At 35.1% G+C, this 115343-nt stretch carries 95 protein-coding genes, 2 tRNA genes, 2 pseudogenes and 1 riboswitch (2 of these 100 cut by a window edge); of the genes and pseudogenes, 74 read left to right on the forward strand and 25 right to left on the reverse strand.

Going from position 1 to position 115343, the window contains the following annotated elements; translation table 11 throughout:
- A protein-coding gene (locus H4K33_RS00510) for an HAD family hydrolase (RefSeq protein ID WP_182646551.1) crosses the window boundary here: on the reverse strand, positions 1–226 show its start. Its footprint begins 479 nt before the window's first position; 226 of the gene's 705 nt are visible here — the first part of the coding sequence; its start codon is at positions 224–226; its stop codon lies off the left edge, out of view.
- A gap of 166 nt (positions 227–392) precedes the next feature.
- Between H4K33_RS00510 and H4K33_RS00515 the strand changes: the two genes are divergently transcribed.
- Together H4K33_RS00515 and mobB are read left to right on the forward strand one after the other, a co-directional pair.
- Complete coding sequence (locus H4K33_RS00515; RefSeq protein WP_182646552.1) at positions 393–821, forward strand: hypothetical protein; 429 nt, start codon at positions 393–395, stop codon at positions 819–821.
- Positions 818–2083: a conjugal transfer protein MobB gene (gene mobB / locus H4K33_RS00520; RefSeq protein ID WP_182646553.1), complete on the forward strand. Its 1266-nt coding sequence runs from the start codon at positions 818–820 to the stop codon at positions 2081–2083. The genes H4K33_RS00515 and mobB overlap by 4 nt, the downstream gene beginning before the upstream one ends.
- Before the next feature lie 331 nt (positions 2084–2414).
- Here the strand turns inward: mobB and H4K33_RS00525 are convergent, their stop codons facing one another.
- The 3 genes from H4K33_RS00525 to H4K33_RS00535 form a co-directional block, all read right to left on the reverse strand.
- On the reverse strand, positions 2415–3395 hold the full coding sequence (locus H4K33_RS00525; protein WP_182646554.1) for a DUF2971 domain-containing protein: 981 nt from the start codon (positions 3393–3395) through the stop codon (positions 2415–2417).
- 191 nt (positions 3396–3586) lie between these two features.
- Positions 3587–4642, reverse strand: coding sequence for a DUF4062 domain-containing protein (locus H4K33_RS00530; RefSeq protein ID WP_182646555.1), 1056 nt, complete (start codon positions 4640–4642; stop codon positions 3587–3589).
- A gap of 182 nt (positions 4643–4824) precedes the next feature.
- The gene (locus H4K33_RS00535) at positions 4825–6363 is read right to left on the reverse strand and encodes a reverse transcriptase domain-containing protein (protein ID WP_182646556.1); all 1539 of its coding nucleotides are present in this window, start codon (positions 6361–6363) and stop codon (positions 4825–4827) included.
- A gap of 1406 nt (positions 6364–7769) precedes the next feature.
- Between H4K33_RS00535 and H4K33_RS00540 the strand changes: the two genes are divergently transcribed.
- The 4 genes from H4K33_RS00540 to H4K33_RS00555 are packed head-to-tail and all read left to right on the forward strand — an operon-like array spanning position 7770 to position 9778.
- Entirely contained in the window at positions 7770–8537 is a 768-nt protein-coding gene (locus tag H4K33_RS00540) for a ParA family protein (protein ID WP_182646557.1), read from the forward strand.
- A gap of 12 nt (positions 8538–8549) precedes the next feature.
- On the forward strand, positions 8550–8981 hold the full coding sequence (locus tag H4K33_RS00545; protein WP_182646558.1) for a DUF3408 domain-containing protein: 432 nt from the start codon (positions 8550–8552) through the stop codon (positions 8979–8981).
- Positions 8981–9268 (forward strand): DUF3408 domain-containing protein, encoded by a 288-nt coding sequence (locus H4K33_RS00550; protein ID WP_182646559.1) that lies wholly within the window; start codon positions 8981–8983, stop codon positions 9266–9268. The genes H4K33_RS00545 and H4K33_RS00550 overlap by 1 nt, the downstream gene beginning before the upstream one ends.
- 3 nt (positions 9269–9271) lie before the next feature.
- Entirely contained in the window at positions 9272–9778 is a 507-nt protein-coding gene (locus H4K33_RS00555; RefSeq protein ID WP_182646560.1) for a hypothetical protein, read from the forward strand.
- A 130-nt stretch (positions 9779–9908) separates the two neighbouring features.
- Here the strand turns inward: H4K33_RS00555 and H4K33_RS00560 are convergent, their stop codons facing one another.
- On the reverse strand, positions 9909–10685 hold the full coding sequence (locus tag H4K33_RS00560; protein ID WP_182646561.1) for an aminoglycoside adenylyltransferase family protein: 777 nt from the start codon (positions 10683–10685) through the stop codon (positions 9909–9911).
- 199 nt (positions 10686–10884) lie between these two features.
- On the opposite strand from H4K33_RS00560, the gene H4K33_RS00565 reads away from it, so the two are divergent.
- The 9 genes from H4K33_RS00565 to traN are packed head-to-tail and all read left to right on the forward strand — an operon-like array spanning position 10885 to position 18860.
- Entirely contained in the window at positions 10885–11193 is a 309-nt protein-coding gene (locus H4K33_RS00565; RefSeq protein WP_182646562.1) for a DUF4134 domain-containing protein, read from the forward strand.
- 11 nt (positions 11194–11204) lie between these two features.
- Positions 11205–11549, forward strand: coding sequence for a DUF4133 domain-containing protein (locus tag H4K33_RS00570; protein ID WP_182646563.1), 345 nt, complete (start codon positions 11205–11207; stop codon positions 11547–11549).
- Positions 11533–14040 (forward strand): TraG family conjugative transposon ATPase, encoded by a 2508-nt coding sequence (locus H4K33_RS00575; RefSeq protein WP_182646564.1) that lies wholly within the window; start codon positions 11533–11535, stop codon positions 14038–14040. Before H4K33_RS00570 ends, H4K33_RS00575 begins: the two co-directional genes overlap by 17 nt.
- Positions 14041–14089: 49 nt before the next feature.
- Positions 14090–14698, forward strand: coding sequence for a DUF4141 domain-containing protein (locus H4K33_RS00580; protein WP_370576647.1), 609 nt, complete (start codon positions 14090–14092; stop codon positions 14696–14698).
- 2 nt (positions 14699–14700) lie between these two features.
- Positions 14701–15696, forward strand: a complete 996-nt coding sequence (gene traJ, locus H4K33_RS00585) for a conjugative transposon protein TraJ (protein WP_182646566.1) — start codon at positions 14701–14703, stop codon at positions 15694–15696.
- 30 nt (positions 15697–15726) lie between these two features.
- Positions 15727–16350, forward strand: coding sequence for a conjugative transposon protein TraK (gene traK / locus H4K33_RS00590; protein WP_182646567.1), 624 nt, complete (start codon positions 15727–15729; stop codon positions 16348–16350).
- An 11-nt stretch (positions 16351–16361) separates the two neighbouring features.
- Positions 16362–16646, forward strand: coding sequence for a hypothetical protein (locus H4K33_RS16490; RefSeq protein ID WP_255493506.1), 285 nt, complete (start codon positions 16362–16364; stop codon positions 16644–16646).
- Positions 16624–17907 carry a conjugative transposon protein TraM gene (traM, locus tag H4K33_RS00595; protein ID WP_182646568.1) on the forward strand — a complete coding sequence of 428 codons (1284 nt, stop codon included), beginning with the start codon at positions 16624–16626 and terminating at the stop codon, positions 17905–17907. Before H4K33_RS16490 ends, traM begins: the two co-directional genes overlap by 23 nt.
- A 29-nt stretch (positions 17908–17936) precedes the next feature.
- Entirely contained in the window at positions 17937–18860 is a 924-nt protein-coding gene (gene traN, locus H4K33_RS00600; RefSeq protein ID WP_182646569.1) for a conjugative transposon protein TraN, read from the forward strand.
- 719 nt (positions 18861–19579) lie between these two features.
- Here traN and H4K33_RS00605 read toward each other — a convergent pair.
- From H4K33_RS00605 to H4K33_RS00620, 4 genes and pseudogenes are all read right to left on the reverse strand, one after another.
- Complete coding sequence (locus H4K33_RS00605; protein ID WP_182646570.1) at positions 19580–19846, reverse strand: helix-turn-helix domain-containing protein; 267 nt, start codon at positions 19844–19846, stop codon at positions 19580–19582.
- A gap of 112 nt (positions 19847–19958) precedes the next feature.
- A pseudogene (locus H4K33_RS00610) lies at positions 19959–21217 on the reverse strand (site-specific integrase).
- Positions 21218–21516: 299 nt separating this feature from the next.
- Positions 21517–21591 (reverse strand) — tRNA-Pro (locus tag H4K33_RS00615).
- 6 nt (positions 21592–21597) lie between these two features.
- A tRNA-Ser gene (locus H4K33_RS00620) sits at positions 21598–21681 on the reverse strand.
- Between the two features lie 328 nt (positions 21682–22009).
- On the opposite strand from H4K33_RS00620, the gene H4K33_RS00625 reads away from it, so the two are divergent.
- The 3 genes from H4K33_RS00625 to H4K33_RS00635 all read left to right on the forward strand — a co-directional run bounded on the left by H4K33_RS00625 (position 22010) and on the right by H4K33_RS00635 (position 24768).
- Positions 22010–22543 (forward strand): GNAT family N-acetyltransferase, encoded by a 534-nt coding sequence (locus H4K33_RS00625; RefSeq protein WP_182646571.1) that lies wholly within the window; start codon positions 22010–22012, stop codon positions 22541–22543.
- Between the two features lie 88 nt (positions 22544–22631).
- Positions 22632–23690, forward strand: coding sequence for a GNAT family N-acetyltransferase (locus tag H4K33_RS00630; RefSeq protein WP_182646572.1), 1059 nt, complete (start codon positions 22632–22634; stop codon positions 23688–23690).
- An 88-nt stretch (positions 23691–23778) separates the two neighbouring features.
- Positions 23779–24768, forward strand: a complete 990-nt coding sequence (locus tag H4K33_RS00635; protein WP_182646573.1) for a S9 family peptidase — start codon at positions 23779–23781, stop codon at positions 24766–24768.
- A gap of 70 nt (positions 24769–24838) precedes the next feature.
- Here the strand turns inward: H4K33_RS00635 and H4K33_RS00640 are convergent, their stop codons facing one another.
- Complete coding sequence (locus H4K33_RS00640; RefSeq protein ID WP_182646574.1) at positions 24839–25333, reverse strand: hypothetical protein; 495 nt, start codon at positions 25331–25333, stop codon at positions 24839–24841.
- Between the two features lie 136 nt (positions 25334–25469).
- A riboswitch (SAM-I-IV-variant riboswitch) is annotated at positions 25470–25575 on the forward strand.
- A gap of 82 nt (positions 25576–25657) precedes the next feature.
- Between H4K33_RS00640 and H4K33_RS00645 the strand changes: the two are divergent.
- From H4K33_RS00645 to H4K33_RS00665, 5 genes and pseudogenes are all read left to right on the forward strand, one after another.
- Positions 25658–26823: pseudogene (locus H4K33_RS00645) on the forward strand (Na+/H+ antiporter NhaC family protein).
- 65 nt (positions 26824–26888) lie between these two features.
- Positions 26889–27635: a 3-oxoacyl-[acyl-carrier-protein] reductase gene (gene fabG / locus H4K33_RS00650; protein ID WP_182646575.1), complete on the forward strand. Its 747-nt coding sequence runs from the start codon at positions 26889–26891 to the stop codon at positions 27633–27635.
- Positions 27636–27848: 213 nt separating this feature from the next.
- Entirely contained in the window at positions 27849–28637 is a 789-nt protein-coding gene (locus H4K33_RS00655; RefSeq protein WP_182646576.1) for a class I SAM-dependent methyltransferase, read from the forward strand.
- A 13-nt stretch (positions 28638–28650) separates the two neighbouring features.
- Positions 28651–29196 carry a putative glycolipid-binding domain-containing protein gene (locus H4K33_RS00660; protein ID WP_182646577.1) on the forward strand — a complete coding sequence of 182 codons (546 nt, stop codon included), beginning with the start codon at positions 28651–28653 and terminating at the stop codon, positions 29194–29196.
- A gap of 409 nt (positions 29197–29605) precedes the next feature.
- Complete coding sequence (locus H4K33_RS00665) at positions 29606–31180, forward strand: transferase (RefSeq protein ID WP_255493509.1); 1575 nt, start codon at positions 29606–29608, stop codon at positions 31178–31180.
- Between the two features lie 187 nt (positions 31181–31367).
- On the opposite strand, the gene H4K33_RS00670 is transcribed toward H4K33_RS00665, so the two are convergent.
- Together H4K33_RS00670 and H4K33_RS00675 are read right to left on the reverse strand one after the other, a co-directional pair.
- A complete protein-coding gene (locus tag H4K33_RS00670) occupies positions 31368–32180 on the reverse strand; it encodes a DUF4197 domain-containing protein (RefSeq protein WP_182646578.1) in 813 nt (270 codons plus the stop codon).
- 29 nt (positions 32181–32209) lie between these two features.
- Positions 32210–32743: a hypothetical protein gene (locus H4K33_RS00675; RefSeq protein WP_182646579.1), complete on the reverse strand. Its 534-nt coding sequence runs from the start codon at positions 32741–32743 to the stop codon at positions 32210–32212.
- A gap of 119 nt (positions 32744–32862) precedes the next feature.
- On the opposite strand from H4K33_RS00675, the gene H4K33_RS00680 reads away from it, so the two are divergent.
- The 3 genes from H4K33_RS00680 (at position 32863) to sucC (ending at position 37196) form a co-directional block, all read left to right on the forward strand.
- Positions 32863–35205, forward strand: a complete 2343-nt coding sequence (locus H4K33_RS00680; protein WP_182646580.1) for an ATP-dependent helicase — start codon at positions 32863–32865, stop codon at positions 35203–35205.
- A 28-nt stretch (positions 35206–35233) separates the two neighbouring features.
- Positions 35234–35854, forward strand: a complete 621-nt coding sequence (locus H4K33_RS00685; RefSeq protein ID WP_182646581.1) for an L-threonylcarbamoyladenylate synthase — start codon at positions 35234–35236, stop codon at positions 35852–35854.
- Positions 35855–36002: 148 nt separating this feature from the next.
- Entirely contained in the window at positions 36003–37196 is a 1194-nt protein-coding gene (gene sucC, locus H4K33_RS00690) for an ADP-forming succinate--CoA ligase subunit beta (protein ID WP_182646582.1), read from the forward strand.
- A 253-nt stretch (positions 37197–37449) separates the two neighbouring features.
- Here sucC and clpB read toward each other — a convergent pair whose 3' ends face one another.
- Entirely contained in the window at positions 37450–40035 is a 2586-nt protein-coding gene (gene clpB, locus H4K33_RS00695; protein WP_182646583.1) for an ATP-dependent chaperone ClpB, read from the reverse strand.
- Between the two features lie 159 nt (positions 40036–40194).
- Between clpB and ytxJ the strand changes: the two genes are divergently transcribed.
- Positions 40195–40533: a bacillithiol system redox-active protein YtxJ gene (ytxJ, locus tag H4K33_RS00700; protein WP_182646584.1), complete on the forward strand. Its 339-nt coding sequence runs from the start codon at positions 40195–40197 to the stop codon at positions 40531–40533.
- Positions 40534–40744: 211 nt separating this feature from the next.
- Here the strand turns inward: ytxJ and H4K33_RS00705 are convergent, their stop codons facing one another.
- Positions 40745–41824, reverse strand: coding sequence for an alpha/beta hydrolase (locus H4K33_RS00705; protein WP_182646585.1), 1080 nt, complete (start codon positions 41822–41824; stop codon positions 40745–40747).
- Positions 41825–41896: 72 nt separating this feature from the next.
- A complete protein-coding gene (locus tag H4K33_RS00710; RefSeq protein WP_182646586.1) occupies positions 41897–42361 on the reverse strand; it encodes a GNAT family N-acetyltransferase in 465 nt (154 codons plus the stop codon).
- Positions 42362–42467: 106 nt separating this feature from the next.
- Here H4K33_RS00710 and H4K33_RS00715 point away from each other — a divergent pair, with 106 nt between their 5' ends.
- From H4K33_RS00715 to H4K33_RS00740, 6 genes are all read left to right on the forward strand, one after another.
- Positions 42468–44243: an ABC transporter ATP-binding protein gene (locus tag H4K33_RS00715; protein ID WP_182646587.1), complete on the forward strand. Its 1776-nt coding sequence runs from the start codon at positions 42468–42470 to the stop codon at positions 44241–44243.
- Between the two features lie 486 nt (positions 44244–44729).
- Complete coding sequence (locus H4K33_RS00720) at positions 44730–44951, forward strand: DUF2798 domain-containing protein (RefSeq protein WP_182646588.1); 222 nt, start codon at positions 44730–44732, stop codon at positions 44949–44951.
- A 1-nt stretch (position 44952) separates the two neighbouring features.
- Entirely contained in the window at positions 44953–45600 is a 648-nt protein-coding gene (gene ribB / locus H4K33_RS00725; RefSeq protein ID WP_182646589.1) for a 3,4-dihydroxy-2-butanone-4-phosphate synthase, read from the forward strand.
- 4 nt (positions 45601–45604) lie between these two features.
- A complete protein-coding gene (locus H4K33_RS00730; protein WP_182646590.1) occupies positions 45605–46168 on the forward strand; it encodes a Crp/Fnr family transcriptional regulator in 564 nt (187 codons plus the stop codon).
- Positions 46169–46911: 743 nt separating this feature from the next.
- A complete protein-coding gene (locus H4K33_RS00735; protein ID WP_182646591.1) occupies positions 46912–57111 on the forward strand; it encodes a hypothetical protein in 10200 nt (3399 codons plus the stop codon).
- Between the two features lie 64 nt (positions 57112–57175).
- On the forward strand, positions 57176–58735 hold the full coding sequence (locus tag H4K33_RS00740; protein ID WP_182646592.1) for a hypothetical protein: 1560 nt from the start codon (positions 57176–57178) through the stop codon (positions 58733–58735).
- Between the two features lie 229 nt (positions 58736–58964).
- On the opposite strand, the gene H4K33_RS00745 is transcribed toward H4K33_RS00740, so the two are convergent.
- Entirely contained in the window at positions 58965–59183 is a 219-nt protein-coding gene (locus H4K33_RS00745) for a putative signal transducing protein (RefSeq protein WP_182646593.1), read from the reverse strand.
- A 140-nt stretch (positions 59184–59323) separates the two neighbouring features.
- Here H4K33_RS00745 and H4K33_RS00750 point away from each other — a divergent pair, with 140 nt between their 5' ends.
- The 10 genes from H4K33_RS00750 to H4K33_RS00795 all read left to right on the forward strand — a co-directional run bounded on the left by H4K33_RS00750 (position 59324) and on the right by H4K33_RS00795 (position 67364).
- Complete coding sequence (locus H4K33_RS00750; protein ID WP_182646594.1) at positions 59324–60346, forward strand: low specificity L-threonine aldolase; 1023 nt, start codon at positions 59324–59326, stop codon at positions 60344–60346.
- A 5-nt stretch (positions 60347–60351) separates the two neighbouring features.
- Entirely contained in the window at positions 60352–61206 is an 855-nt protein-coding gene (locus H4K33_RS00755) for an HAD-IIB family hydrolase (protein ID WP_182646595.1), read from the forward strand.
- 143 nt (positions 61207–61349) lie between these two features.
- Positions 61350–62336: a fumarylacetoacetate hydrolase family protein gene (locus H4K33_RS00760; RefSeq protein WP_182646596.1), complete on the forward strand. Its 987-nt coding sequence runs from the start codon at positions 61350–61352 to the stop codon at positions 62334–62336.
- Between the two features lie 719 nt (positions 62337–63055).
- Positions 63056–63631 carry a zeta toxin family protein gene (locus H4K33_RS00765; protein ID WP_182646597.1) on the forward strand — a complete coding sequence of 192 codons (576 nt, stop codon included), beginning with the start codon at positions 63056–63058 and terminating at the stop codon, positions 63629–63631.
- A complete protein-coding gene (locus H4K33_RS00770) occupies positions 63628–63816 on the forward strand; it encodes a hypothetical protein (RefSeq protein WP_182646598.1) in 189 nt (62 codons plus the stop codon). The genes H4K33_RS00765 and H4K33_RS00770 overlap by 4 nt, the downstream gene beginning before the upstream one ends.
- Positions 63817–63950: 134 nt before the next feature.
- A complete protein-coding gene (locus tag H4K33_RS00775) occupies positions 63951–64532 on the forward strand; it encodes a non-canonical purine NTP diphosphatase (protein ID WP_182646599.1) in 582 nt (193 codons plus the stop codon).
- A 252-nt stretch (positions 64533–64784) separates the two neighbouring features.
- The gene (def, locus tag H4K33_RS00780; protein WP_182646600.1) at positions 64785–65372 is read left to right on the forward strand and encodes a peptide deformylase; all 588 of its coding nucleotides are present in this window, start codon (positions 64785–64787) and stop codon (positions 65370–65372) included.
- Positions 65373–65429: 57 nt separating this feature from the next.
- Positions 65430–65843 (forward strand): DUF5606 domain-containing protein, encoded by a 414-nt coding sequence (locus H4K33_RS00785; RefSeq protein ID WP_182646601.1) that lies wholly within the window; start codon positions 65430–65432, stop codon positions 65841–65843.
- 70 nt (positions 65844–65913) lie between these two features.
- Complete coding sequence (gene mazG / locus H4K33_RS00790; protein WP_182646602.1) at positions 65914–66693, forward strand: nucleoside triphosphate pyrophosphohydrolase; 780 nt, start codon at positions 65914–65916, stop codon at positions 66691–66693.
- Positions 66694–66704: 11 nt separating this feature from the next.
- Complete coding sequence (locus H4K33_RS00795) at positions 66705–67364, forward strand: hypothetical protein (protein WP_182646603.1); 660 nt, start codon at positions 66705–66707, stop codon at positions 67362–67364.
- Between the two features lie 370 nt (positions 67365–67734).
- Here H4K33_RS00795 and H4K33_RS00800 read toward each other — a convergent pair whose 3' ends face one another.
- A complete protein-coding gene (locus tag H4K33_RS00800) occupies positions 67735–69870 on the reverse strand; it encodes an outer membrane beta-barrel family protein (protein ID WP_182646604.1) in 2136 nt (711 codons plus the stop codon).
- Between the two features lie 290 nt (positions 69871–70160).
- Between H4K33_RS00800 and bcp the strand changes: the two genes are divergently transcribed.
- The 9 genes from bcp (at position 70161) to H4K33_RS00845 (ending at position 77875) form a co-directional block, all read left to right on the forward strand.
- On the forward strand, positions 70161–70616 hold the full coding sequence (gene bcp / locus H4K33_RS00805; RefSeq protein WP_182646605.1) for a thioredoxin-dependent thiol peroxidase: 456 nt from the start codon (positions 70161–70163) through the stop codon (positions 70614–70616).
- A gap of 45 nt (positions 70617–70661) precedes the next feature.
- The gene (locus H4K33_RS00810; protein ID WP_182646606.1) at positions 70662–71645 is read left to right on the forward strand and encodes a DUF2157 domain-containing protein; all 984 of its coding nucleotides are present in this window, start codon (positions 70662–70664) and stop codon (positions 71643–71645) included.
- Positions 71635–72738: a DUF4401 domain-containing protein gene (locus tag H4K33_RS00815; RefSeq protein WP_182646607.1), complete on the forward strand. Its 1104-nt coding sequence runs from the start codon at positions 71635–71637 to the stop codon at positions 72736–72738. The genes H4K33_RS00810 and H4K33_RS00815 overlap by 11 nt, the downstream gene beginning before the upstream one ends.
- On the forward strand, positions 72728–73234 hold the full coding sequence (locus tag H4K33_RS00820; RefSeq protein WP_182646608.1) for a GDYXXLXY domain-containing protein: 507 nt from the start codon (positions 72728–72730) through the stop codon (positions 73232–73234). The genes H4K33_RS00815 and H4K33_RS00820 overlap by 11 nt, the downstream gene beginning before the upstream one ends.
- Positions 73235–73239: 5 nt before the next feature.
- Positions 73240–73716, forward strand: a complete 477-nt coding sequence (locus H4K33_RS00825) for an META domain-containing protein (protein ID WP_182646609.1) — start codon at positions 73240–73242, stop codon at positions 73714–73716.
- A 108-nt stretch (positions 73717–73824) separates the two neighbouring features.
- On the forward strand, positions 73825–74271 hold the full coding sequence (locus tag H4K33_RS00830) for a copper resistance protein NlpE (protein WP_182646610.1): 447 nt from the start codon (positions 73825–73827) through the stop codon (positions 74269–74271).
- A 961-nt stretch (positions 74272–75232) separates the two neighbouring features.
- A complete protein-coding gene (menA, locus tag H4K33_RS00835) occupies positions 75233–76144 on the forward strand; it encodes a 1,4-dihydroxy-2-naphthoate octaprenyltransferase (protein ID WP_182646611.1) in 912 nt (303 codons plus the stop codon).
- 10 nt (positions 76145–76154) lie between these two features.
- Positions 76155–76841 carry a metal-dependent hydrolase gene (locus tag H4K33_RS00840; protein WP_182646612.1) on the forward strand — a complete coding sequence of 229 codons (687 nt, stop codon included), beginning with the start codon at positions 76155–76157 and terminating at the stop codon, positions 76839–76841.
- A gap of 5 nt (positions 76842–76846) precedes the next feature.
- Positions 76847–77875 carry an o-succinylbenzoate synthase gene (locus H4K33_RS00845; RefSeq protein ID WP_182646613.1) on the forward strand — a complete coding sequence of 343 codons (1029 nt, stop codon included), beginning with the start codon at positions 76847–76849 and terminating at the stop codon, positions 77873–77875.
- A 134-nt stretch (positions 77876–78009) separates the two neighbouring features.
- Here the strand turns inward: H4K33_RS00845 and H4K33_RS00850 are convergent, their stop codons facing one another.
- From H4K33_RS00850 to H4K33_RS00870, 5 genes are all read right to left on the reverse strand, one after another.
- Positions 78010–78879, reverse strand: coding sequence for a helix-turn-helix domain-containing protein (locus tag H4K33_RS00850; protein WP_182646614.1), 870 nt, complete (start codon positions 78877–78879; stop codon positions 78010–78012).
- Positions 78880–79123: 244 nt separating this feature from the next.
- Complete coding sequence (locus tag H4K33_RS00855; protein WP_182646615.1) at positions 79124–80917, reverse strand: acyl-CoA dehydrogenase family protein; 1794 nt, start codon at positions 80915–80917, stop codon at positions 79124–79126.
- Between the two features lie 30 nt (positions 80918–80947).
- On the reverse strand, positions 80948–82129 hold the full coding sequence (locus tag H4K33_RS00860; protein WP_182646616.1) for an acetyl-CoA C-acyltransferase: 1182 nt from the start codon (positions 82127–82129) through the stop codon (positions 80948–80950).
- Positions 82130–82150: 21 nt separating this feature from the next.
- Positions 82151–84556: a 3-hydroxyacyl-CoA dehydrogenase/enoyl-CoA hydratase family protein gene (locus H4K33_RS00865; RefSeq protein WP_182646617.1), complete on the reverse strand. Its 2406-nt coding sequence runs from the start codon at positions 84554–84556 to the stop codon at positions 82151–82153.
- Positions 84557–84605: 49 nt separating this feature from the next.
- The gene (locus H4K33_RS00870; protein WP_182646618.1) at positions 84606–85046 is read right to left on the reverse strand and encodes a MarR family winged helix-turn-helix transcriptional regulator; all 441 of its coding nucleotides are present in this window, start codon (positions 85044–85046) and stop codon (positions 84606–84608) included.
- Positions 85047–85360: 314 nt separating this feature from the next.
- Between H4K33_RS00870 and H4K33_RS00875 the strand changes: the two genes are divergently transcribed.
- The 9 genes from H4K33_RS00875 to H4K33_RS00915 all read left to right on the forward strand — a co-directional run bounded on the left by H4K33_RS00875 (position 85361) and on the right by H4K33_RS00915 (position 95401).
- On the forward strand, positions 85361–86125 hold the full coding sequence (locus tag H4K33_RS00875) for a GNAT family N-acetyltransferase (protein WP_182646619.1): 765 nt from the start codon (positions 85361–85363) through the stop codon (positions 86123–86125).
- Positions 86126–86635: 510 nt separating this feature from the next.
- The gene (locus tag H4K33_RS00880; RefSeq protein ID WP_182646620.1) at positions 86636–87979 is read left to right on the forward strand and encodes a peptide-N-glycosidase F-related protein; all 1344 of its coding nucleotides are present in this window, start codon (positions 86636–86638) and stop codon (positions 87977–87979) included.
- 136 nt (positions 87980–88115) lie between these two features.
- On the forward strand, positions 88116–88730 hold the full coding sequence (locus tag H4K33_RS00885; RefSeq protein WP_255493510.1) for an SCO family protein: 615 nt from the start codon (positions 88116–88118) through the stop codon (positions 88728–88730).
- Positions 88731–88733: 3 nt separating this feature from the next.
- Positions 88734–89111, forward strand: coding sequence for a hypothetical protein (locus H4K33_RS00890; RefSeq protein ID WP_182646621.1), 378 nt, complete (start codon positions 88734–88736; stop codon positions 89109–89111).
- A gap of 166 nt (positions 89112–89277) precedes the next feature.
- Complete coding sequence (locus tag H4K33_RS00895) at positions 89278–90144, forward strand: AraC family transcriptional regulator (protein ID WP_182646622.1); 867 nt, start codon at positions 89278–89280, stop codon at positions 90142–90144.
- A 192-nt stretch (positions 90145–90336) separates the two neighbouring features.
- Positions 90337–91758 (forward strand): DUF3887 domain-containing protein, encoded by a 1422-nt coding sequence (locus H4K33_RS00900; protein WP_182646623.1) that lies wholly within the window; start codon positions 90337–90339, stop codon positions 91756–91758.
- A gap of 782 nt (positions 91759–92540) precedes the next feature.
- Positions 92541–93512, forward strand: coding sequence for a hypothetical protein (locus H4K33_RS00905; RefSeq protein ID WP_182646624.1), 972 nt, complete (start codon positions 92541–92543; stop codon positions 93510–93512).
- Positions 93513–94023: 511 nt separating this feature from the next.
- The gene (locus H4K33_RS00910) at positions 94024–94803 is read left to right on the forward strand and encodes a hypothetical protein (protein WP_182646625.1); all 780 of its coding nucleotides are present in this window, start codon (positions 94024–94026) and stop codon (positions 94801–94803) included.
- Between the two features lie 97 nt (positions 94804–94900).
- The gene (locus H4K33_RS00915) at positions 94901–95401 is read left to right on the forward strand and encodes a hypothetical protein (protein WP_182646626.1); all 501 of its coding nucleotides are present in this window, start codon (positions 94901–94903) and stop codon (positions 95399–95401) included.
- A gap of 76 nt (positions 95402–95477) precedes the next feature.
- On the opposite strand, the gene H4K33_RS00920 is transcribed toward H4K33_RS00915, so the two are convergent.
- Positions 95478–95582: a 30S ribosomal protein THX gene (locus H4K33_RS00920; protein WP_182646627.1), complete on the reverse strand. Its 105-nt coding sequence runs from the start codon at positions 95580–95582 to the stop codon at positions 95478–95480.
- A 256-nt stretch (positions 95583–95838) separates the two neighbouring features.
- Between H4K33_RS00920 and H4K33_RS00925 the strand changes: the two genes are divergently transcribed.
- From H4K33_RS00925 to H4K33_RS00950, 6 genes are all read left to right on the forward strand, one after another.
- The gene (locus H4K33_RS00925) at positions 95839–97824 is read left to right on the forward strand and encodes a thiamine pyrophosphate-dependent enzyme (protein WP_182646628.1); all 1986 of its coding nucleotides are present in this window, start codon (positions 95839–95841) and stop codon (positions 97822–97824) included.
- 27 nt (positions 97825–97851) lie between these two features.
- Positions 97852–98805 (forward strand): phosphoribosylaminoimidazolesuccinocarboxamide synthase, encoded by a 954-nt coding sequence (locus H4K33_RS00930; RefSeq protein WP_182646629.1) that lies wholly within the window; start codon positions 97852–97854, stop codon positions 98803–98805.
- A 14-nt stretch (positions 98806–98819) separates the two neighbouring features.
- The gene (locus tag H4K33_RS00935) at positions 98820–99455 is read left to right on the forward strand and encodes a nitroreductase family protein (RefSeq protein WP_182646630.1); all 636 of its coding nucleotides are present in this window, start codon (positions 98820–98822) and stop codon (positions 99453–99455) included.
- A 236-nt stretch (positions 99456–99691) separates the two neighbouring features.
- Positions 99692–102097 (forward strand): thiamine pyrophosphate-dependent enzyme, encoded by a 2406-nt coding sequence (locus H4K33_RS00940; RefSeq protein WP_182646631.1) that lies wholly within the window; start codon positions 99692–99694, stop codon positions 102095–102097.
- 233 nt (positions 102098–102330) lie between these two features.
- A complete protein-coding gene (locus H4K33_RS00945) occupies positions 102331–103596 on the forward strand; it encodes an aminotransferase class I/II-fold pyridoxal phosphate-dependent enzyme (protein ID WP_182646632.1) in 1266 nt (421 codons plus the stop codon).
- Positions 103597–103968: 372 nt separating this feature from the next.
- Positions 103969–104460 carry a hypothetical protein gene (locus tag H4K33_RS00950; RefSeq protein ID WP_182646633.1) on the forward strand — a complete coding sequence of 164 codons (492 nt, stop codon included), beginning with the start codon at positions 103969–103971 and terminating at the stop codon, positions 104458–104460.
- A gap of 478 nt (positions 104461–104938) precedes the next feature.
- On the opposite strand, the gene punC is transcribed toward H4K33_RS00950, so the two are convergent.
- Complete coding sequence (gene punC, locus H4K33_RS00955) at positions 104939–106126, reverse strand: purine nucleoside transporter PunC (RefSeq protein ID WP_182646634.1); 1188 nt, start codon at positions 106124–106126, stop codon at positions 104939–104941.
- Between the two features lie 288 nt (positions 106127–106414).
- A complete protein-coding gene (locus H4K33_RS00960; protein WP_182646635.1) occupies positions 106415–107506 on the reverse strand; it encodes a M42 family metallopeptidase in 1092 nt (363 codons plus the stop codon).
- A 79-nt stretch (positions 107507–107585) separates the two neighbouring features.
- On the opposite strand from H4K33_RS00960, the gene H4K33_RS00965 reads away from it, so the two are divergent.
- The 7 genes from H4K33_RS00965 to H4K33_RS00995 all read left to right on the forward strand — a co-directional run.
- On the forward strand, positions 107586–108281 hold the full coding sequence (locus H4K33_RS00965; RefSeq protein ID WP_182646636.1) for a DUF4294 domain-containing protein: 696 nt from the start codon (positions 107586–107588) through the stop codon (positions 108279–108281).
- A gap of 47 nt (positions 108282–108328) precedes the next feature.
- Positions 108329–109414, forward strand: a complete 1086-nt coding sequence (dnaX, locus tag H4K33_RS00970; RefSeq protein ID WP_182646637.1) for a DNA polymerase III subunit gamma/tau — start codon at positions 108329–108331, stop codon at positions 109412–109414.
- Positions 109351–110274: a hypothetical protein gene (locus tag H4K33_RS00975; protein ID WP_220485273.1), complete on the forward strand. Its 924-nt coding sequence runs from the start codon at positions 109351–109353 to the stop codon at positions 110272–110274. The genes dnaX and H4K33_RS00975 overlap by 64 nt, the downstream gene beginning before the upstream one ends.
- A gap of 15 nt (positions 110275–110289) precedes the next feature.
- Positions 110290–111120, forward strand: a complete 831-nt coding sequence (locus H4K33_RS00980) for a S1 RNA-binding domain-containing protein (RefSeq protein WP_182646638.1) — start codon at positions 110290–110292, stop codon at positions 111118–111120.
- 704 nt (positions 111121–111824) lie between these two features.
- Entirely contained in the window at positions 111825–112718 is an 894-nt protein-coding gene (gene prpB / locus H4K33_RS00985) for a methylisocitrate lyase (protein WP_182646639.1), read from the forward strand.
- Between the two features lie 2 nt (positions 112719–112720).
- The gene (gene prpC / locus H4K33_RS00990) at positions 112721–113872 is read left to right on the forward strand and encodes a 2-methylcitrate synthase (protein ID WP_182646640.1); all 1152 of its coding nucleotides are present in this window, start codon (positions 112721–112723) and stop codon (positions 113870–113872) included.
- Positions 113873–113900: 28 nt separating this feature from the next.
- A protein-coding gene (locus tag H4K33_RS00995) for a bifunctional 2-methylcitrate dehydratase/aconitate hydratase (RefSeq protein WP_182646641.1) crosses the window boundary here: on the forward strand, positions 113901–115343 show its 5' portion. Its footprint extends 9 nt past the window's final position; 1443 of the gene's 1452 nt are visible here — the first part of the coding sequence; its start codon is at positions 113901–113903; the stop codon falls past the right edge of the window.

Here is a 115343-nt window from a genome sequence, read left to right on the forward strand (position 1 = left end):
TTTCACTCTCTGTCATTCCGTAATAATTTACGTACAAATCTTGCCAGTTTTTGGATTGGTGATTAGCAATATGATATTGACTCTCAGATTTTAAATAAGTAGGAAGATGATCATTTGTTAATCTAGGGGCGACCTTAGCTAATATTTCTTTAGTAATATCAATATTTTTTGGAACAGAGTTTACTAATGTTCCATCATAATCCCAAAGAATGGCATCAATTTTCATAGTTATGTGTTTATTATAAATTTATTTCGTCCAAAGACTAAAGTACAAAGTTATAAGTAAAAAATTAAAAGAGTGTTTGATTATTTCCAAATACGACCTCTAAGAGCCATTAGAAGTTTAGCGATATAAGTATTTCCTATTTTGACAAAAATCAAGATAAGAAACCATGCAAACTGCCACTAAAAACAAAGGAGGAAGAAAACTAAAATCCAATCCTAAAAAATACAGACATGTTTTTAGACTCACTGAATCTGAAAACCAACGATTGCTTGCTTTGTTTGCATCATCAGGAATGACAAACAAAGCAAGCTTTCTTGTTTCTATGCTTTTAGATAGACAAGTTAAAACAGTAAAAGTAGATGTTGCTGCTTTGCAATATCACGGATTACTAACTAAACTGTTTAATCAATTTAGGGCAGTAGGAGTGAACTACAATCAAATGGTAAAGCTATGCAATCAATATTTCTCTGAAGATAAAGCGAAACGTTATATCTCAAAACTTGAAGAGTATACCAATACCTTATCAAAGCTTTGCTATTACATTATCAAGGTTACCAAAGAGTTTGAAGAGAAACACCTTAATTCTAATCTATGATAGCTAAGATTGGTAAAGGAAGTAATCTTATTGGAGCTTTGTCATATAATCAATTAAAAATTGATAAAGGACAAGGAGCTGTTTTGTTTACAAATAATTTACCGGATCCAAATACCACTTCAAACTACATTGCGCAGCTTTATAAACACTTTGAGCCTTATCTACTTTTAAATAACAAGACAGAGAAAGTTGTACGGCATATTTCTTTAAATCCAAATCCTAATGATAAATTATCTGATGATACATTAAATAAAATAGCTAAACAATATATGGATAGTATGAACTATGAAAATCAGCCCTATATTGTCTATAAGCATAGTGATATAGAAAGAGAGCATATCCATATTGTTACTGTTTGTACAGACTTAAAGGGAAAGAAAATAGATGATAAATACGATCATCTAAAATCAATGAAAACTTGCCGTGAAATTGAAAAGCAGTTTAACCTTACTTCTTCTTTGGGTCAAGCAAACAAAGAATCTAAACGGATTCAATTTACACCAGTAGACTATTCTAAAAATGACCTAAAAGCTCAAATAGCCTCAGTAATACGATATCTACCCAAGTATTATAAGTATGATAGTCTAACAAGTTATAATGCTTTATTATCCCTATTTAACATCAGAGCAGAAAAAGTGGAAGCTTCTTACAATGGACAAACCAAACACGGTTTAGTGTACTTTGCTTTAAATGAAATAGGAGAGAAGGTAAGTAATCCTTTTAAGGCTTCCCTTTTTGGAAAAAATGCAAGTTATCAAAATCTTGAAAGTCACTTTAAAGCATCAAAAGAAAAACTAAAATCTTTACCTAATAAAGAGAATCTTAAACATACAATTGAGATAGCGTTAAATACAACAAATTCACAACAAGAGTTTAAAGGAGAACTTTTAAATCACGGAATAAACGTTGTTATTTTTCAAAACAAAGATAATCGTATCTATGGTGTAACTTTTATCGACCATAACTTAAAAGGTGTCTATAAAGGCTCTGATTTAAGTAAAGAGTTATCTGCTAATACACTGAATCAAAAATGGAGTAGTACAGAAGATTATCCTCGTTCAATTTTAATACCTTCTCAACAGGCTAATACTAATGAATCAGACGAGTTACATCCAATGTTTGAGCATTTATGTTCTGATACTACCAATTTTAATAATGATGAGTTTTTATCATTGTTTAATCTTTTAAACAATAACCAAGAGATAGATTATGAAGAGTTGAGTTTTGAGAAAAGAATCAAAAGAAAAAAAAGATCTTTCTGAGACAGTGCACCTAATTAGATATTCATATTATGAGCACTTTTAAAACAAATAACTATCTAAGTCAAATATAAAAGCCTGTAAACTCATTAAATTTACAGGCTTTTGTTTCGTTTTGAAACCTTTATAAGGTAATTATTCTAATTATGTTGTGGAGAAAGAGGGTTAGCCTCTTTTATGTCGTATGCTTTATAAATAGGGATGTTCACTTTTTTGAATTGTAGTGAGCACCTTATCACGAATGTTTTATGCTATGATTGGAATCGTTTGATTCAAGCGTAAAGTTAATAATTATTTGTAATTAAAAAATTTACTAAAATACAATAATACTTCTCTATAGTTTTTTGTTTGTATTTAATTCTTCAAGATAGACTCCACTACCTGCAATATCATTTATTATCATTTCTTGAATTGACAATTGGTATTGATCTGGCAATCTTTTTGCTATTTTTAACTCTTGAATATCATAGCCTAAAGTTGCAAATAACTTTAATACTGTATATCTGTTTTTTGGTGTTGATTTACAACCAAAAATTATTTCACGTATTGATTTTCTATTTATTTTTAAAAGACCCTGTTCTTGATTTATTAAACGAATCTCATTTTCGTATTCCCATTTCGAATATTTATTACTAAGTATTTCAAATTTAAGATTATCAAGCTCTTCTAATGAATAATCAAATATCTTAATTGGATTATCAGAATACTTTACCTTTAATACATCTAGTTTTTTATCATTATCAAGAGTCAAATTATTATCAATTTGGTATTTTACACATAAACCTTTATGATTATCAGCATAATGTCCCCACATCAGAGGACAATCTGGCGATTTTGAACCACAAGAAATCCCTAATTTCTCATTATCTATAGTTAAAAATATATAATCATAATACATTTTTTCCTGAAGAAAAACTCTGTTTTTGATTATTAAATTGTCAAAATTACTTTTTTTGGAATAAAATGCTGATAGCTCTATAATTTTATCATTAATACTATTCATTTCATATGTATATAGATCTTCTCTAAACAGATCTAAATCATTATAGACAAAAAGTGCATGAATATAACTATCAAATTTTTCTTTATTAATTGGGTTTGAAAAAACATATTCTTCAAAGACCTTTACTTTTGCCTTAATATAAGTAAAAAACACTCTAAGTTTATCAATATCGCTGGTTAAAACAATTCTTGGATAACTATCAAAAGGATCGTTAAAATTCCTAGGGTTAGAAAAATATAGCTCATTATTAATAATTGAACTATATAAATTTTGATTTATAGTATAATATTTATAGAAGTATTTTAAACTCATTTTAGTTAATTTATATTTCTTAACTCATTCTTGTTCTAGGCAAATCTAAATTTAGGTCGAAACCATTTTCAGTAATTAAAATTTCAGGCATTATATTTTGTTTTTTTGAAATTAAGTAATACAAAAGAAGCACAGAATGTATCAGTTGAAACGGTTGAACTCCGTTTTTGGTAATACCTTATTATGTGATGTTATTTTTTTATTGCTCTTAATCTAGTCATTACTTCATCACCATAAGACGTAAGACTCCAATATGTGCCTGAATCTTTAATGCTTCTGTTTTTTGAGCTTTTATTTATCAGTCCTAATGCTCTAAATTGAACTATGATTGTTTGAAAATCTTTATCAGAAACATTAAAGTCAAAGAAATTTCCTGTTTTTGCTATTTTAGGTTCATTAATGAATGTCTCTCGAACTTCTTTTAAAGAAAATTTATTTAATTCTGATTTCAAGAGATTTGTCGATGCATCATCCATCATACTTGGTGAAAGCCAGTAAAAAATTTCGTCCCAAGTAGTTGTAAAAAATCTCTTGTAAAGTTTAGCTTCATATCTTGAAGTTCCATATTTAATTAAAACTTCAATTTTCAATTCATCATCTGCTTGCGATAATTGTGAAGTTCCTTCAGGAGCATTGGTTCGTGATTCTTTCAGTTTTGTTTCAAGTTCTTCAATTTGTTTTTTAAGTTTTAAGATTTCAAGATTTGCTTCTGTACTCGTGGTAACATTTCCTTTTATCCACCCTATTCCAGGATATTTTTTTTGCAAACTAATTAAACTTCGACTTACTACAGAACCAAGCTCTTGCGGTGTTGACCAATATTTACACATTTTTTTTTGTGCTAAATTTCGGAATTCATTTAATTGTTTTTGACCATCTTCAGTCTTTTCTGTGTTTTTCTTAGGTAATGATTCTGGGTCTTTATGTAAAAATGCAATGACTGGTTTACCTGTCTCAATTGCATATCTATATTCCATTTCAGTATAGCTTAATCCTGTTTCACCTAAAGAACCATATCTACCTGCAATAACAACAATATAATAATCACAATCATCAATAACTCCCCTAATCAAACTCCATTGGTCATCATTAGATGCTGGAAATAATTCCATTCCAGCCGGAATACAATCTAGTTCCAATAACGCTTGCATTATTTCTTGTCTTTCTTCTAATAAATCTATATATGTCGAGCTAACAAAAACTTGGTATTTTTCTGCATAATATTTGGGAATAATATCACATAACATTTTAAGGTTTTGCGAAGTGGTCTTAAATTGAAAGCAAAAGTTTCAATTTAGCACAACTTAGAACAAAAGCATATTATTAAATTAAAAAAAATCAAAATAATCGACTTTTGTGGGATATAAAATTAAGCTTTAATCTTAAGAAAAAACTAGTCATTTTGCAAAACGCTTGTTGTGGACCATGCTTATTTTTTAATGAGTTCATCTAGTTTTTTCCAATGATTTTTTAATTGTTTTTTAATTTTATTATTTATCATTGTATTTGAAGCTTTATAGGCATAAGACAAAAAATTACCCCAATCAAAAAACTCTGATTTTTTAAATTGATTTGTAGTTTTATCTAATATCCATTTCCTTTTCCTTTGAGCTCCTTTATATGAAAATTTCATTAAGAGTCTACGTTTAAAAATTTCACCTTTATTTTTGTTGAATTTTCTATTAGAATGCTTTTTAGCCTTTATTACACTTTTTTTCATTTTTCGATAGTAACCAGCTAAACTAGCAGAGCGTATTAAAACAGTTTCACCATCAAACTCAAAACCTAAATAAATAAAATTTCTATTCCAATTGGTTGATAGGTTAAATTCTTGACCACATTGCAATCTTTCATTTTCTCTTTTAAAATGAAAGATTTGAGTTTTTGTTTTTTGAATTTCAAGTTTATACTCCGTAATTTTTTCATACATTAATTTCTCTATATCACTTTTCTCTGATTTTGGACATACTATAATCATATCATCTGAATACCTTCTATAAATCCCTCTATCGGATATATAGTCACTAATATATTTGTCAAATTCTAATAAATAAATATTGGCTAAAGTAGAGCTGATAGGAGAGCCTTGAGGAATACCGAAAGTACGATCCTTTAGAATTCCATTGACAAGTATTTTTTTTGAATTTTTGAGTAATTCATTTTTATTTTTAAGAAACTCTTCTTTTGTACAAAATGCAATAGCTTCTTGAGAACGCATAAATTTTATTTGTGATATTTCTCCTCTTTTAATTAAAGAATATTTGCCTGACTTCCCTCGTTTTTGTATAAATATTTGATTTTTAAATTTTTCAAACAAGTCGACAATATCAACATAACTAAATCTAGTAATGTTTTTGAAAACATTAAAATGATCCTCAGGGAGTTTTTCAACTGTTAAAACCTTCATCCAAGCGTCACGTAGTATTTTATGATCTAGGTTATCAAAAAAACTTTTAATGTCAAAAGCTATAACTACAAAATCTTTTTCTTTATATTCCGAAATATATTTGAAAACATCGTTTGCAAAATCAATATTACATTTATTTGGACCGTCAATTTTTGAATCATCAATTGGAACTGATCGATATGCATTTATAACTTCATTTAAACCATTTAACTTTATTTTTTCCTCATATTTATCAGAAAGTAATTTTGAATAATAGCTAAATATCAATGAATCTAAATGACTTGCATAATAAAGTTGTCTGTCTTTAATTCCTGATTTTCTACTATTATTTTTACCATTAACAATTGTCTTGTTTAACAGGCCATGATCAAGATCGTATTCTTTACGAAATTTTCGAACTTTTGTAGTTTTATGGATAAATGGTAAGAAACTATGCTTTGCAATATTTTCTTTTGATGTCACATATTTTTCTATCCACTTGAAGCGATCATTATTTTTTAATGGCAATCCAATGTGAGGATATTTTTTGACTTTGTACCAATCTTTTTTTTGTCTATCCATAATTGTAATAAAAATGTAGGAAGAGGAGACCAACACGAGGCAGTGCTTTTACAAGTTAAATAACAAGTGAAGAATGCATGCTCTTTCGGTACTTATGTACCGCCTCGATTCAAGTTGGGTTGCAAATAATTGTTGTATCTTTACATCTAAATCCATTACTGAAAATGAAAATAAATCGTCAATCAACATTAAAGGTATTCTCCAAGGCTTTTATGCTCCTGGTTCTTACATTTCTGTCATCGGGTGGTGATATTTCTTCACTTATCCCTTGCTTTTGTAAAATTCCTTTACCTTAACAGCTTTTAATGTTAAGCTAGATAATATCTATTCCTTGAAACGCATTCCTCAGCTCTCCTCAATCCTACATAATTTTGTTTAATATAATGATTTTCGCATAATCTTAGTGTATTGCTTATAACATCTTTTTTACGAAGAATATAACTATCCGTTTCGTGAAAAAATTTTATAGTGACATTTCATAAAATGAACATTTTTACTAATCGTTTTTACATAAATAAAATACTTAAAAAGAATAGTTTCTTGTATAACGAAGTAATTTAATTCACAACTGACTTGTGTAAATAAAAATGGCGATATAAGATCAGCACATCCTTACTTGTTATATGTCCAACTTATCGTATTCAACAACATTCAATTTGAATCTTATAATTCGTACCCAAACATACAAAACAATTCTCAATATGAGATATAAAAATTCGTAAACTCCTCAATATTTTGAGTCTACTTACTATTTAAGCAAAAAACTAGTGACTTCGGAGTAGTTTTCTAGCCCTCTGCAAGAGCAAGTCGTTTTGATGGTATGAACGCGGTTTCGAGTGCCTCAAAACATAACTTGCTGTGATCTTTCGATTAGTAAATTCACCAATTTTACAAAGTAAAATTTATAGTGATTTCATGATATAAAATCACCCACTATTTAACACTAAAGTGCCAAGTGTAACCTTAAAATGCCATTTAAAGTTTTCAAACTGTATATATACTTTCTTTGTCGTAAGATAGTAAAGTAAGTTTTGCAATTGTCTTTTAAATAGCGCTTTAAAGCTTTTTTAAAATGATTTTTCAGTAAAAAATTAAAAGCGTAAAGTTTGAAAACGATAAAACAGTTTTTACGGTTTATGATTTTTAAAAGAACCTGTCTACAAGGTTGTAAAAAAACGAAGAAGCTAAAGTTTAAAGTAAACATTGTTTTTGTAAAGTAAGAAACATCATTTTGAATAAACTCAGTTTATTGATAAATAGTACTTGTTTAAAACAAGGTTCAAAATACTACTGTAACGAAGCAGTGAATCATGTATTACTTAGTTAAAACAAAACGCTATGTTTTAAACGATCTAAAACTTACAACTATCCATAATGTAATATGTAACCCTTAAAAAATGTACAATATGGAAACAGTAAAACAACCTTTAAAAATTAGCTTTTATACACAAAAAGGCGGAGTAGGTAAATCTACTTTAACAACACTCTTAGCTAGTCAGTTACATTATCGATTAGGCTATAATGTTCTTGTTATGGATTGTGATTTTCCTCAGAACAGTTTAGTTAATATGCGAGAGCGTGATAAGGATAGTATCATGCAAAATGAATATTACAAACAAGCTGCTATTAGGCAGTTTCAAACATTAAAAAGAAAAGCTTACTCGATTATTAAGTGCAAGGTTGAAGATGCTTTAGATGTTGCTGAGGCTACTATGGAAGAATTAGATCAAACTTTTGACGTAGTATTTTTTGATTTGCCAGGAACAGCTAACACCAAAGGAGTATTATCTACTTTAAATCAGATGGATTACATCTTTAGTCCGATAATAGCAGATCGATTAGTTGTAGAGAGCACGTTAGGTTTTACCAAAGCTTTTGTAGAATTACCAAAAAGTAAAGAGAATTCCATTAAACAAGAACTATGGCTTTTTTGGAACCAAGTGGACGCAAGGGAAAAGACGGAACTATATAATAGCTATGAAGCAGTCATTAAACAGTTGGATATTCCCATTATGCAGTCGAGGATCAAAGACAGTAAACGCTTTAGAAAAGAAACAGAAGCTAAAGGCAAATATGTATTTCGATCAAGTCTATTACCTGCGGATAAAAGCCTTATGAAGGCTACGAATTTATCAGATTTTGCTGATGAGTTTTTACGTATTACTAATCTTTAATCCTTACATGCAATGAAAGAACAAAATACATCAAAAAAGGATATTCAAAATGAGTTACTTGATGAAGACTATTTAATGAATATTATGAGTGGTGATATAGAGGTTAAGTCTGCAAAACAAGTTAAACCTATTGTAGAAGAAATAGAAGAACCAATAATCCAAAAACAAGTACCACAGACAAAAGAGAAGAAACTAAAGAAAGAAGCGTCAATTACTAAATACCAAGAACTCTTTTTGATTAATGACTTTCCTTCAACAAGGGCAGGGAAGGTAGTTTATATACGACCAGAGTACCACGAAGTATTACTTCGTATAACGCAATTAGCTAAAGAAGAGAAAACTACGCTGTATTCTTATTTAGACAATATTTTAAAGCAACATCTACAAGATTACGGCCAAGTGATTACCCAATATTTTAATGACAAATTCAAACCTATTTTATAATGAGAAAATTTAAACACTTTAGAAAATTTGCTCCAGTACAAGTTACTAAAAGCAAAGAGAATTATGTTGATACTTTTTTAAAAGAAACATCAACCAGAACCAGAGATGGAAAAACGGTTTACATCCGACCAGAGTTTCATGAAAAACTCACTCGTATTGTTCAGGTAATAGGAGAGGACAAGGTTTCTATTTATGCCTATTTAGATAATTTACTTGAGCATCACTTTGAGGAGTTTTCACAGACGATTGTAGAAAAGTTTAACCAGAAGTATAAACCTATCTTTTAATCTATGGAAATAGTTATCATAATCAGTCTTGTACTTGTTATCACTCTTCTGTTATTAGATAAAAATAAAACTAGTATACAAGAGAACCAATCTAAAACAGAAGAGTTACTTTTTAAACAAGATATCCCTGTTAGTATTATAGGAGAAAGTAAACCAGTTGTTTTAAAGCTATCTCTAACGAGTCAAACAGAAGGTGAACTTGATTTAGAAGAGGAAGAAAAGGAACTAAGTAAGAATTTAGAACCTTTAGATAATGAGTTTACTGAGCGAGTCAGTATGGATGAACTTAATGGATTTGTTAGATCTATCGAAGAGAAAATAATCAATGAGACTACAGTAAAGACAGCTCAAAAAATTGAAGGATCAGAGTTATTGGAACTACTCCAACAAGCACTACCTGATTCAGCTAAAATTATAGCAAAGCTATTAGACCAGTCATTGAGCGCAAAATCACCAAAAAAGGAAGAAGTAATAGATAATGAAGATTTTAATATTAATGATTTTGTGTAAAGAAGCCTAAAGGCGTTATAGTAAAACATACTTAACGCCTTTTATTTTATTGTAAATTCGAAACGATATGAAAGTTATAAAAAAGAGTAATATAGCATAGTTTTATGCTACAAAATATTCACCTATTTTGTTAGTAGTTCTCTTGATATTGAAGGATAAGAGAAGAAATAAAATTAGCAAATTCTACTACTACATCTTGATTAATTGGTTGATCAGTATTTTTATTACCTAGATAATTGTCTTTTACCTGAATAAGTAAAGGTTTAAAATTCTCCGGAATAGCATACTTTAATAGGTAATCCACAGCTTTGTCTTTGGAAGTGATTTGACCTGTTTGAAGAGAATAAAACATGCGACACAACGTCAGAATCACATTGGTTGTATCATCTTTTAAATCCACCTTAAGAGCAGGTAATAAAGCTAAAATGGATCGATTAAATTCCTCTTCAGACACTAAGGGCAATAGCTCATGGGCAGGTATACCATAAAGTACCATATTGTTTTGCCTTATTTGTCGAAGTAATATCGTTAAATCTTGATCAATTGTCCTTTTGGGAATATAACCATTTAAGAAGTCTTCTCTTAACCATTCTCCATATTGAAATTCTCTGTGTAGTGGAAATTCCAAATTACTTAACTCTGTTTGGTTTATAATGGTTACTTCCAAGTACCGTTTTCCTTGGTTATTGTCAATTTCTCCAGATAATAAAAGTAATGATTCTATGAGCGCTTTCTTTATTTCAAGAGATATAGTTTGATCTACAATGACAAAAAGATCAATATCACTTTTGTATTTGAGCCCATCCTCTACATAGGAACCATATAGATATATTGCTTTTAGTGAGACACCTAAAATATCAATTAAAAACTGTGTAGTTGATTGTATTTGATTAGATAGTTTCATCATCTTCTCTATTGTAAATATTCTATAGGGTTAAAGCTAAAATAAAACAAGATGTTTAAACAAAAAAGAGATTGAAAAATCTTTATTCAAACGCCATCTACAACCCCAAACTTCCAAAATCCATCTCTCAAACAGTTTTCAAAAGACATTTACCAAAATATCATGCAAAGGGCATGATTGTAACTAATTAAATGTCATTCTCATGAAAACAAAAACAATCAAACAAAGACTATTCTTACTATTTATTGTATTAAGTAGTTTACCGCTATTGGCTCAAGGAAATGGAGCTGCCGGAATCACTGAAGCTACCCAAATGGTCACTTCTTATTTTGATCCAGCAACTAAATTAATTTATGCTATTGGAGCAGTGGTTGGTTTAATAGGCGGGGTAAAGGTTTACAACAAATTCTCAAGTGGTGATCCCGATACAAGTAAAACTGCTGCAAGCTGGTTTGGGGCTTGTATCTTTTTAATTGTAGCAGCTACCATTCTACGTTCATTTTTCCTTTAAAAGATACGCTTATGAAAAAGTATAGTATCAATAAAGGCATTGGAGCCAATGTTGAATTTAAAGGACTCAAAGCGCAGTACCTATTTTATTTTGCAGGAGGGCTATTGACTGATTTAATTCTTGTTATGGTAATGTACATGGCAGGGGTAAACAATCTCATTTGTTTAGTCCTTGGCCTTGGTACATCTGGCTATCTTGTTTACAAATTATTTTCATTAAACAAGAAATACGGTCAGTTTGGTCTTATGAAACTCCAGGCTAGAAAATACTTTCCAAAGTATATCATCTCAAGAAAGGATGTCAAAGGGTATGTAAATAGAAACTTAAAATTAAGAAGTTATGAGAAATACAGCTAAGATAAATACTCTTGAAAGAATGTTTCCTATTTTATCTGTTGAGAACAACTGTATGGTTTCCAAGCAAGGAGACATAACGGTTTGTTATAAGGTAATCTTGCCAGAGATATTTACCATCTCAGACAAGGAATATGAAACGATTCACAGCGTGTGGCATAAGGCTATTAAAACATTGCCTGAATTTACTGTGATACACAAGCAAGATTGGTTTATAAAAGAAAGCTATGAGGCTGATTTTAAAGACGCAGAGCAGAGCTATTTAAGTAGAAGCTTTGAAAGACATTTTAACGAGCGTCCCTATCTGAATCACAGTTGTTATCTCTTTATCACAAAGACCACCAAGGAACGAATCAAAAGTCAGAGTAACTTCTCCTCACTAACAAGAGGAGAACTCATTCCAAAAGAAATCAGAGATAAAGATACCATTCAAAGCTTTTTAGAAGCTACAACACAACTGGAAAAAATAGTTAATGATAGTGGACTGATAAGCTTAATTAAATTATCAGAAGAAGACATTATCGGCTCAGAAGAAAAAAGTGGATTATTAGAACAGTACTTAACGCTAAGCTCAATTCAAAGAGGAAGCCTTCAAGATATAGCTATTAGCGCAGAAGAGGTTAGAGTAGGAGATAATCGTATCTCTTTACATACTTTATCAAGTACAGATGATTTACCTACTGAGGTGTCGTATTTATCACGTTATGAAAAACTGTCAACGGATAAAAGTAGTATGGCTTTATCGTTTGCCTCGCCTGTTGGACTCTTGCTTAACTGTAATCATATCTACAATCAGTATTTGTTTATAGAGAATAGTGATTACAATTTAAAGCAGTTTGAGAAATCAGCCAAGAATATGCATTCCCTTGCCAGATACAGCAGAGCGAATCAGATCAACAAACAGTGGATAGAAGAGTATTTAAATCAGGCTCATAGTAGAGGTCTCACCTCTATAAAAGCACACTTTAATGTAATGGCGTGGTCAGATAATCATAGTGAGCTTAAACAGCTTAAAAACGACGCAGGAAGCGCAATCGCTTCTATGGAGTGTGTACCAAGACACAATACAGTGGATGCTGCGACGCTTTACTGGGCTGGTATGCCAGGGAATAGCGCAGACTTCCCAAGCGAAGAAAGTTTCTATACTTTCATAGAACCTGCACTTTGTTTTTTTGCGGGAGAGACTAATTATCAAAACTCACTATCTCCCTTTGGAATAAAAATGGCAGATCGGCTTACTGGTAAACCGATTCACTTAGATATCTCAGATCTACCTATGAAAAAAGGAATTATCACCAACCGTAACAAGTTTATCTTGGGACCATCGGGAAGTGGTAAGAGTTTTTTTACCAATCATATGGTAAGACAATACTATGAGCAAAATGCGCATGTACTTTTGGTAGATACAGGGAATTCTTATCAAGGATTATGTGAACTGATTAAAGGAAAGACAAAAGGGGAGGATGGAGTGTATTTTACCTATACCGAAGAAAACCCCATTGCTTTTAATCCATTTTATACCGAGGATGGGGTGTTTGATATTGAAAAACGAGAAAGTATTAAAACCCTGATCTTAACCCTTTGGAAGCGGGATGACCAGCCGCCCTCTAGATCGGAAGAAGTAGCGCTTTCAAATGCTGTTAGTGGGTATATTCAAAAACTTCAAAATAGCAACTTAAGACCAAGTTTCAATACTTTCTATGAGTATATCAAAACCGATTACAAAGCTGAGTTAGAACAGAAAAAGGTTAGGGAAAAGGACTTTGATCTAGCTAACTTTTTAAATGTTCTCGAGCCTTACTATAAAGGGGGTGAATATGACTATTTATTAAACTCAGAAAGTGAACTTGATTTACTCAATAAGCGCTTTATCGTCTTTGAAATCGATGCAATCAAGGATCACAAAATCCTCTTTCCTATAGTGACTATTATCATTATGGAAGTGTTTATAAACAAGATGCGACGTCTTAAAGGACAACGCAAACTAATCTTAATTGAAGAGGCTTGGAAGGCTATAGCCAAAGAGGGGATGGCGGACTACTTGAAGTATTTATTTAAGACCGTTAGAAAGTTTTTTGGTGAGGCTATTGTGGTAACGCAAGAGGTAGATGACATCATTCAATCTCCGATTGTCAAGGAAAGTATTATCAATAATTCAGACTGTAAAATACTTCTTGATCAGCGCAAATACATGAACAAGTTTGACGATATACAAGCCATGCTTGGTCTGACTGATAAAGAAAAGGTACAGATACTTTCTATCAACTTAAATAATAATCCCAATCGCCTTTATAAAGAAGTATGGATTGGTCTAGGAGGAACTCATTCAGGCGTATATGCTACGGAAGTAAGCTATTCAGAGTATTTGACTTATACAACAGAGGAGACTGAAAAGCTAGAGGTTATGAATCTAGCTAAAGAGCTTGATGGTAATGTAGAAATGGCAATAAAATGCCTGGTACAAAAAAGACTGGAGAATAATACTACACACTAAGTAATTAATTCAAAACTCAATCACAATGAAAAAATTAATTCAGGTAGTAATGGTAGCTGTGCTACTAGTGCTACCCCTACAAAGTCACGCCCAATGGGTGGTGAGTGATCCTGGAAATTTAGCTTCAGGTATATTAAATAGCGCCAATGAAATTATCCAAACTTCTGCTACAGTGGATAATGTAATTAAGAACTTCAAAGAAGTAGAAAAAGTCTATAAACAAGGCAAAGAGTATTATGACAAGCTACAGGCGGTGAATAATTTGATTAAGGATGCAAGGAAGGTACAACAGACAGTGCTCCTTGTTGGAGATGTGTCTGAGCTGTATGTCAAGAACTTTGGTAAAATGCTCAATGATCCAAATTTCTCTGCTCAGGAACTTGTCGCTATTGCTAATGGTTACGCCATTCTTTTAAATGAGAGTACCGAGCTTTTAAAAGAACTCAAGCAGATTATAAGCGCTTCAAGTCTTTCGTTAAACGATAAAGAGCGCATGGATGTAATAGACAGAGTTTACAAAGAAGTAAAGGACTATCACAATCTAGTGAGTTATTATACTAGAAAAAATATTGGTATCAGTATACTCAGGGCTAAGAAGAAAAACAACGCTCAAAGAGTGCTTGATCTCTATGGAACTTCCAATCAAAAATACTGGTAGCTATGGGAGAGAGTAATTTACATGAGGTACTTCAAAATCTCTATTACGATATGATGCCACTATCGGCTGAGATGGCAGGAGTGGCTAAAAGTGCAGCCGGTCTTGGGGCTCTTTTCTACATTGGGTTAAAAGTATGGCAAGCCCTAGCAAGCGCAGAGCCCATTGATGTGTATCCCATGCTAAGGCCCTTTACTTTGGGGATTTGTATTATGTTTTTTCCAACACTTGTACTTGGAACACTAAACACGGTGCTTAGCCCAGTTGTTAAAGGGACACATCAAATACTAGAGAATCAAGTAATTGATTTAACGAGTTTACAACAGCAAAAAGATGTTTTAGAAAAAGAAGCCATGCTCAGAAATCCAGAGACTGCTTATTTAGTTTCTAAGGAAGAGTTTGACAAAAAGCTTGATGAGCTTGGCTGGTCCCCTTCTGATTTAGCAACCATGAGTGGGATGTATATAGAAAAGGGAATTTATGAAACGCAGAAAGTAATTAGAGATGCCTTTAGAGATTTTTTAGAAATGCTTTTTCAAGCCGCAGCTCTTGTTATTGATACGATTCGCACGTTCTTTTTAGTGGTGCTGTCCATACTAGGTCCCATTGCCTTCGCCATCTCAATATGGAGTGGTTTTGAATCTACAATTACCCAGTGGCTTACGCGGTACATAAGCGTCTATCTCTGGCTTCCAGTAGCGGATTTATTTAGCGCCATGCTTGCTAAGATTCAATCGCTAATTATCGAAAGAGATATGCAGATGCTTACAGATCCTAGTTTTATTCCAGATACCTCCAACACTGTTTATGTGATCTTTATGATTATTGGCATTGTGGGATATTTTACAATTCCTACAGTAACAGGCTGGGTTATTCAAGCTGGTGGAGCAGGAAACTTTATGCGCAATATGAATCAAACAGTAATGAAAGTTGGAAATATGGCAACAGCAGGAGCAGGTGCCACAGCTGGAAATATTGCAGGGAAACTCATGAAGAAATAGACACAATCAATTATTAAAACTAATAAAACCATGGAATTTAAATCACTTCGAAATATAGAAAATAGCTTTCAGCAAATAAGGCTCTACGCTATTGTATTTGCTGCGGTTTGTCTTTTGATAGTTGGATTTACTATCTACAAAAGCTATGACTTTGCTAAAGAGCAAAGAGAGAAGATCTATGTACTAGACAAGGGTAAATCACTTATGCTTGCCCTGTCTCAAGACGCAAGTATAAATAGACCAGTAGAGGCAAGGGAACACGTAAGGCGTTTTCACGAGCTTTTCTTTACCCTCTCGCCTGAGAAGGCAGCCATTGAGGGTAATATGCAAAGAGCGTTTAACCTCTCGGATAAAAGCGCTTTTGACTACTACAAAGACCTACTTGAAAAGGGGTATTACAGCAGAGTGATCTCAGGAAATATTCAACAACGAGTTGAGGTAGATAGTATTAAAATAGACTTTAATAACTATCCCTATAAGACAATGACTTATGCCACCCAGTACATCATACGATCAAGTAATCTAACTAAAAGAAATCTTGTAACAAGTAGTCAGCTCATATCTGCTGTTCGGTCTGATAATAACCCTCAGGGGTTTATTATCGAAAAGTTTACCGTCGTAGAGAACAAAGATTTAGAAGTTGTTAAACGCTAAAAAACTAATCCATGAATAAATTACAACTTTTAAGACATAGTTATTCCAGTAGACTGCAAATCTATTGGAATAGCCTTTCAATAAAAAGGCAACGAGTTTTATTACTTGCTGTATTTACACTTTACAGCCTTGTTTGCCTTTTTATTGTAAAGACAAGCTTTAGTTCTAAACTAACATCCGGTAGTCAAGAGAAACAAAGCAATATCAAACCTGTAAAGTATTTGCTTGATAGGCAAAAGATAGAATCACAATCACCTTTTAAAATCAAGAGTTATGAATCACAATCAATCAGATAAAACCTACCAAATAGAGAAAGTACCTAAAGAAAATAAAGTATTTCAGGAACTTATAGAAAAACACAAAAAGCATATTGTTTTTGCTTTAATGGGTATTGTTTTTCTAGGTGCTATGTATCTTTTATTTAAACCTGAAGACAAAGAGTTTATCGCACATAATGACTCAGTTCCGGAGGCTATAACTGAGGGGATGCCAACAGATAAGGTCAAAGCCTATGAAAAAGAGCTATGGGAGCAGAAGCAACAAGAAAATGAAAACCAGATGCACTCCTTAGCGGATTATTGGAATGAGTCGCAAGAAGAGTCTAATAGCGGTTATAATCATCAAGATTACAATCAGGAGCCTACTTATACGCCTTATGAGAGGTCTTATCAGAACTATAAGCAAAGCCAAGAGGTGCTCAGTAGTTTTTACGATAGTACTGAAAATCCAGAAACAGATCGCCTTAAAAATCAGATAGAAGAATTAGAAAAGCGATTAGAAGAAAAAGATACTCCAACGCCTATTACAATGGATAATCAATTAGAGCTTATGGAAAAGTCGTTTCAGATGGCTGCAAAGTATTTGCCAGGTGGTCAAAACCAAACTGAATTATCACCTTCAAATGAGAGTACAAATATCAAAACTATCTCTAGTAAAAAGCAGACTATAACAGCGCTTGATAAAACAAGTAAAGAGATTGTCTCTTCACTTGTAAAACCGATGAGTTTACAAGATTTCTTACCAATTAGTTCTGAAAATAATCAAACCTTTTATACCGCTGAAGGAGAACGTAAAACACAAACTCATAAAAACAGTATAAGAGTCAGTATCAAAGAAGATCAGGTTATTATAAACGAAGGTTACATCAAACTAAGACTCTTAGAGAGTATCGTTATAAACGGAGCTCTATTACCTGAAGCAAGTACGCTGATTGCTAAAGTCAAAGTAAACAGTGGACGATTAGAACTCATTGTAAACTCTATTAAAATTGATGATACCATCATAGAAACAGAGCTTATTGGTTATGATAACTATGGGCAAAAAGGACTTGAGGTATTAGACCTTCAAGAAATAAGCGCTTCAAAAGAGATCATCGCCAATATGGGACAGACAACAGGAACGAGTATATCGATGAGTAGATCCGCTTCAGACCAAATAGCAGGAGATCTAACTAAAGGACTTATTCAAGGAGTGTCTGGTTACTTTTCAAAGAAAGTAAAAGCCCAGAGAGTAACCTTAAAACAAGGACAAGAACTGTTTCTTGTACCTAAAGAATAAAAATCAATAACCAAGTAAAACAGATCATTATGAAAACATTTATTAAATATATGCTGCTGTGTCTAATAGCAGTAAACACAGTAATAGCTCAAAAAAGTAGTCAATCTATAAGCCTATTAAACGCTGAGGTAATTCCTTACGAGGTAGAACTTACCCAAAACAAAACAACGCATATTCTGTTTCCAAGTAGTATTGAATATGTGGATCTTGGAAGTAGTGAAATAATAGCCAATAAAGTAGAAGCAACTTCTAATGTACTTCGATTAAAAACAGTAAAAGAGGATATTTCACCAACGAATTTTACTGTAATTACAAACGATGGTAAATACTATAGTTTCAATGCTACCTACAATGAACAGCCAATACAACTGAGCTATGATTTAACCAAGTTTGAAAAACATAACAGTAAAAAGCAAAGCGAAGTCCTATTTAAGGATTTAGGTAAGACAGCTCCAAGTTTAACAGATCTTTTTATGAAAGCAATCATAAAGAAGAATAAGAAAGAGCTAAACATTAAAAGTAAAAATTACTCAGTAGAAGCAAGGTTAAAAAGTATCTATATTCAAGATGGTAAACTTTATTTTCACATCTCTATTAATAACAAAAGCAATTTACCATACACTGTTGACTATGTTAGCTTTAAAATTAAAGATAGGAAAACTACAAAACGAACTACAATTCAAGAAGTAGCTTTAAAACCAATTAGAAGTTATAGTGATTTTCAAATTATCATTAGTCATAGTAAACAAGATAATATTTTTATGTTTGACCAGTTTACTTTGTCTGATAAGCAAATGTTAATCATAGAGATTAATGAGAAAAGAGGTATAAGAAATCAGACATTGAAAATTAAGAGTGCGGATATTTTAAAATCAAAACAGAAAAGCAATGTAGATTATATTACAATAGACTCAGATACTATGATCCTAAAAGATGAAGGGTATATTATTTAGTTTATATACTGAATTACTTCAAGAAAAAAAATGGAAAGGTGTAGATAAAGTAATTAAAGGAGTTCAGATATAATGAATGCTAAAAAAGGATTATATGAAAAATAGGAATTATAGACGTAAAATTAATAAAAAGTAAAGTAGTATATAAAAAAATAAAAATTAATTGTAAATAAATAAACATGTTCTTTAGATGTTTTTAAAAAACATATTAGATTGTACTAGGAGAAAATGATATTTCATAGGAAGTGAACATGGTTGTTTTTTTATTTAATTTATTTATATATTTTTGTTCTAATTGTAAGAAATTTTGGTGGGCTGAAAATTTTTTATGATATAAGATTAAAAGCTATCTATAAATTAAGATAGCTTTTTTAAATTTATTACCTAGTTATTTAAAAATAGGGAATTTGAATAACATTAAAATACGTTTTAGCTGTCTTAGTTTATTTTAAGACAGCTTTTTTATTTAATTAGAAATTATAAATAATCTTCGAAAAAAAATATTGTAAGACTGTCTTACAATATTTTTTCAATTTATTGACTTGTGAAGAGTTTTTACATAGAAATGAACTTGTTACAATTGTTTAAATAAAAAAAACCTGATTCATTTTGTTTTGAATCAGGCTTAACTAGATTGAATTTGAGGATAGATTGTAATCGTAGAAATACAGACTAATACAATTTATGTTATATTCTCTTAGATAGTCAAGAGACTCATTTCATTCACTCTCCATCATCTTTAAAATATCTTCGTACCTATAAAATATCAATCCACCAATCTTCTTAAAGGGTATGGTACCATTTATTCTCATATTTTGCAAGGTACCAGGAGAAATACCAAGAAGCTTTCTTACTTCATAGCTTTTGATCCATTGTTTTATCTGTTGATCTTTCTTTCTATTAAAAGGGCTATACCTTCTTATCTCAGTAATAATCTCTTGCTTAAAAATCTCAAGATCTTCTTTTGTGATAAATTCTACTTTCATAATACATAGTATTTAGGGTTAGTTTTGATTTGTTATAAGCTACTAAAAGCTTAGTTCTAACCCTAAATAACAATTTATTTGTGCTAGTTAAGTTCTGTTGTCTTTAGAAGGTTTATTTTGACTTTTCAAAGTTGTACTTGTGATTTTTTTGAGTAAGTCTTCTTTCCCTTAAGTTATCCATATCTTCACCTAGTTTATGTTCTAATACTTTAGCATAAATTTGAGTAGTCTGTATGGCAGTATGACCTAGCATTTTACTTACAGATTCAATTGGGACGCCGTTATTTAATGTAACAGTTGTAGCGAAGGTATGTCTAGCTAAGTGAAAGGATAAGTTTTTATCTATCTCACATATAATAGCAATCTCTTTTAAGTAACCATTCATTCGTTGGTTGCTAATAACAGGAAAAACTTTTCCTTTTGCAAAGGCTATAGGATGTTCTTTGTACTTTTTAACTAGCTCCAAGGCTTCAGGGAGTAGTGGAACCCTAACAGGTATTTTAGTTTTCTCTCTACTTGATATAATCCACTCTTTCCCATCACTTCCTTTAGCTATATTTTGTGGTGTTAAGTTAAAGATGTCTATATAAGCTAAACCAGTATAACAACTAAACAAAAACATATCAAGAACAGCTTGTAATCTTTCAATTGCAAAATTCTTGTTTACAAGGATTTCAAGTTCAGATTTAGTTAAGTGCCCTCTTTCTGTCTTCTCAAAGTGAAGTTTGTATTTGGTAAAGGGATCTTTTTCAATCCATTCCATTGTGATAGCTAAGTTGATTAACTTTTTAAATCTTTCAATGTGTTTCATAATGCCATTGTTATTTAATGGTTGATGTTTATGAATAGGTTTGCAGTTTCTTAAGAAGTTTTCAAAGTCAAAGATAAATTTGTAGTTAATCTCACTTAAATAGATGTCAGTTCGATTGTGTACTTTACGCAAATAGCTTTTAAGGTACTTTTCTGTAGAGAAATAGTTCTTTAGTGTACCATAAATTTATTTGTAGCAATCTCTCTGTGATAGTCTATAAGCTTTAAAAGTGATGATTCGGTATCATCATGCCCAAGAAAGATATTTTTAACAGCTCCTATGGAGACAACTCTTTTTTGTTGGACTAATTGATGATAGGTATCTGTAATGAGAGAACGTACTCGCTCAATATGTGCGTTGATTCGAACCGTGTCTTCACTTTTGCCCTTCGCTTTTCCTTTAATATTATCCCAAGAAGTAGGGGATATTTTTAATTTTAAAGAAATTTCTGTTCGTTGTCCATTTACCGTTATCCTTGCATAGATAAGGGATGGAACTGTTTTGTTTGAATTAGAAACACGTATTATAAAGTGTATTCCAAATGTGTTTTTTGTTTTCATATCAATCTATTTTAATGTTAACCGAACTGTTTTGATATGGTTTTTAAAAACTACTCACCTGAATAGTACTCAAACAAGACCAAAAAGCACTGAATTAAACTATAATGAATTGTATTTAATTTACTGAAATACAGATAGTTAAACTCGATTCGGTGAGCTAATTTACCTTTTAAAAATAGCTCACCTAATAGCTCACATTTAGATTGATTTACTATGGATTATTATGATACATTTAAAAATAAAAAAATCCGTAAGTAATTGATACTTACGGATTTAGGCACATTCTGATACCCTAAAAGTCGGGGTGGCAGGATTCGAACCTGCGACCTCCTGGTCCCAAACCAGGCGCGATGACCGGGCTACGCTACACCCCGAAGAAGCGGAGAGACAGGGACTCGAACCCTGGCGACCGTTACCAGTCGACAGATTAGCAATCTGCTCCGTTACCACTCCGGCACCTCTCCTAAAAACTGAGGAATCCCTCATTTTTACAGGAGCAAACATACTATTAGTTTTTATTTTATGCAAGTAAAAATCAAAGGAAATTTAAAGATAAAAGGCTGTTTTTTTTTACTCCATTAAGGATGAGGGTACTATGAATAAAAAAAAAGACAACAAAAAGCTTGTGTTGGTGTAAATAAAGGCGTCGTCTATGGAAATACAGAAAAAAAGACGTGCTTTTTCGCGAAGTGAATCGACATTCACTTCAAATTATCCCCTATATTTGCAACAGAAATAAAAAATAATGCTAAAATAAAATCCCTTATTTTGGCCCAACGAATAGAGTACCATATGAAATTTGATGCAAACCTAAGTTTTTCAAGTGATCGCTTGAAGTTTATAATCGTTAACGATAGCTATGTAGAGGATATTTTTAAAGCATTAACCCCTACAGTAGCAAAATTCTTACCTTTTATTCCTACGGGAAAGAAAGAAGATACATATGGCTTTGTTGCTTATAGTTTAGGTCAATTAGAAAAACAAAAAGACATTACTTTACTTGCTACAGATAAAGAAACAGGTGAATTCATTGGATGTTGTGGAATACACGATATTTGTGATGAATCAATTTCTATAGGGCTTTGGCTAAAAGAAAGTGCCAATGGAAAAGGATATGGAACTGAATTGGTAAAAGCTTTGGAACAATTCGTTTTTGACAACTTAACAGTAGACTATTTAATCTACAACGTAGAGCGAAATAATGCGGGTAGTATCAATATCGCCGAAAAGCTAGGTTATGTATACCACAGTAGTTTTGAACGAAAAATTAGCGAAGAAAAAGTATTGGATATGTTACATTATCGAAAAGATAACGCAACAAAATAATAAGCTCGAAAAAAAAACAGTATTTTAGAAAAGTTCATTTTAATTTTTGGAATTAAATTGGGCTTTTTTTGTATGTAATTAGTGTAAAATGAAAATTTCATATACGGATCAACTTGATACCCTTCTAGAACTTCCCTTTTTGCAGGAGGAGGAACGAGAGTTAGGAGAGTTATTACTTGCAGTGGGTAGAGGAGAAGCGACCTGGGCGAATGTTCTTGTCCAAATAGAAACCATGGAGGTGTTATCTGTGGTTTATATCCATTTAATTAAAGCCTTAGGTACCTATTTCAATGATGATGTAACAACCCTTGATCGTGAGGTTCAATTGAGATTATGGGTTGTTTTACTGCATAAGATGGGGAAATGTTGGAGCACATATCGCGAAGTAGAGGGTGATGAAAAGACAGAGAAAAACGAAACAAGCGTAAACAACGACTTTGAGAAAAAGAAAGTTGAAAAGAATACGTGGTTTATTTTATTGGGAAGTGTAATAGCGGCAAGTGAAGAGATTGACAATCTACAGACATTCAACCTTATTCAAGAGGGAATGAAGCTAGAAATACAAATGATTATTGGAATGCTTACCCCTCAAAAGAGAACAGTGTTTGCTCCTGAACATCAATGGGAAACAAATGCCTTGGTTTTTAGAAAAATAAACCAAGGAGATCATGCATTATTACAGCAGTATTTTACTCCATCAATCGGACAGTATTTGAGTATTGATTCCTTTTCACATCCAGTTTTAGTTAAGGCATATATCGAACAATCTCAAGAGGAAATGAAACAAGGTACATGTTTGGTTTTATTGGCTTTTGAACGCGATTCAAACCGCTTTGTAGGTTGTTTAACGATTAATGACATTCATTTATTTTCTGTTGAAATTGGCGTATGGGTAAGTGAAGAACAACAGGGAAAAGGGTGGGGAAGCGCACTCTTGGAACAAGCAATAACACTCATAGAAACTAGTATTCCAACACAACAAATTATTTACACAGTTGAAAAGGAAAACGATAAAAGTATAACACTTTGTAAGAAAAAAGGATTTGAATTCGACAGAGAATTAATTCTAGAACCCACTCCTCTAAAGAATAAGTATAGATCTATGTTGAGATTTACGAAAAAAGTAATTGCTGCTTCCAGAGGGTAAGAGTAGAGATGGTGAAGGAATTCAATTGAAATAATGTTATATTTATCTTTTTGGTTAAGAAATAAATAACGTATCTCAAGAGGAAGTAATGAAAAAAAGCATTGTACTACTAGTCGCTTTTCTAGGAATTTGTTCTTTTGCTCAAACTAAAACGGCTGAAGAATTAGGATTTGAACACCGCATTTTCAAATATCGTGAGGATCAGGTTGATGTGGTAATCAAATCAAAGCAAGGAGAAGAACACACAGTCAAACCTTTGTTGTTCTTTTGCCAAGGCAGTACGCCAGAACCTGTATTGAAATATTATAAGGATAAAATATTAGCCTTTCCAGTTGATATGGAAGATTATATCGAACAGTATCATTTAGTTTTTGTAGGAAAACCAGGCATACCTCTTGTCGTTGACTTAGAGGAAATAGGTCCTCCCTATAGCTATATGAATACCCTAGATAAAATTCCGACCGCTTATACAGAGCGAAATTACCTCGACTACTATGTTGAGCGAAATATTGAAATACTGAAGGATTTAGAAAAGGAAGATTGGGTTGCTAAAGATCGATTAATTGTCGTTGGTCATTCAGAAGGTAGTACAATTGCAGCTAAGATGGCAGCATTGTATCCTAAGATTACGCATCTCATTTATTCAGGAGGAAATCCTATGGGACGTATTTTGGCTATTATAAGCGAACTGCGATATACAGAAACACAAGAAAACCAAGAAGCAGAAAGACTATTCGATCACTGGGATTGGATTGTAGAAAATAAAGATAGTACAACCGATGAACGAGGGGATAGTCCAAAGGCAACCTATGCCTTTTCACAATCTTCTATGTCGTATTTTAAGGAAATGAAAATTCCTGTTTTGGTAACCTATGGGAGCAAAGATTGGAGTGCTCCTTTCAATGATTATTTACGAGTAGAAGCAATAAAAGAAGGATGGAAAAACTTTACGTTTAAGGCTTATGTAGGTACAGAGCACAATTTTTTTCCTGTAGATGAAAAGTATATTCCTGATCACAGTGTACGCAATTGGCCTAAAGTAGGCGAAGATTGGTTAGTGTGGTTGAACGAAAATTAGCAAAATAAAAATAGCGAGGAGTTCCTCGCTATTTTTGTATCGTTTGTAAGAAAAAGAGAAATTTAGTGTATTAGAATTTATAACGTACAGCTAGACCAAAATCAAGGTATAGTCCGTCGCGATACGAGTCGTTTAAATATAGTTCAGGACGTGCATCAAGTGCAATTTGCAACGGGAAGTCAAAGGTATATTCAATACCAACTGTACCTGTTACTAAACCAAAGGTACCATTGTCTTTGTATCTTACACCTCCGTGGTTGTACTTGTAATTGTAATTCCCTACAGCAGCTCCAACACCCGCATACCAATCAAAGTTACCTTCAATATTCCAAACCCATTCGTAGATACCCGTGATTTTTGTTGCGTTGTAATCGTTGTTGTTTCTAAAACCAAGGTCTAGCTCTAAACGATTGTTGCGCGATAAATTTCTTTGGTATGAAATTTCAGTACCTAAGCCAGAGTTTCCTCCAAAACGCAATCCAAGTGCATTTTTAGGTCCACTTTGAGCAAATGAAGCGGTAGTTAATAAACCCGCTAATCCTAATGAAAGCAGTAGTTTTCTCATTTCTTTTTAAAATTTTAGTTTAGGGCAACAAAAGTAAGGAAAACTAGTTAGTATTTAAACATATTGTAGTAAATGAATAAAATTATTAAAAAAACGTTTTTTGTTGTCGATTTTAATTATAGTTTATATCTTTGCTCTTTATTATCAGGAATTTTTCTAAAATCATGTAGAAAAATAGCAACCTGCAACAACAAGCAAGGTGCTGAAAACGATAAGCCAGTCATGGAAAAAATGTTGATATACTAATCTTTGGTATACTTTCTGTATTATTTTTTTCTCAAGGTTAACGTAACTATGTGTTTTTAGAAAGCAAAAAAAATATATATGACAGAAAATAAATTGTACACCCTCATTCCCTTTTTTGTATTTGTTGCTGTTTTTTTAGGTAGCGGTATTTTACTAGACGATTTTTATCTATTGCCTTCTCCTATAGCTATTGCTTTAGGGATTATCACTGCTTTTGTTTTATTTTACAAAACACCGATCAATAAGCGCATCACAGCACTAATTGAAGGTTGTGGAGACAGTAAGATTATCACCATGTGTTTGATTTATATTCTTGCAGGGGCTTTTGCAACTATTACGAAAGCCATTGGCGGAGTGGATGCGATGGTCAATATTGGGTTGCATTATATTCCTGTAGCATATCTCGGGGTAGGAATCTTTGTTATTTCTTGCTTTTTATCTCTTTCTATAGGCACTTCAGTAGGAACAATTGTTGCTTTAGGTCCTATTGTTGTTGGATTAGCTGAAAAAACAGGAAGTTCTATGGGTTTGCTTTGTGGAGCCTTATTGGGGGGGGCAATGTTGTGTTGATATTTATGAAAAATGACGCTACCCATGTTGTACTAGATTTAAACGAAAATGCTAATTACCTATTGATCTTACCCTATGTGTTAACTATTGTTTTGGCTTTGGTGGGTATTGATGTGTTTATTGCCTTGTTTTTAGGTATTCTTTCTGCATCAATCATCGGGTTAGTTCAGGCTGATTTTGATTTGGTAGGACTTGCTAATCACACCTATCAAGGATTTACGTCTATGACAGAAATATTCTTGTTGTCAATGCTTACTGGCGGATTAGCCCGTATGATTGAGCAACAAGGAGGCTTGGTGTGGATTTTAAAAAGTATGCAGAAGAGAATTCAAACCAGCAAAGGAGCCGTTTTTGGTATAGCCTCTCTAGTTTCTAGTGTAGGTTTGTGTATGGCGAATAACACCGTTTCAATTTTAGTAGTCGGAAACCTAGCCAATGATGTAGCAACAGAGTATAAGTTAAATCGGCCTTATGTAGCTTCTGTATTGGATATTTTTGCTTGTATTGTACAAGGAATATTGCCTTACGGAGCACAAATCTTAATTTTATTGAGTTTTACAGATAAAAAACTAGGCTATCTCGAATTGGTGTCACATGGATACTATTTCGTTTTCTTGCTTGGGGTTACGCTATTTTACATGATCTTTTTTAGAAAAGAGGTACAAACAGTTTAAAAAATTCATAGTCGAATTACAAATTGTTTATATTTGCCCTTTGTCAAAACAAAATTAAAATATACATGAAATTATTAGAAGGAAAAATAGCCATTATTACCGGTGCTACACGAGGAATCGGAAGAGGAGTAGCTTTAGCATTTGCTGAACAAGGCGCTAATGTAGCATTTACCTACAGTTCATCTGTACAAGCAGCGGACGAATTAGTGAGTGAACTTGTAGCTTTAGGTGTTCAAGCAAAAGGATATCAATCCAATGCAGCAGAATTTCAAGCAGCAGAACAATTGGTAGAAGAAGTATTGAAAGACTTCGGTAATATTGATGTTTTAATTAATAATGCAGGTATTACAAAAGATAATTTATTGATGAGAATGTCAGAGCAAGATTTCGATGATGTTATTGAAGTGAACTTGAAATCTGTGTTCAATATGACAAAAGCGGTACAACGCACGATGTTGAAAAACAGAAAAGGATCAATCATCAATATGAGTTCTGTTGTAGGAGTAAAAGGAAACGCTGGACAATCGAACTATGCAGCTTCTAAAGCTGGGGTAATCGGATTTTCTAAATCAATTGCCTTAGAATTAGGATCTAGAAATATTCGTTGTAACGTTATCGCACCAGGGTTTATCGAAACGGAAATGACAGCTAAATTAGCAGAAGACGTGGTAAAAGGATGGACAGATGCTATTCCTTTAAAACGCGGAGGAAAAGCAGAAGATGTAGCCAATGCATGTGTGTTTTTAGCTTCTGATATGTCGGCTTATATCACAGGACAAGTAATCAATGTTGATGGAGGAATGTTGACATAATCAACAATAAAATAAAAGCAAAAGGGAGGAACGTGTTTTCTCCCTTTTTTTATGGAGTTAACTTTCATCCAATCAGGAATAAAGCTTTAACTTGAGATAAAAGTGCACGAAGGAAAACTGCAAAATGAGAAAAAAGATTTGATTTATACAATTAAAAAAGATAATTTTAATAAGCGGTTGAACTAACTTAACCGCTTATTATACGTTACGTCATTGAAAGATTTTATACAACACAATCAAAAAGCTTGGGATACACAAGCAAAAGCGAATGTTCCATGGTCTCAGCCTGTTAGTAGTGAATTAGTTGAAAAGGCAAAACAGGGAATCTGGGATTTATATGTCTTGCCAACTCCGATTGAAAAAGAGTGGATTGGAGATATTAAAGGAAAAAAAGTACTGTGTTTAGCCTCTGCAGGTGGACAACAAGGACCTATACTAGCTGCTTTAGGTGCAGAAGTTATCGTGTTTGATTTGTCGCCAGAACAGTTGCAAAAAGACCAAGATGTTGCAACAAGAGATCAACTTCACTTAGCAATTGAACAGGGAGATATGCGCGATTTAAGTCGATTTGATGACGCGTATTTTGATCTGATCGTACACCCCATTTCCAATCTGTATATTGACGATGTGACGCAAGTATGGAACGAGTGCTATCGCGTATTAAAAACTGGCGGAAAATTAATTAGCAGCTTTTATAATCCTGTGGTTTTTGTTGAAGATCGAAATGCAGAATGTAAAGCGCAAGGATTGATTCAACCCAAATACACAATACCTTATCAAGATCAAAGAGATCTGTCTTCAACCGAGCTAGACGAAAAAATTGCAAAAGGAGAAGCACTTGTTTTTGGGCATGCTCTTCAAGATTTGTTGGGTGGACAAACCAAAGCAGGTTTCGCAATTATCGGATATGAAGAGGCTTGGCAGCCCAATCCCCGTTTTGTAATTGATGATTATATCCCCACTTTTATAGCCACGCTTAGTGTTAAATTAAATAAATCGTAGTCAATTGAATCAAATGGAAAAAAAACGAACATGGTTAGGTGTTGATACAATAGCTGTGGAGCACTTTACTGCTATCGAAAAAGAAGGTAGCTTTCACTGCAAAGGAGAAATTGTCGGCAATAAGAATAATCGCATTTATGGTGTTGAATATCAAGTTGTGACAACATCCAATTGGGAAACGCGTTTCTTTGATATTCGATGTCAAGAAGGACATCGATTTTTTCAATTAAGTGGACATAAACTCAATGATCAATGGATCATTGATGAACAAGAATATCCACATTTTAAGGAGTGTTTAGATATTGATATCGCAGTAACTCCTTTTACTAATACTTTGCCAATTAATCGATTAAAGTTAAATGTTGGTGAATCTAAGATTCTTCCAGTTTTGTATATTAATCCTTTAGAGGAGAATTTTACTTTGGTTCAACAAGAATATACTAAATTGTCTGAAAACACCTATCACTACAAGAATATTTGGAGCGATTTTGAAGCTACTATTACAGTTGATGCAGATGGTTTGGTCTCAGAATATCCAGGCTTGTTTAAGGTGATTTAGTTTTTATACACGAAATAATAAGACTAAACAAGGTCGAATAAACGATAGGGAAGTACCCCGCGATGATAAAGAAAAGAGCAAGTAAAACTTGCTCTTTTTTTGTGAGTAAAAGTCACTGTATGATCTACTTAAAGAGATTTTAATATCGCTTGACAAAGAAAAAAGGTGTTGGTTTTTGAAAAGACATGTAAAAGAGAAAATCCATATTTTTTAAAAACATTTCCTTTTGTTAATTTTTTTATTTTTTGAAACAAACTTTAACCTTTTTGATTGAATTATGATTTTTATTTAAAATAATTTTATAATGTTCAGTACATATTGAATTTTAATCCTATGTACGATAGTTATTCTCTATATGAGAAGATTAGGGGGAAGTAGGTGTTTTACTATGTTGCATTAAACAATAAAAATGAGATTGAGAAAAAGAGATAGAAGTGTTAAATGGATAAAAGCTGTAGAAATGGATAAATACAGAATTACCAATGAATCCATGGAATATAATGGCTATATACTATGGCGTATAGAATGTTTAAAAACACGTAGAAAAGGAGGTTGGATTCAAAGTGAATTGAATTTGAGTCAGGCTGGTGAATCTTGGGTGGGAGACAATGCTAAAGTATATGGCGAAGCTGCAATTTTAGATAATGCTGTAGTTCGCGGAAATGCAGAAGTATTTGGAGCTGCGCGTATTACAGCTGATGCACAAGTATATGGCAATGCTGTAGTTTCAGATTTTGCTTTGGTAACAGCTTGTGCTCAAGTGTATGGAGAAGCTTCAATAGAGGATTCGGCTCAAATTTCAGGTAACGCAACAGTCTCTGGAAAGGCCATGGTCTCAGCCTACGCTAAAGTATATGAAAACGCTTCTATTGAGGGATCTGCTCAAATCTATGACAATGTGGAAGTTTATGGACATGCAACGATTAAAGATCGCGCCTATTTGTTTAAAGAAGCACATGTGAAAGGGCATTCAGTTGTATCAAGTAACGACCGAATTAGTGAAAATGTATATAATTGGGAGGATATAAATGCGGTGACTTCGCTGAAAATTACTTTAGTAAATGGAGAAAAATCAACGCAGTTGTATGCAAATGGACGGCATCAAATTGCTCTTAAAATAACGATGGAAGCACGTGATAGAAAGAATCAACCAATCACAATTTCACCAAAAGAAATGTTTGAAAAAATGGAACTTATTGATGATGAAAATAATTTCATAAGCAACGGTTTACTTTATACCGACGAGGCGGGAATTTACGTATATCCGAAAGTAGAAAATTCAGGGTATCATAAGGAAGGGACGACTTCTTCTGTTATCGTTTATTGCTCTATTGATGCTCCTGTCAAAGCATTTAAAGTGTGTGTGCGTTGTAAAATTAAACAGTGGTCAAACCAGCATGGCATGGAGAAAGTTAAGCGAGTGGAATATTCTACTTCTAAGGAGTATAATCAAGGAGGACTTGCTCCCGATTTTGTGACCATAAACGTATTGCCCAAACGTCGGTTTACACAATCTAATATACGCGTGCAAACGCGAACAGAACACGATGTAAATGGAATATACAACTCCAAATTGACGAAATATTACGTGCAGTTTAATCCTGATGATGGCTTGCTTTTGTATCAAACGAATTGTATTAGCAAGAAATGGTTTCACTACAAGCAGACAGGTATCTATAAAAGATGTAGTATCTCAACAGATGGAACATTTACTAGGGACGATCATTCTATTTTTACAACGAAGTTTGAATTTACTTCGAGTAAGTTTCGGAAGGTATTGGCTAAGAATCACGAAATAGAAGGGGTGTGTTTTTGGGTTTATCAGCTTTGGGAAGGACTAATTTGGTCTTATTACGAATGGGGAGGTGAAATGTACTTTTCGATGTATGATCAATATGGCAACGAAGCGTGTGTTACTGCTGTCGCTGGGGAAGAAGAGCAATTGCATTTTTACGTTCGTTTAGAAGAACTGAATCACGAATAAGTCCACCGTTAGAACAACAGAGGCAAAAGTAGTTGAAAAAGTAAAAAGGGACATTGATATTCAATGTCCCTTTTTGTATCAACTAACTTTAACTATTCTCTTATGAAATCTATATTTATAAGGCAAATATCGATATTCTATTCGGAGTGAATATTACGAAAAAGTTATGCTATCGTTATAGTACGTTTTATTGACCAAAAATATCAAAAAGGCTTTTCTTTTTTTCTTTTGTACTATCTGTCTTTTTAGGTGTATTCTTGCTTGAAGAAGACGTTGATGCGTTCGCTGTCTTATCTTGTTTGCTGAATACGTCATTCAATAACTTTGTCGATCTCGAGTCTTTTTGATTTCCTCTAATGTTGTTTTCTTCAACTGCAATCATCGTGAATACACCATCTAGTGTTTTTTCGGCAACGTAGTTTGTTAGATCTGGATTAACAGGAGATACAAGAGGAAGATTATTGTATTGTGTAAAAATACCTTCCCAAGCCTTTGTAGCACCTACTTCTGATAAAGACGATTCAATGATAGGAGTAAATTTACTCATTAACTCTTTTGAAGTTTTTTGTTTCAAGTAGTCAGTAGCCGAAGACGGACCGCCTAAAAGAATATTAGCAGCATCCGCAAAAGTTAAATCTTTAATCGCCTGTACGAAGATTGGAGTTGCTTCTTCTACAGCGCTTTCTGCTGCCTTGTTTAGCAAGAGTAATCCTTGATCTGCTACGCTCCCCATTCCTAATGAACGCATTGTTTTATCAACTTTTTGCAATTCATCAGGCAACATAATTTTTACCAGTTCATTTTTAAAAAAACCGTTGGGTTTAGCTAGTTCACTTACTTGCTGTTGAATACCTTTGTCTAGTGCTTCTTTTAACCCTTTACCAATTTGATCTTGCGATAAATTACCCAAAATCCCTCCTAGTTTGCTTTGAGCCGTAGCGGTGTAGTTTGTGCCTAAAACACCCAATAGCAAACATGCGCTTATCAAAATTCTTCTCATACCTTTTTTTTATTTAATTTATTGATTTACTACAAGTTATGTTTTGTCTCTTCTTTGATTGCTCGAAGTAAAATATCCACTTTACTCTGAATGCGAATCGATTCATTTAACAAGAGATTTTGATACAACAAAGCAGATGTAGCTTCTGGTAGCTTCGCTGTTTGTTGAATCGTGCTTATAAGGGTGTTTTTGGTATGTACAACAATAGCCCATAGCTCTTCAGAAACATAAAGCTGTTGGGTGACGTTATATTCAAATTCCTGCTCAAGGTGTTGAACCAATAAGTGTGCGTATGCTTGAGTATCCGTACTCAATGGTTGAACACGCAAGATTAACTTCTTTAGATCACTGCGTTCTGCATAGATGATCAATCGCTCACAAGCCTGCAACTTTAAGGCTTTACTGTCAATTCCTGTTTCTTTATTTGTCAATTGCGTAATGATAAAATAGTCTCGCTTCGATTGTTTCTCCAAGATTTGTTGAAAGAACACATAAGACAATCCCGCAACAACTAACGCAGGTACGATATACTGTAATGAAGTAAGGAAAAAGTTAAGATCCATGAAATTTAAATTTGAACAAAAGTAATAATATTTGATCAAGATAAAATGCTTTAATGTAAACAAAACTTGTTATAAACTAATAGTAGTTGTAATTTTGGCTTTTTACGGTTTTAGACACTATGCAAAGTTATATTGATCAACTTAATGAAGCGCAAAGAGCGCCTGTACTACAGAAGGATGGCCCAATGATTGTGATTGCTGGAGCGGGTTCAGGAAAAACAAGGGTATTGACCTTGCGAATTGCCTACCTGATGCATCAAGGCGTTGACGCGTTTAATATTTTATCTCTGACGTTTACCAATAAAGCAGCGCGTGAGATGAAAAATAGAATCGCACAAATTGTCGGAAGCAGCGAGGCTAGAAACCTTTGGATGGGAACATTCCACTCTGTTTTTGCTCGTATTTTGCGTGCAGAAGCTGATCATTTGGGATATCCAAGTAACTTCTCTATCTATGATTCACAAGATACTCAGCGATTAATCGGACAGATTATTAAAGAGTTGCAATTAGATAAAGACGTGTATAAACCCAAAGAAGTAGCCAGTCGTATTTCTTCGTATAAAAATAATCTGGTTACGGTAAAAGCCTATTTTAACGATCCAGAACTACAAGAAGCAGATGCAATGAGTAAACGTCCTCGTATTGGAGAAATTTACGAGCATTATGTGGAACGTTGTTTCAAAGCAGGAGCAATGGATTTTGATGATTTACTATTGAAAACCAATGAGTTACTAACTCGATTTCCAGATGTGTTAGCCAAGTATCAAGATCGTTTTCGCTATATTTTGGTTGATGAGTATCAAGATACGAACAACTCTCAGTATTTGATTGTTCGAGCGCTTTCAGATCGCTTTCAGAATATATGTGTAGTAGGGGATGACGCTCAAAGTATCTATGCCTTTCGTGGAGCGAACATCAATAATATATTGAATTTCCAAAAGGATTTCGACAACGTACAATTGTATCGTTTGGAACAAAATTATCGCTCTACTCGAAATATTGTAGAAGCTGCAAATACGATTATTGACAAGAATAAAGTCAAATTAGAAAAAGTAGTTTGGACAGATAATGATTTTGGTCCCAAGATTAAGGTACACCGTTCATTAACTGATGGAGAAGAAGGGCGCTTTGTTGCGTCAACAATTTTTGAAGAAAAAATGCAAAATCAAAAAAACAACAGTGATTTTGCTATCTTATATCGTACCAATGCACAATCTCGTGCGATGGAAGATGCCTTGAGAAAACGCGATATTCCCTACCGAATTTACGGTGGGTTGTCGTTCTATCAACGCAAAGAAATAAAAGATGTATTGAGCTATTTACGCTTAATTATCAATCCCAAAGATGAAGAAGCCCTGGTTCGTGTTATCAATTATCCTGCAAGGGGAATTGGAGCAACAACATTGGATAAATTAACGATTGCTGCTAATCACTATAAGCGTTCGATTTTTGAAGTAATGAGTCATATAGATAAAATTGACTTAAAAATTACCGCAGGAACGAAAAACAAATTGACTGATTTTGTCAATATGGTGAAAGCTTTTCAGGCGTTGGAAGAAACCAAGGATGCTTATGAAATGGTAGAACACGTCGTTAAGAAAACAGGATTGGTTCAAGAGTTGAGAAAAGATACCACACCAGAAGGAATCACTCGAATGGAAAATATAGAGGAATTACTTAATGGTATCAAAGACTTTATTGAAGGTCAACGCGAAATAGATGGTGCTCGAGGTGCATTGTCAGAATTTTTAGAAGATGTAGCTCTAGCAACAGATTTAGATAAAGATACAGGTGATGACGATCGCGTGGCTTTAATGACTATTCACTTGGCGAAGGGATTAGAATTTCCTACCGTTTTCTGTGTGGGAATGGAAGAAGACCTATTTCCAAGTGCGATGAGTAGTAGTACGCGAACAGAGTTAGAAGAAGAACGACGATTATTTTATGTAGCGTTAACCCGTGCAGAGCATCAAGCTTATTTAACTTATGCGCAATCGAGATACCGCTGGGGGAAACTCATAGACTGTGATCCTTCGCGTTTTATTCAAGAAATCGATGCAGAGTACTTAGAGTTTTTAACACCCGTAGAAACAAATTATCGCTATACGCCAAAGATTGATGCAGATATTTTTGGCGATGTAGATAAAAGTAAGTTGAGATTGGCAAAACCTGTAAATGGTACTCCACCTGCTTACTTGAAAAATAATGAAGAACCCGTTTTAGATCGAAATATTCGAAAATTAAAACCAGTAAATTCCGCTACTGCATCTACTTCTAGTGGAGCAGAAAATTCTAATGGCGGTTTAGTAATTGGTCAACGCGTGATGCATGAACGATTTGGTCAAGGGGTGATTTTAAATTTAGAAGGTGTAGGAGCAGATCGCAAAGCGGAGATCAATTTCGATGTAGGGGGAATTAAAAAATTATTATTGCGATTTGCGAAGCTTCAAGTTTTAGCGTAAATTGTGTAAAACAATAAAAATCAAAGATATGGCGCAATTTGTCAAAATATATCCAGAGAATCCGAATGAAAAGGAGATTAATAAGGTGGTGGAAGTACTTCGCGATGGGGGATTGATTATCTATCCTACGGATACCGTATACGGATTGGGGTGTGATATTACCAATACCAAGGCATTAGAACGCATTGCCCGCATCAAAGGCATTAAACTAGAGAAGGCTAACTTCTCGTTTGTGTGCCATGATTTGAGCAATATTTCAGACTATATCAAACAAATTGATACCGCTACCTTTAAAATACTAAAAAAAGCGCTGCCCGGACCTTATACCTTTATTCTGCCAGGGAGTACCAACTTGCCTAAAGAATTTAGAAAGAAAAAAACCGTGGGAATTCGCGTGCCAGATAACAACATCGCCAGAGAAATTGTCCGTAGATTGGGAAATCCTATTGTTTCAACTTCCATCTATGATGAAGATGAAATTTTAGAGTATACCACAGATCCCGAATTGATCTTAGAGAAGTGGAATAATACAGTAGATTTAATTATCGATGGGGGATACGGTGATAATCAGGCTTCTACCGTAATCGATTTATCTGGATTTGAACCGGAAATCATAAGAGAAGGTAAAGGATCTATTGATATTTTCTAAATCTAACGAATACAAATCAAATATTTTTTAAAATTAATAAAGTTAAATCTAAGAATAAATAGGACTTATCTAGAATTAAATTAGGGAATTTAAAACCTAATTATTATTTTTGTGTCTGTTTATTTTTAAAAGCTAAACGTATTACACTATGAATTTACATGAATTTCAAGGTAAAGAAATATTAGCTAGCTACGGGGTAAGAGTACAACGTGGGTTAGTAGCTAACAACGCAGATGAAGCTGTTGAAAAAGCAAAACAACTTACAGAAGAAACTGGTACAAGTTGGTATGTAGTAAAAGCTCAAATCCATGCAGGAGGAAGAGGTAAAGGAGGAGGAGTAAAGTTAGCTAAGAACTTAGATGAAGTAAAAGAGCTAGCTGGAAAAATCATCGGAATGGACCTAATTACTCCACAAACTCCACCAGAGGGGAAAAAAGTAAATAGAGTTTTAATCGCAGAAGATGTTTACTATCCAGGTGAAAGCGAAGTTAGCGAGTTCTACATGTCTGTATTATTAGACCGTGCTAAAGGTAGAAATATGATTATGTATTCTACTGAAGGAGGAATGGACATTGAAGAAGTTGCTGAAAAAACGCCACACTTAATCTTCAAAGAAGAAATCGATCCAGCTGTTGGATTACAAGGTTTCCAAGCAAGAAGAATAGCATTTAACTTAGGTTTATCAGGAAATGCATTCAAAGAAATGGTTAAATTCGTTGATGCTTTATACAACGCTTACATCGGAAGTGATTCTTCTATGTTTGAAATTAACCCAGTATTAAAAACATCTGACGATAAAATTTTAGCAGTTGATGCTAAAGTTACAATCGATGACAACGCATTATACAGACAAAAAGTATACGCTGAGTACAGAGATATCACAGAAGAGCGTCCAATCGAAGTTGAAGCTAAAGAAGCAGGATTAAACTATGTAGATTTAGATGGAACTGTTGGATGTATGGTTAACGGTGCTGGTTTAGCAATGGCTACGATGGACTTAATTAAATACGCAGGTTTTGAACCAGCAAACTTCTTAGACGTAGGAGGAACAGCTGATGCTAAACGTGTTGAAGTAGCTTTCCGTATTATCTTAAAAGATCCAAACGTAAAAGCTATTTTAATTAACATCTTCGGAGGAATCGTTCGTTGTGACCGTGTTGCTCAAGGAGTTGTTGATGCATACAAAAACATGGGTGACGATATTAAAGTGCCTATTATTGTACGTCTTCAAGGAACAAACGCTGAATTGGCAAAAGAATTGATTGATCAATCAGGTATGCCAATCTTATCAGCTGTAGCTTTCCAAGAAGCAGCAGATCAAGTAAAAGTAGCTTTATCATAAATGGTTAAGAGTGATGAGAAAAGAGTGAATTTCGCAATGTAAGAAATTTACACTTATTTCTAAAAGAATCTTACACCATCACAACAAGATATAAAAAGCAGTAAACGAAAGTTTACTGCTTTTTTTGTGAACAGTTAACAGTGAACGGTTGACAGCCAACAACCAACAAAAAAAGAACCAACCCTTTAAAGGATTGGTTCTTGTTAATTTAGAAGATTTTCTGTTAACTGTCAACAGTTAACCGTCAACCAATTTATTTATTTCTAAAAACTAATTCGTCATTGAAAGAGTCAAGTAAAATCATGCTCTCTGCTTTGACGTTTCCTGCTAAAATTTCCTTCGACAGCTTATTTAATACTTCTCGCTGAACAACGCGTTTTACAGGTCTAGCTCCAAATTGTGGATCAAACCCTTTGCGCGCTAGGAAATCTTTCGCTTCTTTTGTTGCTTCCAGATGGATATTTTGTTCATTTAACATTTTCATTACCCCTTGTAGCTGAATATCAACAATTTGAAGGATGTTGTCTTGAGTTAGAGGCGTAAACATTACCACTTCATCAATACGGTTCAGGAATTCTGGACGTACGGATTGTTTTAAGACATTCAATACCTCTTCTTTTGCTTCTTCAGCAGCTTGCTCCATATTGGTAATTTGTTCAAACTTCTCTTGAATAATGTGACTACCCATGTTGGAAGTCATAATAATGATCGTGTTTTTGAAATCCGCTAAACGCCCTTTATTATCCGTTAAACGCCCTTCATCTAATACTTGAAGGAGGATATTAAACGTATCCGGATGTGCTTTTTCAATCTCATCTAAGAGCACAACAGAATATGGTTTTCTACGTACAGCTTCAGTTAATTGTCCACCCTCATCATATCCAACATATCCTGGAGGTGCTCCAACTAATCTACTTACACTGTGGCGCTCAGAGTATTCGCTCATATCGATACGCGTCATGGCATTTTCATCATCAAAGAGATACGTTGCTAATGCTTTGGCTAGTTCTGTCTTACCAACCCCTGTTGTTCCTAAGAACAAGAAAGAACCAATTGGTTTTTTCGGATCTTGTAATCCAGCTCTGCTTCGACGTACGGCATCGCTAATGGCTTCAATAGCTTCTTCTTGACCAACCACGCGTTTGTGTAGCTCATCTTCCAAGTGGAGGAGTTTTTCCCTTTCACTTTGCAACATTTTTGTTACAGGTACACCTGTCCATTTCGCAACAACCTCTGCAATATCATCACTAGTTACCTCCTCTTTAATAAGAGAATGCCCTTTTTGATTTTCTTCCAGTTGCGCTTGTGCACGTTCTAATTCTTCTTGTGCCTGTTTAATCTTGCCATAGCGCAATTCTGCAACCTTACCATAATCTCCTTCACGTTCTGCTTTTTCAGCCTCTAGTTTGAACGTTTCTATTTCTTGTTTGCAGGTTTGCACGCGATCAACAACCTCTTTTTCTGATTGCCACTTCGCAAAAATTTCGTTGCGTTCTTCTTTTAAATTGGCAACTTCCAAACCGAGGAGTTTTAATTTATCCTCGTCATTTTCTCTTTTAATTGCTTCAATCTCAATCTCCAATTGCATAATTTTTCGATCTAGTACATCGAGTTCCTCTGGTTTGGAGTTGATTTCCATACGTAATTTTGCAGCCGCTTCATCCATTAAATCAATGGCTTTATCTGGTAAAAAACGATTGGTTATATAGCGTTCAGATAAGTTAACTGCTGCGATAATAGCTTCGTCTTTGATTCGAACTTTGTGGTGTGCTTCATATTTTTCTTTGATTCCACGCAAAATAGAAATCGCACTCTCCGTATCAGGCTCATCGACAATTACCTTTTGAAAACGGCGTTCTAGGGCTTTGTCTTTTTCAAAGTACTTTTGATACTCATCCAAAGTAGTAGCACCAATAGAGCGTAGTTCACCACGTGCTAATGCCGGTTTTAAAATGTTTGCCGCATCCATTGCACCATCACCACCTCCAGCACCAACTAGAGTGTGAATTTCGTCAATAAACAAAATAATTTGCCCCTCAGAAGAAGTTACTTCTTTGACAACCGATTTCAGTCTTTCTTCAAATTCACCCTTGTATTTTGCACCAGCAATCAAAGCTCCCATATCAAGTGAGAAGATTTGTTTGTCTTTCAAATTTTCGGGAACATCTTGCTGAATAATACGATGCGCAAGTCCTTCTGCAATAGCTGTTTTACCAACTCCAGGCTCACCAATTAGCATCGGGTTATTCTTGGTTCGACGACTTAGAATTTGCAAGACACGTCTAATTTCTTCATCACGTCCAATAACAGGATCTAATTTCCCTTCATAAGCCAATTTTGTTAGGTTATTGGCGTATTTATTCAGTGAATTATAGGTCTCTTCTGCAGAAGCAGAGGTTACACGTGCACCATTGCGAATTTCTTGAATCGCTGCTTCCAATTGTTTTTCAGTAGCTCCTTGGTCTTTCAACATTTGAGCAACCGTGCTTTTCGATTTGAAAATCGCTAATAACAAATGCTCGATGGAGACATATTCATCTTTCATCTTCGTAGCGATAGCTTGAGCCTCTGTAAGTGCAGTGGCTGCTTCTCTAGACAAGCCAATCTGACCGCCTTCTACTTTTGAAAAACGACTAATCGTTGCATCTAAAGCAGATTCAAAAGCAGATACATTGATGTTTAATTTCTTTAAAATAAATGGAGTAACGTTTTCATCCACCTCTAAAATAGCTTTAAAAAGGTGTTCGTTCTCAATTTGTTGCTGCCCTAATCCTTGTACAAGTACTTGTGCACGCTGTAGAGCTTCCTGTGATTTTATTGTAAAATTATTCAAATTCATTTTTCCTTTTTTTTTGTGTTGTACTATTCTTTTTACAAGATGCGTTCCAATTCTAAATTTACGACTTTCTGTCCAAAAAAATTACTATATTTGTATATAATCGTGACAAAAAGTCATAGAATTAATAGAGACCATACTATTTAACTGAAAAAATGTCTTATGAACTGGATTGAACTTACAGAAACATCTACTTTATCGGAACTAATAGCCAACGCATCAAGTAAACCCTATGTTATTTTTAAGAGTAGCCCAACGTGTTACATCAGTAAAATGGCATTGAGAAATTTTGAAGCTTCTTTTACAAATCCAACGCAAGTAGATTGCTATAAGGTTGATGTAAAAAAAGACCGCTTAGTGTCTCTTGATATTGCCGACCGATTTCAAGTACAACACGAATCTCCACAGTTGTTGATCATAGCTGGTGGTAAGGTGGTCTATCATACGTCTCATGAGGGAATTGATGCCGCAGCAACAGAAAAATTACTCTTGCGTTTATAACCTAAGGAAGGAAAATAAAAAAAGTCTATAACACAGTTATAGACTTTTTACTTTTTCATGTACTGCTTAGTCGTAAGGAAACAACATAAATTACCTAAGCATATGGGGACTTGTTGTATTTGTTTACGGTCGTAAAGTACTCGTATCTCCTGTGATTACACAAGTTTTTTTGGGTGAGTACGTTCAATTTTTGAGGGAATCACAAAGCTAATTATAGCCCAATTGATTGTTCTATTGTTGTTGTTGGATACAAGCGTTTGCAATAAGCAATAAAATAATCGACGATTGTTTTTTCTTTTTGTTTGTTGTAATAGGTAATAATGTAGCGAAGATAAGCTTCACTAGGTTGGAAGTCAAAGTTTAGATTTTGACTTAAACGTGCAAAAGATTCTTCGACCAATTTCGGATTATTTTTAATGGCTTTAAAGTTAAGAGGATAATCTTCAAAGATATAGCGCAACCCATCGAGATTGCCTTTTAAGGGAATACTACCGTGATTTTCACCTGTATATTGTTTGTATTGATAAAGTAGTCCTTGAGGCGCTTGCTGTTGGATTAGTGTGTTAAACGCTTGAATAGCACTATAGTGTTCTTCTAAGTGTCCTTTATTTTCACTGTCACCTACTTGCGTTAAAAAAACTTTTCGATGTTGGAAATCCTTTGTTTTTTGCTCTTCGTATGCTTTTAGAATATAGCGATCATCCCACCAAATACTAGGATCGTGTACAATGTAGGCTTGAAACATACTCGTATAATTCAACAGATTGTTTAGCGCTGTAATTCCACCAAAGGAATGTCCGATTAGAATCGCGTAATCACTCGCTCTAAATTGTTGGTGAACAAAAGGTTTTAATTCAGTAGCCATAAATTGAAAGAACAAGTCATTTCCACCAGCTTCGCCTTGTATTTTAGCCTTTTGTTCTACAGTCATTACTTCTTCCTTGCGAGATGTTGGTGTTAAGTCTCTTGTTCGGTTTGTATTGACAACACCTACAACAATCATTTCAGGAATGGCGGGATATGGATATTTTGCCAATTTTTCCATGTACGCTGTTAAGTAGTTGAAATTGCTTTCGCTATCTAATAGATATACAACAGGATAGGATTGAGGTGTTGCTGTACTATCAGTGTAGCTTGGAGGTAAGTAAACCTGAATTTTTCTGTTTTCGCTAAGTACTTTAGACGTGATTTCATATTCATGTCCAATAACAATAGGCGTTTGAGCTAATACAACGCTTGTCGCAAAACAACCGAACGCTAGTGCTACAAGACGCAGAATGGATAGATTCATTTATTTATACTTTGTGTTTAATTACAAGCACAAAGATAATTGTTTATATTTGTTCTAAATAAAAAGAAAACATTATTTTAGTTTATAACGCATGGTTGTGTGAACCACTTCAAAGGCTTGTTCAAGATACAATTGCATTGCTTTCGAATTTTGTTTGAGCACAAGTAGTTCAATGTAGTCCACTTGTTTTTGGGTAGCCCAGTTTTTTACGGCTTCAATCAATTGTTTGCCAATACCTTGATTGCGGTATTCTTCCTCAACATAGAGATCAGCAAAATTGAGATAGCGGTGAGAGACAAAACATTCATAAGGAAGCGTGTGTTCAATAAAAAGAGCAGTCATACCAATGAGGGTATTTTGATTCACTGCTACGAGAAAATCACAATCTTCAGATTCGATGCTTTCTCTTAAAAATGAAATTGCAGGTAGATCGGCCTTAAATGAATAAGGTTGTTGACGTTTTAAATCAGCAAATTGTTTTTGATACAACACCTGTAGTTGAGGAATATCAGAAAGGAGAGCAGGACGAATATGCATTTTTGTTTTTAAAAGTACACCAAAAAAAAGAAGACACAACCATTTTATAGATTTTATTGACACAAATCAATGATTGCAACCTAACTGCTATAGTATCTTTGCTCACATGAATTTATACACGATATTAAAAAAAATAAAACCCTTTATACAACCGTATAGAAGCTTGGTTATCGGAACATTAGTTTTAACAGCCGTTGGCTCCATCGCTGTTCAAGTCAATGCATTAGTACTTCGCTATTTGGTTGATGCGTTAACCGCTGTTGTCAATAAAGAAGAAACCTTGCACTGGGGATTTCAAGTCTTGTTGTGGAGCAGTGTAATTTTAATCCTCAAGGAAATCACTTTTAGTTGTGTACAATTTGGACAACGTTATTTCGGTGAAAAATTGCGCATTTATACCTCTCGGGATATCTCTCAATTGGTGGTTGAGCGCATTTTAACCTTTAAAATGGCTTTTTACACCTCAGAAGAAAACGATAGCGGAAAACTACAAACACGTATTGATCAAGGAATCAGTAGTATTACCCGTTTAGTACAGAATTTCTTCATCGATATTTTACCGTTGTTTGCCAATGCATTTGTTGCTTTATTCTTTATTTATTCTGCTAATGTTTATATTGGTTTAGTCAGTACAGCCATGATTCCGTTGTACTTTTATGTTAGCCAGAAACAAGCCAAAAAGCTAAAGGGATTTAGACGAAAAATGAGAAGTTATCGCGAGAATAAGAACAATGGAATTATTTCGTTAATCAATTCAATTACGGTCATTAAATCCTTTGTACGCGAACCCTTAGAATCAAAAAAACACGAAGAAATTCAATATGATATGACTGAAAATCAGTTGTATACTCGAAAGATGAGTTTTGTGTTTGATGCTGTAAAGAGTTTTATTGAGCAGTTTGGACTAGTTGTAATCATTCTCTTGACCACTTATTTTGTGTTGAAAGGACAAATGAGCGTAGGTATGATTATGTTCCACGTGTTGTTGTTCAACAATGTTACAGCACCTATTCGTCAATTGCACCGCATTTATGATGATGTCAATGATGCGATGATTTATTCCGAGAGCTTTTTTGAAATTATAGAAGCCAATGAAGTAGAAGCATCAGGTTCTTATATTCCTGAAAAGATAGAAGGGCGAATAGAATTAAAAGGTGTGTCTTTTCATTATCCCAATGGAACAAGAGCCTTAAAAGATGTGTCGATGTTAATTGAACCCAATAAAACAACCGCCTTAGTAGGGTTAAGCGGAGCAGGGAAAAGTACAATTATCAATCTGTTGGATAAGTTTTACGAACCCAGTCAAGGACAAATCTTATTAGATGGAGTGGATTTAAGCGCATACGATACGAAAGAACTGCGCAAACACATTGGTTTAGTACTACAGAAGAACCATATTTTTCAAGGTAGTATAGAAGAGAATATTCGATATGGCGATGAAAATGCTACGTTAGAAGAAGTACAAGAAGCAGCGAAGAAGGCTTATATACACGAGCAAATTATCGATCTACCACAAGGATATGATTCCGATGCTCGTTTGCTCTCTGGCGGTCAACAGCAACGAATAGCCATTGCGCGTTTATTCCTAAAAGATCCAGCCATTATTTTCTTGGATGAACCTACAGCAAGTTTGGATGCAATTGCAACAGAACAAATTAAACGAAGTTTAGATGCCATTAAGGAAAATAGAACCGTTATCATTGTATCACATAGTATTTCTCAAATTATCGACGCCCATCATATTGTTGTGATGGAAAAAGGACAGGTAGTGGAGAGTGGTGTTCATGAAGTATTGTATGAAAATAAACAAACCTACCACGAGATATTCTCTGCCATGGCTAATAGTTTGAATCTTGAAAAAATCTCACAAACATTGAGTTAGTTAACGGTTGACGGTTGAATATAAGAAAAGCTAATCCTTTGTAGGATTAGCTTTTTTGTTTGTTGTGCATTGTTTGTTGAATAGAGAATCTTTCTAAATACAGTTAACCGTTTTTTAAATAGCAATTTCATTAGTGAAGAATAGTAACAATTGACCACAGTTGGCGCTATTTTTTTAAGTGATACAGTAAAGTGCAGAATGAGCAAGTATAGTTGTACAGTTTTGGGTAAGTTCATAGTGCGTCCATTAAAAGCTTGTTTTTAGTAGACTCACTATAGATTCACCATGAAGGTACACTTGACTCATAGTAAAGAGGACTATTCTAAAGATTAACGGAGATCAATTCCTATCGTGATTGGTTGGTTGTCTGTTGTTCATCGACAATTGACTAACAACAAACGACAAACAACTCACTCTTTTTTTGACCTATATCAATGTTTTTGGATCAAGATAAGCTGAATTTTGTCTCAGTAAAAAACAAAAAATATGAATAATAAATATTACAAGTATGTCAATACTTTATTCGTGGTAATCCCGATGACTTTAATTATGGCATTTGTTGGGTTGATTAGAAATTACGGATTTCAGGAAGGATGGTTTTTTCTGTTCTTAAAAGCGTGGAGTGTTATGTTGCCTGTGGCTTATGCCTCAGCGTTTATCATTATTCCACGAGCAAGAAAATATGCAGAACAATTAATTAAAAAATAAAATGGAAGACAAACTACAAGCATTTGGAAAGAGCAGTCAAGAACGCGTAGAACGAGCATTGAGCTTTCTAAAGGTTGGAAAAGGAGTATTGTTATTAGATGATCACAATAGAGAGAATGAAGCAGATGTAATTTTTTCTGCCCATTTAATGTCAGAGCAAGATATGGCCTTGTTAATCCGTTATTGCAGTGGTGTTATCTGTTTGTGTTTAACGAATGAAAAAGCAGATACCTTAGCGTTGCCTTATATGGTGGCAGAGAATACAAGTCAATTTCAAACCCCATTTACCATTACGATTGAAGCGGCAAAAGGAGTAACCACTGGACTTTCAGCTGCTGATCGATTAACGACAGTGCGCGCGGCAAGTAATAAAAATGCCCAAACAACAGATTTGTCTAAACCCGGACATATCTTTCCTTTACGAGCGAAGAAAGGGGGCGTATTAGAGCGCAATGGGCATACAGAAGGTAGTGTTGATTTAATGAAATTAGCTGGTTTACCTCCAGAAGCCGTTTTGTGTGAATTGATGAATGACGACGGAACAATGGCGCGTTTACCAGAAGCGATTGAATTTGCCGTAGAACATAAAATGACCGTGCTAACTATCGCAGATATCGTCTATTATCGTACTTTTGTTAGTGAAAAATAACACAATGAAGCAATTAATAACCTACATTCAAGATCGAATTGACGTTACAGAGGAAGAATTAGATTTGATTTTGTCTTTTTTTACCTATGAAAAAGTCAAAAAAGGCGAGCAACTCAACGCTGGAATCGGGCAAACACAAAAATTGTACTTTGTGTGTAAGGGGTGTTTGCGCATTTTTTATATTAATGAAGCAGGACAAGATGCTACGCGTTTTTTTGCCTTTGAAAATCAATTTGCAACAACTTTGGTCAACTTTATCCAAGGAAATAGTACAGATGAGTACATGCAAGCTCTAGAAGAAAGTGATGTGTATGCAATTACACATCATCATTTTTATGAATTACTCGATTTAGTTCCCCAATGGGAAAAATTCTATCGCAAGTATTTGGAGTTTGCTTATATCAACAATACCAGTAGGTTATTTGCCATGGTTACCATGGATGCAGCAACGCGTTATCAAGATTTACTATGTCAAAGCCCCCAAATTGTAAGACGACTACCCAATAAAATTGTCGCTTCTTATCTAGGAGTTTCTCAAGAGACCTTAAGTCGAATCAAAGCAAAATAAACATTTTATACATTTAATTTCCTAACCTATTACAGCGCGCGCTGTAATAGGTTTTTTTTTGTTTTTTACTCAAGAAGTAGAATTAAATAAATAAACGCATTTTGCGAACTATATTGGTGAATTTTAATCAAAATCTAAATTTTTTTTTTGAATTCACAAAAACTAAAGTTATTTGCTTTAAATGTTAAAAATTATGTTTTTTTTAAAATTAAAAAGAAAATAATTTCTTAAACTATTTTATCTAAAATATGAGATAAATCCTTTATATTTATTCCAAAATTTTAAAAATACTCCATTCATTTATAAAAAATAATTGTATTATGTGTTTGGTTTTTTCAAAAAACAATGTTTTATATACTATTTTTTAAAACTTTTGAGCGATCTTAAACTATTAAAATTATGCAAATTAAAAAGCGATAAAGCATACTGTAGTTTGTCCAGAAAAGAGAATAAAGTGTAAAGCGAATTAATAAGAAAATTAACAAGCAATCGAATTATGTGATGGTGTTGATTTGATAAATTTTTAAAATGAATAGGTTTTTTTCTTTTAAAAATGAAAAAAATTGATTTTGAGTGGATTACGAAAGAGGATTAAGTCCTCTTTTTTTAAAAAAATAAGATAAAATTAAATAAGTTCTCATTTGGTATAATATTTGTTAAGTGTAATTATAGTGAAGAAAAATTGTTTTTTTAGTAGTTTTTCTTTCTAAAATAAAATACATAATTGAAATAAATAGTGGTTTATGAAAAAAAATGTACTTTCAGTAGCGTTATTGATGATGTCGGGCTTCGCTTTCGGGCAAGTAGGTATAGGAACTGCGAATCCGAATCCTGCTGCGTTATTAGATGTAGAAGCTAAAGCAGGTAGTTTTAAAGGAGTCTTGATTCCAAGAGTGCCTTTGTCTTCTACAAGTGATAATTCGAGCTTCAACGGAAAAAACACGCCTAATAGTTTATTAGTGTTTAATACGACAGACAATAAAGATCTAAAACCAGGATACTATTATTGGTTTGATAAAAGTTGGGTTCGCCTAATTTCATCTACAGATGATTTGTTAGAAGAATTAGCGATCAATGAAGAACTAGCCGTAAACGTAGCGCAACAAAGCTTGTATTTACGCGATACAAAAAACAACGTTGTATCTGTCCCATTAGCCGATATTAATTTGGTGACAACGTTAACCAGCGAGGGAGATGGAAAATATGTGTATAGATCAGAAGATAATACTGAAACTATAATCGACGTAGCAACAGATGTGATTAATAATATTTCTTTGATCATCAATCAAGAAGAGGTGATTAACGAAATAATTCAATCTATCACAGTAAATGCTAAAGCACTAACAGGCGATGAAAGTATTGAGGTTGTAGGAGGAGAACATGCTGTTTTAGCAACAACGCAATTGCGAATTAAAAATGCGGGAATTACCCCTGCTAAGATTCAACCAGGTGGACTAAAACAATTACTAGTTACCGATGAAAATGGGGTAGTTGCTTGGGTTGACGCTACAGATGATATCATCAAAGAAGTAGTAGAACACAATGAGGTAGTAACCTTATTAGTAGATGGTGGCGATGGAACGTTTACCTATTACAATGAAAAAGGTATTGATGCTAATGGAAATGTCATTCCAAACACTGGAGTTAAATTCGATGCCAATACACTTCGCATTGTCAAATCAGGAGATAATAAATACGAATTTTACGATAAAACGAGTGATACGACACCGATTGCGGTGATTGATGTTGCGGGAAGTGTCATCGAAAATATTACGGAAATCTTAAACGATACAACCGTACAAAACGATATCTACAATGCCGTAGCTGCTCAAGGAAAAGCTGCTACTGCTGCAGATGGTTCGATTCAAGTAGATAACGGAGGGCAAGCAGTATTGAACGAAATGCAAATTTCCGTTGCCAATGCAGGAATTACTCCTGCTAAGATTCAACCAGGTGGATTGAAACAATTACTAGTTACCGATGAAAATGGGGTAGTTGCTTGGGTTGACGCTACAGATGATATCATCAAAGAAGTAGTAGAACACAATGAAGTAGTAACCTTATTAGTTGATGGTGGCGATGGAACGTTTACCTATTACAATGAAAAAGGTATTGATGCTGATGGAAATGTCATTCCAAACGCTGGAGTTAAATTCGATGCCAATACACTTCGCATTGTCAAATCAGGAGATAATAAATACGAATTTTACGATAAAACGAGTGATACGACACCTATCGCGGTGATTGATGTTGCGGGAAGTGTCATCGAAAATATCACAGAAATCTTAAATGATACAACCGTACAAAACGATATCTACAATGCCGTAGCTGCTCAAGGAAAAGCCGCTACTGCTGCAGATGGTTCGATTCAAGTAGATAACGGAGGGCAAGCAGTATTGAACGAAATGCAAATTTCCGTCGCCAATGCGGGAATTACTCCTGCTAAGATTCAACCGGGTGGATTAAAACAATTACTAGTTACCGATGAAAATGGGGTAGTTGCTTGGGTTGACGCTACAGATGATATCATCAAAGAAGTAGTAGAACACAATGAAGTAGTAACCTTATTAGTTGATGGTGGCGATGGAACGTTTACCTATTACAATGAAAAAGGTATTGATGCTGATGGAAATGTCATTCCAGGAATGGGAGTGAAATTCGATGCGAATACCTTGAGAATAAAAGAAAGAGAAGGAAGTACTGGTAAGGGAATCTTCGATTTTTATGATGGAGCAACCACTGTTGAAAGTCCTTTAATGACGATTAATACACGTGCAAAGTCTATTGTATATGAAAATAACTCAACTAGTATTCAAGGTGGAAACGTACAAGATGTTTTAGACAATATTATTCGCAAAGTGGAACAAGCACAAGGTAGTACAGCTTCTTTAAAAGGAAATGGAATCTTAGTGAATAATCAGGCAGAGGTAACGAATGCGGTGTTAAAAGACATAACCTTAACCCTTGCTGATGATGCGGTAACAGAAACTAAAATTTTAGACGGTTCTGTGAATACATTTAAGCTGAGAAATGAAGCCGTTACTACAGCTAAGATAAAACCAGGGGGGCTTAAACAACTATTAGTTACCGATGAAAATGGGGTAGTTGCTTGGGTGGACGCTACAGATGATATCATCAAAGAAGTGGTAGAACACAATGAAGTAGTAACCTTATTAGTTGATGGTGGCGATGGAACGTTTACCTATTACAATGAAAAAGGTATTGATGCTGATGGAAATGTCATTCCAAACGCTGGAGTTAAATTCGATGCCAATACACTTCGCATTGTCAAATCAGGAGATAATAAATACGAATTTTACGATAAAACGAGTGATACGACACCGATTGCGGTGATTGATGTTGCGGGAAGTGTCATCGAAAATATTACGGAAATCTTAAACGATACAACCGTACAAAATGATATCTACAATGCCGTAGCTGCTCAAGGAAAAGCTGCTACTGCTGCAGATGGTTCGATTCAAGTAGATAACGGAGGGCAAGCAGTATTGAACGAAATGCAAATTTCCGTTGCCAATGCGGGAATTACTCCTGCTAAGATTCAACCAGGAGGATTGAAACAACTGTTAGTTACCGATGAAAATGGGGTAGTTGCTTGGGTTGACGCTACAGATGATATCATCAAAGAAGTGGTAGAACACAATGAGGTAGTAACCTTATTAGTTGATGGTGGCGATGGAACGTTTACTTATTACAATGAAAAAGGTATTGATGCTGATGGAAATGTCATTCCAAACGCTGGAGTTAAATTCGATGCCAATACACTTCGCATTGTCAAATCAGGAGATAATAAATACGAATTTTACGATAAAACGAGTGATACGACACCGATTGCGGTGATTGATGTTGCGGGAAGTGTCATCGAAAATATCACAGAAATCTTAAATGATACAACCGTACAAAATGATATCTACAATGCCGTAGCTGCTCAAGGAAAAGCCGCTACTGCTGCAGATGGTTCGATTCAAGTAGACAATGGAGATCAAGCGGTATTAAATGCCATGCAAATTTCCGTTGCCAATGCTGGAATTACCCCTGCTAAGATTCAACCAGGTGGATTAAAACAATTACTAGTTACCGATGAAAATGGGGTAGTTGCTTGGGTTGACGCTACAGATGATATCATCAAAGAAGTCGTAGAACACAATGAAGTAGTAACCTTATTAGTTGATGGTGGCGATGGAACGTTTACCTACTACAACGAAAAGGGAATTGATGCCAATGGAGATATCATTCCAGGTAGCGGAATAGCATTCGATGCTAATACACTAAAAATTGTAAAAACAGCGGATAACAAATACGAATTTTACGATAAAACGAGTAATACTACACCGATAGGAACAATTGATGTAACTAGTAGTGTAATTGAGAATATAACGGAAATACTCAATACAGAAGAAGTACAGAATGAAATTTACAATTCTGTTGCTGCTAATGGAAAGAAAATGGCAAGTAGTGATGGATCTATTTCTGTAACAGGAGGAAATAAAGCAGTCTTAAATGCTGTAACCATCAACATTGAGAATGAAGGAGTAACAGCAGCGAAGATTAAAAATAAAACCATTACAGCAGCTAAAATGGATGTGACAGGAGTTGCTAATGGTGCTGTATTAACTGCTGACGGATTGGGTAACGCTTCGTATCAAACACCAACATCAGTAGTAGCACCAGCGATGCAAGGAGATTTAGTCGGTGAAACCGATGTAATCAACGTAATTGGTGGTGAAAATGTATTATTTGGTGATACAACTAAAAAAGTAACCATCGAAATTAATGCGGGTGGAATTGCCAACGATCATTTAAGACATCAGTCAATCAAAGCAGAGAAATTCGATGCAACGGGTGAAACTGCAGGGCACGTAGCTACAGTTAATGCGGATGGTTCAGTGAGTTACCAAGCCTTAACACCTGCGGCTATTACCAGCAAAGGAGATATTACAACCGATGGTGTTGTAACGGTGAATGATGGAGTAGGTAAAGTATTGGGTAATGTGCATTTTGGAATTAAAAATCAATCGGTTGAAGCTGGAAAATTAGATGCAACAGGAGCGCCAGAAGGAGCGGTAGCAACAGTGAATGCTGATGGATCGGTTGCCTATAAAGTGCTAGAAGCTAGTGCGATTGCTGAAAAAGGAGATATTACAACGGATGGTATTATCAAAGTTGATAATGGTACAGCCAAAGTATTAGCCGATGTCAACTTGAGTATTGAAGATAAATCAATTACTGCTGCTCAAATTACAGATGGAACCATTACAAATGATCAAATTGCAGGAAATACGATTACCGTAGATAAGATATCCGCAGGGAATGAACCGCCAAAACGCGCCTTAGTTATTGATGAATTTGGTGTGGTGAAATGGGGAGAACTAGATGATTTAGTGACGGATGCTGCAGGTAATTTAACAACAGATAATATTGTTGAAATTCAAACAGGTGATGGAATAAACACGTTGTTTAACGATGTAAAACTGGGAATCAAAGACGGTAGTATTACCAACAAACAAATTCAAGATCAAACCATCCAAATTGAAAAATTAAGCAGTATAGGTGCTACAGGAGAAGGAATGATTTTAGTTTCTACTGCAACTGGCGGTTTTGAATATGTTGCCAGAGAGAGTATTGAAACAGATGGAGAGGATTTGAAATTAGATACGGCGCTAGAATTTGTGGAAGGAAATGGAGTGGATGCCGTATTAGTTCCGACAAAAATAGGAGTGAAAAATGCCGGGATTACCACAGTTAAATTAGCAGATGGCGCTGTAACACCAGCGAAGATCAATGCTATTGGAGCAGAGGAAAATGCGGTATTAACAGCAGACGGACAAGGAAATGTAAGCTATAAAAAAATCAATGAAACGGTTTTTGAAGGAACTGAAGCAGATTTAGTATCAGATGGATCGTTGTTAATCCCAGAGGATAATAAAGCAGTTCTAAATGAGTTAACTATTGGTATCGCTGATAGTGGAGTAAAGAACCAACATTTAGAAAATAAGTCGGTTACAGTTTCTAAAATCAATGCAGAAACTGCGGGTAACGGTGCAGTATTGACAGCTGATGGAGCTGGTAATACAACGTTTAAACCTTTAAATGAAGTTGCTCTTGTACAAGGACAAGCTGTTTCTTCTTCGGATCAGTCTATTGCTGTACCTGCAGGTAACAAAGCTACCTTACAACCTTTAGACATTATGGTGGCTACAGGTGGAATTAAGAAAGATCACTTAGCAGCAAAAGCGGTAACAGAAGACAAAATCGGTTCAAACAAACCTGGTGGATTGCTATTAACCACAACAGGACAAGGGGGAGCAGAATTCCGATCTTTAGGACAAGTAATCGGCAACAACGGAAAAGAAATTGTTGGTGAAGAGGGAATTGAAGTCGTAGGCGGACAACAAGCTGCCTTAGCAGATGTGACGCTTTCTATCAAAAATGGAGGCGTTACCAATGAAAAATTAGCCGAAAATGCAGTGGCAACGATCAATGTTCAAGATCAAACCATTACTGCAGCTAAAATACTTGGAGATGAACCAAGACAAATTTTGGGAACAGATGCTAGTGGTCTTGTGAAATGGATGGATGCTGACGATAGCATACTAACAACAATCATCCAAGCCAATGAAATTGTAACGGTATTAAAAGACAATGAAGATGGTACGTTTACGTACTATAACGAAAAAGAAGTTGATGCCGATGGAAATGTAAAACCAAATGCGGTTGGTTCAACTTTTGATGCCAATACATTAAAGATTGTAAATACTGCAGATAAGAAATATCAGTTTTTTGATGGATCTAGTGCTACAGAACCTATTGCCACAATTGATGTAGAAGCATCTGTTATTGAGAATATAACGGAAATCTTAAACGAAACTACCGTTAAAGAAGAAATATATGAAACAGTAGCTGCACAAGGAAAGGCAATTACAGCAAAAGATAACTCAATTGAATTAGTGGGCGGAAGTAAATCTGTCTTAGAAGCGATGCAAATTGCAGTAGCGAATGCCGGAATTACACCTGCTAAGATTGCGCCAGGTATTATAGGACAATTGTTGGTAACTAATGAAGAAGGTAATGTAGCTTGGGTAGATGCAACTAGTGATATTATTGAAACAATTGTCAATACACAAGAAAGAATCACCTTGTTACAAGACAATGGCAATGGTACGTTTACGTATTTTAATGAGAATGATGTTACCAAAGAAGGAACAATTGTAGGAGATGGAATTACGTTCAATGCTAATACACTTCGCATCGATGATAGTGTAGAAGGAAAATATGTATTCTATAATGAGGATTCTGAAACGCCTTTAGCTACAATCGATATCGCAGGAACAGTAATTGAAAATATTACAGAGATCTTAAACAATTCAAACGTTCAAAATGATATTTATAATACTGTTGCTGCGCAAGGAAAAGATGTAACAGGAGATGCGTCGATTGAAGTAACAGGAGGAGAAAAGGCAGCCTTACAAGGGATGGCTATCACGTTGAAAAACGACGGAGTAACCACAGCAAAAATTAAAGATCTAGCTGTAACAGAAAACAAGTTATTTGCAGGTGTAGGAAAAGCAAACCACGTTCCTGTAGCGCAAGCAGACGGAAGTGTGGTATACCAACCCATGGCTGCTGTTGTACAAGGAAAGCAATTAAGTGTAGATCCTTCTTTAGAGATTGTGGGTGATGCTTCTAAAGCAGTGTTACAACCAATTGAGTTAAAAATCAAAGAAGACGGAATTGAGACTGCACATCTTCAAGATCGCGCTGTAACAGCAACAAAAATTAGTGCTCAAGGAGCGGCAGATGGTGCAGTATTAACTGCAGACGGATCTGGAAATGCGGTATTTAAAACCACAGAAGACGCGATTGCTCCAGTGATGAACGGTGATTTAGTAGGGCAAGAAGGAATTATCGTACAAGATGGAACGAATGTTCTCTTTGGGGCTGATGGAACACAAGCTATCATAAAAATTAATGATGGAGGAGTAAGAGGTAAGCACATTGCTGCAAATGCCATTAAGAACAACAACATTGTTGATCAAACCATTGAGGCAACAAAATTAACTGCAGGAGCAGGTGAAGCCAATCGAGTGGCTATGGCAAATGCAGCAGGAGAAGTTGTTTATCAAATACTTTCTGCCGAAATCATGACTGAAAAAGGAGATATTACAACAGATAATATCATTACGGTATCAGACAATGGAGTTGGAAAAGTATTGGCTGATGTTGCTTTAGGTATTGCGAATAATTCTATTCCCGCTACAAAATTGAATGGCGGTGGTGCCAATGCTAATACCGTGGCTATGGTTGGAGCGAATGGCACAACTGTGACGTATGAACCGATTACTCCAGCAAAAATTGTCAACAAAGGGAAAATTACAACAGATAATATTGTGGTTGTAGATAACGGTGTAGACAAAGTATTGGGTGATTTGAAATTGAGTATTAAAAACCAAGGAATCACAACGACACAATTAGCCAATGAAGCAGTTGGAACGGAACAATTAAAAGATAATTCGGTTACTATTGAGAAGATTTCGGCAGAAGGAATTACTGCGGCTAGTATGCTTGTAACACAAGGAAACGGCGTAGCAGAATGGGCAGAATTAGGCGATATTGTAAGCGAAACAGCGGGTGATTTAACAACAGATAATATTATCCAAATTACCAGTGGAGAAGGAGAAAAATCCTTGTTGAAAGATGTAACTTTAGGTATTGCAAATCAAAGCATTACAAGTGATAAACTAAGTTCAAAAGTCAATGGGGTTAATAAAGGTGAAAACTATTTATTAGTTACAAACAATGCAGGTGGTTTTGATTATGTTTTAAAAGAAGCCGTACAAGCAGGTGGTGAAGATTTAGAATTGGGATCTGCTTTAGTATTTACGGAAGAAACAACTGGATTGAACGCTGTATTAGCACCAACTAAGATTGATGTTGCTCCAGGTGGAATTGGAACAGACAAGTTAGCTACTGGCGCTGTTACACCAGCGAAGATTACAGCTGAAAACGCAGCTGAAAATACAGTGTTAACGGCCAATAGTGATGGTACAGTTGCTTTTAAAGCCTTGAGCAATACAGCTTTTGAAGGACAAGGAGAAGATCTAACAACAGATGGATCAATTCAAATAGCAGAAAATAACAAAGCGTTATTGGCAACAACAGCTATTTCCATTGCTGAATTAGGAGTGTCTAATAAACACATCCAAGAAAAAGCAGTGACGCCAAGTAAAATTAGCGCGGTAGCAGGAACAGATCATGCACCAACCGGAACGGTACTAACGGCCGATGGAAATGGAAATGCTATTTTCCAATCGTTTGAAGCATTAGCAACAACGCAAGGAAAGGCCTTATTGAGCGATCCTTCTATAGCAGTTTCTCCAACATCAAACAAAGCTGCCTTACAAGATCTTAGCATCAGTGTAGCTAAAGGTGGTATTAAAAAAGAACACATTGCCACGCGTAATGTAACACTGGACAAATTGAGTACAGATGACTCGGAATATGGATTGATTTTAGGAACAGATGGACAAGGTGGAGTTGAGTTAGTCAATATGGTTGATATGGTGGCTGAATCAGGTAAACGCCTAACAGGTGGTACGGGAATCTCCGTGACAGGTGTGAATGCCGGGCATGCTTTATTAGCTGAAGCAACCGTTAGTATTATCGATGAAGGAGTAACTGAAGCTAAATTAGGGTTGAATGCGGTAACGGAATTAAAAATTGCCGATAAAAACGTAACAGCGGCAAAATTGAGCTCTAAGGTGGGAAGCACGTTTACACGCGCAGGAAATGTACTGACTTCTGATGGTAGAGGAGGTGTAACTTTTGAACCAGCGGCTGCAACAGAAGCTACAGGTAAGATTGATGGAGGAACTTCGCCAATTAGCGTTGTAAACGGTACTAACGCTGTAACTCATGATGTACAGTTAAGTTTGAAACCGACCTCAATTGACGCATCTTATTTAGCTGATAATGCGGTGACGACGAGTAAAATTGAAGCAGCAGCAGTAACAGCTACTAAAATTAAAACAGCTCAAATCCAAGATGGACACTTTACTACTGGAGCAGTAAGCACAAGAGCACTTGCTAATGAAGCTGTTACTAATGCTAAATTAGCCAGTAATGCGATTACAGAAGTGAAAATTCAGACAAACGCGGTAACCTTTGACAAAATTAAACCAGAGTCTATTTATGGGAATGTAGTAAAAGACAAGGGAATTACAGCAAGTAAAATTGATCCATTAAATGCTACAACAGGTCATGTGTTGACAGTAAAATCTAATGGAACAGTAGCTTTTGAGGCACCAACTGGAACCAGTATCACCAGAGGTAATTTAAACAGTAGTTCAACCATTGAAGTAACAAACGGAACAAGTGCTGTATTAAAAGATGTAGAGCTAAAAGTGAAAGGTGGATCAATTAAAAATGAACACATCGCTTATAACTCTATTGGATTTGGAGAGTTAGAAACAGACGCTATCTATGGAGATGTTATTAAAGATGAAGGAGTTTCCGCAGAAAAAATCAGTTCAAAAGACGAAAGTGATAACAATACACCAGAAGGATACGTAATGACCTCTGACGGAACAGGAGGAGCGTCTTTCCAAAAAGCAAAAGGTGGAAACTCAAGTTTCTTCTATGCACCTTCTTTTGTGGTAGAAGTATATCCAGGAAATCAAAATGAAAGAGAAGATGTATATGAAATTTACAAAAGACAATTCCAAAGTGCAATCTCCTCTCGTAATGGAGCAACGCTTAATGTATATCAAGCTAATGAATTAGATTTCTTTATTTTATACTATGATAAAGCTGTTTTTGAAAATGTATCTATAAACGAAGCGGGTATGCTAAAATACGATGTAAAACGCAATGCAGACGTTACAGAAGCTACCTTCTTTAATGTTGCGATGCAACTAAGACAAGACTAAGTGAATAAAAATCCCCTTGTTTCTTTAACAATAGAGAAACAAGGGAATTGTAAATTTTTTATGAATGAAGAATATGAAATATAACCTAGTCATACTACTTATTGGTCTTTTAACCTTTCAAGGATTATTTGCTCAAGTAGAGAACAGAACGTTTCCTTATCACGCTTCTTTGGAAGGAACATCTGCTCCTACCAATATTGTAGAAGAAATTAAAAGTGGTGCACCTACGGGTAGTAATCGATATACCAATGAAGGACTGCGCTTAACCTATGATACAAACAAACACGCACTTAGTGGGTTTTACCTTAAAGATTTAGAGGTAAAAATGAATTACGCTATTGAAATCGACTTTACGTTTGCTACTTCAGATGGTAGAGAATACTATGGTACCTATGGCGATGGAATTAGTTTGTTTTTCTTTGATGCTACTGCTTCCTTTAGTTTGGGAAGTACGGGATCAGGAGTTGGTTATGCTTATAATAGTTCGCCTTCCAATAGACAAGCTGGTTTAAATGGAGCTTATTTAGGAGTGAATTTAGACGTATTTGGAGATGCCAAAGGAAGAATGAATTCAGGAGGCGTTAAAAGAGAAGGAATTTCGGGAATTACTTTTCAAAAACACGATAGCCACATTACCATTCGCGGAGGACAGCACCAAAACGATCGTTATAAAGGATATCCTGTAATTTTTTCTCAACAAACGCAAAGTGGAAGACAATCTAACCCAGATGCAGCCACTGCAAAATTAGATTTTGACACAGGTGAATTTGAAGAAGAATCCTACTCGCCAAGTGTACCTCATTTGCGCACAGAATATGCAAATACAACGAGGTTTAATAAATTTAGTTTTACATACAATCCCATCCATTCTCAATATGAAGAAAAAGGCTCTATTTTACAATTTTATGTCAGAGATTCGTATGGAGCAACTAGTGGAGGTAATTCGGGAGCTATTTTTTATAAAAATTCTTTCCGCACTAGGGATGAAGATGGAGCGCTGTATACTTTCAAAGGTAAGGATATCAATTCTTATAAAATTGGTATTGCTGCATCCACTGGAGATGCTACAGAAACTCATATTATCAAAGATATCAGTGTTCGATTGGTACATGCACCTGTTACTAAAGACAAGAAAATAATTCTTTGTTTGACTGATGGTGGAGATGATCGTGAAGGGTATGTTAGTATTAAAGATCCTTTTCGTGGAGCTACCTTCTATGTAGGAGATCCGGGAGATCCCGGACGACCTAAATTGGGAGATACCTATAATCACATTGATTTTAAATCTGTGCGTTTAGAGGATGAAGAGGGGTATCCATTAGATTATAGAATAGAACAAAGTGCTACAACTTGGAGTCAGATTTACAATGAAAGAGGAGTAGGGGAATGGGATTTAACCTATAATGAATTCGGTGCCACGTTGTATTTTACACCGGCTAATCGCAATATGGAGGAAGGTGACTATGATATTTATATCTCTGCCAAAAGTGTGGAGAAAAATGACGGAAGTCCCTTTGGTTATGAAGATTATCGAAGTAGACCTACCAAGATTACCGTTCAGGCAAAACATTGTAAAGCAGTAGTGAATCCAAGTTTGCCTATTCGAGTGATAGAAGAAGAATAAAGACATAAAAAAAGTAGTATGATCATTCATACTACTTTTTTTTATGGAACTTATCTTGACTTTTTTGATTGAAGTGAAAATTAGCTATTTTGATTCTGATTAAAGGCATTTTTAAGTTGCATAGTAGAGCTACGGAATGAAAAAATGGCAAAAAGTAGGTTCAAAAGAGCAATTTTTTAACCAATTAGAAAAAGTCAAGATGAGTTCTGGATACAATAAATAAAAAAGATTACTCTTCTAAACCGTTTTCTTTTAACAAAGCTTCTGCCTTAGCTAAATCATTCTCCTCAACTAATACGTGAACCGCCTTTCCTAATGTGCCATATCCCGCACTACGTCCAGCTTCAATATCATCGCGGATAATGTAAGCTATCTTGTTTTCTTCTAGTAAGTTGCGTACAGCTAAAACCATAACTTCGCTACCAGCGAATAATTTCTTGTGATTCATATCCTTCTATTTTTATTTAAAAGTACGCTTTTTATACCGAAAAAAAGAAAGGACCTCTATTTTTTTTAACAAATCTTTCGCTTCAATCCCTCTTTCTTGCTTAATAAAGTTCTATTTTTACTTGATTCAATACCATCGATATGTACAACCTCAAAATAGACTATGCAGAAGGTGCTCACCCTGCAATTTTGGATCAATTACTCCAAACTAATTTTATACAGCAAAATGGCTACGGCATAGACGAGTATACAATAAAGGCAAAGGCAATTTTACGTGAGAAAATGAATAAGGAGGATGCGGAGCTCTTCTTTGTATCAGGTGGAACACAAGCAAACTTGTTGGTAATTTCTTTCTTATTGCGACCACATGAAGCAGTAATTAGCGCGAATACAGGACATATCTACGCTAACGAAACAGGGGCAATAGAAGCCACAGGACACAAAGTAATTCCCATAGAATCTAAGGACGGAAAATTAACTCCAACACAAATTAAACAAACCCTAGTGACATTTCAACTGCGTCCTCATGTAGTGAAACCGAAAGTAGTGTATATTTCCAATACAACCGAAATCGGAAGCGTATATACCGAGCGCGAGTTACAAGACTTATCAGTATTTTGTAAAGCAGAAGGACTCCTTCTATTTATGGATGGTGCGCGTTTAGGTCACGCCCTGACAGCGCCAAAAAACGATCTAAGTTTGGTGCGAATTGCAGAACTAGTTGATGTTTTCTATATCGGAGCAACTAAAAATGGCGCTTTGTTTGGGGAAGCTATTGTTTTTCCTAACCCTCAAATGGCCGTTGATTTTGATTATAACCTTAAACAAAAAGGAGCTCTTTTTGCAAAGGGTAGAGTATTAGGCATTCAATTCTTAGCGCTGTTTGAAGAAGATTTGTATTTTAAATTAGCCAAAGAAGCCAATGAAATGGCAATGAAACTAGCCCAAGCATTTGAAGAAAAAGGATATTCTTTTTTAGTAGAACCTTCAAGTAATCAGATATTTCCAATATTACCTGTACCCTTAATTCAACGCCTTCAAGAAAAATTCGATTTTTACGTATGGAAACCCATTAATACAGAATATGCCGCTGTGAGGATAATTACCTCTTGGACAACGGATGATTTAATGCTAGATGTTTTCATCTCCATGCTAAATGAATAATTAAAATGGAACAAGTATTTATTACCGATTTAGACGGAACCCTGCTCAATAATCGTGGATATTTAAGCTATGATAGCGAGCAGATACTCGGTGAAATTAGTGCGTCAACCCCTCATAAAATAGCTTTTGCTACAGCACGAGGATTGACGAGTGCTGCCAAAGTAATACAGCAAGTCCCTTGGAATTTTCCAGTAATTTTAAACAATGGAGCCGTTATTTACGATTGGCAAGCGCAGCAAGTGCTAAAAATCAAAGGAATAGAAACTCAATTCGTTCAAAAGGTGTTGGAATTGGCCGCTACTAAAGGAATTTCACCCTTTATCTTTACATTGAATGAACAGTTTGAAGAAGGAATATTTTATCAATCCAATCCAAGTGTTGGATTACAGTATTTCATGCAACTCAGACCTAATGATCCGCGTTTTATAGAAGTATCTAATCTAGAACAAGAAACTTCAACTTGGGATACTCAAAGTTTGGTTCTCATGTTTATTGGTGATTACGATACCTTAGTGTGGGTAAAACTGTATTTACAGGAGCATTACAGTGAGGATTTGAAATGTTTATTGATGCAAGATCAATACATTCCCAATCACTTTGTATTAGAAATATCTAACGCTAAAGCAACCAAAGAAAAAGCGATTGAATATTTACAAGAACAATACAACATTAAAGGAGAACAATTGCATCTATTTGGCGATAATTTAAATGACGAAGGCATGCTAAAATTAGAAGCCAATACCTATGCAGTAGGTAATGCACATCCTCAGATTTTGGAATTAGTACAGCACAGAATCCCAACGAATGAGCAAGACGGAGTAACCCAAACCATTAAACTCCTTGTAAATCACATTCTATAAAAAAAGAGGGAGATAGCTTGTACACACAAAAGGAAATTATAGTATTCCCTATTTTTTTTATACCTTCGGCTTTTCTTTTTCCAAACCTATATGGGAGGCAGAAAAGCAAGTAAACCAACAATAAAAACTAAAAACATAAATTCATGAAATTAGCTAGTATTAACAATGGCACAAGAGATGGTCAATTAGTCGTTGTTTCAAAAGACTTGTCAAAAGCAGTTGTAGTAACTGAAATTGCAGCTACAATGCAAGCAGCATTAGATCAATGGGCAACCAAAGAATCACTTTTAAAAGAGGTGTATGACAACTTAAACGCAGGGAAACTATCTAATACCATCGATTTTACAGCAGCTAAAATAATGGCGCCAATCCCACGTGCATACCACTGGGCGGATGGAAGTGCCTATGTAACACACGTTGAATTAGTTCGTAAAGCTAGAAACGCAGAGTTGCCAGAATCATTCTGGACAGATCCATTAATGTATATGGGTGCATCTGATGCTTTCATTGGGGCGACAGATGATATCTTAATAGAAAAAGAAGAGTGGGGAATTGACTTCGAATCAGAAGTAGCTGTTATTACAGACGACGTACCTCCAGGAGTAGACGCACAAACTGCATTGAAACACATTAAATTGGTAACCATTTTAAATGACGTTTCACTGAGAAACTTAATTCCAGCAGAATTGGGTAAACAGTTTGGATTTTATCAATCAAAACCATGGACTACCTTTGCACCAGTTATGGTAACCCTAGATGAGTTAGGAGAAGATTGGAAAGAAGGAAAACTACATTTACCACTACACTCAACGTTAAATGGTACTTTAGTAGGATCGCCAAATGCAGGAGTAGATATGACATTTAACTTCGGACAATTAGTAGCACATGCAGCTAAAACGCGTTCATTAATGGCTGGAACAGTAATCGGATCAGGAACCGTTGCTAACCAAGGTAGCCCAACAGGATCAAGCTGTTTAGCAGAAGTAAGATGCCTAGAAACAATTAAAGATGGCAAACCATCAACACCATTCATGCAATTCGGAGATCGCATCGAAATTGAGATGATGGATAAAGAAGGAAACAGCATCTTTGGAAGAATTAACCAAGTAGTAAAAGAATACAAAAAATAAGAGTAAAAGAAGGAGCGAATTTTCGCTCCTTTTTTTATGGGGATCAATTATCGGTTATGAGGTATCGGTTATGAGGTATCGGTTATGAGGTATCGGTAGATTTTACTAAAAAAGCCAAGACTGTCTTTAAACGAAAATTTCATCATCTCACCATCTCAACCTCTCACCATCTCAACCTCTCACCATCTCAACCTCTCAACATCTCAACCTCTCAACAAAAAATAACTTATGAGATATCAGTAGATTTTTCTAAAATAGGTACTATTTCCTTTCAACGACAAACAACACACACCAAACACCAACTCATCGCCTCACCATCTCACCAAACAATGAACAACGAACAACTGAGTTCCCTATATCCACGTTTGAGTGTTTGTATTTTTCCGTTTCGGTACTTTTTTTCGAAGCAATACTCAAAATAGAAGTACTATTGTACTAGGTTAAAACTTGTGGAAGAAAAAAAGTGAACGCCTATTTTTAGTAGAATATCTTTTTTTGATATAAAATGGTTGAGTTAAAATTTTATTAGATATTCTTACCGTATAGAACGTTTATTTTCTTTTACTAGGTTAGTAATTGATAAGGTGAATGAGAAGAACAAACTTATAATGAGTTTGTTCTTTTTTTATGCATTCATTTTTGGATATGGAGCGCTGTTAGCCATGAAACAGCGATTATAAATTTTAAATAAAGCTTAAAATATATTGTATATTTGTTAGATGAGTAACAAGAATTTATACATAATCGCCGGTTGTAATGGAGCAGGAAAGACTACTGCTTCTTTTTCTTTGTTACCTGAAATTTTAGATTGTAAGGAATTTGTAAATGCAGATGAAATTGCCAAAGGGTTGTCGCCTTTTCAACCAGATAAAGTCGCTGTTGAGGCAGGTCGAATTATGTTGAATAGAATAAATGATTTATTCAAAAGTCAAAAAAACTTTGCCTTTGAAACAACTTTGGCTACAAAAATTTATAAAAACAAGATACTCAATGCAAAGGAAATGGGGTATCATTCAACCTTATTGTTTTTTTGGTTAAGCAATGTGGAATTAGCGAAAGAAAGGGTTAGAACAAGAGTTCTAGAAGGAGGGCACAATATAGCCGAAAATGTTATTGAGAGAAGATATTTAAATGGAATAAAAAATTTGTTTGAAATCTATTTAGACATTGTAGATGAGGCTTTTATTTTTGACAATTCTCAAGGTGTTCCTATTTTAGTTGCAGAGAAAGTGTTTGGAAAACAGCTTAAGGTTTTTGAAAAACAAAGATTTAATGATTTAAAACAATATGTATGAAAACAAAGGCAAGAGATATAAAAAAAGCAAAGATTTTATCTGGACTTGAACAGGCATATAAAAAAATGATCGCGTTTAAGAAAGAAAAAAATAGTGAAATTGTCATTATTAAAGATGATAAAATAGTACACGTTAAGCCTGAATCTGTAGTTTTGAATGAGCTAGAAAGTGAAAAGAAAATATAGTAATTAGTAGAGAGAAATAGAAGAACAAACTTATAATGAGTTTGTTCTTTTTTTTATTCAATCTTCCATCTCTTATTTCGTTTTTCGTCTCTCCTAACTATTTTGTACTTTTGAGCGGATAAAAAACAAACACGATGAAACTCATATTTGCTTCAAACAATAAGAATAAGATTCAAGAAATCAAAAACCAAGTACCAGCATCAATAGAAATATTGAGTTTAGAAGATATTGGATGCATGGTAGACATACCAGAAACTGCAGATACCATTGAAGGAAATGCGCTATTAAAAGCAGATTACATCAAAAGACACTATGGATTTAATTGTTTTGCAGATGATTCAGGATTAGAAGTTGATGCGTTGCACGGGGCACCAGGTGTATATTCTGCAAGATACGCTGGAGAAGATAAAAACGATCAGGCAAACAATGCGAAATTATTAAGCGAATTAGCAGATAAAACCGATAGAAAGGCTAATTTTAAAACGGTAATTGCCTTACATTACAATGGAGAGCAACACTTGTTTACTGGGATTATTAAAGGAGAAATTCTTACCGAACCACAAGGAGAAGGAGGATTTGGTTACGATCCGTTGTTTCAAGCAGAAGGGATGAATCAATCCTTTGCAGAATTGAGTATACAGCAAAAAAATGCAGTGAGTCATAGAGGAAGAGCGGTTAGTCAACTTGTTGATTTCTTGAAAGACAAAGAAGAATAAAAGAAATACAAGACAAGAGCTTTCTTCAACAGAAAGCTTTTTTTGTGCATAACGATTATTTAATATTTTATGAATCAGTTGATTACTTGAGTTTACCTTTCATTTTTTCCTGCGCATTCTCTTTCTAAAACTACAAAAGCAAGGGATAAAGGCAAAAAGTTAAATCGAAAAAAGTTTTGTAGTCTGCAAGAATACTATAAATTTGACTAATTTTGCAATCGTTTAAATCAATAAAGATACAAAGGAACAACTATGATACTATCAATTGTTGGTTATGGAGATCCTGTCTTGCGTAAAGTAGGAGAAAACATAACAAAAGATTACCCAAATTTAGATGAATTAATTGCTAATATGTACGATACGATGTATTCAGCTAGTGGAGTAGGTTTAGCAGCTCCTCAAGTGGGATTGCCGATTCGTCTATTTGTAGTTGATTGTGCGCCATTTGCAGAGATTGAAGACAACACGCCAGAAGAAAAAGAGTTTTTAACAAGCTACAAAAGAACGTTCATCAACGCCAAGATTATTAAAGAAGAAGGGAAAGAGTGGTCGTTTAATGAAGGGTGTTTAAGTATTCCAGATGTACACGAACCAGTGATTCGCAAGGAGCAAATCACCATTGAATATTGCGATGAAAACTTTGTTAGCTATACCGAAACAATCAACGGATTAGCGGCACGTGTAATTCAACACGAGTATGATCACATTGAAGGAATTCTGTTTACAGACAAATTATCTAGCCTAAAGAAAAAATTAATTGCCAAGCGATTAAAGAATATTATGGAAGGGAAAGTGTTTACAGACTATAAAATGAAATTTGCTACTAAAAAAGGTAGATAAAAAATTGGAAATTAAGAAGTAATTAAGATATTTGTTACAAAAGAAAAATTTTAGAAAATGAGTTTAGAAAAAGTATTAGCTATTTCTGGTAAGCCAGGATTATTTGAGTTAATTGTTCAAACACGCACAGGATTTATTGCAGAATCATTAGTTGACGGGAAAAGAAGCACAGTAGGATTAAAAAACAACGTTAGTTTATTATCTGAAATCTCAATATACACGCACGAAGGAGAAATCAAACTTTTTGACGTATTTAAAAGTATTGCAGCGAAAGAAAACAATGGAGAGGCTATCTCTCACAAAGTTTCTGATCCAGAGTTAGTTGCTTATTTCCAAGAAGTATTGCCTAACTACGATTCAGAGCGCGTTTATAACTCTGATATTAAAAAAGTAATCAACTGGTATAATATCGTACAAAAAAGAGGATTAATTCAAGAAGCTTTCCAAGAAGCAGTTGAAGAAAACAAATAAGAAAAAAGAATAGATAAAAAGCTCGTTGTATAACGAGCTTTTTTATTTTTACAAGATTAATACAAGTATCATGCATACACAACAAGAAAAATTAGACGCTGTTGGACGATTGCTAACCATCATGGATGAGTTGAGAGTGCAATGTCCTTGGGATAAAAAACAAACTTTTGCAACTTTGCGTTCGCTGACTATTGAAGAGGTCTATGAGTTGGCAGATAGTATTTCAATCGGTGACACTAAAGAAATGCAAGGAGAACTTGGCGATTTGTTGATGCATATTGTTTTCTACGCAAAAATAGGGAGTGAGCAAGGCTTGTTTGATGTTAAGACCATTGCAGATGGTATTTGCGACAAATTGATTTACAGACACCCTCATATTTACGGAGATACTCAAGTAGCAAATGAACAAGAAGTGCTCCAAAATTGGGAACAACTCAAGCTAAAAGCAGGTAGAGAATCTGTTTTAGAAGGCGTTCCAACTAGTTTACCAGCCATTATTAAAGCATTACGCATGCAAGAAAAGGCAAGTGGTATAGGTTTTGATTGGAGTAATAAAACCGATGTTTGGGCCAAAGTAGAAGAAGAAATTCAAGAATTTAAAGCAGAGGAAATGGCGGGTAATAAAGAATTAATGGAAAAAGAATTTGGCGATATTCTTTTTTCACTCGTTAATTATGCACGCTTTGTCGGAATTGATCCTGAACATGCTTTAAGTCAAACCAATCACAAGTTTATGACGCGTTTTCAAACTATGGAAAAACTCGTCCAAGCTGAAAGTAAAGGATTGTCTCATATGAATTTAGAGGAAATGGACGTATATTGGGAAAAAGCAAAAAAACAAACGCAATAAAAAAAAGAAAAATGAAAAAGAAAAAGAAAAATCCAAAGTATATAGGCGCGTTACTTGCACTTATTCTTTGCTCCTTTGTTGGATATGGTCAACGTATTGAAAAAGACATCTTTGATGATCTGATTTTCAAAGAAGGACAGTATAAAGCAAAATTAGAAAAAGACATTTTTGATGCCTTTATCTTTACAGATTCTAATAATAATAAAATAGAATTCAGCAACTCTTATTTAGCAAAGAAAATAGGTGATAAGTATAACGACTACGATGTAAAATCGTTGTTCTTTCAAGATTTGGTTTTGGATTATCGACATATTGGTGGATATGAAGCAAGTTATAAAATAGATATTCTCGGTACCTTAACGATAACAGATAACCAAGGAAAAACGATAAAGTCTAAAGAAGACATTTTTGGTAACCGAAAAATAGAAACTACGAATAAAAAGATTTCCTCTAGCATTCAAAAGAACTTATCAGGTGATTTAGAATACTCTAGTGGTAAACAATGGGCTAAATTGAAAAAAAATACAGGTGGAACTTATAGCTATACTGATAGTAACAAAACTACAATTGAGATGCAACCTGTCGTTTGGGAACAGTTTATGAATCGATATAAATCCGAATATACTATTTTTAATTTTTTACTAGAAGATTTTCTACTAAACAAGCATTAGTTTATCGTTTATAATGTTCTTGTTTAGGTTAATTTAAAAAGATAATTTGTTAAAGTGTCAGATAAATTATAGACATAAGGCCTTTGTTTCAATATTTTAGTAATAATTATTTAAAGTTTTTTCTTTCAAATTATTTGAGCTATTTTGCGGCCTGTAATTAGACACGAGGTCCCCACTTCGAAAAAGACACCTTCTAGATAGAAGTTTTTCCTAAGGAATCTCAAAGATAATACAACAACATACATTTAAAAATCAAATTTGACAAGTAGCCACGTCTAGATTTTATGGTAAAAAAAAGCCAACTCTATGAGTTGGCTTTTTCATTTGTTACTTGATATGGAAAGTGAAACAAGTCACGCGCACAGGCGATCTACCAGTTGTAATTGAAAGACAAAGTCATTACTCTGCTGTCCAAATCGTACTTTTGTCTTACATAAGAACCAAAATTAGTACCTGTTAAAATAAAATTATTCGTCTTCAAGACATCTGTTATCCCTAGTTTGATATTGCCTTTCTCATTAAAAACAGCCTTGGAAGCACCAAGTGATAAATCGAAATAAGCTTCCCTTTTGTATAATCCAATAGTAGATTTAGAGAAATATTGACCATTAATTTCTGCTTTGATTCCCTTTAAAAGAGAAAAACTATTTTGTGCATTTACTGTGAAAGCCAATTGTTTACTATCAATAGTAGTCTCTTGATATTCTCCTTTGTACTGATTGTTAAACACGTTGAACATACTACTCAAAGTCCAAAAATCAGTTGGATTGATCGTTGCAGTTAACGTCGCTCCATAGTGGTACGACTTACTGAGGTTTTCTTGTGTTTTAACCAATATTGTTTGGTTCTCTTCATAGCGATAAACTTGTGTCATCACATCTTTTGTCTGGCTAAAATAAAGTGTTCCAATGAGGTATTTACTCCAAATATAACCTAATTCAGTAGCGTGGGTAATCTCCGGTTTCAGGTGAACATTGCCTTCCCAATAATTAAAGGGATCACTGTAAAATCGAAAGGGATTTAAATCGAAATGACTCGGTCTATTGATGCGCTTACTGTAAGAAGCATAAAAACTATGTGCATGATCTGTTTCATACTTGATAGAAGCACTGGGAAATAGTTTGTTGTAATCCGTTTGATGCTCCTCATTCGATGTTTTTTGGTGAATATTACGATCCGTATATTCATTGCGCAAACCAACTTGAATTTGCCAATGATCCAAGGCTAATTTATAGTTAATGTAGGCTGCGTGAATTTGTTCTTTATAGGCATAGTGATTCGTTGTTACAGGATCAATAATCCATTGATTGTCTTCTTTTAGCTCATATATGGAGGGGTTGTCATTGGATTTAACTGTTGATTTCCACCCTGTTTCTAACGTTTGGTTGTTTAAAAGCGGAATGGTAAGATCTAACTTTCCATTGAATACGCGAAATTTAGAAGGAATTTTACCTCTTCGATCGTTGTGTTCTTCCTGAGAGAATAAAAGAGGGTGTTGCTCTTGTGTTTGGATGGATCGGAACTTAGATTGCTCCCAATCTATCTCTACATCAAGACGAGTACCCTCTGGTGAAAATTGATGTGTTCCATGAAAGCTATACGTATAATCATACCAATGCTCTTGATTGTAATTATCTGTGACAATAGAAGAGTATAAGGTTTCAATAGGGGCGTAGATCTGGTTATCTCCTTTGGATTTATTTTCATAACGGCCAATTTTTGCATCTATGAGAAATCCAAGAGTAGTTTTTGTTGACAATTGATAATCAGTACCCAATTTGAAATTATTCGAGGTCAAAGGTTCACTCGTTTTGTAAGTTTGATCGCTATGACGGATAGGGTATGTGCTAGGACTTTTAGGATCAAAGAAGTCCTGTTCAAAAGTTTTGCGTTCTTCTTCTCCTCGAAAGGTATAGCTATAATCGCCAAAGACACGCCAAGCATTAGGATTGTAATTGAATGAAAAACCTGTGTTCATGCGGTTCTTTCTGCCCCTTCCACCACTTGAATAAGCAGTTCCATTCAAACCCTCTACTACATTTTTTTTCAATACAATATTGATAATCCCCGCATTACCTGTTGCATCATACTTCGCAGAAGGGTTAGCTATGATTTCGATGTTTTTAACCAAGGAGGAATTGGTAGAACGAAGTAAATTAGCAAGTTCTTTAGAGGATAGCATACTTAATTTTCCATTAATCATAACACTAACACCGTTTTTTCCTCTTAAAGAGAGCTCCCCATCTTGAGAAACAAGTATACCAGGAGCTCGTCCGAGTACTTCCAAAACGGTACTACCATCAGATAGGGTACTGTTTTCAACGTTAAAAACCATTTTATCCGCCTTTTGCTGAAAAATAGGTTGATTAACACGTATCAGAACTTCACCGAGATCTGTATTTTCAACTTGAAATAAGCTGTCAAGTTGTACTTCTGTATAGCCTGTTGATTGCGCGATAGTAAATGAACTGCAAAGCGAAACAAACAAAATATAAATTCGATTCATAAATTAAAAGGTTATTTTTTTAATACAATCAAATAATTATTATTTAGATCAATTAAAAATAAAAAAGGTTGATTCGCAAATATAGTATTATTTAGAATGAATTTAAGCTTTGTTTTTTGATTTTTGTAAGTGATTGATAGTTACGTGGTAAAGGGGGTTTTGGTAGTAATTACCGCGATTAGTGCTTTCAAAAAGAGCTAGTTTTGTGATTTAAATACAGAGAGTGAGGTTAAAATGGTGGAGCTAAGTAAAAAAAAAGTAATTTTACTATTCACAAAAAGTATACTAGAATGACACATTTAAAAGTTGGTGATCAAGCGCCAAATTTTGTTGGCTTAGATCAAGAGGGAGTAAAACATCAGTTGAGCGATTATAAAGGCAAGAAATTAGTGGTCTTTTTTTATCCAAAAGCAAGTACACCAGGGTGTACGGCAGAAGTGTGTAACTTAAGAGATAATTACCAAGTGCTAAAGGAAAAAGGCTTTGAATTGCTAGGCGTAAGTGCGGATTCAGGAGCAAGACAGCAAAAATTTATCGACAAAAACAACTTGCCATTTCCGTTATTAGCAGATGAAAGCAAAGAAGTTTTAAATGCTTTTGGAGTATGGGGACCTAAAAAATTCATGGGAAGAACCTATGATGGGATTCACCGTATGACATTCGTTATTGACGAAAAAGGAGTGATCAGCAATGTGATTGACAAAGTGAAAACCAAAGATCACGCAGCTCAAATCTTAGAATTATAACAAAAAAGAGCAACATTGCTCTTTTTTGGTTGTTATACAAGTGTTATGAAAGAAAAGAAAATAAACAAGCAGGAGTTGTTTTTATTGAAAGAACACTCCACTATAAGTGAGGAGGACTTTAACGTACTCTATGAGCAGCACGGTGTAGCTTCTTCAAACCAATGGAAAGATTTTGGATACTATACTTTATTAGCCTGCGGTATAGGTTTTTTTGTAAGTGGAGTACTCTTTTTCTTTGCATTTAATTGGGATCATATGCCTGCAAATGTCAAGTTTATTCTTGTAGGAAGTGCGATTGTCTGTAGTGCCTATTTTTCGATAACAACTCGAGTAAAAGAATCTATAAACAAAATATGTCTCATTGCTACTTCTGTACTTGTTGGTGTGTTGCTCGCTGTCTTTGGACAGACCTATCAAACAGGTGCCAATGCCTATGACTTGTTTCTAACTTGGTTGTTGGTTGTAACGCCCTTGACGATCGTTAGTCAATCGACTTATCAATGGTTGTTTTTCAGTATTCTAGCGAATACAACGCTTATTTTAGCAATGGTACAACGCTTGCAAGTTGACTCTGTTTTTGTGGGAATCCTTTGTTTAGTGTTGGCTAATTTTATTCTTTTAGTATTGCCGAAGATAAAAGGGATTCACCGAACATTTGTGATTGGAAATTTGTATACGCAATTACAACTTGTTGTGGTTTATTTACTAGCAACCATAGGATTCGGTATTTGGTTGTTTACGAATGACGCAAATTATCAACCCAAAGAATTACAAGGTGCGCTTTGGATGCTGTTACTTGCTTTATTAATTATTGGTGGCGGTTTTGCAGTAGGGTGGATGCAGAAACAAATTTATTTGTTTTCCTATGCTTTAATTGCAGTAGTTAGCTGTGGGTTAATGCTTTGGATGAAATTATTTAAAGACTCAGCGGAAGGATTATTAATTTATATGCTTTATGCAATAGGGGCTATCTTTTTCATTATTAAGTTCGTGTCTAACAAATCAAAACAGTGGAAGTATGAAGAGTAGTTCATGGAGTGAGTTGGTTCGCCAAGTAGAGGATCAAGGTGTGGTCGTAGACGAACAAGTAACACAGCGCATACAAGAAGAAAATTCGATTAAATATATTTTCTTAAAAGTAGTAGCGTTATCGGGGAGTTTATTAGCTATGGGGTTTTTCTTTGGCTTTTTGTTTCTTGCGATAGGTGATTCTTTGGGTTATCTAAGTTTTTCCTTTTTTGGTGTGCTACTATATGCACTGAGTTTCTTAGGGAACAAAAAAACAGAACCAGCCTTGAGAGACGGTGTTTTTGTCGCAACTTATATCAGTGCTTTTGCCTGCCTGATTGCGGCTTGTATCGACTTAGATTGGAGTGAAAAGGGCAATTTATTAGGTGTGGTTGTACTTAGCGCCATTGGATTTGTTGTGTTTAAAAGTAAAATCATACAGTTCCTCTCTTTAATTAGCTTGTATTATGGTCTTGTTTTTTTATTGGGAACACTCCATTTAGGCTATGTTGGTATGGCATTGTTTTGGGTGGTTTTCATTGGCGTATATCTGCTCTTTACAAAAGAAGTACAACTGAGGACAGGAAGTGCGTTTGGAAATCAAAAGTACAACGCGTTGTTACATGCAGGTGTTGCAGTGATTTTTATAGATATTATGTTAGATAATTTAGCCTTTATAGAACCGTCAAGTTGGCTAAATCACAACCGATATGCAACTTATAATGAGCTTGGACATCAAATTTACTATGTCTTTGTCAGAATAATTCTCCTTGGTCTGACGTATTTTACCCTGAAACAAGGACTTGAAAAGCTATCATCTAAACAAAGAAATATCGTTATTATATTAAGTGCTGCAGTAATTTTGTTACTTTCTTCTGTTATGAATGGATTTGGAGTACCGTTGACTATCAGCTTGTTCTTTTTAGTTTGGTCCTTCCATTATCGCTTTCAAAAAGGAATAATAATGGCCATTCTTATGCTCTTAATCTCTGTAATCTGTTACTACTATTACTTACAGGTAAGTTTGCTAGTAAAGTCCCTTATTTTAATGGGATGTGGAGTGGTTTTTTTAGGAGGATTTTTAATTTATAATCGTTGGAATCGTGAAAAATAAGAGAAATATAGTTATTGTCATCACGCTCGTTTTGTTTGGTATATTTTTCTTATGTGCAGTGAGAGGAAAAGAAGACACGATCAAAGAAGGAAAGTTAGTTTTATTACCTCTAGCTCCTGTAGATCCCAGATCTTTAATACAAGGAGATTATATGCAATTGAATTACGCCATAAACGAGCAATTGCGTGCAACGCAAATTGATAGAGAAAACCTACACAAAAGAGGATATATAATACTAGGGGTGAACCAACAACAGGTAGGGAGCTTTCAAGGTATTAGTCAGGAGTTTCCAACGGTAAAAGAAGATTCGCTATTACCCATAAAATACTTTAATTGGGATGGATTTTCACTTGCTGTAGGAGCAGAAAGTTATTTCTTCCAAGAAAAGAAAGACACTTTATATGACAAAGCTAAATACGGCGGTTTAAGAGTAGATCAGCACGGAAATAGCGTGTTAATAGGGTTATATGATGAAGATTTAAAACTAATAGAATAAAACAAATGAAAAAAGGATGTTCAATACTGTTGCTTGCTACGACCTTACTTACTTTAGGATGTAAGAGTCAGGCCGTTGAAAAAGAAACAGATCAAGTCACAAAAACAATACAAACAAATGCAAGCGAAATAGCTGGAGAATGGGAGTTAGTAGAGATTAAATTTCGCCAAATGACGGATGAAAAACTAGAAGACCTTTTTCCGTTAAAAACACCTTTTTTGGTCATTGATACAGAGGCTATGATTATTTTCGGAAATAATGGTTGTAATGTGTATCGAGGTCCTATAAAAAGTATTACAGATACTTCACTCTTATTAGACAAAGGGTTGGCGTCAACTTTAAAGTACTGTTCAGGAGTTAAGCCTTTAGTTTATATGCAAGTATTGGGTGAGGCAAAAGAATACAAGATAGAAAATGATACTTTACTCTTACAATCCAAAGATAAAGAGGTTTATTTAAAGTATAAAAAAATAAATAATTAGTAATACTTTGTGTAAAATAAAAATATTTGTATCCTTTTTGTTTTAAAAAATGTAGAAGTGTAGAAAATATGTTGTAATTTTGAGGGAGAATAATAAAAAAATTTACCTATGAAAAGAATCTATTTTATCGCAGCTTTAGGTGTTTTAACATTAGCAAGTTGTAAAAAAGAAGTAAAAGAATCGACAGAAACTGCAGTAGAAGAAGTAGTTCCAACAGAAACAATTGCGGATAATTCAAAAACATCTTTAGACTGGGCGGGTACCTATAAAGGTACAATTCCTTGTGCAGATTGTCCTGGAATTGACGAAACAATCGAACTGAAACAAGACGGTACGTTCAAAATCGTAGACCATTATCAAGAGAAAAAAGATGGTCATTTTGAGTCTGAAGGAACGTTTGAATGGGATGCTACAGGAAGCAAAATTACACTTACTTCAAAAGATGGAAGTAAAAAAATCGCTGCTGTTGAGGAAGGAAGTATCTTGCTTTTAGACCAAGATGGAAATGAAATCACAGGTAATATGGCAGAGCTTTACCGTTTGAAAAAACAGTAAAAACTAGAAAATAACAAGAATTTAAAAAGGCGAAAATGATCATCATTTTCGCCTTTTTTGTTGATATAATCCAATCTTTTTGACGTTGTTTTTTAGCTCTTTGTTGAGCTTTATTTCTTGTAATTACAGCGTAAAATGAGCAGAGATACACCGCGTAAATAAGGTGTGTTTTTACCCCAATTAATGAATTTAATATTCATTTGTTTTAGAGTAAATGGAAAGCAAACTATCAGAATTACTATGTTTTTTTTGCTCTTGCTTCTGATTTTTTCGAGGAGAAATGAGTAATCAAAATAGCAGTTTTTATCTCTTTTAGCGTGTGTGTTTTAAGCGTGAGGGGAAGAGTATAAGAAATTAAAAATACCAACGAAGTCCCTTTAATTGGAAGAAAATACAACTGAATTTGAGCTTTTAGTAGGGTGTATTTTAAAGAAATAAAAGTACATTTTTTTTAAAAAAATAAAGACTTTTTTCGAAAAGCAAATATTTAATTGAGTAATAAAATAGCCTAATTTTAAAACGTAACTTTATTGTGCTTAAATTCGTAACTGAGGTTTTTTTGTATCGATTTATATCCGTTAAACACCAAAAACAATATATAACTTTAAGTTATGTGTTGTTTTTGAAAATATTAAATAGTTGATTTCTAAAATATTGCAAATCTTTACTTTATCTATAAGTTTAGGTTGAATTGTTTTACTTTAACTAGATGTAGTTTAAAAATAAGCAAGGCAAAATACGTACTTTTAAGTGGTGATGAAAACTGTTAGGTACTTTTATCTTAAGTAATACTTTAAGTGATATTAACAGCTAAGGAAGGCGCCGATATGAATGCTTAACTACACGACTATATACCTCAACTAGACAAATAAAATCTAGCTGTGTGTTTACAAAATTTTTATCCTTAATTTTGCTGAAATAGTCAGAGTGTACTATTTGTTTTTTTGAAAGTTTACTTCATATGTCAAAAACCAAAACTTGGGTTTCTGCTGCAAGATTGCGCACCTTACCTTTATCGATCTCAGGAATCATTGTCGGAACTGCTTGTGCTTTTCCTTTCTATGCTCATCATCCTAATTTTTACCTCATTTTTTTCTTCGCTATTTTGACTACTTTACTGTTTCAGATCTTGTCGAATTTTGCCAACGATTATGGAGACGGAGTGAAGGGAACTGACAATGAAAATAGACTAGGTCCACAACGTGCATTGCAAAGTGGTTTGTTGAAGAAAGAAGAATTGAAAAAGGGAATAATTTTTACCGCTGGACTATCTTTAGTTTCTGCCTTGATATTAATTTACCTTGCCTTTGGTAGCGCTCATTTTTTTACTTCTTTGTTTTTCTTTGTTTTGGGCATTAGTTGTGTGGCTGCCGCAATTAAATACACCGTAGGACAATCGGCTTATGGATATCGTGGATTAGGTGATTTGTTTGTCTTTATCTTTTTTGGACTAGTTAGCGTAATCGGTTGCTTTTATCTCTACGGACAATCAATCGATCTTTGGGTTATTTTGCCTGCAGTTGCTGTTGGAAATTTGAGTATTGCCGTTTTGAATATTAATAACATGCGCGATCTAGATGCAGATAAAGTAGTTGGCAAAAATACTCTGGCTGTTAAGCTAGGGCGTCAAAAGGCCAAACGCTATCACTATTTCATTATTCTCTTTGCTTTAGCCGCATTTATCGTATATGCGTTGCACAGCGAAAAAGCTTGGTGGAATTACGCGTTTATCCTTGCCTATATTCCATTGATCAAGCATTTATTTTTTGTTCAAAATAATACAGAACCAAGAGAATTAGATAGTCAAATGAAAGTTGTTGCACTAAGCACTTTTTTTGTTTCTGTACTTTTTTCCTTAGCTTTAATCTTATAAAATAAAAATTATGAAAATAACGTATTACGGTCATGCTTGTTTAGGCATCCAGATTGAAGATATTCACGTAATTGTAGATCCGTTTATTACAGGAAATCCACTTCCTGCAGCAAAAGAAATCAACGTCAATGAAATAAAAGCAGATTATATTCTCTTGACACATGCACACGGAGATCACATTGCCGATGTTGAACTGATCGCCAAAAATAATCCAGAAGCTGTTATTGTTTCTAATGCTGAAATAGCAGGGCACTACGAAGCGAAAGGATTTAATGCGCATCCAATGAATCACGGCGGAAGCTGGCAATTCGATTTTGGAAAGGTAAAATATACACCAGCCATTCACTCTAGTTCGTTTCCTGATGGAAGCTATGGAGGACAACCTGGAGGATTTGTGATTGAAAGTAAAAACAAAAATATTTATATCGCTGGAGATACGTCTCTGACGATGGACATGAAGTTAATCCCCCTGTTTACAGATTTGGATTTGGCTATTTTGCCTATCGGAAGCAATTTTACAATGGGGGTAGAAGAAGCTGTTGTCGCTTCTGATTTTGTAAAATGTGATAAAGTACTTGGTTATCATTTTGATACTTTTGGCTATATCGAAATTGATCACGAAGAGGCGAAACGCAAATTCTTTGAAAAAGGAAAAGACTTGATGCTTTTGCGTATTGGTGAAAGCTTAACTTTATAAATAAGATGAAAGCAACGTATAGCAAGCATATTTTGCGTTTTAAGCGACCTTCTGGCACATCAAGGGGTGTTATGACAGAAAAAGAAACTTGGTTGCTTAAAATTGAAGAAAACGATAAATTTGGAATAGGAGAGTGCGGTATACTGCGCTCTCTTAGTTTTGATGACCGTCCTGATTATGAAGCTAAACTACAATGGGTCGTGGAGCACATTCACTTGGGCAAAGAATCGCTATGGGAAGCTTTACGCGATTGGCCCTCTATTCAGTTTGGTGTAGAACAGGCTTTTTTATCCTTCGAAAGTGTAAATCCCTTTATTCTCTTTCCGTCTGCTTTTGTAGAGGGAAAAGAAGCAATTTCCATTAATGGATTAATTTGGATGGGGGAAGAAGCCTTTATGAAGGAGCAGATAGATGAAAAAATAACGCAAGGATTTACGTGTGTAAAGTTGAAAATTGGCGCGATTGATTTTGAAGCTGAACTGAGCTTATTGCAGTATATCCGAAAACATTTCACAGCACAACAAATTGAATTACGAGTTGACGCTAATGGAGGTTTTACGGTAGAAGATGCTCCAACTAAGCTCCAACAGTTGGCCCAATTATCGCTTCACAGTATCGAACAACCCATAAAACAGCATCAAGTGCCGCAAATGGCCGCACTATGTCAGTCGACAGCTTTGCCCATTGCGCTAGATGAAGAGTTGATTGGTGTTACGTCTTATGCTGATAAAGTAGCTCTTCTTGAGGCAATTCGCCCGCAGTATATTATCTTGAAGCCGAGTTTAGTTGGTGGATTTAAAGGGAGCTTAGAGTGGATCGAAATTGCAGAGCAACTAAAAATCGATTGGTGGATTACGTCTGCTTTGGAGAGTAATATCGGTTTAAACGCTATTGCACAGTGGACATTTACACTTGATAATCCAATGCCTCAAGGTCTGGGTACCGGTGCTTTGTATACCAATAACTTTAAATCTCCTCTTGAAGTCAAAGAAGGAAAACTTTGGTATGATGCTACTGGAAGTTGGGAGTTGTAAGGGGCTGGTGTTCGTTGTTTGGTGAGGTGTTGAGATGTTGAGATGTTGAGATGTTGAGGCGGTGAGGCGTTGAGTTTATCGTTGAGGCGGTGAGTTTCTACGATAAACAACAAACCGCCAAACCACACAACGAACTATTTTCTTCTAAACTCATCCGGAGCAATGCCGATATGCTTTTTAAAGAATCTAGAAAAATAGGAATTGTCTTTGAAGTTTAATTGATAGGCAATTTCACTGGCAGATAAATTCGTATGAATGAGAAGGCGTTTACACTCGATGAGAATTCGATCTCGTATCATGTCTCCAGCGGATTTGTTTTTTATTTTTTGACATAATGCATTGAGGTAATTTGGTGTTACAAGTAGCACTTTAGCGTATTCTTTTGGAAATCGATACTCATAAAAGTGCTTGTCAATAAGAGCTTCAAACGCTTTAACGAGTTCATTAGATTTCGCATGATTGCTATTACTAGACTCAGCTTTGTCAATTTCTTTCTCGCAAAGCAATAAAATCTCCAACAAGTAAGCGCGAACTAAATTTAAGTATTCACCGTTTTCAGTTTCGTATTCTTTGTGCATGCGATCCATAGTGTCTTGTATCCATTCGCTGAGTTCGTATTTCAGTTCCAACAAATGATGCGAGGTAAATCGCTTAAAATAAGGTAAGTTGTGTACAAATAAATGATCCGAAACAAACTGCGTGATAAAGCTAGGAGAAAAACTCAAGATATACCCCTGTGTGGTAGAGTTGTAGCTCCAGCTGTGTTGTTGCCATGTATTTAAAAAAATAACATCTCCTTGCTTGACCTCATAGGCTTGTAGATCGATGTATTGAATTCCCGTTCCTCCTGTAATATAAATGATCTGAAAAAAGTCATTCTTGTGCATTTTCGTTGTATAACTACCCATGCGCATTAAGCTGTGGTGCAGCTTTGTAATGATGAATTCTTTTTTTTCTCCTTTGCTCGTAAATAATCCTTGCCTATTTAAATCTCTACTATACATTTGTTCCTTGTTTTGTAGGCTAAAGTTATATTTATTACTTCAATTAAGGTGTTTTATTGTGTATTTTAGTATTTATTTATAAAAAACATGCAAAATATGTTGTTTTTTGGCAATTAGAATATTTGATTATTGTATTAAAATATCATAATTATTTGTTGGGTACAATAAATCAAAAAGACCGCTCTTTCAAAAAATGAAAGAAGCGGTCTTTTTTTTAACAAACTAAACCAATCGTTCGTTTTCTTTAGAAAACATATTCGTTAGCTTCTATTGCCTTTTTAGCAATAGATTCGCGTAGAGCATTTACATTCGGTAGATTTACATACTTTGTAAATCTTCTTAATCCCATAAGCATGATACGTTGTTCATCACCTTCTGTGAAAGAAGCGATTCCTTCTTTTCCTTTCTGTGCAACGATATCAACAGCGTGATATAAGTATAATTGAGCCATCGCAATTTCTTCTTGAACAAGTTCTTGTCCTTTGCTTTTTGCTAATTTTTCAGTTCGCAAGATTGCACTTTCTGCCATATAGATTTCGATCATCATATCTGCAGCGGCCATCATTAAAGCTTGGTGTTTTTCCAAATCGGGACCAAATTTTTGAACGGCACTTCCTGCTACCATTAAAAAGGCTTTTTTAAGCTTTTCAATCATTTCTTTTTCTTCTGTGAACAGTTCAGTGTAATCTGGTGTATCAAAGCTTGGAATACTCATTAATTCATCAGCTACTTGCATGGCAGGAGTTAACAAGTCTACATGTCCTTTCATTGCTTTTTTGATGAGCATTCCAACGGCAAGCATGCGGTTAATTTCGTTTGTTCCTTCGTAGATACGAGAGATACGAGCATCTCTCCAAGCACTTTCCATTGGCGTATCTTCTGAGAATCCCATTCCACCAAAAATTTGGATTCCCTCATCCGTACAAGCTTGTACATCTTCAGAAACGGCTACTTTTAGGATAGAACATTCAATAGCAAATTCTTCCACGCCTTTTAATTCTGCCTCTTGGTGTGTATTACCTTCAGCGATGCGTTGGTTGATTCGCTTTTCAATACTACCCGCAGCACGGTAAGAGGCTGATTCACCAACATAAGCATTCGTTACCATTTCAGCAATTTTTGTGCGGATAGCACCAAAAGAAGAAATAGGCACTTTAAACTGAATGCGTTCATTAGCATATTTTATTGCTTCTGTAATTAATCGACGTTGCGAATCTAAACATGCAGCAGCTAGTTTAATACGTCCAACATTCAACGCATTCATGGCAATTTTAAATCCATTTCCACGTTCAGAAAGCATATTTTCAACAGGTACTTTTGTGTTGTTGAAGAATACTTGACGAGTAGAAGAGGCTCTAATACCCAGTTTGTGTTCTTCTTCTCCTAGAGAAATACCATTAGCAGGATCATTTTCTACAATGAATCCGGTGATGTTTTTGTCATCTTCAATACGAGCAAAAACAATAAATACATTACAGAATCCCGCATTGGAGATCCACATTTTTTGTCCTGTAATGCTGTAAGATTTTCCGTCTTCAGCAAGAACAGCCTTCGTTTTTCCTGAATTGGCATCTGAACCTGCATCGGGTTCAGTTAAGCAATAAGCACCAAACCATTCGCCGCTTGCTAATTTAGGAACATATTTTTTCTTTTGTTCTTCATTTCCATATAGGGTGATTGGCATTGTTCCAATTCCCGTATGTGCTCCAAAAGCAGTAGAGAAGGAGCCTGTTGCACCAGAAATATAATCACATACCAACATGGTTGATACGAATCCCATTTCTAATCCACCATAAGCCTCAGGAACTGCTACACCTAAAAGACCTAGCTCACCTGCTTTTTGCATGCATTCTTTCGTGAATGCATAATCTTTGTTTTCAAAGCGATTTTTATTCGGCCAAATTTCCTTGTCAATGAATTCTTTTACCGAATCACGCATCATGCGTTGTTCTTCAGAAAAATCTTCAGGAGTAAAGATATTTTCACTAAGTGTTTCTTTTATTAAGTATTGACCTCCTCTTGTTATAGCTGTATTCATGATTTGTTTTTTTTTATGGTTAATTGTTGATTATAGCAATTCGTATATTCCAGCCGCTCCCTGACCTGTTCCTACGCACATGGTTACCATTCCATACTTAGAACCACGACGTTTCATTTCATCAAATAACTGGACAGATAGTTTAGCTCCAGTACAACCAAGAGGATGTCCTAGGGCGATAGCTCCACCGTTGACATTGACGATATCGGGGTTAATACCCAATTCTCGAATAACGGCTAAAGATTGAGAAGCAAAAGCTTCATTTAGTTCAATTAAATCAATGTCTTTTAATTGCAATCCTGCTTGTTTAAGTGCTTTGGGAATTGCTTTAATCGGTCCAATCCCCATAATTCTCGGTTCAACACCAGCAGCGGCATAGTTAACCATACGAGCAATCGGTTCAATATTGAGTTCTTTGACCATTTCTTCAGACATGACCATAACAAAAGCAGCACCATCACTCATTTGAGAAGAGTTTCCAGCCGTTACAGATCCATCTGCAGCAAATACAGGTCTAAGTTTAGACAAAGCCTCAACAGAAGTTCCCACACGCGGTCCTTCATCTTGTGTTACGATATAGGATTTACTTTCTCTTTTTCCCTTTTCATTCACAAATACTTCATCTACAGTGATTGGTACAATTTGATCTGCAAATTTCCCTTCTGCTTGTGCTTTTAAGGCTTTCATATGCGATTGATACGCAAATTCATCCTGATCTGCACGAGAAACGTTAAATTCATTGGCAACAGCTTCCGCTGTGAGTCCCATTCCCCAATAGTAGTCTTCGTGTCCTGCTTTGGCTACCCCGTAATCTGGCGTTGGTTTATATCCTCCCATGGGAATATAACTCATACTTTCTGCACCACCAGCGATGATGCAATCAGCCATTCCCGCCTGGATTTTAGCAACCGCCATTCCGATGGTTTCAATTCCAGAGGCACAATAGCGATTTACGGTAACTCCAGGAACATCGTCTACTTTTAATCCCATCAAAGAGATTAAGCGTCCCATATTTAAGCCTTGTTCCGCCTCAGGCATTGCGTTTCCTACCATGACATCATCAATGCGAGATTTGTCAAATTCAGGAAGCGCATTCATTAAATATTCTATGGTTTCTGCTGCTAGCTCATCGGGTCTTTTAAATCGAAAAACACCGCGAGGAGCTTTACCTACAGCTGTTCTATATCCTTTTACTATATATGCAGTTTTCATGTTTCAGTAATTAGTAGTTAATTAGTTTCTCAAAGGTTTACCTGTTTTTAGCATATGTTGAATACGCTCTAAGGTTTTGCGTTCTCCACATAGGGATAAGAAGGCTTCTCGTTCTAAGTCGAGTAAGTATTGCTCTGATACTAATGTAGCTTCAGACAAATCTCCACCTGCCATCACATAAGCCAATTTATTAGCAATTTTGTGATCGTGTTCTGAAATATACTTACCAGCCATCATACTATCTGTTCCAACGTAGAACATACCCAATGCTTGACGACCTAATACTTTGATGTCTTTGCGTTTAACTGGTTGCGTATAACCCGCTTGTGCCATAATTAAAGCTTCTCGTTTAGCTTGTGCCAATTGTAAGTCTTTGTTCACAACAACTTTGTCTTTTCCTCTTTGAAGGATATTATAGTCAAAAGCCTCTTCTGCTGAAGTAGCTACTTTTGCCATTCCGATCGTTAAGAAGTGCTCCTGAAGGGTGTTGAGTTCAACATCGTTTTTGCGATATAAATCCGAAGCTCTTAAAGTCATTTCTTTAGAACCACCACCACCAGGGATTAATCCTACACCAAACTCTACCAATCCAATATACGTTTCTGCAGCAGCTACAACTTTATCGGCGTGTAAACTCAATTCACATCCACCGCCAAAAGTCATCCCATGCGGAGCAGCTACAACTGGAATTGAAGAGTAGCGCATCTTCATCATGGTATCTTGGAACATTTTGATTGCGATGTTAAGTTCATCCCAATCTTGTTCAGCTGCCATCATAAAGATCATCATTAAATTCGCTCCAACTGAGAAGTTAGAACCTTGATTTCCTACTACTAATCCTTCGAAATCGCTTTCGGCAATTTCGACTGCTTTGTTTAATCCAGCCAAAACACCACCGCCAATCGTGTTCATTTTCGAATGAAATTCCAAGTTTACAATACCGTCACCTAAATCGAGTAGGGTAGCTTCGCTATTACCCCATACTTTGTTGGTGTTGCGGATGTTGTTTAGCGTGATAAAAGCATCTTGTCCTGGAATAGCATCGAATGTTTTACTTTCTTGATTGTAAAACAATTTTTTGCCGTTTTCAAGTTTGTAAAAACTCGTAGCACCCGTAGCAGCTAAGTCTTTCACCCATTGTGCTACTTGGTAACCTTCTTTTTCAACTAAGTCAATACCTTTTTGTAAGCCTAAAACATCCCACGTTTCAAAAGGTCCATATTTCCACGCATAACCCGTACGCATGGCATCGTCAATTGAGAAAAGCGTATCGGTAATTTCAGGCACACGTTGAGAAACATAAGCAAATAGAGAAGCGAAGTGCTTGCGAATTAATTGCCCTGCTTTTCCTGTATCCGCTAAAAGCACAGACCATTTGGCTTTTGTGCCGCCCGCTTGATTCGCTGTTTCGATTGCTTCGATTTTAGCGCGTTCAAGAGGTCTGTATGTTAATGTGTTTAAATCTAGGGCAAAGCGATTTGTTTTCCCTTCTTTGTCTACTTCTTTATAGTAGAATCCTTTTTTAGTTTTATCACCTAAAAACTTATTTTCCAATAAGAAATTTAGTGCTTTATTGTCTTTGACTTCTTGGATCATCGCATCCGCAGGACAGTTTTGTTTTAATCCCATTGTTACGTTAATCGCAGTGTCTAATCCAACTAAGTCGCCCAATTTGAATGTCCCAGTTTTAGGACGACCTAAGAAAGAACCCGTTAAGGTATCCGCTTCTTCTATAGTCAGGCCAATTTCTTGTGTTAGTTGCATCACCATAGCCATAGAGTATACCCCAATTCTATTTCCGATAAACCCTGGAGTATCCTTACATAAAACGGGAGTTTTACCTAAGAATAAACGCGCGTAATCTTGGAAAAAAGAAATAATAGCAGGAGCAGTGTGTGGTCCTGGAATAATTTCAAATAAAGGGAGATATCGTGGCGGGTTAAAGAAGTGTGTTCCGCAGAAATGTTGTTGGAAATCCTCTGAACGTCCTTCAACGAGTAACTTCATCGGAATTCCAGATGTATTTGAAGTAATTAAAGTGCCTGGTTTTCTGTATTTCTCGATATTTTCAAAGACAGATTTCTTTATGTCTAATCGCTCTACAACGACCTCAATAATCCAATCTACATCTTTGATCTTCGATAAATCATCTTCGAGATTTCCTACTGTAATACGATCCGCAAAGCGAGGCGTATAAATAGGAGCAGGTTTTGATTTTAATGCGTTGGTCAAATGCGTTTGTGCAATTTTATTGCGAATTGCACGATCATTTAAGGTTAACCCTTTTTTCTCTTCTTCCGGAGTTAAAGCATTGGGAACAATATCCATTAACAATACCTCAACACCAATATTGGCAAAATGACATGCAATAGCCGATCCCATAACTCCAGAACCGATTACAGCCACTTTTTTAATTCTTCTTTTCATATGTTTATAATTCCTGTGGTTAATACATATTTGTTGTGGTATACTAAACTTATTTTTTTGAATCAAAAATTGCTTTGTCAGCAATGAGTTGATTGATCGTTTCAGTAACCTTAATAAAATTTTCGATTTGTTCTTCCGTTATGTGTTTGCGTATAGTTTCGTTAAAACGCTTGACTTTTTCTTTGGAAAGTTCCCTTTTCTCAAGTCCTAACGGTGTAAGCTTTATAATAACCCCACGACCATCGTGCGGATTTTTTTCTCGTGTAATTAATCCTTTTTCCTCCATCTTTTTCAACGTGCGAGTTAAACTCGTCGCTTCCATGCCCATATTAGGACCTAATAGAGTAGAAGGTGTACCATTCTTATCTATACTCAAAAGAGCAAAAGCTAAAGACATGGTCGCATCATATTTCGAAGCTTCTTCATTGTACATTCTTGATACAGCCTGCCAAGTCGCTCTTAAAGTATAGTCAATTGTTTTGTCCTTCATTTCAAGTTGGTTAAACTCAAATATAGTAAAAAAATAATATGCAAGCATACTATTAAGGCAAATATTTTTGCATGAGTTCCATTCTTCCTGTTTGAAAGTCAAGAAGACAAAGCATAAGTCCTTCTAAGTTAGTGAATTATTTTTATTTCCACGTGTTTTTATGCACATAAAAGTAGCCAAGTACTAAAAAACAGGTTGTAAAAAGATAAAAATTAAAGGATAAAAAAGCCCAAAAAACAAAGCGTTGGACTTATAAAGAGTATCTTTGGTCATTAGTTTAACCCGGTTGTGAATCAACGAAATTTTTTTTAGGTATGAATTCAAGTCGTTTTTCTTTCATAAGAACGTCTAAAACGTATTTACCACAGTACGATGTATTATTAGAAAAAGTTTATGCTTATAGTGTTTGGCCTGAATTTATCTTACAGGACAAAGTAAATATTAGATATTGGGAAGACCTGTATGTTGATTTTCCGCTCTATCAATTCTTTTTAATAGATGGACAGGAAGTTGTTGGCAATGGAAATTGTGTACCACTGAGTTTAACGGAAGACGAGTTGAATGATCTTCCAGAGGAAGGATGGGACTGGGCATTAGAACGCGCCTTTCTCGATAAACAGGCAGGTAAAAAGCCTACGGTACTCTGCGCTTTGCAAATGGGTATCAATCCTGCATATCAAGGACAGGGAATCAGCAACCAGTTGATTGGTTTTATGAAGGCTATTGCCAAAGAGCAGCAATTAGATACCTTTATCTTACCCTTGCGTCCTAATAAAAAACACCAATACCCCTTGCAAAGCATGGAACAGTATATCCAGTGGACCAATAAAGAAGGCTGGCCTTTTGATCCGTGGATTCGCACACATTGTAAGAATGGAGCTGAAGTAGTTAAGGTCTGCACTAAAGCCATGTTGGTAGAAGGCAGTGTACAAGAGTGGGAGCAATGGACCAATCATTCATTTCAAGCATCAGGACAGTATATTATCGACTTTGCTTTGAACCCCATCGAAATAAATATAGAACGCAATATTGGAACGTATGTAGAACCCAATGTTTGGATGAGATACAACGTTAGATAGTAAAAGAGATCTGCTTTTTAGTAGATCTTTTTTTTATGGAAAGAGGAAAGGGGGTGAGAGGAGAGAGGAAATCGAAACGCAGTGAAGATTCATCGAATACCAAAATAAAATATAATCCTAATGAGATAAAGAGGAGAGAGGAGAGAGGAAAGAGGAAATCGAAACGCAGTGAAGATTCACCCTTTTCCTCTCTCTTCTTTCTTCTTTCCCTAATTAGATATAGAGGAGAGAAGAAAAAATAGTTTGTTTTATATTTTGATTTAGTATAATTTTAACTAAAATTAATAAGTTTAGATTTTATTAATAAGTAAGTATGAGTTTAAATTAACTTTATGATATGTGTTTTTATTGTTTTTTAGCTATAAACTAGTGTATATTGTATTGTTTTTAAATATAGAAATAGGTAATTAGGTATTATTATCTTTTCGTAGGTTACTTTTTTAGATATAATTGAAACACAAAATAAAAATAATCGAGATATAACTTAAATAGGTACTAAATCACGGAACGATGAAAGTAAAAAAATCCATATGGAGCATGTTATTGGCTTGTAGTTTAAGTCAATTTTCTTATTCTCAAGAAAATACTAATGTCTTGACAATCTTTGATAAGATCGTCTTTTATGACGGGTATGCACAACCCACCGAAGAAGCCTTGCCAGAACATGTAATGAAGTTGAGAAATGATTTATATGCCAAGAAACTTACGGCAGCAGAGCGTCAAGCCATTCGATCTACCTTGGAGATTGAAGTTACCATAGGAGCGCTATGTGATAATTATGATCGAATAGGGGGTGTATTTCTATCGTTAGTTCCTGAAGGGCAGGAAATGACAGATCAAAACAAACAAACCATTGAGGTTGGTCGTTTTATTACTCCTTTTATGAACAAGAATATAGAACCCACAGAAGTACCTTATACTTTTGATTTGACGCATTTGGTTCCTCTGTTTAAAGACAGTGCTTTCGAACGTTATGATTTTTGGATTGAATTTAATTTGTTTGGGGTGCCTTATGCGGCCAATAACGAAGTTAGAGGATGTGCAGGAAGAACGGATGTTTTTGAGGGAACGCTAAAAATGAAGACAGAAGACCATGGAAATGACCTATTGAATACCTTTTATTTGCAACCCTTAGCGAGTCGTGCTTCTTTCAATAACTACAACGCAACGGATGTTGTCGGAACGACCACGAGAATCTATCAATTTACGTTGGAACAAGCAATCAATGAAGCCTATTTTCATTTGATTACCTCTAATCACGGAGCAAATAGTGGAGGAGAAGAATACATCCGACGTACCCATCAAGTGTTTCTTGATGGGCATTTGATCGAAACGTATAAACCCGGAGGAAAGTCATGTGAACCCTACCGCATGTACAACACGCAAGGCAATGGAATTTACGGATCACGCCCTAAGACAGAGGCCGATTGGACAAGTTGGAACAATTGGTGCCCAGGAGATGTCATTCCCAATCGCATTTTAAAAATAGCTGATTTTGACAAGGGAACACACGAATTCAAGATTACCGTTCCCGATGCGCGATTTAAAGATGGACAAGGAGATTTTCCCCTGTCGCTCTACTTTTTTGCAACGGGCATAGATGGTGTGTTGTCTAATACAAAATTCGAACAGGTAGATTATCAGCTTTACCCTAATCCAACTACAGATGTTGTGCATGTACAGTCAGCAGAAGCAGTGGATCTCATTGAGGTATACGATAGTAAAGGAAGTAAGGTAATGGAGGTGAAGGGAGAATCAAAAATAGAACTTCATTTTCTTTCATCAGGAACGTATCTTTTACACTTGACATTTGCTAACGGTATAAAAACGACAGAGCGAATCGTAAAGAAATAAAAAACATATAGAAAGTAAATAAGAAATGGCTCAAGGATCTTGAGCCATTTCTTATTTAATCACACAGAGGCATACCTTAGCAAGATCCTGTTGTTTTTTACAGGTGAATGCCTTATTTTTTTGTACTTTTGTCCGCATGAAGCGAATCATTCCTTTTCTTTTTATCTTCATGGCTTGTTCAAAAGAGAGCAAAGAATTGCCGTATTTAGGCAATCATACAACCGTGACGTCACCTACAGGTGAAAAGACAGAAAAGTATTATGAGATTCCCGCTTTTAGTTTACGCAATCAGGATAGCCTTGTAGTGAACAACCAAACCTTGAAAGGCAAAGTGTATATTGCCGATTTCATCTTTTTGCAATGTCCGACCATATGCCCCAAAATGAATACAGAAATGAAAAGGGTATATGATACTTATAGCCATGTGGAAGAGGTAGTGTTTGTGTCGCACACCATAGATCCTAAAAATGATTCTATTCCAGTATTGAAAGCCTACAGTGAATCTTTGGGTGTCAATCCGACTAAATGGTACTTTTTGCATGGAGATGAAGCCGAAATACACCAATTAGCACAGGGGTATTTCATGCAAGCCTATCAAGAAAATAACGCACCTGGAGGATATGCACACAGTGGTGGTTTTTTGTTGATTGATCAACAACAACACATTCGAGGCGTATACGACGGCACAAATCCTGCCGATGTCGATCGATTAAGTAAGGAAATTCAACTTTTGTTGAAAGAAAAGATGTAGCGCATGAAAAAGCATATAATACTGCTCTTATTGTTTTCTTTTCTCTACCAAAACACCTCGAGTTTTTGGATCATAACCTCTTTTTACCTCAATCAAGAATACATTTCTGATAATTTATGTGTCAATCGATTTGATGCAATTCCCATGTGTTATGGAAGTTGTTATTTACAAGATGAATTAGCTCAAGATTCTGATAAAAAAACGGAACTTCCATTGCTGAAAACCAAGGAAATACAACCTTTGTTTCTTCAGTCGATTGCATTTGACATGCAGGAAGTACAACCTATCCCTGTAGACGCCATGCAGTATACAACGGAAACCATTTCGCTTGTTGTTCAATCTTTTGTTTTTAGTGTTTTTCAACCTCCTGAAAGGGTGTAAGTTTTGAAAATCAATGATCTTTCTAGAATTCGGTTGTCCTTTATTTTGGTTGTCAAAGTAAGGGTCACTGCCTTGTTCTAATAAGGAACTCCTTTTCACTTCAATCAAAAAGTCAAGATGAGTTCAAGATCTATCACATGAAGTTGAACAACTAAAACCTAAAAGTATGCAAGCGACAAAAGTACCCGTTTGCACCATTGGCTTATTCAATACATCCAATGACCTTTGGATGGATTCAATCGAAGGTTTCAATCAAAAATATCCAGCACTAACTACTCCACACAGCAATGCTTTTTACTTGATTCTGTGTCTTGAAGAAGGAGAGGGAATGTTGGTGATTGATCAAGATAAATTGAGCCTTAGCGCGTCTCAAGTTTTGATTGTTAAGCCAAATTGCATTAATACCATAACCTTTACAGCAGAGGCAAGAGGAGTATTTATCGGCTTTACTGCTGATTTTTTCTCCTTGCGCTATAATACCAATGTGCTCCACCAGTTTTCGTATCTCACAGAAGTGAATTACGCCGTTTTTACTTTGTCTGAGAAGAAAGTAACTAACCTGACTTTTCTATTGTGGCAAATGTTGGAAGAGTTTCAAACAAAGAAAAAAGCAACACAAAAGATTTTGCGTTCGTATTTGAATATTTTGTTGATTGAGTTTGATCGGATGTATATACCTGTACAAGCGGTAAAAGTGCACAATACCGTAAATGACAAAATACAGCGCTATCAAATGTTGATCGAGCAGCATTTTAAAACCCATAAAATGCCTTCTGACTATGCGGATATGTTAAATATCAGTACCAATTATTTGAATAAAATTTGTCGCAATATTGTCGGACAAACTTCGGGTAACTTGATTAAACGCCACATTATATTAGAAGCCAAACGCTTGTTGAGCTATACCACGAATTCCATTAGTGAAATAGCCGATGAGTTGGGATTTGAACATCCTTCTTATTTTGTGACCATCTTTAAAAAGGCAACGAATCAAACCCCTGAGCAGTTTAGAAAAAGTCAATGGGCATCTTGAGTGCTAACAAAAGAGGTAAGACGTTCTTTTGTTCGGCATATAGTTTCGAATTACAAAAATAAAGCAAACGCAAGTTATAGAAAGGATGTATTATTACTCTAAATACAACGCGAAAAACGCTTTCGTTTTGTTAAATGTATTACGGATTCATTTCGAAATGAGTACCTTTAATTTTTATAAAGTAAAAAAGATATGATATTAAAGCGTTTGCTTTTGTTTTTTTGTCTAATAGGCGGCTTGTTACACGCACAAGCACAGAATCAGGTAGAGAAAGTAATGGAGGTTTTTATGGAAGATTACAATACCAGTAATTACGATCAATTCTACCATCGCTTTTCTGAGTCTTTGCAGAGCAGAGTGCCTTTTAATACCGTCGAAGCTTTTTTTGACGAAATGAAACAAAATTTAGGATCCATTGTCAACATTGAATACTATGGTTTGAATGAGGACCAAACCCCTTTGTTTAAAACCCAATTTGAAAAAGATACTGCGATTGTTAATTTCGCTTTTGACGAAGAAGCCAATATTGTGGGATTTCGAATTTTGGATTATGTCAATCAGGAAGATTTAAGACAAGAATTGTCGGCAAAATCCATTGATGATATTATTTATGATAATGCAGCTTTTTTACCTGAAGAGGGGCAACTTGCTTTGGCAATTATCAGAAATGATCAGGTCGAATACTACGGATTAAAGAAAAAAGGAAAAGCTCTTATAGAGATAGACAACAAAAAAGGACTATTTGCCTTGGGCACATTTTCTTCAATATTTACCAATACCATTTTAGCACAAGCCGTAGTTGACAATAAGGTGAACTTATGGGAAGATATTAATTCTTACTATCCAAAAACCTTCAAAGATACTTTGTCTTTTTCCTTTTCGTCTTTAGCAAATGGAAGCGCAATGTTGCCGTTCTTTCCCAAGATTACGCTAGTTCCACAAGATATAGAAGGAAAGAAGAAGACAAAAAAGGATAAAAATAGTGCAATAGGCAATGCTTCTATTGCCAACTATTTGGCGGAAGATATTGTTTTAGATACCCTAAATACAAGAGGGCGTTTCTCTATTTTTGGAATTAGTGTTTTAGGCGATGCTTTAGCACGTGCCTATCAGCAACCGTATGCTAGTTTGTTTCAAACGCATATCCTAGAACGTTACGGATTGCACTCCACACACCTCATTAAACCTAAACGAACAAAAGTGGTGGAATCGATTGGAAAAGTTGAGTTGGGATTAGATAAAAAAGCAAACTATTTTGATATCTTTTTACCCTCTACACAAGGGTATTCTACAGTTGAAGATCTGTCAAAATATGTACAAGCTTATTTTAAACCCAATCATCCGGAATTGGACTTAATGCAAAAACCCACAACGATGATTACACCCGATGACTGGATTAGTTTGGGGTGGCGTTTGAATTTTTTCGGACCCAAGGAATCGCTTTTCTTTCATCGTGGTATTGATGTAGCGTATACAAATTTTGTTAGTCTGAGTCCAGAACGACGAGAAGGCATTGTTGTTTTGACCAATAGTTCTGACGATAGTGTTGTTCAATTGGTGGAGAATTTAAGTTTTCAATTGTGGTCTAAACTCGTTTTAGAAGATAAAGAATAAAAATATACAAGGGCTGATCTTTAGATCAGCCCTTTTTATGAGCTATTGTTGCATGTTTGTAAAACTAAGCACTCAATCTGGAGGTGTTTAGCTATTTGTAATAATTAACTAGATTCGATTTTTACAAGGGCTGTGAGATAGTTGAAAGCTATATGTAATAAGGAATTTTAATTTTGTTATAGTATCAAATGATAGTATCAATGAAGGCTATAGACACAGTTTGTAATCCGATCGCGCGGATTTAACTTCGTTCAGTTCGGCAGATGCGTTGAATGCAATTCGCGCGTCAGATTGCACTCTATACTTTAGTTAAATTCAATGAAATTTAACTCGCGTCATCCAATATTCTTTTAAAAACAAAATCTCTTCCTAGGCTTATTTATTGATCTTTAGTGTCGTAACATTTCAATTAACACCTACAAAATGTGATTCTCTTCTCTTTTCAACTATTGGATGTTTTGTGTTAAATAAATAGTTGAATTTGTTAACTTGTTTTGGTTTAAAGTTAATGTTGTTGTTTGTTTTGTTGTTGTTTGGTAAAAATAAGTGTAATTAAGTTTTGTATTAGGTTGTTTGATTTGGAATTGTTAATTTCACAAGGTCCACATTGTTTAATAATTATTAACGTTTGGCTGTTGATGTATACAGAATTGTGCATGATTATGGAGCTGAATATTCCTTTTCATTTATCTACTCATCGATCAACGTGCCTTTATTTTGAAAATTATCCATTTTGAAGATTAATAATAAGAACAATTGAACAGTACTAAATACAAGCTAAAATGAAAACAACTTCTTATATCCTTCTTTTTCTTTTCTTATTTATAGGAATAATGCCTCGCAGTTATGCTCAAACGCCAAAAGAAATTGAACTTTCTTTAAAACTTGCACGATTTATAGGAATTAAGGTTTGTGATTCCTACACCTTGAGCTATTTTATTAAGGAAGATATAGAAGGTAAACCCGTGTACAATAACGGTCTGTTGGTTCAAAATGCTAAACAAGGAAAAATACAAAGTAAAAAATGGCGCAATCAAAAAATGATTCCCTTACAAAATTTCTATACCCAAATGGATACAATAGTGACAGAAACAATCCAACAATCAGATTCTATTTATCAATATGTAACAAAAGACCAATATAAAATCAAGGTAGAAAATCAAGATTTGATATATAAGTATCAATTTCATAATAATCCTAAGATTAAATCCCTCAACTTTCCCCGTCAGGATAGTATTTTCAGTACAGTCGTACAGGTTACTAAAGATCTAAAAGGCAATACGATTAAACAGTGGAATCAAAATAGTCAAGTGCAGAAAATGGTAGAACCTAAGGTATTTGCTCCTAAGATCGATACGTTAAATTATTTAGGGGATAGCGAAAAATTATTTCTTTATGAACTTAATGAAGAATCGGAAGTTATTAGTAAAAGTTTTATTGGTTTGGATCAGAAAGAAGAAGGCGTAATTGTAAATGTTAGTGGAGAGAGTTTTAGCAGGGCAAATATAGGGATAATCGGAATGGGTAAATTAAGTAATATATCTTATCTAGTGGAATTTAGAACAGAAGGGGAAGATTATCAAATTAATTATACAGTAGATGAAAATAACAATCTTCAATCGTTTATTTATCAAAAAGCACAACATTCTAATCCTGTGGAATCTATTGTCGAAATGGGGTGCATAACAGAAACTCGTATAGGCTTTGCCATTGAATATAATTTCATTGCCAATGCTTTTTTTCTGTGTAATTAAAATCTGTATATTATGAACATCTATTTTACACCAACTACTGAAATTCATTTAGTTCTCAAAAGTGATTATTCCGCTAAATTTAAAAAATTTGAATTTGAAGTTGTTCTTTCAGATTTAGAAAATGTAATAGTAGGTATAAGTTATTTTTTACAAAGATGTATATGACTTACTTAAGTCTCTAGAGACGATATTCCCCGATCGCGCGGATTTAACTACGTTCAGTTCGGTCGATGCCTCGAGTGCAATTCGTGTGTTAGACTGTACTCTATATTTTAGTTTAAATTCGCGCCATCGGGTAAATAAAGGCACGTAAATAAAGGCACGTAAATAAAGGCATGGCTTGCAAATCCGCGCCAGTGGAAATCCAAAATAATTTTTATTGTCATTTCGTTTGAATAACCTTATTTTAGTTAAGTTATTAAACAACAGGATACATATAGAAAAGTCTACTTTTTTAATCAATTTTAGCGACTTTTTTACGGTATTCATCTGGTTTCTTATATCTGCTCTTATGGTAATAGTTGAACCGTATTTATTTTTTTTAGTTCTTTTGTTTTTATCCTTTTTCATTGCCTTAGTATGGAAGAAAAAAACACTAGAATCTATTCCATATTCTCCTAGACCTGTAAAGATTACTTTATGGATTGTGATTTTGTATTTTGTTGTAAAATATTTTTTTGGTTGGCAGTTGACTAGTTGGTATGCAGAAGCGATTCTGTTACTTGGTGTATTTGTCACGTTAGATTATTTCGTATTGGTTAAAAATTATTATACAAAAAAACTAAGGAGTTCTTATATTCTAATACGAATGGGGTCTATTATGCTACCAATACTTGCTATTGTATTGACTACGATGTATGCTTACTTAAGTTTAGGTTGGGGACAATATGTGATCGGTTATGCCTTCCCTCTTGACACAAAACATGGAGAACAGTGGATTTGTAAGAATTTATATATCTATAAAAATGATCGTGAAAACTTAGTTGGGAGCTTCGTTTTTAAGAAAAAGTTTTTGTTTTTAGAAAAAGATGTGGCTAGGGTTGGTGGACGTTATGGGTCAGTTTTTGGTGTTGATCAACCGTCAAATGTGCCGTTGACGGGTTATGTAGATAGAGAAACTCCAGATGTTGTTTATATTTATGGACGTAAAGGGAGTAGGAGACAAGTATTGAAACAGTATTTTAGAATATTAGCATTAGAATCTAATTATGTTAAAATTGAATATTTTGAATTTGATTATGATTCGATAAGTAATAACACAGCAATAGAAAGGTATGATATAAAATTGTAAACTATGAAAGAAATTGTTCAACTATATACAGATGTTTTTAAAGGGAGTTTTTCCAGTTCGTATAATCTTATCTTTCTAGCCGAAGGATATAAGGTAAATGAAGAGAACCCGATCGCGCGGATTGAACGTAGTTAAATCCGCGCCATCGGACTATTTAGAACAGAACTTACCACCAGCACCTGATAATCCTGCTTATGTGCCAAATGATACCTTACATCGCTTTAAACTATCGAATTCAGTACCAGAGAACTGGATTCCATTTATTGCAACCAAACAAACGCCTAACCTCCACGGAGGAAGAGATGTGTTAGTGCAGCGTGCTTCTATGTTGCGTTATATTGATGATAATTACACCAACGAAGTAATTCGTCCACGTACGGATATTTTGTCTATTGGAATTGCAGAAAATAAACCTTATTTCATCAACGAAGAAGTGGTTGGAAGATCGGGATTTGTCATTACTTCTTCTTTTCAACATGCTCGTTGGTACGATGGAACAGTGTTTACCTGGATGGGATGCAGTGTAAAAGGAGGACGAGGAGAAGGCAACAGCGGATTAAAGTTTGACGTCTTAGCTGATAAAGAATCAGATGTGTAAAAGAAAGTAAATCACAAGAACCATAAAAAACAAAGCGGATATCTTTTTTAAGACATCCGCTTTGCGCTTTTATTCATTATCCTTTAGTGGAAGTGGGTTTGTTTGCCTTTCTCGGTCTTTTTTTTCCGTATGAATTATTTACAATCTTACCTCTTCTTGTTTTTAAATCTCCTTTTCCCATAGTAAAAAAATTAAGTTTAACATTCGAATTCCCAAGATACAAAATTTAATGTAAAGAATGAATATTTAGAACTTAAAAGTATAAGAATCAGCTTTTTCTACAAAGATGAAAGAGGAGGAGCCCACGAGCGAAAGACATTCAAGGTGACAAAAGCGAACAAGGAGAAAAGAAGTAAAAAAATCTTGCTTAAATGTTGTGCAAATTAGTTTGTAGAGTTGCTATTTAAGCCTTATTTTAGTGCCCTTTAAAACCAATTATGAAACATATAGATTATAACCGAAAAGACCTATCAGATCAAACCCTAGTTGATTTGTATAAAAGGCTGTTGAAACCAAGAATGATTGAAGAAAAGATGCTTATTTTAATCCGTCAAGGAAAAGTGTCGAAATGGTTTTCTGGAATTGGACAAGAAGCAATATCGGTAGGTATTGTAGCTGCTTTAGAGAACGATGAGTATGTGTTACCTATGCACCGTAATTTAAGTGTTTTTACCTCTAGAGATATTCCATTGTACCGTTTGTTTTCACAATGGCAAGGAAAGGGAGAAGGTTTTACAAAAGGAAGAGATCGCTCGTTCCACTTCGGTACACAAGAGTTTAATATCGTAGGGATGATTTCGCATTTAGGTCCACAATTAGGTGTGGCAGACGGAATTGCCTTAGCACATAAATTGCGAGAAGAAAAGAAAATTACCGCTGTATTTACAGGAGAAGGCGCAACTTCAGAAGGAGATTTTCACGAAGCGTTAAACGTAGCTTCCGTTTGGGACTTACCTGTGTTATTCGTTATTGAGAATAATGGTTATGGTTTATCAACACCAACAAACGAGCAATACCGTTGTGAGCACTTAGCTGATCGTGGTATTGGATACGGAATGGAAAGCCATATCATTGATGGAAATGATATCTTAGAAGTATATACAAAGATTGATGCATTGGCAAAATCAATGCGCGAAAACCCACGTCCAGTGTTAGTGGAGTTCTTGACTTTTAGAAGAAGAGGACACGAAGAAGCAAGTGGTACAAAATACGTTCCACAAGAATTGATGGACATGTGGGAGAAGAAAGATCCGGTTGAAAATTACCGCGCTTACTTAAAAGAAATTGGTGTTTTGACAGATGCCTTAGATGAGGAAATCAGAGCAGCATTCAAAAAAGAAATAGATACCGATTGGAAACGCACCCAAGAAGAGGAGCCAATCCAAGCGAGTATGGAAACAGAATTAAACGATATGTATGCGCCATTTAACTACGAACACGTAGAAGCAAGTGGGGAGATGAAGAACATTCGCTTAATTGACGCAATCTCAGAAGGATTAAAACAGTCGTTCGAGAAACACCCAGAGTTAATCATCATGGGGCAAGATATTGCAGAATACGGAGGAGCATTTAAAGTAACCGACGGATTCGTAGAGCAATTTGGTAAAGGACGTATCCGCAATACGCCAATTTGTGAGAGTTCAATCGTTTCTGCTGCCATGGGATATTCAATTAATGGAGGAAAAGCGATTATGGAAATGCAATTTGCCGATTTCGTTTCGACTGGATTTAACCCAATTGTAAACTATTTAGCAAAAGTACATTACCGTTGGAATGAAAAAGCCGATGTAGTGGTGCGTATGCCATGTGGTGGTGGAACACAAGCAGGTCCATTCCACTCGCAAACCAATGAGGCTTGGTTTACAAAAACGCCAGGATTAAAAGTGGTTTATCCTGCATTCCCAGTAGATGCGAAAGGATTGATGAATACAGCAATTAATGATCCTAACCCAGTTATTTTCTTCGAACACAAACAATTGTACAGAAGTATTTACCAAGATGTACCAAGTAACTACTATACCATTCCATTTGGTCAAGCGGCTTTAGTAAAAGAAGGATCAGACGTGACGATTGTATCTTTTGGAGCAGGAGTTCACTGGGCATTAGAAACGCTGGAGAAACATCCAGAGATCAAAGCAGATTTGATAGACTTGCGTACCTTACAACCTTTAGATACAGAAACTGTATATAAATCAGTAAAGAAAACAAATAAAGTTATAATTTTGCAAGAAGACACTCTATTTGGAGGTATTGCAAGTGACCTATCAGCAATGATTATGGAAAACTGTTTTGAACACCTAGACGCACCAGTAAAACGCGTGGGAAGTATCGAAACAGCCATCCCATTTGTGAAAGCTTTAGAAGATCAATATTTGCCAAAAGGTAGATTTGAAGCAGCGCTTTTAGATTTATTAGCGTACTAAAAAGAAAGAACTACACAACATACATATATGAGTAACACAATCACACAGACTAATTTTAAATTTCCAAACCAAAAAAGTGTATACCACGGAAAAGTAAGAGAAGTTTACACCATTGCAGACCAAGTTTTAGTTATGGTAGCAACGGATCGTTTATCTGCTTTTGACGTAATTATGCCCAAAGGGATTCCGTACAAAGGACAAATATTGAATCAAATTGCAACGCGATTCATGCAAATGACAGCGGATATCGTTCCAAACTGGCTAATTGCTAGTCCTGATCCCAATGTTGCAGTAGGGCATATTTGCGATCCTTTTAAGGTGGAAATGGTGATCCGAGGTTATTTAGCCGGACATGCAGCTAGAGAATACAAAGAAGGAAAACGAGTATTGTGTGGTGTTGCGCTACCTGAAGGGTTAAAAGAAAACGACAAATTGCCGCAACCCATTATTACGCCTTCAACAAAAGAAGAGTTAGGGTTACACGATGAGGATATCTCAAGAGAAGATATTTTGGCACGTGGTATCGTTTCAGAAGAAGACTACCTTGTTCTCGAACAGTATACAAGAGCCTTATATCAAAGAGGAAGTGAAATTGCGGCGCAAAGAGGATTGATTCTCGTTGATACAAAATATGAATTTGGTAAAACCAAAGAAGGAAAGATTGTATTGATTGACGAAATTCACACTCCAGATTCTTCGCGTTATTTCTATGCAGAAGGGTATGAAGAACGCCAGGCAAAAGAAGAACCTCAAAAGCAATTGTCAAAAGAATTCGTGAGACAATGGTTAATTAGTCACGGTTTCCAAGGAAAAGAAGGACAACAAGTGCCCGAAATGTCCGACGAATACATTCAAACCATTTCAGAACGCTATATTGAGTTGTATGAACATATTTTAGGAGAGCCCTTTGTAAAAGCAGATGTTTCAAATATCGAACAGCGAATTGAAACGAATGTAGTGGCTTTTTTGTCTAAAATTTAAAAAGAATAAAGACCATGACATTATTAGATAATTTAAAATGGCGTTACGCTACAAAGCGCTACAATAGCGCAGTTAAGTTAGAAGATGACAAAGTAATGCAAATTGTAGAGGCAGCTCGTTTAGCGCCGACTTCATCTGGATTACAGCCTTTTGAAATGGTTTTAATTAAAAATCAAGAAGTAAAAGAGCAGTTATTTCCAATAGCAATGAATCAGATGCAGATCAAAGAGTGTTCGCATTTGTTGATTTTTGCCGCTTGGGATAGTTATACGGATCAAAGAATAGATTCTGTTTTTGATAATATGGAGGCAATCAGAGCCTTGCCAAAAGGGGAGATGAATGATTTTAAAAATAGCATTAAAGCTAATTTTAAAGGTCAAACACAAGAGCAACAATTTCAACATGCAGCCAGACAGGCTTATATCGCTTTTGGTATGGCTATTGCCGCTGCAGCAGAGTTGAGAATTGACGCTTCTCCGATGGAGGGCTTCCACAATGATCAGATGGACGCGTTCTTAGGACTAGATAAAAAAGGACTGAAGAGTGTTACTATTCTAGCACTAGGAGAAAGAGACCCAGAAAATGATTGGTTAATGCCAATGAAGAAAGTGAGATTTTCTTTAGCATCGATGTTAACCGTTATCGAATAAATTAAAAAAAGCCTTTGTTGATTTAAACAAGGGCTTTTTTGCTTTTAGCGCTTTGAGGATTTAGTAATCAAAAGCTTTTTTTTAAGACTAGATTTTTAAATTCTCATTTTTTTTGCTCTTTTAGTTTTTAAAACTTAAAATAATAGTGTGCTAATTCTCAATATTACTGCGGTTTAAATTAGCTTTTTTGTTTGGATTATTTTATATTCGTATCCTGTAAAATATTAGATTACGCGATGAGTCAAAATAAAAAAAACACAGCACTTTCTTTTGAAGATTTTAAGAAAGAGGTTATTCAAGATTATACAATTGCAAAGATCAGTAGAGAATGTAGTTTACTAGGTCGTCGTGAAGTTTTAACAGGTAAGGCTAAGTTTGGGATATTTGGAGATGGAAAAGAGGTACCTCAGTTAGCAATGGCTAAAGCTTTTCAGAATGGAGATTTTAGATCAGGGTATTATCGTGATCAAACCTTCATGATGGCAATTGGTCAGTTAAATATCCAACAGTTTTTTGCTGGTTTATTCGGTGATGCCAATATTGAAAATGACCCCATGTCAGGTGGACGTCAGATGGGAGGGCATTTTGCTACGCATAGTTTGGATGAAAATGGAAAGTGGAAGAAGCTAACAGAACAAAAAAACTCAAGTGGAGATATTTCACCTACAGCAGGTCAAATGCCTCGTTTACTTGGACTTGCGCAAGCTTCGAAGTACTATAGAGCAATTCCAGAAGCAGATCAAAACCAACAGTTTTCAGTTAGTGGAAATGAGGTAGCTTGGGGAACAATCGGAAATGCTTCTACATCAGAAGGATTGTTTTTTGAGACAATTAATGCTGCTGGTGTATTGCAAGTTCCGATGGTAATGAGCGTTTGGGATGACCAATATGGAATTTCAGTACACGCAAAATATCAAACTACAAAAGAGAATATTTCAGAAATATTAAAAGGTTTCCAACGCGACGAGCATGGAAATGGATATGAGATTTTACGCGTAAAAGGATGGGATTATCCTGCTTTGGTTGAAACGTATGCTAAAGCATCTCAAATTGCTAGAGAAGAGCACGTTCCTGTACTAATTCACGTACAAGAATTAACACAACCACAAGGGCACTCAACTTCAGGATCGCATGAGCGTTACAAAAGCAAAGAGCGCTTAGCTTGGGAGGCAGAACAAGATTGTATCTTGCAAATGAGAAATTGGATGATCGAAGCCAATATCGCTACTGCTGAAGAGTTAGACGTACTTGATAAAGACTTGAAAAAACAAGTATTGGACGGTAAAAAAGAGGCTTGGAAAAATTATTTAGACCCAATTATTGCAGAGCGCAATGAACTAGTTGCTGTTTTGCAACAAGTAGCTGCTCAGAGTCCAAATAAAGTATTTATCGAAAAACATATCGCTGACTTACAAGAGCTTAAAGAACCAATTCGTCGTGATGTTTTAATTGCAGCACGTAAAGTATTGCGTTTGATTGTACAGGAAGGAAGCAAAACGCTTTTACTTCAATTCATCGAGAAATACTATGCAGCTGTACAACCTAAATATAGCTCACATTTATTTTCAGTTTCTGATGAAAAAGCACAAAATATTCAAGAAGTTGCTCCTACCTATGATGTAGATGCAGAAGAAGTAGATGCGCGTGTAATTTTACGCGATAACTTTGATTATATCTTGGCTAATCACAAAAACGTAACTGTTTTTGGTGAGGATTCAGGAAATATTGGAGACGTTAACCAAGGTTTAGAAGGTTTACAAGAGAAACACGGAGAAGAACGTGTAACTGATACAGGAATTCGCGAGGCAACAATTTTGGGACAAGGAATTGGAATGGCTATGCGTGGTTTACGCCCAATAGCCGAAATTCAATACCTAGACTATTTGTTGTATGCGATTCAAATTATGAGCGACGACTTAGCTACTTTGCAATACAGAACAGTAGGTCGTCAGAAAGCACCGTTAATCGTGCGTACTCGTGGACACCGTTTAGAGGGAATTTGGCATTCAGGATCTCCAATGGGAATGATTATTAACGCCATCCGCGGCATGCATGTTCTAGTTCCTAGAGATATGACTAAAGCAGCTGGATTCTATAACACACTATTGGAAAGTGATGAACCTGCTTTATTGATTGAATGTTTAAACGGATATCGTTTAAAAGAAAAAATGCCAAACAACATTGGGCAGTTTAAAACAGCAATCGGTGTTGTAGAAACCATTAAAGAAGGAACAGACTTAACGATTCTATCCTATGGATCTACTTTGAGAATTGTAGAACAAGCGGCTAAAGAATTGATGGAAGTAGGTATTGATGTTGAAATTATTGACGCACAATCACTGTTGCCATTCGATATCAAACACGATGTAGTGAAGAGTTTAGCTAAAACCAATCGCTTATTGGTGGTAGATGAAGACGTTCCTGGTGGAGCATCAGCTTACTTATTACAACAAGTGTTAGAAGTTCAAAAAGGATATCGTCATTTAGATAGCGAACCGCAAACGCTAACATCCAAAGAACACAGACCAGCTTATGGAACGGACGGAGACTATTTCAGCAAACCATCTGCAGAAGATGTATATGAAAAAGTATATGATATCATGCATGAAGTAAATCCAACAAAATTTCCAAAACTATACTAATAATAAGATAAAAACCTCTCAAATTGAGAGGTTTTTGTTTATTTGATAATTTTTGCCTTTATATTATGAGGGTAAAAACTATTTTTTTAATTTGTATATTAAATAATTCTACCTGTTTTTGAAAAAAAGCAAATAGAAATTAATCGTTAAATAGAGAAATTCTCTCTTATTTATTATGAAAGCATACAAAATATGAGTAATTTTGCAATTGTTTTTTTAAACATAGTTATATTATGGTAAATGATTTATTTGACAGAATACAGAAGAATAAAGGACCTTTAGGAAAATGGGCGTCTCAAGCTGAAGGATATTATGTTTTTCCTAAACTTGAAGGACCTTTATCAAATCGTATGATGTTTCATGGAAAAGAAGTAATCAACTGGAGTATCAATGATTACTTAGGGTTGTCAAATCATCCAGAAGTAAGAAAGGTAGATGCTGAGGCTGCAGCAGAATATGGTGCGGCATACCCAATGGGAGCTCGTATGATGTCTGGGCATACTACGGTACACGAACAACTTCAAGATGAGTTAGCTGCTTTTGTAAAAAAGGAAGCTGCTTATTTATTAAACTTCGGTTACCAAGGAATGGTGTCTATTATTGACGCATTAGTAACAAAGAATGACGTAATTGTTTACGATGTTGATTCGCATGCTTGTATTATTGATGGAGTGCGCTTGCATATGGGAAAACGCTTTACGTACAAACACAACGATATCGAAAGTTTTGAAAAGAACTTAGAGCGTGCTACTAAAATGGCTGAAACCACTGGTGGAGGTATTTTAGTTATCACAGAAGGAGTGTTTGGAATGCGTGGACAGCAAGGAAAACTGAAAGAGATCGTTGCGTTAAAAGAAAAATATAACTTTAGATTACTAGTGGATGATGCGCACGGTTTTGGTACGTTAGGAGCAACTGGAGCTGGAGCTGGAGAAGAACAAGGATGTCAAGATGGTATTGATGTTTATTTCTCTACATTTGCAAAATCAATGGCTAGTATCGGTGCATTTGTTGCTGCTGATAAAGATATTATCGATTATTTAAAATACAACTTACGTTCACAAATGTTCGCTAAATCATTGCCAATGATTTTTACAAAAGGGGCATTGAAACGTTTGGATCTATTGCGTACACAACCTTCTCTTAAAGCAAAATTATGGGAGAATGTAAATGCTTTACAGAATGGATTAAAAGATAGAGGTTTTAATATTGGAGATACCAATACATGTGTTACACCTGTTTACTTAGAAGGAAGTATTCCTGAAGCGATGGTAATGGTGAACGATTTACGTGAAAACTACAATATTTTCTTATCTATCGTTGTATATCCTGTAATTCCAAAAGGAATTATCTTGTTGAGAATGATTCCTACGGCTATGCATACCATGGAAGATATTCAAGAAACATTAGCTGCTTATGAGGCAATCCGTGAGAAATTAGAAAACGGAACGTATAAACGCATTGCGGCTGAAACTACAGTAGATGTATCTAATGCATAATTAGATTCTAAATAGTATAAAAACTCGAAACTTTGGTTTCGAGTTTTTTTTTGTTTTTACAAAACGTATAACAGTTGTAGTTGCTTTTGATTGACAACTACTAGCCTGTTTGAACAACCCTCTGTCTAAGTAGTTCTTATTCATAAAAAGTTAAAGTAAAATATTCTTTGAAAAATATTTGATATTTTTATATTTATTAGTAAATTTTATTATCTTTTGGTTATTTTTGTGTAAAAAATAATTTACAAAGCTGATTCAAAAATAATTATCCCTATATTTGTTAACATAATTAAATTAATTTTAATTAAAATTAAATAAAATAATATACATACGTTTTAACCTAGTTGATGCGTTATAGCTATAAAGAAAGAAATGAAAAGGAACAATTATATTTGGATTGTGGCATTGGGGATTGTACTGGCACAGTGTACAGGCGAAAAGAAGGAGGTGATCAATACGGCATCTGTTGAACAAACGGATGGAATAAAGTTATATACGGTAACTACAGTTCCCTTTATTGAAAATAAGAATTATGTACTCAAGAAGGAAATAAAGAGCAATGGAGTGCAACATGTTAAGATTACAACTAAAGCGCATTTTGATCGTTTGTTTAACCAAAACAAAAATAGTCAGATAGGGGAAGAAGTTGATTTTTCTAAATCATTCGTACTTGCTTTGGTGGGTATTCCCAGTACACTAGAAACATCTTTTTCCATTACAAGTTTGAAAGAGAAGGATGATTTCATTGAATTGACGTATTGCTTGGAAGAAGAGGAAAATGAATTAGCTCAAGCGGTTTATCCGTATGCTATTTTAGTGGTCGATAAAAAGTTTAATAAAGATATTCGCTTTTTGATCGAATAGCTTGAGTGAAAATGCATAAACTAATGTAAAAAAGGTTCAACCAACTGGTTGAACCTTTTTTTGTGCTAAACATTTCTGTGTGTATAATCAGTTAACAAGATGATTAACAATTGCTTACTCGTGTTAAAAATAAATTGAAACAAAGCTTTGGTATTGTTGTTGCTTTTAAATTACTATTTACCCTTGTTTTTTAATTCGATTATATTCATTAATTTAAATCAAAAATAGGGTGTAAAATGCTAGTTAGTTTGAACGATTTATGGTGTTGTGGTATGAGTAAAAATAGAATTGCTGTCATAGGAGGGATTTTTTTAATTGTATTGATCTGTGCCTTTGTGGTTTGTGAGTATAATCCCCTCTTTTTGTTGTTAATAGGTCCAGGTTTGTTTGCAATAAGCAAACGAGTAAAGAAGAAAGAATAGAAAACACAAAGGGCATTTCAAATCCGAAATGCCCTTTGTTTCTATATGGTAAACTTTTATTTTGTTTTCTTCGTCCAAGTATACGCCCAGAAAGCAAATGGAATAGTACCTATCATTACCAAAGCCGTTGAGAATAAAGCATTTTGTGAAAATAGCGATACAATCGCACTAGCGATAAAACACATACCCAATTGGATGGTATTTTGTAGTGCGGCAGCTTTTCCTGAATTTTGTGGAAATAGTTTCAACGCTTCAGCTACTACGATAGGATAACAAGCACCATTGGCTAAAGCCATAAAGCAGAAGGGAATAAGTAAGCTCGTTAGTGTTGGTTTGGTGAAAATGGCTAAAAATGCGGTAACTATAATAGCTAATGCAAATAAGCTTACAAAGTAGGCGATTAATTTAGTGCCGTCTATTTTGGCTGAAAGTGTTCGATAACCAAATCCGCCAATTAAGAAAGCGATCGTCTGCGGAACAAAGCTAAAGCCAATTTCTGCTTCGCTATAGCCCATTTCTTTTAGAAAGAAAGGTGACCCTGTGAGCCACGCAAAAAAAGCAGCTGAACAAAAGGCATAAATCATTACATTACCTACATAAGGTTTAGATTGCAGCATGCTCCAATAGGATTTTTGCTTTTCTTTCGTTAACTCCTTTGACTCAGAATCAGGGGTATTAGATTTTGTTTTTGCCACTGTAAACGTATAAAGAATTAGCAGTACGGCAATACCAGCCAGGGTAATAAAGATAGATCTCCAGCCAAAGTGCTCTAGTAAATATACCCCTAACAAGGGAGCTAATGCAGGAGATAAAGCGACTAAAGGCATGATTGTAGCAAAAACTCGATTAGTTTCTTCTTTTGGGTAACGCTCAATTACTAAGGCCTGCCAACTAACCGCTGCTGCACATACACCAATGGCTTGTACTAAACGCAAAGCTAAAAAAGCCGTAACACTTGCTGTAAAAAAGATAACTAAAGAGGATAACGTAAAAATAAGTAATCCAATGATAATGGTTTTGGGTTTGCCTATTTTATCTGAAATAGGTCCCCAAAGTAATTGCGCTATTGCATAACCCGCTAAAAATAGACTTAAAGTTGCGCTAATGCTGCTTTTGGTTGTGTCTAAGTCTACACGCATTTGCTCAAAGGCAGGAAGATACATATCTGTAGCTAAGAACCCAATAATACTCAAGCCCGCGAGGTAAACTAAAAAGAAAAAGTTATTTTTATTTTGTTGTGGCATATATTTAAAAATTTTGAATTTGCAAAAGTACGGCTTTTTCGTGAGGTTGTGCTTCGTGAGGTTATCTCATTGGTTAATATTTTGTTCGCGTATTCGATGAATATATCTCACCTATTTTATATTTTGTTTTGGAGTTCGATGAATCTTCACTACGTTTCGATTTTCGCTACACTTCGATTTGTGCTTTGTAGAGAATTAACAAGGAGAAAAGAACAAAAAAACCACTCCTACAAAGGAATGGTTTATCTATTATTGCTAATTTTCAGTCAACGGTCAACTGCTAACTAACTATTTAAAATAAGAAAACGTTTCGCCGTTTTCAATTTTCAATAAAGTGTTATAGATTAATTGAATCGTATTTTCTACGTCATCTCTGTGAATCATTTCAACTGTAGTGTGCATATAGCGCAAAGGCAATGAAATTAGAGCAGAAGCAACTCCGCCATTGCTATAAGCAAAAGCATCTGTATCTGTTCCTGTTACACGAGATAAGGCATTGCGTTGAAAAGGGATCTCTTTTTCCATTGCGGTTTTCTCAATCAAAGCGCGTAAGTTATTCTGAACGGCTGGTGCATAAGCAATAACAGGTCCTTTGCCAATCGTGTTATCACCTTCGATATTTTTGTCAACCATAGGAGTATTGGAATCATGACAAACATCTGTTACAATAGCCACATTCGGTTTAATCGTTTGCGTAATCATTTCAGCACCGCGTAAACCTACCTCTTCTTGCACTGCATTAACAATGTATAAACCAAAAGGCAAATCATTTTTGTTTTCTTTCAACAAACGAGCAACTTCGGCAATCATAAATCCGCCAATGCGGTTATCCAAGGCTCTACAAACCCATCGTTTATTGTTTAAAACTGTAAAAGTATCAGGATACGTGATTACACAACCAATGTGAATACCCAAATCAAGTACTTCTTGTTTGTTGTCACAACCGACATCAATAAAGTTTGTTTCAATTTTTGGTGATTCCTCTTTTCCTGCTCTATTGCGGATATGAATTGCAGGCCATCCGAATACACCTTCTATAATTCCTTTGGGAGTATGAATATTTACGCGCTTTGACGGAGCAATCATGTGGTCACTACCACCATTGCGTACAACATGAATAAATCCATCTTCTGTGATGTGTTTTACATACCATGAAATCTCATCTGCATGCCCTTCAATGACTACCTTATATGGAGCATCAGGATTAATCACACCAACCGCATTGCCATAGGTATCTGTAATAAAGGAATCAACATAAGGACGCAAGTAGTCCATCCACATTTTTTGTCCTTGGTATTCATGTCCTGTAGGAGAAGCATTATTTAAATACGAAGTTAAAAAGTCAAGCGAGTCCTGATTTAATATTGTATTTTTATCCATGATAATTTTTTATACGAATGTAGTCATTCGCTAGGGAATACTCAATCTAATTCTTTACATTTGGTTATATTTTTAACACATGAAAAAGCTTTGTTTCTATTTTTTGGTTTTTTGGGCTATTCCCTCTGTCTATGGACAAGAGGAACACTTAAAACCTGTTCCGCCACTTGTGCCGAGTATTGAAATGGAGGATGATACGCTAAAATACAGTATTCCAGAGATCTACATAGGAACGAATGAAAAAGAAGAACGCTATCGTCAGGATATGAATATCTTGCGCAATCGCATTCGAAGAGTGTATCCTTATGCACGTGCCACTGCGGAGAATCTGATGGTCTTAAATGAAAATTTAGAGAAGCTAGAAACGAAAAAGCAAAAAAGGCAATACATCAAAGGCTCTCAGAAATATTTGGAAAGTCAGTTTAAAGAGCGATTGAAAAAACTTTCGCGAAAAGATGGTAAGATATTGTTGAAATTAATTCACCGAGAGACAGGGGAGACTACATTTGCTTTAATCAAAGAATTTAGAAGCGGTTGGACGGCTTTTTGGTCTAATACAACAGCCAAGACCTTTAGTTTGGATTTAAAATCGGAGTATCATCCCGACAGTGATTTACAGGATTTTTATATCGAAACTCAATTGCAATTTTTATTTTACACCTATCAACTCGATTATAGTCAAGGAAAAGAGAAGATTGACTTCAATGCATTGAGAAAAATGTGGAAGCTCAAAATTAGTGACCAGGAGTTTTTTCCAATTGAATTAAGGGAATAGTTTTGGCTTTCTAAAAATTAAGCTACCTTTGCATTAATAGTGATTTTATGGAACAATTTATCGTATCAGCAAGAAAATATAGACCACAAACTTTTCAAGAAGTTGTAGGACAGCAAGCCATTACCAATACTTTAGTGAATGCTATTGAGAGCAATCACTTGGCACAGGCTTTATTGTTTACAGGACCTAGAGGAGTAGGTAAAACAACTTGTGCGCGTATTTTAGCCCGTAAGATTAATCAAGTTGGGTATGACGATCCTACAGAAGATTTTACCTTTAATGTCTTTGAATTGGATGCTGCTTCGAATAACTCTGTAGATGATATTCGAAATCTTATCGATCAGGTACGTATACCACCACAAACCGGAAAATACAAAGTTTATATTATTGACGAGGTTCACATGTTGTCAACGGCGGCTTTCAATGCCTTTTTGAAAACATTAGAAGAACCACCTCGCCATGCTATTTTTATTTTAGCAACAACAGAAAAGCACAAGATTATACCAACGATATTGTCTCGTTGTCAAATATTTGATTTTAAACGAATTACAATTGCTGATGCAGCAGATCATTTAGCTTTAGTTGCCAATAGTCAGGGGATTACTTATGAGAGTGATGCGTTGCGTATTATTGCGCAAAAAGCAGATGGAGCTATGCGTGATGCATTGTCTATTTTTGATCGCGTGGTTTCTTATTGCGGAAAAAATCTAACAAGACAGGCAGTTGCAGAAAATCTAAATGTACTTGATTTTGAATACTATATTCGCGTAACAGATCTAATCTTGTCGAATAACATACCTGCGTTGTTGACGTCTTTTGATGCTATTTTAGCGAAGGGATTTGATGCGCAGCATTTCATTGCAGGATTAGCTTCGCATTTTAGAAACTTAATGGTTTGTAAAACACCTGAAACGGCTGCTCTATTAGAAGTAGGTGAGCACGGTCGACAATTGTTTGATGCGCAAGCAAAAAAGGCAAGTGTAGGGTTGTTGTTAGAAGCAATTGATTTAGCCAATGAAGCTGACTTAAAATACAAAGCAAGTCAAAATCAGCGATTATTAGTTGAATTGTGTTTAATGAAATTAGCGTCTTTATCTTACGAAGGCGAAAAAAAAAAGATAAATCTTTCATAATTCCCGCTAATGCACTAGGTGCGATAGACTTAACTGCTGTTGTAGAAGTACAAGTACAAGCACCAAAGGTAGAACAAGCTGCTGTAACTCCAATCCATCCAGTACAAGAGATTGTTGAACAACCTCAGTATATTCATGCTGAAGCAGAACAAGTAATCGAAAGTCAACCTGTCGTTGAACAACCAATTTCAACGCCACAAGAACGCGTGGACGAACAAACTATCGAAGCACCACAAATGCACGAGTCTGTACAGACTTTGTTTGGCGTAGAAGAGCAGCAACCAATTGTATCGCCGCCTGTTTCTCCTACAGCCATAGCACCAGAAACTACGGTTGCGGAGGATGCAATTTCAACATCGAATTTAGATAAAGAGGTAGTACCTGTTGTAGAACGAAAAGTATCTGCACTTTCGCTCTCTAGTATCCGTGCACGCAAAGAGATGGAATCCTCTTTAGAGAAAAAAGTAATTAATCCAGATGATTTACCTAAAGAGCCATTTACAGCACAGCAATTTATGGAAGAATGGACGAAATACGCTGATAAATTAGCGCGTTCAGGATTTATGTTGATGGCTTCATTAATGGGAATGGTGCCTCCTGTGATCAATGGAACAACTGTTTCATTAGAAATGCCTAACGAAGGTTCTAAGTTGAGTTTTGATGAAAATAAATTTGACTTAGTCAATTACCTGCGTAAAAAACTAAGTAACTATGATTTAGAAATTGAAATCATAGTTAATGAAGAAGTAAAAATTCAAAAAAGAGTACTAGATAAAGAAGATAAATTAGTTCGTTTTGTAGAGCTAAACCCTGCAATGCAGTACATGAAAGAGATCTTCGATCTAGAATTTAAATACTAGTTAAAATAATCGTTTATGATTAACATTGGAAATGACAATACGTTAAAAGTAGCAAGAACAACGAGCATTGGTTTATATCTAACCGATGGCGAGACGGATATTCTTTTGCCTAATAAATACGTACCTAAAAATATTGAAGTAGGAGATGAAATTGTGGTTTTTGTTTATTTAGATCAGGAAGAAAGACCTGTTGCTACCACATTAGAACCCTATATATACCTTAATGAATTCGCTCTTTTAAAAGTGAGTTTTACCAATAAATTTGGTGCCTTTTTAGGTATGGGGTTAGAAAAAGATCTCTTTGTGCCTTTTGCTGAGCAAGCCCGTCCAATGAAGGAGGGTAATTATTACTTGGTTTATATGCATCTTGATGAAAAAACCAATCGTTTGGTAGGTTCAAGTCGATTAAATCAATTCTTGAATAATGACGAAATTACGGTTACTGTAGGAGAAGAAGTAGAGTTGGTTGTGTCTCATATTACTGATTTAGGGATCAATGTTATCATTAATGAGAAACACAAAGGGCTGATGTATAAGAATGAGGTTTTTGAAGATTTAAGAACAGGAGATCGTATTGTAGGCTTTATTAAAAACATTCGACCTGATGGTAAAATAGACGTTTCGAGAACTAGAGTGGGAGTTGAAGCGATTACCGATGGTGCAGCGCAAATTTTAGCTGCGTTAGAAGAGAATAATGGATTTTTAGGCCTTTCTGATAATAGTCACCCCGAAGACATTAAAACGGTATTAAACATGAGTAAAAAGATGTTTAAAAAAGCTATTGGAGGTTTGTACAAAGAGAAGAAAATTACAATCACAGATAAAGGAATATTTCTCGTGAAGTAATACTCTATTTTAAAAACACAATTGATTCATTAATAGTTTATTGTGTTTTTTATATTCAATAATTAATTGAAGTTTTTTATACAACATTAGGGAAGGTTTTAATCTTCCCTTTTTTTATGTCATTAATTTAAAAAGAGGAAGATTTCTTTTTTGCTTTCTCATCAATTGTTCGCATGAAAACTACTTCACTTAAAAAAAATAACAGAATTTTTTAGTTGGTTTACTTCTTGTAAGGTAAAAATCAGTATATTGATAATTCAAAAAATAGAAGCTTTTTAGTGAATCTATAAAGCGGAAGTCTTATAAATACTGCTATGTTTCATAACGAAGGATCTTTAAAAGACTTGTTTTTTAGTTGCATTATAGCTTTTTTTTATCTGATTTTCTATAACTGCAAAAAATAATTTTATTTGAAATCCGCAATTTTAGCTCTTGTAGATTGTCATTTCTTCTTAATAAAGGGTTAATTTAACCTGCCTTTTGTCTATTCGACAGTATTTAACTTTTGTTTGGCTGATTTTATTTTATGGAAATTTAGATATAAAAAAGTTTTCAATAAAAATATTCATATATTTATCAAATATAAGTAGTTTGTCAGTGGTTGAAGCCAGAAGGGCTCTAGCTATTTTAGCCCTACAAACATTCAACAAGATTTGATCCACTACTTTTTATAGTCAAGATTTAGATTATTAACAACCATAAGAATGAACAAAACAAACAATTTCAAATCTCCCGGATTACTTTTTAGGGAGGCGATGCAGAAGGAAAGTCCCCTCCAAATTGTTGGAGCTATTAATGCGAACCACGCTTTATTGGCACAACAAGCAGGATTTAATGCTATTTATTTATCAGGAGGAGGTGTTGCTGCGGGATCATTAGGCGTACCAGATTTAGGAATCACTACATTAGAGGACGTTTTAATCGATGTACAACGCATTACCAATATATGTGATTTACCGTTAATGGTAGATGTTGACACAGGATTTGGTCCATCGGCATTTAACGTAGCTAGAACGGTAAAATCATTAATCAAAGCAGGAGCAGCGGCCTTACATATAGAAGATCAAGTAGGAGCAAAACGCTGTGGTCACCGTCCAGGAAAAGAGGTAGTAAGCATGCAAGAGATGGTAGATCGCATTAAATCTGCTGTTGATGCACGTACAGATGAGCATTTCGTTATTGGTGCTCGTACAGATGCTTTTGCTAACGAAGGATTGGAAAGTACATTAGAAAGAGCCATTGCGTATAAAGAAGCAGGAGCAGATTTTATTTTTGCAGAAGCTGTGCCTGATTTGAGTTTCTATCAAAAATTTGTGGATGCAACAGGTATTCCTGTACTTGCAAATATCACAGAGTTTGGAATGATCAAAATGTATACAGTAGAAGAATTAAAAGCAGCAGGTGTTGGCTTAGTACTTTATCCTCTTTCTGCTTTCCGTGCAGCAAATAAAGCGGCATTAAACGTGTATAATCACATTCGTCAAGAAGGCACACAAGCTAATGTTTTAGATACCATGCAAACACGTGAAGAGTTATACAGCAGTATTAACTACCACGATTACGAACAAAAATTAAACAACCTATTTAAAAAACAATAAGCATGTCAAATAACGAAACAAGCTTTAAACCAAAGAAGAGCGTTGCGCTTTCTGGAGTTGCGGCTGGAAATACAGCTTTGTGCAGCGTGGGCAAAAGCGGTAATGATTTATACTACAGAGGATATAATATACTAGATTTAGCAGAGAATGCAGAGTTCGAAGAGGTGGCATACCTATTAATTTACGGACATTTACCAAACGAAGCTCAATTAAAAAACTACAAGGCTAAATTGAAATCACTGCGTGGTTTACCCAAATCCGTTCGCAGTATTTTAAAAAATATACCAGCAGCTGCACATCCTATGGATGTAATGCGATCAATGGTTTCTGCAATTGGTACTATTCAACCAGAGAAAGATGACCACAATATGGCTGGAGCTAGAGATATTGCTGATAAATTATTAGCTTCTTTCGGTTCTGGATTATTGTATTGGTACCATTATACACACAATGGAAAAGAAATTGAAGTAGAAACGGACGACGAAACAATCGGAGGACATTTCTTGCACTTGTTGCACGGAAAAAAACCGTCAGAATCATGGGTAAAGGCCATGCAAGTTTCTTTAATTCTATATGCAGAACATGAATTCAATGCATCTACATTTACTAGTCGTGTGATTGCGGGAACTAACTCTGATTTTTATTCTTGTGTAACAGGAGCTATTGGTGCATTAAGAGGACCAAAGCACGGAGGTGCTAATGAAGTAGCTTTTGAAATACAAAGCCGTTACAACGATGTAGATCAAGCAGAACAAGACATCAGAAGTCGAGTTGCAAACAAAGAAGTAATCATCGGTTTTGGACACCCTGTATATACGATTTCTGATCCAAGAAATATCGTGATCAAAAAAGTTGCAGAACAATTGTCTAAAGAAGCAGGAGATATGCTTTTATACGATATTGCAGAGCGTTTAGAAAGCGTGATGTGGGAAGAGAAGAAAATGTTCCCTAACTTAGACTGGTTCTCTGCTGTTTCTTACCACCAAATGGGAGTACCAACCTTGATGTTCACACCGTTGTTCGTGATTTCGCGTATTACAGGTTGGAGTGCTCACATTATGGAGCAGCGTCAAGATGGAAAAATCATCCGTCCAAGTGCTAACTACGTAGGACCAGAAAACAAAGATTTTGTCTCAATCAAAAACAGAAAATAAATTAATAACTAAAAAATAAGTATTTAAAATGTCATTACACATTTCAAACGAAAGACCACAACCAGATCAAGTATTAGTGGACATTGCGGATTACGTATTAAACTATGAAATTAAAAATGAATTAGCTTGGAAAACAGCACATTACTGTCTATTAGACACAATCGGATGTGGGTTAGAAGCTTTAACATACCCTGCATGTACTAAATTATTAGGACCTGTAGTAAAAGGTACAGTTGTTCCGAATGGAGCAAAAGTACCAGGAACACAATTTCAATTGGATCCGATTCAAGCGGCTTTCAACATTGGAACTATCGTACGTTGGTTAGATTTCAACGATACGTGGTTAGCAGCAGAGTGGGGACACCCTTCAGATAACTTAGGAGGAATTTTAGCTACTGCAGATTGGTTGTCAAGAACAAACCTTGCAGAAGGAAAAGCACCTTTAAAAATGAAACAAGTTTTAGAAGCAATGATCATGGCGCACGAAGTGCAAGGGGTGATGGCTTTAGAAAACTCGTTTAACCGCGTTGGATTAGACCACGTATTATTAGTAAAATTAGCCTCTACAGCTGTAGTAGGAAAATTAATTGGATTAACACGTGATGAGTTGATCAATGCTATATCATTAGCTTTTGTTGATGGACAAGCTTTGAGAACTTACCGTCATGCTCCAAATACAGGAAGTCGTAAATCATGGGCTGCTGGAGATGCAACATCTCGCGCGGTGCGTTTAGCTTTAATGGCAAAAACAGGAGAAATGGGATACCCATCTGTATTAACAGCTAAAACATGGGGATTCTATGATGTTTCATTCAAAGGAAATGCATTCAAATTCCAAAGAGATTACTCGTCTTATGTAATGGAAAATGTATTGTTCAAAATTTCATTCCCTGCAGAATTCCACTCGCAAACTGCAGTTGAAGCAGCGATGACTTTACACGGAAAATTAAAAGAATTAGGAAAATCAACAGAGGACATCAAAAAAATTACGATTCGCACGCACGAAGCTGCTATTCGTATCATTGACAAAAAAGGTCCATTAGATAACCCTGCTGACCGTGACCACTGTATTCAATATATGGTTGCTGTTCCATTAATCTACGGAAGATTAACTGCAGCAGATTATGAAGACAATATCGCTTCAGATTCAAGAATTGACGTTTTACGCGATAAAATGGAATGTGTGGAAGATGTTCAATTTACCAAAGATTACCACGATCCAGAAAAACGCTCTATTGCTAACGCATTGACTATCACATTCAATGACGGTTCTACAATTGATGAAGTAGTAGTAGAATATCCAATTGGACACAAACGCAGAAGAGAAGAAGGTATTCCTGAATTAATCAAGAAATACAAAATTAACTTAGCGCGTATTTACCCAGAAAAACAACAACGAGTAGTGATGGAAAACTCTTTAGATTACAACACATTAGTTAATCTAAACGTAAACGAGTTTGTTGACTTACTA

Origin of the sequence: Myroides sp. WP-1, assembly GCF_014145635.1 — a bacterium.
Taxonomy (GTDB): domain Bacteria; phylum Bacteroidota; class Bacteroidia; order Flavobacteriales; family Flavobacteriaceae; genus Flavobacterium.

Bases quoted from the DNA above. Each gene is read 5' to 3' on its own strand.
- H4K33_RS00515 (WP_182646552.1), top strand. From the start codon at position 393: ATGCAAACTGCCACTAAAAACAAAGGAGGAAGAAAACTAAAATCCAAT.
- mobB (WP_182646553.1), top strand. From the start codon at position 818: ATGATAGCTAAGATTGGTAAAGGAAGTAATCTTATTGGAGCTTTGTCA.
- H4K33_RS00525 (WP_182646554.1), bottom strand. From the start codon at position 3,395: ATGAGTTTAAAATACTTCTATAAATATTATACTATAAATCAAAATTTA.
- H4K33_RS00530 (WP_182646555.1), bottom strand. From the start codon at position 4,642: ATGTTATGTGATATTATTCCCAAATATTATGCAGAAAAATACCAAGTT.
- H4K33_RS00535 (WP_182646556.1), bottom strand. From the start codon at position 6,363: ATGGATAGACAAAAAAAAGATTGGTACAAAGTCAAAAAATATCCTCAC.
- H4K33_RS00540 (WP_182646557.1), top strand. From the start codon at position 7,770: ATGGAAACAGTAAAACAACCTTTAAAAATTAGCTTTTATACACAAAAA.
- H4K33_RS00545 (WP_182646558.1), top strand. From the start codon at position 8,550: ATGAAAGAACAAAATACATCAAAAAAGGATATTCAAAATGAGTTACTT.
- H4K33_RS00550 (WP_182646559.1), top strand. From the start codon at position 8,981: ATGAGAAAATTTAAACACTTTAGAAAATTTGCTCCAGTACAAGTTACT.
- H4K33_RS00555 (WP_182646560.1), top strand. From the start codon at position 9,272: ATGGAAATAGTTATCATAATCAGTCTTGTACTTGTTATCACTCTTCTG.
- H4K33_RS00560 (WP_182646561.1), bottom strand. From the start codon at position 10,685: ATGATGAAACTATCTAATCAAATACAATCAACTACACAGTTTTTAATT.
- H4K33_RS00565 (WP_182646562.1), top strand. From the start codon at position 10,885: ATGAAAACAAAAACAATCAAACAAAGACTATTCTTACTATTTATTGTA.
- H4K33_RS00570 (WP_182646563.1), top strand. From the start codon at position 11,205: ATGAAAAAGTATAGTATCAATAAAGGCATTGGAGCCAATGTTGAATTT.
- H4K33_RS00575 (WP_182646564.1), top strand. From the start codon at position 11,533: ATGAGAAATACAGCTAAGATAAATACTCTTGAAAGAATGTTTCCTATT.
- H4K33_RS00580 (WP_370576647.1), top strand. From the start codon at position 14,090: ATGGTAGCTGTGCTACTAGTGCTACCCCTACAAAGTCACGCCCAATGG.
- traJ (WP_182646566.1), top strand. From the start codon at position 14,701: ATGGGAGAGAGTAATTTACATGAGGTACTTCAAAATCTCTATTACGAT.
- traK (WP_182646567.1), top strand. From the start codon at position 15,727: ATGGAATTTAAATCACTTCGAAATATAGAAAATAGCTTTCAGCAAATA.
- H4K33_RS16490 (WP_255493506.1), top strand. From the start codon at position 16,362: ATGAATAAATTACAACTTTTAAGACATAGTTATTCCAGTAGACTGCAA.
- traM (WP_182646568.1), top strand. From the start codon at position 16,624: ATGAATCACAATCAATCAGATAAAACCTACCAAATAGAGAAAGTACCT.
- traN (WP_182646569.1), top strand. From the start codon at position 17,937: ATGAAAACATTTATTAAATATATGCTGCTGTGTCTAATAGCAGTAAAC.
- H4K33_RS00605 (WP_182646570.1), bottom strand. From the start codon at position 19,846: ATGAAAGTAGAATTTATCACAAAAGAAGATCTTGAGATTTTTAAGCAA.
- H4K33_RS00625 (WP_182646571.1), top strand. From the start codon at position 22,010: ATGAAATTTGATGCAAACCTAAGTTTTTCAAGTGATCGCTTGAAGTTT.
- H4K33_RS00630 (WP_182646572.1), top strand. From the start codon at position 22,632: ATGAAAATTTCATATACGGATCAACTTGATACCCTTCTAGAACTTCCC.
- H4K33_RS00635 (WP_182646573.1), top strand. From the start codon at position 23,779: ATGAAAAAAAGCATTGTACTACTAGTCGCTTTTCTAGGAATTTGTTCT.
- H4K33_RS00640 (WP_182646574.1), bottom strand. From the start codon at position 25,333: ATGAGAAAACTACTGCTTTCATTAGGATTAGCGGGTTTATTAACTACC.
- fabG (WP_182646575.1), top strand. From the start codon at position 26,889: ATGAAATTATTAGAAGGAAAAATAGCCATTATTACCGGTGCTACACGA.
- H4K33_RS00660 (WP_182646577.1), top strand. From the start codon at position 28,651: ATGGAAAAAAAACGAACATGGTTAGGTGTTGATACAATAGCTGTGGAG.
- H4K33_RS00665 (WP_255493509.1), top strand. From the start codon at position 29,606: ATGAGATTGAGAAAAAGAGATAGAAGTGTTAAATGGATAAAAGCTGTA.
- H4K33_RS00670 (WP_182646578.1), bottom strand. From the start codon at position 32,180: ATGAGAAGAATTTTGATAAGCGCATGTTTGCTATTGGGTGTTTTAGGC.
- H4K33_RS00675 (WP_182646579.1), bottom strand. From the start codon at position 32,743: ATGGATCTTAACTTTTTCCTTACTTCATTACAGTATATCGTACCTGCG.
- H4K33_RS00680 (WP_182646580.1), top strand. From the start codon at position 32,863: ATGCAAAGTTATATTGATCAACTTAATGAAGCGCAAAGAGCGCCTGTA.
- H4K33_RS00685 (WP_182646581.1), top strand. From the start codon at position 35,234: ATGGCGCAATTTGTCAAAATATATCCAGAGAATCCGAATGAAAAGGAG.
- sucC (WP_182646582.1), top strand. From the start codon at position 36,003: ATGAATTTACATGAATTTCAAGGTAAAGAAATATTAGCTAGCTACGGG.
- clpB (WP_182646583.1), bottom strand. From the start codon at position 40,035: ATGAATTTGAATAATTTTACAATAAAATCACAGGAAGCTCTACAGCGT.
- ytxJ (WP_182646584.1), top strand. From the start codon at position 40,195: ATGAACTGGATTGAACTTACAGAAACATCTACTTTATCGGAACTAATA.
- H4K33_RS00705 (WP_182646585.1), bottom strand. From the start codon at position 41,824: ATGAATCTATCCATTCTGCGTCTTGTAGCACTAGCGTTCGGTTGTTTT.
- H4K33_RS00710 (WP_182646586.1), bottom strand. From the start codon at position 42,361: ATGCATATTCGTCCTGCTCTCCTTTCTGATATTCCTCAACTACAGGTG.
- H4K33_RS00715 (WP_182646587.1), top strand. From the start codon at position 42,468: ATGAATTTATACACGATATTAAAAAAAATAAAACCCTTTATACAACCG.
- H4K33_RS00720 (WP_182646588.1), top strand. From the start codon at position 44,730: ATGAATAATAAATATTACAAGTATGTCAATACTTTATTCGTGGTAATC.
- ribB (WP_182646589.1), top strand. From the start codon at position 44,953: ATGGAAGACAAACTACAAGCATTTGGAAAGAGCAGTCAAGAACGCGTA.
- H4K33_RS00730 (WP_182646590.1), top strand. From the start codon at position 45,605: ATGAAGCAATTAATAACCTACATTCAAGATCGAATTGACGTTACAGAG.
- H4K33_RS00735 (WP_182646591.1), top strand. From the start codon at position 46,912: ATGAAAAAAAATGTACTTTCAGTAGCGTTATTGATGATGTCGGGCTTC.
- H4K33_RS00740 (WP_182646592.1), top strand. From the start codon at position 57,176: ATGAAGAATATGAAATATAACCTAGTCATACTACTTATTGGTCTTTTA.
- H4K33_RS00745 (WP_182646593.1), bottom strand. From the start codon at position 59,183: ATGAATCACAAGAAATTATTCGCTGGTAGCGAAGTTATGGTTTTAGCT.
- H4K33_RS00750 (WP_182646594.1), top strand. From the start codon at position 59,324: ATGTACAACCTCAAAATAGACTATGCAGAAGGTGCTCACCCTGCAATT.
- H4K33_RS00755 (WP_182646595.1), top strand. From the start codon at position 60,352: ATGGAACAAGTATTTATTACCGATTTAGACGGAACCCTGCTCAATAAT.
- H4K33_RS00760 (WP_182646596.1), top strand. From the start codon at position 61,350: ATGAAATTAGCTAGTATTAACAATGGCACAAGAGATGGTCAATTAGTC.
- H4K33_RS00765 (WP_182646597.1), top strand. From the start codon at position 63,056: ATGAGTAACAAGAATTTATACATAATCGCCGGTTGTAATGGAGCAGGA.
- H4K33_RS00770 (WP_182646598.1), top strand. From the start codon at position 63,628: ATGAAAACAAAGGCAAGAGATATAAAAAAAGCAAAGATTTTATCTGGA.
- H4K33_RS00775 (WP_182646599.1), top strand. From the start codon at position 63,951: ATGAAACTCATATTTGCTTCAAACAATAAGAATAAGATTCAAGAAATC.
- def (WP_182646600.1), top strand. From the start codon at position 64,785: ATGATACTATCAATTGTTGGTTATGGAGATCCTGTCTTGCGTAAAGTA.
- H4K33_RS00785 (WP_182646601.1), top strand. From the start codon at position 65,430: ATGAGTTTAGAAAAAGTATTAGCTATTTCTGGTAAGCCAGGATTATTT.
- mazG (WP_182646602.1), top strand. From the start codon at position 65,914: ATGCATACACAACAAGAAAAATTAGACGCTGTTGGACGATTGCTAACC.
- H4K33_RS00795 (WP_182646603.1), top strand. From the start codon at position 66,705: ATGAAAAAGAAAAAGAAAAATCCAAAGTATATAGGCGCGTTACTTGCA.
- H4K33_RS00800 (WP_182646604.1), bottom strand. From the start codon at position 69,870: ATGAATCGAATTTATATTTTGTTTGTTTCGCTTTGCAGTTCATTTACT.
- bcp (WP_182646605.1), top strand. From the start codon at position 70,161: ATGACACATTTAAAAGTTGGTGATCAAGCGCCAAATTTTGTTGGCTTA.
- H4K33_RS00810 (WP_182646606.1), top strand. From the start codon at position 70,662: ATGAAAGAAAAGAAAATAAACAAGCAGGAGTTGTTTTTATTGAAAGAA.
- H4K33_RS00815 (WP_182646607.1), top strand. From the start codon at position 71,635: ATGAAGAGTAGTTCATGGAGTGAGTTGGTTCGCCAAGTAGAGGATCAA.
- H4K33_RS00825 (WP_182646609.1), top strand. From the start codon at position 73,240: ATGAAAAAAGGATGTTCAATACTGTTGCTTGCTACGACCTTACTTACT.
- H4K33_RS00830 (WP_182646610.1), top strand. From the start codon at position 73,825: ATGAAAAGAATCTATTTTATCGCAGCTTTAGGTGTTTTAACATTAGCA.
- menA (WP_182646611.1), top strand. From the start codon at position 75,233: ATGTCAAAAACCAAAACTTGGGTTTCTGCTGCAAGATTGCGCACCTTA.
- H4K33_RS00840 (WP_182646612.1), top strand. From the start codon at position 76,155: ATGAAAATAACGTATTACGGTCATGCTTGTTTAGGCATCCAGATTGAA.
- H4K33_RS00845 (WP_182646613.1), top strand. From the start codon at position 76,847: ATGAAAGCAACGTATAGCAAGCATATTTTGCGTTTTAAGCGACCTTCT.
- H4K33_RS00850 (WP_182646614.1), bottom strand. From the start codon at position 78,879: ATGTATAGTAGAGATTTAAATAGGCAAGGATTATTTACGAGCAAAGGA.
- H4K33_RS00855 (WP_182646615.1), bottom strand. From the start codon at position 80,917: ATGAATACAGCTATAACAAGAGGAGGTCAATACTTAATAAAAGAAACA.
- H4K33_RS00860 (WP_182646616.1), bottom strand. From the start codon at position 82,129: ATGAAAACTGCATATATAGTAAAAGGATATAGAACAGCTGTAGGTAAA.
- H4K33_RS00865 (WP_182646617.1), bottom strand. From the start codon at position 84,556: ATGAAAAGAAGAATTAAAAAAGTGGCTGTAATCGGTTCTGGAGTTATG.
- H4K33_RS00870 (WP_182646618.1), bottom strand. From the start codon at position 85,046: ATGAAGGACAAAACAATTGACTATACTTTAAGAGCGACTTGGCAGGCT.
- H4K33_RS00875 (WP_182646619.1), top strand. From the start codon at position 85,361: ATGAATTCAAGTCGTTTTTCTTTCATAAGAACGTCTAAAACGTATTTA.
- H4K33_RS00880 (WP_182646620.1), top strand. From the start codon at position 86,636: ATGAAAGTAAAAAAATCCATATGGAGCATGTTATTGGCTTGTAGTTTA.
- H4K33_RS00885 (WP_255493510.1), top strand. From the start codon at position 88,116: ATGAAGCGAATCATTCCTTTTCTTTTTATCTTCATGGCTTGTTCAAAA.
- H4K33_RS00890 (WP_182646621.1), top strand. From the start codon at position 88,734: ATGAAAAAGCATATAATACTGCTCTTATTGTTTTCTTTTCTCTACCAA.
- H4K33_RS00895 (WP_182646622.1), top strand. From the start codon at position 89,278: ATGCAAGCGACAAAAGTACCCGTTTGCACCATTGGCTTATTCAATACA.
- H4K33_RS00900 (WP_182646623.1), top strand. From the start codon at position 90,337: ATGATATTAAAGCGTTTGCTTTTGTTTTTTTGTCTAATAGGCGGCTTG.
- H4K33_RS00905 (WP_182646624.1), top strand. From the start codon at position 92,541: ATGAAAACAACTTCTTATATCCTTCTTTTTCTTTTCTTATTTATAGGA.
- H4K33_RS00910 (WP_182646625.1), top strand. From the start codon at position 94,024: ATGGTAATAGTTGAACCGTATTTATTTTTTTTAGTTCTTTTGTTTTTA.
- H4K33_RS00915 (WP_182646626.1), top strand. From the start codon at position 94,901: ATGAAGAGAACCCGATCGCGCGGATTGAACGTAGTTAAATCCGCGCCA.
- H4K33_RS00920 (WP_182646627.1), bottom strand. From the start codon at position 95,582: ATGGGAAAAGGAGATTTAAAAACAAGAAGAGGTAAGATTGTAAATAAT.
- H4K33_RS00925 (WP_182646628.1), top strand. From the start codon at position 95,839: ATGAAACATATAGATTATAACCGAAAAGACCTATCAGATCAAACCCTA.
- H4K33_RS00930 (WP_182646629.1), top strand. From the start codon at position 97,852: ATGAGTAACACAATCACACAGACTAATTTTAAATTTCCAAACCAAAAA.
- H4K33_RS00935 (WP_182646630.1), top strand. From the start codon at position 98,820: ATGACATTATTAGATAATTTAAAATGGCGTTACGCTACAAAGCGCTAC.
- H4K33_RS00940 (WP_182646631.1), top strand. From the start codon at position 99,692: ATGAGTCAAAATAAAAAAAACACAGCACTTTCTTTTGAAGATTTTAAG.
- H4K33_RS00945 (WP_182646632.1), top strand. From the start codon at position 102,331: ATGGTAAATGATTTATTTGACAGAATACAGAAGAATAAAGGACCTTTA.
- H4K33_RS00950 (WP_182646633.1), top strand. From the start codon at position 103,969: ATGAAAAGGAACAATTATATTTGGATTGTGGCATTGGGGATTGTACTG.
- punC (WP_182646634.1), bottom strand. From the start codon at position 106,126: ATGCCACAACAAAATAAAAATAACTTTTTCTTTTTAGTTTACCTCGCG.
- H4K33_RS00960 (WP_182646635.1), bottom strand. From the start codon at position 107,506: ATGGATAAAAATACAATATTAAATCAGGACTCGCTTGACTTTTTAACT.
- H4K33_RS00965 (WP_182646636.1), top strand. From the start codon at position 107,586: ATGAAAAAGCTTTGTTTCTATTTTTTGGTTTTTTGGGCTATTCCCTCT.
- dnaX (WP_182646637.1), top strand. From the start codon at position 108,329: ATGGAACAATTTATCGTATCAGCAAGAAAATATAGACCACAAACTTTT.
- H4K33_RS00980 (WP_182646638.1), top strand. From the start codon at position 110,290: ATGATTAACATTGGAAATGACAATACGTTAAAAGTAGCAAGAACAACG.
- prpB (WP_182646639.1), top strand. From the start codon at position 111,825: ATGAACAAAACAAACAATTTCAAATCTCCCGGATTACTTTTTAGGGAG.
- prpC (WP_182646640.1), top strand. From the start codon at position 112,721: ATGTCAAATAACGAAACAAGCTTTAAACCAAAGAAGAGCGTTGCGCTT.